Origin of the sequence: Rhodococcus rhodochrous (assembly GCF_014854695.1) — a bacterium.
Classification (GTDB): Bacteria; Actinomycetota; Actinomycetes; order Mycobacteriales; family Mycobacteriaceae; genus Rhodococcus.
In genome coordinates, this window is the sequence record NZ_CP027557.1 from 1,257,112 (window position 1) to 1,372,454 (window position 115,343).

Below are 115,343 nucleotides of genomic sequence, written 5' to 3' on the forward strand. Positions count from 1 at the left end.
TCGATGTAGCGGCGGATGGGGTGGACGACGACCGACTTGGTCAGCGCGAGCTGGTCCTCGCCGTCGATGTCGAGGGTGAGGATGGCGTTGGTGCCGTGGTTACGCAGCACGGCTGCGAACTCGAGGTCGGGGAGGGCGAGGTGCCGGGGCTCGGTGCCGTGGCCGTAGAGGACGGCGGGGACCTGGCCGGCGCGACGGGCGCGGCGTGCGGCACCCTTGCCGAACTCGGTGCGGACGCTGGCTACGAGACGATTCTCGTCGGACATGATGTGACGGCTCCTACGCTGGTGGCACTTCGTGGTCGGGTGTTCTCGAACGAACGGATCCGACACGTGCGACCGGGGAGCACATTGCTTCCGTCGCAGCCGCGTCGATCACGGTGATCCAGCGATATTGCGGTTCACCCTCGCCGAGACAACTCGAACCACTTTACCGGACGACGTCGAGCGGGGACAAACAGCCCTGTCGTCGGCCCGCGCGAGCTTCACGAGCGGGCGATGTCGTGCACCGAGGCGAGGAACCTGTCGACGTCGGCGGGGGAGACGAAGTAGTGGGGCGACGCCCGCACCACCGACTGCAGGTCGCGCGAGGTCATGTCCAGCAACGTCGAGCTGCGGTTGCTGACCGTGACCGTCACCGACCGCTCGGCCAGGGCGTCGCGGACCTCCTGCGGGTCGCGGCCGTCCACGGTGAACGAGACGATGCCGCTGCGCTGCTCGCCGAGGTCGGTGACGGTCACGCCGTCGATGCCGGCGAGCCCGTCGCGCACGTGCCCGGCCCGGTAGGCCACCGCCTCGGACACGGCGTCGACACCCAGGTCGAGGAGGTAGTCCACGGCAGCGCCGAGCCCGAGCCTGGCCGCCACCCCGGCCTCCCACATCTCGAAGCGGGTGGCGTCCGGGGCGAGTTCGTAGCTGTCGGCCGAGGTCCACGAGGCACTGTGCAGGTCGAGCACGGCCGGTTCGAGTTCGGTCACCAGTCGTGGGCGCACGTAGAGGAACCCGGTGCCGCGCGGACCGCGGAGCCACTTGCGCCCGGTGCCCGACAGCGCGTCGACGTCGAGTTCGGGCACGCTCACCGGCAGCTGCCCCACCGACTGGCACGCGTCGAGCAGCACGAGCGCCCCGACCGCGTGCGCGGCGTCGGCGATCTCCCGGACGGGGTTGACCAGCCCGCCGTTGGTGGGGGCGTGCACGACGGACACGAGCCGCACCCGTTCGTCGAGCATCCCCTCGAGTGCCTCGACGTCGATGCGACCGGACGGATCGGACGGAACGACCTCGACGGTGGCGTCGGTCGCCCGCGCGCGCTGCAGCGCGGCGATCGCGTTCGCGGCGTATTCGGCCTGCGAGATCAGGATGCGGTCGCCGGGTCGCAGCGGCACGGCGTAGAAGAAGGACGTCCATGCCCGCGAGGCCCCGTCGGACAGCGCGACGGAGGTCTCCGGCACGTCGAACAGGCGACCGAGCGAGGTCTTCACGGCCGTCAGGTCGTCGAGCCGCTCGTCGGCCGCCACGTACCCGCCGACCTCGGCCTCTCGGCGCAGGTGCGCGAGCATCGTCTCGAGCACCGGCGTCGGCGGCAGCGACGAGCCGGCGCTGTCGAGGAAGACCCGGTCGAAGCATCCCGGTGTGTCGCGTCGGGCCGCCTGAAGGTCCAGCACGGACACCTCACCTCCTCGGTCGTCCGTATCGTCGGGGTCGAGCCTGCCCGGTGGAGTGGGTTCGCGCACGCACCGGTGCGTTATCCGCGCGTCGTGTCCCCGACCGGGTTAGTCTCGACCGCAGACCTGGCGCACCGGCCGAGGGGGTGGACGAATGGCAATGGCAGTCGATGCCGCAGCCTTCCGTGCCCGTAAGGAAATCGGCTCCCGAGCAGCAGCGGAGGACCACGTCCGCAGCAGGGCGTTCCGGCTGGGAATCCCCAGGTTGATCGGGGTCGAACTCGAATGGCTCACCGCGCGGGCCGACGGCACCGAATCGCGTCCCGAACTCACGACGCTCGTCGAGGCCCTCGGGCCGCACGCGCCGCGCGCGGTGGCCCCGTCGTCGTCCGCCCGTCCGCTGCCGTCGGGCAGCGCGGTCAGCGTCGAGCCGGGTGGTCAGGTCGAACTGTCGAGCGTGCCGTGCACCTCGGCACGGCAGGTGTGCGATCGGCTCACGGCCGACCTCCGCATGCTCCGTGCGTTGCTGGCCCGCCGGTCGGTGATCATGCTCGACCGCGCCGCTGATGAGGTGCGGCCTCCCCACCGTCTGCTGCGCACCCCGCGCTACGGAGCGATGGAACTCCGCTACGACCGGATCGGCCCGATGGGCCGGTTGATGATGAACAGCACTGCGTCCGTTCAGGTTTCCGTCGACGCGGGACGCGACGAGCGGGAGATCGTGCAGCGCTGGGAGTTGCTCCACGCCATCGGCCCGGCGATGATCGCGGCCTTCGCGTGCTCGCCCCGGCTGCGAGGTGCTCCGGAGGGCGACTGGGCATCGCAGCGGATGCGCACGTGGCTCGAACTCGATCCCGCCCTCGGCCACGTCGACCATCCCGCCGACTACCCCGCATGGGTGCTCGACGCACCGCTGACCTGCGTGCGTTCGGAAATGCCCGAATGGTACGCACCGCCCGGCGCCACCTTCGCGGCGTGGCTCGCGGGCGAGCTCGACGCCGACATCCGCCGCCGACCCACCGTCGACGACCTCGACTACCACATGACGACGCTGTTCCCGCCCGTTCGTCCGTGCGGGCATCTCGAGGTGCGCTATCTCGACGCGCAGCCGGCCGAGTCGTGGCAGGTGCCCGTCGCGGCTCTCGAGGCGTTGCTGTCGGCGCCCGAGGTCTCCGCGGAGGCGTGCGCGATCGCCGCGCCGGTGCGCGACCAGTGGGCCGAGGCGGCCCGCGTCGGCCTCGTCTCACTCGAATTACGTGCTGCCGCAGCAGGTCTGCTCTCGCTCGCGGCGGAGTCCTCCCGCGACATGCGGTTCACCGCGGCGCTCGACGCGGCCGCAGCACGGTGCCTGCGCGGATTGGCGCCGGGTGAGGAGGTGCGGTGACACCTGCTCGTGTTGCGCTCAGGCGTCACCTCGAGCGGGCGCGTGCCCGCACCGAGGTGCTCACCTCCGTGCCGGAACAGGATCTCACCGCACAACATTCGCCGTTGATGAGCCCGCTGGTGTGGGATCTCGCGCACATCGCCAACCAGGAGGAGCGCTGGCTCGTGCGGGTCGCGGGCAGGCGCCCTGCGGTCCGCGGCGACATCGACGATCTCTACGACGCGTTCCGGCATCCCCGCGCGACCCGCACGGGGCTGCCGCTGCTCGACCCCGAGGCCGCCCGCGGCTACGCGCGTGCCGTCCGTGATCTCACCTGGGACGTGCTCGAGCACAGTGCATTCGACGACGAGCTGACCCGCGAGGGTTTCGTCTTCGCGATGGTCGCGCAGCACGAACAGCAGCACGACGAGACGATGCTCGCGACACACCAACTGCGACAGGGTCCGCCGCTGCTCGACGCGCCGGAAGCGCCGCGCACCGGAACCGTCCGCGACACCGAACGCGTCCGGATCCCCGCCGGCGCATTCGAGATGGGGACGTCCACCGATCCGTGGGCCCTCGACAACGAACGCCCGGCGCATGTCGTGGAGGTGCCGGAGTTCGAACTCGACGCCGTGCCCGTCACCAACCGTCGGTACCTCGAGTTCATCGAGGACGGTGGCTACGAGCGGCCCGAACTGTGGAGCGAGGCAGGCTGGCAGCACCGCCTCGACGCCGGTCTCGAGGCCCCGCAGTTCTGGAGTCGCGACGAAACCGGATGGCGCCGAACGGCCTTCGGTCGTACCGCGCCGCTGAACCCGGACGAGCCGGTCGTGCACGTGTGCTTCCACGAGGCCGAGGCGTTCGCCCGCTGGGTCGGTGGGCGTCTTCCGACCGAGGCCGAATGGGAGAAGGCGGCGCGCTGGGATCCGGCCACCGGACGCAGCCGCCGATTCCCCTGGGGCGACGAGGATCCCGGTCCCGGACACGCCAATCTCGGTCAGCGTCATCTCGGTCCCGCCGTGGTCGGCGCGTATCCGGAGGGGGCGTCGCCGCTCGGGGTGCATCAGCTGATCGGCGACGTGTGGGAGTGGACGTCCACACCGTTCACCGGCTATCCGGGCTTCCGTGCGTTCCCCTACCGCGAGTACTCGGAGGTCTTCTTCGGCGACGGACACCGGGTGCTGCGCGGAGGATCGTTCGGGACCGACGAGGTCGCGTGCCGCGGAACCTTCCGCAACTGGGACCTGCCCGTCCGTCGTCAGATCTTCGCCGGGTTCCGCGTCGCATACGGGACGGGCGATGTGTAGACATCTGGCGTACATCGGACCGGAGACGAACGTCGCCGCACTGCTGTCCACCGGAACCAATTCGTTGCTCCGCCAGTCGTGGGCGCCCACCGACATGCGTGGAGGAGGGACGATCAACGCCGACGGCTTCGGCGTCGGATGGTGGAGTGCCGAAGGCACTTTCGGACGCTACCGATCGGCGTTGCCGATCTGGTCCGATTCCTTCGTCGGTGAAGGCCTGACGTCGATACGGTCGCGCACCGTCGTCGCCGCGACCCGCTCGGCCACCGAGGGGATGCCCGTCGAACGATCGGCGGCCGCACCCTTCTCCGACGACCGGTGGGCGTTCAGCCTCAACGGAGTCGTCCGGGGCTGGCCGGGATCGCTCGTCACCCTCGCCGGCGCGCTGCCCGTCGCCGAACTGCTGCGACTCGAATCTCCGACCGACGCCGCCACGTTGTGGCTCCTGCTGCAGTCGCGGCTGCGCTCGGCCGATCCCGAACCGGCGCTGATCTCGCTCGTCCACGACGTGCTGGACCTCGCACCGGACTCTCGTCTGAACATGTTGCTGTGCAACGAATCCGGGATCTGGGCCACCGCCTGGTACCACTCGTTGTGGACGTTCGTCGACGAACAGGTCGCGATCGTGGCGTCCGAACCGTTCGACGACGACAGTCGCTGGACACCGGTACCCGACCGGCATCTCGTCGCCGCGATGCCGGGCAAACTCATCGTCTCACCACTGGAGGTCGGCTCACCGTGATCGTCGACGTGCACCTGCGCCCCGAGGACCTCGACGCCAAACTGCGCGAGGACGCACGGCGCGGACTCACGTCCGATCCCAAGTACCTGTCGCCCACCTGGCTGTACGACGCGCGCGGCAGCGAACTGTTCGACGAGATCACGCGGCTGCCCGAGTACTACCCGACGCGCACCGAGTTCAGCCTGCTGCGCCGGCACGCCGCCGACTTCGCCGACGCCGCCCGCCCCGAGATGCTCGTCGAACTCGGCTCCGGGTCGTCGGAGAAGACGCACGTGCTGCTCGACGCCCTCGAACCGTATCTCCACACCTACGTGCCGCAGGACGTCTCCGAACCGGCACTGCGGTCGGCCGTCACCAGACTGGCGGCGGAGTATCCGAACCTGACGGTGCACGGGGTGGTCGGCGACTTCACCGATTCGCTCGCGCATCTCCCTGCCGGCGGGAAACGCGCGATCGCGTTCCTCGGTGGCACCATCGGCAACCTCGTCCCGAGCGAACGCGCACAGTTCCTCTCCGGGACGGCCGCGATCCTCCATCCCGGTGAGTGGCTGCTCCTCGGGGCCGGGCTCGTCATCGACCGCGACACCCTGATCGCCGCCTACGACGACGCGGCCGGAGTGACGGCGGAGTTCGACCGGAACGTCCTGCGGGTGCTCAACGACCGGCTCGGCGCCGACTTCGATCCCGGCCGGTTCGTGCACCGCGCCGTCTGGGACGCGGAGAACGAATGGATCGAGATGCGACTCGAGGCGACCGAGGCGATGGACGTGACGATCCCGGGCCTCGACCTGCAGATCTCTTTCGCCGAGGGCGAGCAGATCCGAACCGAGATCTCCGCGAAGTTCCGCCTCGTCGGTATCTCGCAGGAACTCGCCGACGCGGGATTCGTGGTCCGGCACGAATGGGTGGATCCGGACGGACGGTTCGTCCTGCTCGCCGCCTCCCGGGAGTAGTCCTCGAAAGGACGCCGACGAACCGATTCGACTTCCGCCGCGCCGACACGGGACGCTGGAGGACATGACGTCGTCCCGTCCCGTCCTGACGACCCCGGTGCTGTTGCTCATGGCCGTGGCGACGGGTCTGTGCGTGGGTGGCAACTACTTCAACCAGCCGCTGCTCGACTCGATCGCCGAAGCACTGGACACCTCCCGATCTGCCGCCGCCTCCACCGTGACGGTCGCGCAGGTCGCCTACGCGCTCGGCCTGCTGTTCCTCGTGCCGCTCGGCGACATGTTCCCGCAGCGGCGGCTGGCGGTGATGCTCATGCTGGCCGCGGCGGCGGGGCAGGGGCTGAGCGGATTCGCGCCGAACATCGGGGTGCTCGTGGTGGGCACCGCGATCGCCGGTCTGTTCTCGGTGGCCGCGCAGGTGCTGGTGCCGTTCGCGGCGACCCTCGCGACGCCGGAATCGCGGGGTCGCGCGGTCGGCACGGTGATGAGCGGGTTGCTCGTCGGGATCCTCGTGGCGCGGAGTGTCGCGGGCATCCTCGCCGAACTCGGCGACAGCTGGACGACGGTCTACCGGGTGAGCACGGTCGCCATGGTGATCGTGGCCCTCGCGTTGTGGCGGGTGCTGCCGGCGACCCCACCGGTGGTCCGCCAGGGTTACGGCAGCACGCTGCGATCCCTCGGGACGTTGATCGTCACGCATCCCCGCCTGCGGACCCGGACGCTGCTCGGCGGACTGGGTTTCGCGTCGGTGGGCGCGCTGTTCTCGACGATGGCGTTCCTGCTGTCCGACCCGCCGTTCGGCCTCGACGACCTGCAGATCGGGCTCGTCGGGCTGGCCGGGGTGGCCGGTGCGTTCGCCGCGACCGCGGCGGGCCGGCTCGTCGACCGCGGTTACGGACCACCGACGACGGCGGTGGGCGTGGTCACGCTGGTCGCGTCGTGGGCGGCGCTCGCGGCGGGCGGGAGTTCGCTGGTGTGGTTCGTCGTCGGGATGCTCGTCGTCGACCTCGCGCTCAATCTCGTGCACATCACCAACCAGAACATCGTGTACGCCCTCGACCCCGACGCCCGCTCGCGCGTCAATTCCGTCTACATGACGGGCTACTTCGTCGGAGCAGCGTCCGGTTCGGCGCTCGGCACGATGGCGTGGAGCGCCGGCGGGTGGACCGCGGTGTGCGTGCTCGGTGTCGGGCTGGCGGCCCTCGCGGGCGTCGTGTGGGCGCTCGATCTGCGGCTCGCCGCCCGGATGCGTGCGCGTTCGGCTACAGCGACCGGCGGACCGGCAACAGCCTGAGATCGCGCGCCCGGCCGATCGCCTCCACCCGCGTGTGCACGCCGAGCTTGCGGTAGATGCTGCGCAACTGGGTCTTGATCGTGTTGTGCGAGACGAACAACTTCTTCGCGATATCGGCGTGCGTCGATCCCAGCGCGAGCAACTCCAGCACGTCCGTCTCACGCCGGGACAGTTCGACGTGGGTGACGGGTTCGGTGAAGACGGACCCGATCGCCTCGTCCGGGCCGATGGGACCGCCGAGTTCCGCGAGACGCCCGGCGACACCCTCGGCGAGAGTCGTGAAGGCGCGGCGGTTGCCGAGGGCCTCGGCGAGGGTGCGGGCCCGCTGCCAGCTGCGTACCGCGGTGTCCTTCTCGTCGAGATCGAGGTGGGCGCTCGCCTCCATGAGCAACGCCTCGAGATGTGCGCGCGGGAAACCGCACTCCGTCCACGGAACGCGCTTGAGTTTCTTGAGCGCGACGTCGGGATGGCCGGTGAACAGTTCGACGCGCGCGTTCGTCACCACGAGCATCGGATGGTTCTGCGGCGACTCCTCGGCGAGGGCGCGCGCGAGGTTGCCGTTGCCGAGCGCCAGCTGCAGGTCGATCTCGGCGGCGCCGAGCAGGATGCGCGAGAACGCGCCGCGGTCGAACAGATCGTGGTGCGAGGCGATGAGCCGGTGGAGTTCGGTGAGTCCGTCGTAGGCGTTGCCCGTCGCCAGGTTGTAGTAGGCCCGGCCGTAGGCGACGAATCCCCAGAGTTCCTCCGAGACCCGCGGGACGCCGAGCTCGTCGAGATATCCGACGGCACGGTCGAGCTCGAGCGAGTCGAGGTGGACGAGCGTGGACGCAACCCGACCACCCACCTTGACCATCTCTCCCCAGCGGCCCTCCGTGGGCTCGGCGTTGCTCTCGGTGCGCAGCCATTCGCGGGCGCGCGGATTGTCGCCGGTCACCGCCCAGTTCAGCGCCGAGCTTCCCGCGGCGTTCTGGATGACGAAGGCGATGTTCGCGGCGTAGGCACCGCGGTAGGCGCGGCGGAAGACGGTGGTGGACTCGGTCAGATATCCGGCGAGCTGGAGCGTGATCGCCCACTGCACTCGCAGCAGAGGGAGCTGCGGGCCGAGATCGTCGGGCCGGTGTTCGAGGATCGAATGGACGAGTGGACGCAACAGGAGCGTCAACCGCGCGGCCTCACCGAATTCGCCCGAGACCCGCAGGGTCAGGGTCTGCACCGTCGCGACGTACACGGCCTGGGCGGCCCCGGGTGTCTTCCCGAGCTCGGCGAGTTCGTCGGGATCCGTGGGCAGGGAGGCGTGCAGGATCGAATGTTCGTCGAGCATCTGCGTGAACAGCGCGCGACCGGCCTGGACCGACGGGTGGTCGCCGAGCTCCTGGTCGGGGATCTGCCGGAGCACCTTGACGAGAACGTCGAAGGAACTGTCGACCATGCGCGCCCAGGATTCCTCGACGATCGCCACGGCGGTCTCCCAGTCGCCGGCCTCGACCGCGTAGATCGACGCCTCGGCGGGCTTGCCGGCGTCGCGGTGCGCCCGGGCGAGTTCGACGAGCAGGGCGTCGACATGTCCGGGGCGCTCCCGGCGGGAGATGTCGAGCACGCACGAACGGACGGCGTCGGGCCACCGCCATGTCCGGGGATCGTCGAAGGGCGAATCCATCACGAGGCCTGCCGCGGCGAGCATGGCCAGTGATGCTTCGGCATCCGCCGTGCCCGTCAGTTCGGCTGCCCGGTGGGCGGTGACACTGTGGGCAGCGGCGACCGAGAACGCGAACTCGCGGTGCGCGTCGTCGAGTTCGTCGAGCCGGTTCTCGACGTACGTCCGCACGAGGCGGGCCAGGGCAGGGGTCGGCAGTCCTCGGGAGTCGATCAGGCGCTGGGGCCGGCTCCGGGCGACGACCGCGGCCGCCGAGACCAGGGTGGGCACACCGCCGAGTACGCGACACACGACCTCGCACTCGCTGTCGGTGCGCTCCGGTCCGGCATCGCGCAACAGCGTCGTCGTCTCCTCGACGGTGAAGGCGAGATCGGCCGCCGGGACGTACGTTGAGTCGATCCCGCGGAGGACGACCTCGGTCATGTCGGTGCTGTTGCCCGGCAGGCAGACGATCGCGTCGAGCCGTGGGCAGTGGTCGAGCAGCCGGAGGGTTCCGTCGAGCACCTCGGCCGAGTTCTGCGGCGACACGCAGGCGAGCACGAGCAGGCAGGCCGACTTCAGATCGCGGAAGGTACGGACCACACGCTCGGTCGGGGAATCGTCGGGACCGCCGGTGGAGACCTCGACGGCCGGGTGGTCGGCGAGAACCTCGAGCACACGCTCGGACAGGTCGCCCTCGCCGTCGCCGGACGCGGCGAGTTCGGGGACCCAGACGATCGTGTGGTCGGGTGCGCCGCCCCGATGGAGCCATCCTGCAACGAGGGTCCGTTTGCCGAAGCCCGGGGGAGCGTCGATCACCGTCAGCGTGGAGCACCGGTCGAGACACGCGAACAGTCGGGGCCGCGCCAGAGCCGAGGACAACGAACGCCACGCGGGTGCACCGACGCGAGGGGAGCCGGAAACACTCACGCGCACTCCTTCGGAAGGCTACGGCCCCATCTGCGCAGGCGTCGACGCCCGAGCAGCGTCCCCCGACAGGCTCTTGGTCGATCACAGACTACCTGGTCCGTTGTCGTGAGGTGCGGTAACGACAACCGTCGTGACGTGCGGTAACGACGGCAGCCCCGCACCCGGACCGTCGAGCGGACTCGACGGAGCGGGGCGGGGCTGCGGCGGTGCGGTCCGGCGACTAGCTACCGGATGCGCTCAGACGTGCCTTCTCGAGTGCGGCGAGGGTGCGCAGGATCGTCGCCTTCTGCTTCTCCAGATCGCTGCGGCGGGCGCGGGCGGCGAGGCCGTTCTGCTCGGCGACGAGCGCGAGCTGCGCGTCGATCGCAGAGAGCTGATCGAGCAGCGCGAGGGCCCGGGTCTGGATCTCCTCGACGTCCACGGCACCCGTCCGGACCGGAGCCGCGGACTTCGCCGGCTTGGGCGAGGAGGACGAGGACGAGCTCCGGGTCGCGGAGGCCGGACGCGTCGACGTCTGCGCGGAGGAACCGGTGTGGCTCTCGGTGATCGCGGCGGCGCGGGGACGCAGGGCCTTGCGCACGAGTGCCGGGTCGGGCTGCTCGGCGAGACGGATGTCGTTGAGGGCGCGGCGGGCCTCGCGGGCGGCGAGGCGGTGCTCGTACTCCTCCTCGTCGTCGGACTGCAGGGTGCCGCCGATGGGGCGCAGGCCGTACATGCCCATGAACTTGCGGGCCTCGTCGATGACGGCTTCGTGCTTACGGCATGTGGCACAGCGAGGTTCGTTGCGGAAGACCTCGACCGAGTCGGTGTCGCCACACCAGACGCACGCACCCGGCGACCATCGTCGGACCGTTCGGATTGTCGCGTTTTCCGTAGGGGCTTCGAGAGTTTGCGCGTCGGTCACGAGGTGCCACTTTAGGTGAAAGCCGAGTTACGCAGGGGAGGGGGGTCTCGCATGACCTGCGACGATTTCGCGCGGCGTGACGAAGATCATCCCCGTCCCGGCGCGTCCTTCAAACCATTGCGCCACACAGCATTTCCATACCACCCGGTCTGCCGGATCACGTTGCGGTAGCAGCGGTGAGCCAGCGCACCAACGGCCGGAACTCGCGCCACACCGAACGCACCTCCTCGAGGGTGCGCGGACTGTCGATCCACGGCGGGGAGATCTCGGTGCGGCCGGCCCACAGGGACCGGTGACGCATGAGTTCGATGCGGGGATGATCGGCGTCCACGCCGCGCGGCCGGGACTTCAACCGGTCGCCGCCGATCTCGTATCCCGCGCGTTCGAGCTTGCGCACGATCCTTCCGAGCTCGGGGCCGCGACGGTCGTGATCGACCCCGGTCCGGTAACCGGCGATCTGATCGGACGAGCCGTGGAACAGGCCGGCGGCGACCCGCAACCCGGCAGCGTTGATCTCGACGTAGTAGCCGACGCTCTGCGCGACGGAGACGAATCCGCCCTGGTGGGTCTTGTACGGCAGCTTGTCCTTGCTGAACCGCACGTCGCGGTACGGGCGGAAGGCCTTGCCCTCCCCGAACTCCTCCTCGAGTTCCGCGAGTAGGGCAAGCATCGGGCCGCGCACGCAGTCGTCGTAGACGGCCTTGTGCGCGGCCCAGAATGCTTTGCTGTTGTCGGCCTCGAGATCGTCGTAGAAGTCGAGGGCCGCGACGGGAAATCCGGTGAACACCCGGACAAGTCTGCCCCGTCGTCGAGCGGAAGGTCAGGCGACCCCGTTGAACAGCGAGGTGACCGAGCCGTTCTCGAAGACCTCGCGGATCGTCTGCGCGAGCAGCGGAGCGATCGACAGCACGGTGAGGCAGTCGAACTGCTTCTCCGGCGGGATCGGCAGCGTGTTGGTGACGATGACCTCCTTGGCGCCGCACGAAGCGAGGCGCTCGGCGGCCGGGTCGGAGAGCACACCGTGAGTGGCGGCGATGATGACGTCGCCCGCGCCGGCCTCCTTGAGGATCTTCACGGCGCCGGCGATGGTGCCGCCGGTGTCGATCATGTCGTCGATCAGGATGCAGGTGCGGCCGTCGACCTCACCGACCACGCGGTTCGACTTGACCTGGTTGGGAACCAGCGGGTCGCGAGTCTTGTGGATGAACGCCAGCGGCGCGCCACCGAGGGTGTCGGCCCACTTCTCGGCGACACGCACACGACCGGAGTCGGGGGAAACCACGGCGATGTTCTCGACGCCGTACTTGCCGCGGATGTACTCGGCGAGCTGGCCCTGGGCGTGCATGTGGTCGACCGGACCGTCGAAGAAGCCCTGGATCTGATCGGTGTGCAGGTCGACCGTGATGATGCGGTCGGCGCCGGCGGTCTTGAGCAGATCGGCGATCAGGCGGGCGGAGATGGGCTCGCGGCCGCGGTGCTTCTTGTCCTGACGGGCGTAGGGGTAGAACGGCAGGATCGCGGTGATGCGCTTGGCCGAACCACGCTTGAGCGCATCGATCATGATGAGCTGTTCCATGACCCACTGGTTCAGCGGGAACGGATGGCTCTGCAGCACGAAGGCGTCCGAACCACGCACCGACTCCTCGAAACGCACGAACGTCTCACCGTTCGCGAAGTCCCGTGCCGTCTGCGGGGTGAGGGGGACGCCCAGTTCCTTCGCGACCTGCTCCGCCAGCTCGGGATGGGCCCGGCCGGAGAAGAGCATCAAGTTCTTCTGGTTGTCGATCCAATTGGTCACTGGTTCTGGCCGTCCTTCTGGCGATCGTGGTCGTGCTGCTGCTGTGCTCTCGATGCTGCCTCGGCAGCGGGGGTACCGGCGCGATTTCGCTGGACCCATCCTTCAATATTGCGCTGTGGCGTACCCGACACCGCCAGCGCCCCCGGAGGAACGTCGCGACGGAGTACTGTGCCGGCGCCCGTGTAGGCGCCGTCGCCCACCGTGAGGGGAGCGACGAACATCGTGTCCGACCCGGTCCGGACGTGTGACCCGACGACCGTGCGGTACTTCTTCACGCCGTCGTAGTTGACGAACACGCTCGACGCTCCGATGTTGGAGTGCTCGCCGATCTCCGCGTCGCCGACATAGGTGAGGTGGGGGACCTTCGAATGCGCCCCGATCTGCGCGTTCTTAGTCTCGACGAAGGCGCCGAGCTTGCCGCACGCGCCGAGTTCGGTGCCGGGACGCAGATAGGTGAACGGGCCCACCGTGGCCTCCGCGCCGATCACCGCGTCGGAGCCGTGGGTGCGCACCACGGTGGCACCGGCGCCGACCTGCACGTCGGTCAGCGTCGTGTCGGGGCCGATCTCCGCGTCGTCGGCGATCACCGTGCGGCCGCGCAACTGCACACCCGGGTGGATGGTGACGTCGGTGCCGAGCACGACGTCGACGTCGATCCACGTCGAGACCGGGTCGATCACCGTGACGCCCTCACGCATCCAGTGCTCGAGCAGGCGCCGGTTGAGTTCGGTGGTCAGTGCGGCGAGCTGGACGCGGTCGTTGACGCCGGAGACCTGCACGGCGTCGTCGGTGTGCACACCGCGGACGGTGTGACCCTCGCCGCGGGCGATCTTCACGACATCGGTCAGGTACAGCTCGCCCTGCGAGTTGTCGGCGCTCAGCTTGCCGAGAGCCGACCGCAGCGCGGCCGCGTCGAAGGCGTACACGCCCGTGTTGATCTCCTGGATCGCGCGCTGCGTCGGGGAGGCGTCCTTCTCCTCGACGATCCCGGCGACGTCGCCGTCGGTGGTGCGCACGATGCGTCCGTAGCCGGTGGGCTCGGACACCGTCGTGGTGAGGACGGTGACGGCGGCCGGCTCGGTGTCGAGGTGCGCGTCGAGCAGTTCCTGCAGGGTGTCGGGGCGGAGCAGCGGGACGTCGCCGGCGGTGACGACGACCGTGCCGTCGAAGTCGTCGGGGAGGGCACCGAGGCCGCACTCCACGGCGTGGCCGGTGCCGAGCTGTTCCTCTTGGACGGTCACCAGGATCTCGCGGCCGAGACCCGCGGCGACGGCGCTCACCTCGGCGGAGACCTCCTCGCGGCGGTGCCCGACGACGGTGACGAGATGGGCGGGTCCGAGTGCGGCGGCGGCGTACAGGGAGTGCGCGAGCATCGTGCGTCCACCGAGGGTGTGCAACACCTTCGGTGTCTTCGACCGCATCCTTGTTCCTGCTCCGGCTGCCAGCACGACGATCGCGGTCTGCACCTGCATGTAGCTCCCTCGACACGTTTCTGCACGCCGGTCCGTGCGTGCACCGGGGAAGCGCTGAGGCTCCCCCGGGACGGTTCCCGCTCCGCCGCCAGGACTCGAACCTGAACTATCTGAACCAAAATCAGAGGTGCTGCCGATTACACCACGGCGGACTGCCACACCCCCGCGGCGGAACCGGCGGGCGTGCGCCCCCGATCCTCGCACGAGACGGCGTCGACGTCGAACCTGGGGTGGCGCGATCGGGAATGGATAGGCTGTCGAACGTTCGAGTACGTCCCGCCGCCGAAGGAGGACCCTGTGTCGCAGGCGTCGCAGAAGCGAACCGAGCGCACTCCGCGGATCCGGATGACGGGCACGCAGCGTCGGGAGCAGCTCATCGAGATCGGCCGCGCCCTGTTCGCCGAGCGCGGCTACGAGGGCACCTCCATCGAGGAGATCGCCCAGCGGGCGCAGGTCTCCAAGCCGGTCGTCTACGAGCACTTCGGCGGTAAGGAAGGCCTCTACGCGGTGGTCGTGGACCGCGAGATGACCGTTCTGATGTCGATGGTCACCGAGAGTCTCACCCGCAACCGGTCGAGGATCCGCGTCGAGCGGGCCGCGCTCGCACTGCTCACCTACATAGAGGAACGCACCGACGGCTTCCGCATCCTTGTGCGCGACTCGCCGATGTCCGCCGAGGAAGGCACCTATTCGAGCCTGCTCAACGAGGCGATGCGGCAGGTGGGGGAGCTGCTGACCGGCGACTTCTCCCGGCGGGGCCTGAACCCCGAATTCGCTCCGCTCTACGCCCAGGCGCTCGTCGGCATGGTCGCCACCACCGCGACGTGGTGGCTCGACCGCCGCACCCCGTCGAAGGAGGATGTGGCGGCCCACCTCGTGAACCTGTGCTGGAACGGTCTCATCGGTCTGGAAGCGGACCCGAAGCTCGGGGAACCCCCGGTTTCCGAATAGTCCTCTCGTTTTCGGGACCGTCTGCTCTCTACTTTCAGGTAAGTGGCGTTATCGTTGGGATACCCGTGAGAAGGCAGGCTGTGGTGGGACGACAAGTACGCGCAGAGGTGACACGCGAATCGGTGCTGCAGGGCGCAGCGACGATCTTCGTGCGCGACGGGTACGCGGACGCGAACCTGGGCGACATCATCGAGGAGGCCGGCGTCACCAAGGGTGCGCTGTACTTCCACTTCGGTTCGAAGGAAGAACTGGCGCGCGGGGTGATCGACTCCGGCTATCTCCGCTTCGAGGCCGCCGCCGAATCCAAGATGGACCGCCGTTCCCCGGCGCTCGAGACACTGATCGACCTGTCGGTCCTGCACGTCGACATGTCCGAGACCGATTCCGTGGTGCGGGCGATGTTCCGGCTGCTGGTCGAGATCGGCGACTACCAGGGCACCGAGCACCGGCCCTACGAGATCTGGCAGAACAACCTGCAGGAACTCGCAGCCCGGGCCGCCGACGAGGGCGACCTCGTCGAGGACGTCGACGTCCACGCCGTCTCCCTGTTGCTGCTCGAGCAGGCGATGGGCGCACGGATCATGGCGAACGCCCTCAAGGCGACCGAACGGCTCGCCGAACAGACGGGCGCGATGTGGCGGATGATCCTGCCCGCGCTGGTGCCGGCGAACAAACTCGAATACTTCCGGCAGTTCGTGGAGCGCCGTCTGCGGCTGCAGTCGTGAGTTTCGGGCCGTTCTCCGCCGAGGAGGCCCCCGCGGCGCTGGCGGGTCTGCTCGACCGGTTCGGACCCGACACCGCCGTGACGATCGGTGTCGTGCCGTCGTTGCTCACCATCGCCCAGGCCGCCGACGTCCTCGGCTGCTCCCGCCGACACGTCGCCCGCCTGGTCGACACGGGCGCACTCGCCGCCGACTTCCACGGCCTGCACCGGCGGGTGTCGCGCTCCGACGTCCTCGAACTCGCGAAGCAGCAGGCGGAGGTGGTCACGACGGTCCTCGACGGACTCGCCGACCTCACGCGGCGCGAAGGACTGTACGACCCGTTCTGACAGCATGACGCGGCCCGCCGCGGCAGCACGGTACGGTCCGTTCCGACGATTCGACGAAGGGTGACGATGCCGGTTCGAGTGGTGCTCGGTGCGACGGTCCTCGCCCGCCCCCGCCTGCGCGATGTGGCGCTCGCCCTCGCCGAAGAGGGCCTCTACCAACCCTTCTGGAGCGACGGGATCATCGCGGAAGTGGACCGCCGACTACCGCAGGAACTGCTGCGTCCCGCCCGCGACTTCCTCTTCGCCGAACTCGACCGCGCCTTCCCCGACGCCCGCGTCGTGTGGCCCACCACCGTGCTCCGCGAGGTCCCGCATGTGACGGGACCGAGGGAGGCACACGTGACCTCGGTGGCGCTGCTGTGCCACGCCGACGCCGTCGTCACCGCCGACCCCGAGCTCACGGGGGCACTGGAACGATCGGGCATCGAAGCGTGGACACCCGACGCCTTCGTCACCTTCGCGCTCGACGCCGATCCCACCCGCACCCGCGCGGCACTACTGAGAATGGTGCGCCGCCGCTGGCTCGCCGACGACGACACCCGGCGCGAGGTGGGCGACGACGAACTGCTCACCAGGCTGGCCGAGTGGGCGGCGCGCGATCTCGGTGCCAACAGCGCCGACCTCCTCGCGCCCCCGGCGCGGTGACGCCCGGGGGAACAGCGGAATAGACTCGACAAGGTTCTCGTCCCACACTCAGGAGCGCCTTCCTTGTCTGCTGTGCCCCCGGCCGCTGTCCCACTGTCCGGATTGGCGCGGATCGCGCTGGCCGACGACAGACTGCGCAGGATCGGCGAGCTCGCCGGTTCCGCCGAACAGGAGATCGTCGCACCACCCGCCGCGCGGCCGTTCGTCGCGGCGGCGCTGGCCGAGAAGTCACCGCTGCTCGTGGTCACCGCCACCGGACGCGAGGCCGACGATCTCACCGCCGAACTCACCGAGATGCTCGGCGAGGGCGTCACGCAGTTCCCCTCGTGGGAGACCCTGCCGCACGAGCGCCTGTCGCCGAGCGCCGACACGGTCGGCCGTCGCCTGCACGTCCTGCGTCGCCTCGCCCGTCCCGACGATCGCGACCTCGGGCCCGAACTGCGGGTCGTCGTCGCCACCGTGCGGTCGCTGGTGCAGCCGATGGCTCCCGGGCTCGGCGAGATCGACCCCGTCACGCTGCGGGTCGGCACCGAACACGACTTCGAGGAACTCGTCGAGCGACTCGTCGAACTCGCGTACACCCGCGTCGACATGGTCGGCAAGCGCGGTGAGTTCGCGGTGCGCGGTGGCATCCTCGACGTCTTCCCGCCCACCGCCGACCATCCGGTCCGCGTCGAGTTCTGGGGCGACGAGGTCACCGAACTGCGCTGCTTCTCCGTCGCCGACCAGCGTTCGATCTCCGAAGTCGACGTGCCGGTGCTCGTCGCACCGCCGTGCCGCGAACTGCTGCTCACCGACGAGGTCAAGGCCCGCGCCGCGCAGCTCGCCCAGGACAACCCGGCCGACGCGGCGCTCGTCGAGATGCTCGACAAGATGGCCGGCGGCATTCCCGTCGAGGGCATGGAAGCGTTGCTTCCGGTGCTGCAGCCCGGTGAGTTGCAGTTGCTCACCGACGTTCTGCCCGCCGGGACGCACGTGCTGATCTGCGATCCGGAGAAGGTCCGCACCCGCGCGAGCGATCTCGCCCGCACCGGGCAGGAGTTCCTCGAGGCGTCGTGGACCGCCGCCTCGATCGGGGGCGCGGCGCCGCTCGACACCTCGAACCTCAACGGAGTGGACGGCCGGAAGCTCGATCTCGGTGCGTCGGCCTACCGGTCGTTGCGTCAGGTGCGCGAGGCCGCGCAGGCCGCGGGCAGACCGTGGTGGACGCTCAGCCCGCTCGCCTCCGGTGCCGACACCGAACTCGTCCTCGACGTGCAGCCCGCCCCCGAGGTCCGCGGCTCCGAGGACCTGCTGTCGATGCTGTTCGTGAACCTGCGCGCCCACGTCACCGCCGGTGGCCGCGCGGTGATCGTCGTCGCCGGTGCGGGCACCGGACAGCGGATCCTCGAGCGGCTGAAGGAGAACGAGGTCCCCGCCGCCAAGCTCGAGCCGGGCACCGAACCGGTGCGCGGGCAGGTCGGTGTCATGCGCGGTTGCCTGCACGAGGGCGTCGTCCTCCCCGGCAACGACGACAACGTGGTGCCGGGGCTGGTGGTCGTCACCGAGGCCGACCTCACCGGCAACCGCGTGGTCACCGAGGGCCGCAAGACTCCCGTCAAGCGTCGCAACCAGGTCGACCCGCTCGCCCTGAACGCCGGTGACTTCGTCGTCCACGACCAGCACGGCATCGGCAAGTTCGTCGAGATGGTCGAGCGGACCGTCGGCGGCGCCCGCCGCGAATATCTCGTCATCGAATACGCACCCGGCAAGCGTGGCCAGCCCGGAGACAAGCTGTTCGTGCCGATGGAACAGCTCGACCAGCTCTCCCGGTACGTCGGCGGCGAGCTGCCGTCCGTCAGCAAGCTCGGCGGATCCGACTGGGCCAACACCAAGCGCAAGGCGCGCAAGGCGGTTCGCGAGATCGCCGGTGAGCTCGTGCGGCTGTACGCGGCGCGGCAGGCCTCGCCCGGCCATGCCTTCGCGCCCGACTCGCCGTGGCAGAAGGAGATGGAGGACGCCTTCCCCTTCACCGAGACACAGGATCAGCTCACGGTGATCTCCGAGGTCAAGGCCGACATGGAGAAGGCGGTGCCGATGGACCGCGTCGTGATCGGCGACGTCGGCTACGGCAAGACCGAGATCGCGGTGCGTGCGGCGTTCAAGGCCGTGCAGGACGGCAAGCAGGTCGCGGTGCTCGTCCCCACGACCCTGCTCGCGCAGCAGCACCTGCAGACCTTCACCGAGCGGATGGCGGCCTTCCCCGTGACGGTGAAGGGACTGAGCCGGTTCACCGATGCATCCGATTCGCGCGCGATCACCGAGGGCATGGCCGACGGCACCGTCGACATCGTCGTCGGCACCCACCGCCTGCTCCAGACCGGGATCCGCTGGAAGGACCTCGGTCTCGTGATCGTCGACGAGGAGCAGCGTTTCGGCGTCGAGCACAAGGAGCACATCAAGGCGCTGCGCACGCACGTCGACGTGCTCACGATGTCGGCCACACCGATCCCGCGAACCCTCGAGATGAGCATGGCCGGGATCCGCGAGATGTCGACCATCCTCACCCCGCCCGAGGAACGGCACCCGATCCTCACCTATGTGGGTGGCTACAACGACAAGCAGGTCGCCGCGGCGATCCGCCGGGAGTTGCTCCGCGACGGTCAGGTCTTCTACGTCCACAATCGGGTGAGCTCGATCGACAAGGCCGCCAAGCGACTCCGCGATCTCGTCCCCGAGGCGCGGGTCGCGGTCGCGCACGGGCAGATGAACGAGGAGACTCTCGAGAAGACGGTGCAGGGCTTCTGGCAGCGCGAGTTCGATGTGCTGGTGTGCACGACGATCGTCGAGACCGGTCTCGACATCTCGAACGCCAACACGCTCATCGTCGAACGCGCGGATTCGCTCGGCCTGTCGCAGCTGCACCAGCTGCGCGGTCGCGTCGGGCGTTCGCGTGAGCGCGGCTACGCGTACTTCCTGTACCCGGCGGAGAAGCCGCTGACGGAGACCGCCTACGACCGGCTCGCCACGATCTCGCAGAACTCCGATCTCGGCGCGGGTATGGCCGTGGCCATGAAGGACCTCGAGATCCGCGGCGCCGGTAACGTTCTCGGTGCCGAACAGTCCGGTCATGTCGCCGGGGTGGGCTTCGACCTGTACGTGCGGCTCGTCGGCGAGGCCGTCGAGGCGTACCGGGCCGCGGCCGACGGCCGCACGGTCACCACCGACGAAGCACCCAAGGAGGTGCGGATCGACCTTCCCGTCGACGCGCACATCCCGGCCGACTACGTCGCGTCCGACCGGTTGCGTCTCGAGGCGTACCGCAAGCTCGCCGCTGCGAACGACGACGCCGCGATCGCCACGGTCGTCGACGAACTCGTCGACCGCTACGGTCCGTTGCCCGAGGAGGTCCAGCGGCTCGTGTCCGTCGGCCGGTTGCGGTTGCTGTGCCGCGAGTACGGCCTCGAGGAGGTCGCGGTCACCGGCACCCAGATCCGGATCTCGCCGATGGAACTGCCCGACTCGAAGCAGATGCGGCTGAAGCGGTTGTATCCGGGCGCGCAGTACCGCGCGACGAGCGGTCTGGTGCAGCTGCCGATCCCGCGGACCGGCGGGGTCGGATCGGACCGGGTGCGCGACGTGGCGTTGCTGCAGTACATCGCCGACTTCCTGCTCGCCCTCGACGGCAAGCCGCAGGGTTCGGTGGATCTGAACAGTGCGGCGACGGTGAACGCATGACCGACTACACCGCTCTCGCCGAGGCGGCGGCCGTGATGGACAGACTGTGGTCGTTCGGGGGTTGGGAGGTCACCCAGACCCACGAGAGTCTGCGCCGCTATCTGATCGAGGAGACCTACGAGGTACTCGACGCCGTCGAGTCGGGTGATCCGGACGAGCTCCGCGAAGAACTCGGCGACCTGCTGCTGCAGGTGCTGTTCCACTCCCGGATCGCCGAGGCGAACGGCCAGTTCACGGTGGACGACGTGGCGGCGACCCTCGTCGCCAAGCTCGCCGCGCGCAGCCCGCACCTGACCAACGGGCACACCGGGCCGCTCGACGTCGCGGAACAGGAAGCGGCGTGGGAGATCGCGAAGAAGGCGGAGAAGGCACGCGCGTCGTGCCTCGACGGGATCGCAATGGCACAGCCTGCACTCTCCCTGGCCGACAAGGTGATCGAACGCGCGAGGCGAGCGGGTTTCCCGGAGGACCTGATGCCCGACGCATTGCGGGTCGTCCGGATCACCGGCACGGGTGACACGGAGTCGACGCTCCGATCGGCAATCCTCGCGTTCGCCGGATCGATCCGGGCGACGGAGAAGGCCGCGCACACCGACGGGGTTCCGCACGGCGGGCTCGACGAGGATGCGTGGCGTCGCTACTGGGCACCCGCCGACGAGCACCGCGCCTGAATGTGTCTCATCCGACCCAGCGGACCCCGTGCCGGCTGTCGGGTGGAATGCACCAGCGACCCTCGAACTCCGGGAACTGCGCCCGCACTTCGGGGAGCAGGTCGGGGACGGTGAGCAGGATGCAATCGGGGGATGCGTCGCGCAGAGCGGTGAGGTCGACGATCGGGACGTCCGTGCCCGGCATGCGCCGCCCGGCCTTCGCGGGTGAACCGTCGGCGACGGCCTCCATGAGCGAGCGGTCGACGCCCGCGCGCGCGAACAGTGCCACGGCCCGGGAGGCCGCGCCGTAGGCGAACACCCGTCGGTGTTCGGCGGCCGACTCCCGCAGCCAGGAGACGAGTTCGTCCACCTGGCGGTCGGCCTGCCGCTGCAGGGTGCGCAGCGTCGCAGCGCTCGTGATGCCGGTCGCCCGTTCGGCGGCGAGGATCCGGCGCGCGCTCAGTCCCGCATTGGTCCACGGATCCCGTTCGGCAGCGACCAGCACGGTGCCGCCGTAGAGATCGAAGGTCCAGGCCTCGGAGATGTGCAGTCCCACGTCCTCGAGCAGTCGCCGCAGCGCGGTCAGCGAGTAGTACGCGAAATGCCCGTGCCGCAGGGCGTTCCACTGTCCTTGCGAGACGATGGCGGAGAGGGTGTGGAACTGCAGCAGCAGCACACCGTCGGGGGACAGTGACGCCGCGCGCTTGAGGAAGGCCGCGCGCTGATCGGTTTCGTGCATGATGCCGAAACTGTCGAGGACGACGGACGCGGCGGCGCCGGGGACGGCGGGCCGGAATCCGCGTTCGATCAGCAGGGGAAGCCAGGTGCCGCCGTGCGGGCTGCCGAACTCGATCACCGTGCGGCCCTTCAGCCTGCCGGCCTTCCCGACCGCCTCGACGGCCTCGCGGGCCTGCTCGCGCAGTGCCTCCGGCTCGATGCCGCGGGGTTCGTCCGGGACGGTGTCGTCGTCCGCCAGTTGCGCGAGTCCGCACCCGGTGCACAGAACCATCGCCAGTTCGTGGGCTGATTCGGCGGGTGAGGGAGACGAGTCCGCGGATGGAAAGAGATCGGCGGGCGGGACCGCCCCGAGATCGAGGACTCGCTCGAGGCGATCGTGGCCGCACGCGCGGCACCTGTTCATTCGCGGGACACACCCGCCGGACGTGGCCGCAGCGTCGGGTCGAGGCGTCCCGCATCGGACAGCCGCCGCAGATGTGCCAGACGTGTGAAGCGCTGCGTGAAGTCCTCCTTCGTGAGGTCGTCGGCGACGAAGTGCCGGAACAGTTCGGCTGCGCCCGCGTCGACACTCCACGACGGGACGAAGGCCGGCATGGCGCGGCGGATGGCCGAGAAGTTCACGCGGTACGACCGCGGGTCGGGGCCGGTCTCGCCCGTGATGGAGACGAACGAACCGGGGACCGCGCGGGTGACGGACTCGGCGATGTCGCGTACGCGGACGTTGTTGGACTCGGTGCCGACATTGAAGGCGGCACAGTACACGTCGCTCTCCGGTGCGGTGAGCGCGCACGCGAACGCGAGGGCGATGTCCTTCGCGTGGACGAGGGGACGCCACGGCGTCCCATCCGACAGGACGCGCACCTCGCCGGTGAGCACCGCGGTGCCGACGAGATTGTTCACGACGATGTCTGCACGGAGCCGCGGCGAGTATCCGAAGGCCGTGGCGTTGCGGAGGAATACGGGACAGAAGCCCGAGTCGGCCAGTGCCGCGACGTCGTCCTCGACCCGGACCTTGCTCACGGCGTAGGGCGTGAGCGGACGGAGCGGGGCGCTCTCGTCCACGAGATCATCGCCCGCGCTTCCGTACACCGAGCAGGTCGACGCGTAGAGGAACCGGCGCACACCGGCCTCCTTCGCGCACCTGGCGAGGTGGACGGACCCGAGATGGTTGATGTCGTAGGTGATCTCAGGTGCGAACGCACCGAGCGGGTCGTTCGACAACGCCGCGAGGTGGATGACGGCGTCGAAACCGGTGAGGTGCTCGACCCCCACATCGCGGATGTCGACGGTCATGCCGGGCGGATCCTGCGGTGCCGTACCGAGGGTGCATTCGGCGAACAGGCCTGTGTCGAGGCCGACGACCTCGTGACCGCGGGCGAGCAGTTCGGGCACCATGACGGATCCGAGATAACCCTGATGGCCTGTGACGAGTACGCGCATGTCAATCTCTCCCGGGATCGTCGGCAGTCATGAGGTTCACGAGGTCACCGCCGGTGTCTCCCACACCGTCCACGGATGGATACCGCGTGCGAAGTTGTCGTCGAGTTCGGCGCGTTCCTTGAAGGTGTCGGCCGGCTTCCAGAAGCCGAAGTGGCGGTAGCCGAACAGTTTTCCCTGTCCTGCGAGCGGACCGCACACGTCGGCGACGAGGTCGCCGCCGGGTGGCAGCAGGTCGAAGATCGCCTGGTTCAGGACGAAGTATCCGCCGTTCTCCCAGATGGGGAACTCGCTGACCGGGGTGATCTCCTTGATCTCACCGTTCTCCGCGACGTCCACGCAGTGGAAGGACGACTGCGGGGGCACGACGAGCATGGAGGCCGTGGCGCCGGACGCGTGGAACGCGTCGATCATGTCGTCGAGCGGGGCGTCGGTCAGCACGTCCGCGTAGTTGGCGAGGAAGTACTCGTCGCCGTCGAGATGCTTGCGGACGCGGCGCAGGCGTTCACCGATCGCCGATTCGAGCCCGGTGTCGACGAAGGTGATCTTCCAGCCGCTGATGTCGGTGCTCAGGCAGTCGACCCGGTTGCCGTGCAGAACGAAGTCGTTGGACTGTTCCTCGTGGTAGTCGAGGAAGAACTCCTTGATCTTGGACGCGCCGTAGCCGAGGCAGAGGATGAACTCCTTGTGCCCGAAGTGCGCGTAGTACCGCATGATGTGCCACAGGATCGGGCGCGGACCGACCATCTGCATCGGCTTGGGCATCTGGTCGTTGCGATCGTTGCGCATGCGCATGCCGTAACCGCCGCAGAACAGTACAACCTTCATGATGTGGTCCTCCAGGACAGTTCGGGTTCACCGATGGTCGTGTGGATGGTGGGGAGGGGGAAGACGAGACGTCCTCCCCAGTCCGCGATGTAGGCGAGTTGGCGGGTCAGTTCGGGTTCGAGGTTCCAGGGCAGTGCGAGGACGATGTCCGGCCGGTCCTGGGCGATCCGCTCGACGGGTTCGATGGGGATCCGGGTCCCCGGGGTGAAGCGTCCGTGCTTGTACGGATTCCGGTCGACGGTGTAGGACAACAGATCCGGTCGGATCCCGCAGTAGTTGAGCAGGGTGTTGCCCTTGCCGGGCGCTCCGTAGCCGACCACCGACAGACCCTCCTCGCGGCACTGCAGGAGGAAGCGCAACAGCTCCAGACGGGAGGTGCGTGCGAGCGGTTCGAGCCGGAAGTAACCGGTGGGATCGTGCAGTCCTGCGCGCCTTTCGATCTCGAGTATCTCCGCGACGCGCGGTGTGCGGTTCTGTGCGACCTGATCGGGTCGTGCCCACACGCGGATAGAGCCACCGTGGGTGTCGAGCAGTTCGACGTCGACCACCCGGAGCCCTCCCGACGCGAGGGCCCGGGCGGCCGACAGCACCGTGTAGTACTGGAAGTGTTCGTGGTAGATCGTGTCGAACTGGCCGAGCGCCACCAGGTTCAGAGCGTGGTGGACCTCGATGCTGAGCCAGCCGTCGTCGGCCATGAGCAGGCGCAGTGCCCGCGTGAATCCGACGAGGTCGGGTACATGGGCGTAGACGTTGTTGGCGACGACGAGGTCCGCAGGTCCGTGTTCCGACCGGATGCGTTCGGCGAGTTCGACATCGAGGAATCCGGTGTGGGTCGGCACGCCGGCGGCCCGGGCCGCCTCCCCGACGTTGACCGACGGTTCGATGCCGAGGCACCTGATGCCGGCGTCCACAGCGTGACGGAGCAGGTATCCGTCGTTGCTCGCCACCTCGATGAGGGTCGAATCGGGCCGTAGCCGCCCGCTTCCGAGCGCGTCGTGCACGAAGCGCCGGGCATGGTCGACCCACGACTGCGAGTACGAGGAGTAGTAGGCGTACTCGGTGAAGGTGTCCTCCGGCGTGATCAGCGCGGGTATCTGCAGCAGCAGACAGTCCTCGCACAGACGCAGGTGGAGCGGGTAGGTGCATTCCGGGAGGTCGAGCTGCTCGGCCGTGAGGAATCGTTCGCACGGGGGAGTGGCTCCGAGATCCAGGATGCTGGTCAGGCGGTCCGAATTGCACAGTCGGCACTTCATGCGGGTGCCCCCTCGCTGGAAGAGCGTGTCCGGGCCGGCGCCCGAACTCGATGCCCCCAATAAACCATACTCAAAGAAGGGAAACAAGCCAAAAAAAGACTTCAGTTTGGTTTTCGTGTTTGCTGGAAACCTGCCGTCTCACCCCCTAATCTCATATCCGTATTCGTTGTGCCGGTGTCGGGCAGTGCACGCGAAGCAGGGGGAAGCTGGACGTGTTTGGAGGAACTGCCCGATGTCGTTTCAAATCGTGGAGCGCCACGAAACCCTCGTTGTCGGCATTCCGGTTCGTAGTCCCCGCCGAGCTCTCGGCCGACTCCGAGATCCGCACCTCGAAGAGGCATGGACTGCTCTGCTGAACGGGGAGACGTACGGTCCGTTCGCCGCGGCCTACACCGATCACGCGGAAGACATAGATTCGTACTACACGCAGACCGTGGGGTTCTGCTGCTCGTCGGTCGACGACGTCCCCGAGGGGTATGTCGTATCCCGTGTTCCGGCCGGCACCTACGCGAAGTTCTCCGCGGTGGGAAGCCGATTCACGGACGTCTTCGACGACCTGTGGCGCCAGATCTGGGACGCCGAAGCGGAAGGTGAGATCACCCGCGCCTTCACCGGCGATTTCGAGACCTACCCGCACGCCTTCGGAATCGAACTCTATGTCGCGATCGTCGACCCGAGGCAGGAGGCGGACCGATGACGTTCACGGTCGTGAAGGCGGAACCCTGCCTCGTCGGCGGACTCGTGGTCCCGGGAGCGGAACCGGGAGTTTTCGGAGAATCGGGCGATCTGACCGATTTCACATTGGAGCGGTTGCGGCTGAGGAAGATTCGCGACCTCATGGCCGTGTTCACCTGCCATCCGCGCGTGGGATGGTCCGCGGTCTTCGGATACCGCCTGGACGATCCGGACGATCTGGAGACAGGCGACTCGATGATCCGGGTCGGCGAGCGGTACGCGGCACGTTTCGTGCCCGACGGGCCGTCCCCCGACCTCTACAAGGATCTGTGGCGGCAGGTCGAGATGGCCGAGAAGGAAGGCGTGATCAACCGCGCCTACACCCAGGAGTTGGCGGTCATCCCGGAGCGGGGCGAGCCCGTGTTGTACATATCCGTGGTCTGAGCATGCCCCGGTTCGTCGAGCGCACAACCTCGTCGGGGGGCGCTCGGCGGGCCGCGGGAGGAAAGGTCGTCCGTGGATCCCCAGCCGCTCTTCACGCGCCGCACGCTCGACTTCTGGGACGAGGACTCGGGATATCACTTCGTCGCCGCCACACCGCAGGGCGAACCGGAACTATGGGCGCAGTTCCTGGACGGTGCCCGCGCCGCCTACCGACGTTTCGGCGCCGAGGGCGCCCTCGAATACGACTCGATCCGTGACGGAAGGTCCACCGCGTTGTTCTTCGCCGCCGTGACGACGGAGGGCGTCGTCCAGGGAGGTTCCCGCGCGCTGGGGCCGTACGGGAGCGGACGTCAGTCCCACGCCGTCCTGGAATGGACCGACCCCGACATCAGGGCGAGGATCGCGGGGATCCTCGACGCCTACGTCCCCCACGGTCTCATCGAGGTGAAGAGCACGTGGGTGGGCTCGGGCGCGGTGCGCCGATCCGCGCTCAGTGCGGGAGTGGCGCGCACGCTGACCTATTCGATGGAGCTGCTCGGCACGCGGTATCTCGTCGCCACCTCGGCGAGCACGGCGGTGGCCCGCTGGCAGGAGGCGGGAGCGGAGATCGTCGACGAGATCCCGCCCTGCCCCTATCCGGACGACCGCTACCGGACGTACCTGATCGTGTGGGACGTCGAACGGTGCAGGTCGGAACGACGGAGCCGGGAGCTCGAGAAACTCCTCGCATCCGATGGGGCGCCCGGTTTCCCGTATATGTCCTCCCTGCTTCCCCTACGCTCGCTGGGAAGGGGTGACCTGGAGGAATCGGATGGGGAGATGTGATGGCCTCGGAGGACATACCGTGCGCGGCGTTGCTGCTCGCCGAGGACCTCGAAGCGGACATGGCCGTTCTGGAGCAGCTGCGTCGCGACGGCGTGGACCTACGGGATCGACTGGACGACCAACGAGCAGGCCTCGCCGCTCTCGGTGACGACCTCCCTGACGAGGCCCCGCGCTGGGCCTACTATCCCTGGAACCGCATCGCGGTCAGGATCCTGGGCCCTGCCGGATTCGACCGACTCCGGCTCGACCGTAATCGCAACAAGATCACCGCCGACGAGCAGGCGCGCCTGCGTTCCGCGAAGGTGGGCGTCGTCGGACTGAGCGTCGGCCACGCCGTCGCCTACACCCTCGCCCTCGAGGGTGCCTGCGGCGCACTGCGTCTCGCCGATTTCGACACGCTCGAGTTGTCCAACATGAACCGATTGCCCGTATCGATCACGGACCTCGGGGTGAACAAGGCCGTGATCGCGGCGCGGCGTATCGCCGAACTCGACCCCTACCTGCCGGTCGAGGTATGGACCGAGGGCGTCACCCCCGAGACGGTGGGGGCGTTCTGCCGGGACCTCGACGTCGTGGTCGACGAGTGCGATTCGCTCGACGTGAAGCTGCTGATCCGGACGGAAGCGGCGCGGCAACGACTCCCCGTGGTGATGCACACCAGCGATCGAGGACTGCTCGACGTCGAACGATTCGACCTCGACGGCGACCTGCTGCCCTTCCACGGCCTGCTCGGCGACATCGACCCCGAGACACTGCAGACGCTGTCCACCCGCGACAAGGTCCCGTACGTGCTGCGTCTGCTCGACCCGGAGGAGATCTCCGCGCGCATGGCGGCCTCCATGCTCGAGGTCGGTGAATCCTTGGAGACCTGGCCGCAACTCGGAGCCGACGTCGGGCTCGGCGGCGTGACCGTGTCCGCCGCGGTGCGCGGGATCGTCCTCGATCGCCCCGTCGCATCAGGGCGGTGCCGGGTCGACCTCGACCCGCACCTCGACGCCCTCGACGTGCCCTCCGGGGCTTCCGATGTGCCGGACGAGGTCGACGAGCCGGCAGGCACCGAACCGGAGGCGACGGTGCCGGAGACCCCGCCGGACGGGGTGCCGCAGGATCCGGTGGAAGCCGTGATCGACGCCGCGATCCGGGCACCCTCCGGCGGCAACGCCCAGCCGTGGTCGATCGTCGTCGAACCGGACCGTCTGACGTTCGCGCTGGCACCCGAACCGGAACCCGTCCTGATGGACCTGCACCGGCGCGGGAGTCTCGTCGCGCTCGGCGCAGCCCTGCACAACGCGCGGGTGGCCGCGGCGAATCACAAGATCCTGGGGCCGGACACGGTGCTCGATCGTCCCGGCGAACCGGAGCCGGGTGTCCCGCTGGCCCACCTGGAGCTGGGGAGCGACACCGATCCGGATCTCGCGGCGTACCACGCGGGCATGCTCGCGCGCGCGACCAACCGGTCACCCGGTGATCCCCACACCGTCACGGACGACGAACTCGAGGCGATGCACGCGGCCGCCCGCCTCGTCGGCGGACGTATCGGGGTCGTCACCGAGAGCGCCGACATCGCCCGCCTCGCGGAGATCCTCGCGGAATCGGATCGCGTGCGGTATCTCGACAATCGGCTCCGCAGCGAGATGGTCGCCGAGCTGCGGTGGCCGGGCGACCCCGATCCCGACAGCGGAATCGAGGTGGACTCCCTCGGACTCGACACCGCGGAGGCGGCGATGCTCGACGTCGTCCTGCGCGACGACGCCCTCGACCGGCTCGCGGAGTGGGGACTCGGGAGGGGCCTCGGCAAGATGACCCGCGACCGCGTGCTCGGTAGTGCCGGACTCGTCGCGGTGTTCACCGAAGGCCGTTCGCCTGCCGACTACATCCGGGGCGGTGCGGTGGTCGAGAGCGTCTGGATCGCGGCGCAGGAGATCGGTCTGGCCGTCCAGCCCGTGTCGCCGGTCTTCCTGTACGCCGATACGCGAAGCGATCTCGAGCGTCTGAGCCCGAGGCATGTCGACGATCTCGACGCGCTCCGGCAGGATCTGCACGCCGTCCTGAACGTTCCCGAGGGTGGAGGCCTCGCCCTGCTGTTGCGCTTCGGTCGTGCCTCGGCTGCGACGATGCGCAGCCGGCGCCGGAACGACCGCGTGCGACATGTCGGCGATGTCGACGGACTCATCCCTGCTCCTGGCTGACGACGGAGGTGTCATGCCCGGTACGAGAAGAACACTCGAAAGCCTGGTGACGAGGATCGCCGCACGGCTGATGCCCGCGGACGCGGCCTCGCACGTGGAGGTAGTGCGTCTCGTACTCCGGGATCTCGTCGAGCAACTCGGCGTCGACACCTGCTTCCTGAGGTACAACGACCACGAGATCGGGGCGACGATCCTGGTCGCCGAGTGGCCGCCGCGGGAGAACGTGCCCGACCCCGATCCCATCGGTGTGGTCTATTTCCGCGATGCGGACCCCGTCTTCGCGGCCGTGGAGCATCTGAAGGAACCGCTGCTGGCGGGTGCCGGCGGGACGTCGTATCCGGCTGTCGAGTCCCCCGACTACACCGAGCGGGTGTTCGCCGCATCGGGATGGTCGGAGATCTCCATGGTGGCCGTGCCGCTCGTGTCCGGGCAGGTCACGACCGGCGTGCTGGGCTTCGTGAACGAAGGGGGGCGGCCGTGGACCGAGGACGAGGTCAACGCGTTGACGTTGATCGCGGTCCTGCTCGCACAGGTGCAGGCACGCGTCCGGGCGGAGGAAGATCTGCGTAGGGCTGCCTACGAGGACGCCCTCACCGGACTCGCGAGCCGACGCGCTCTGTTCGAATATCTCGACAAGCGGCTCGAACCGGGCGCGGAGGGCCCGGTCGGGTTGCTGTTCCTCGACCTCGATCGTCTCAAGGCGTTGAACGACTTCCTCGGACACGACGCGGCCGACTCGTATCTCTGCCGGATCGCGGACCGTCTTGCGAAGGGCAGCAGGCCCGACGACCTCGTCGCCCGGCTCGGCGGTGACGAATTCGTCGTGGTGCTGGACGGTCCGTCCACGATGGAGGAGGCGATGGAGCGGGCCGAGGTGTACCAGGATGCGGTGGGGGCGTCCGTCGCGCTCGGTAACCGGACCGTCGGGCGCGGCGTCAGCGTGGGTGTCGCGCTCGGGACGCCGGGGGAGGTGAGTTCGGCGTCGCTGCTCAGTCGTGCCGATCAGGCGATGATGGTGGCCAAGCGGCAGGGTGGCAACGGTGTGGGTGTGTTCACCGAGGACATGAACGAGAAGGGCAAGCGCCGCACCATCATCGAGATGAACCTCCGCTCCTCGATCGACGACGAGCACCTGACGCTGGAGTACCAGCCCGAGATCGACCTGCGGACCGGAACGATCCTCGGCGTCGAAGCGCTCGTGCGATGGAATCGTTCACCGCTGGGCGTGCTCCAGCCGGGAGAATTCGTCGAGGTCGCCGAGGCCACCAATCTCGCCGGGGAACTGGGGGAGTGGGTCGTCACGCGGGCCTGTGCGCAACTCGCGGAGTGGAAACGAGAGATTCCCGACCTGCGGATCATCATGAGTGTCAATGTTTCTCCCGTCCAGTTGGTGTCGATGGACTTCGACTCCACGGTGAGATCGGTCCTGCACCACCACGTCCTCGTGGGGTCGGAACTGTGCCTCGAGATCACCGAGAACGTGGTCGTGGGCGACCTCCAGCGCACGAAGGACACCCTCCGCCGGCTCGAGCGGCTGGGGGTGTGGGTCGCGATCGACGATTTCGGGACCGGGTACAGCTCGCTCGGGCATCTCAAGGCTCTTCCCGTCGACACGCTCAAGATCGACAAGGGTTTCGTGCAGAACCTCGAGCACAGCGAGGAAGATCGGGTCATCGTCGATTCCATCGTGGGTCTGGCCTCGTCGTTCGGCCTGCAGGTGGTCGCGGAGGGTGTCGAGACCGTCGGTGCCGTGAAGCAGTTGCTGGATCTGGGTTGCACACGGGCGCAAGGCTTTCTGCTGAGCAGGCCCACCACGCCCGACCGGCTCCGATGGATGCTCCAGGCCGGGAGTGTGCGGTTGCCGTGGAACACGGACACGTGGGCGGCGACGAAGAGTGTGAAGGGCCGACTGCCCCGCTGAAGATGCTAGAAGTCTGTTATTGCGTGAAAAACAATCTCAAGGTACGGTTTGGGAGTCGGGGTAACCGTGACTCCGGACTGGGGTGACCTTGAATGTACAAGCGTGAGAACGACTTCGCGACGGTTCTCGACACGGATTCCGACCGTGACGCACCGGCGACGAAGGCCGGGTCAGGACCGAACGGGGCACGGAAGATCGGATCGACCATCGTGCTCCCCGTGGGCTCGCAGGTCGCGACCGTTCCTCCACCGGTGCGCCGGCCGAGAACCGAACGGCGCTACAGATCGGCGGTGATCGGCTTCGACCTGTTCGCGCTCGTGATCGCCCACGTGGTCGTCACGGTCGGATACCACTCCTTCGACCAGATCGACTCCTGGCGTACCCCCGTTCTCATCGGGGCCGCACTGACGGCGGCGATCGTCTCCCTCGGAATCCAGAAGGCATGGGACGAAAGAATTCTCGGCACCGGCCCCGAGGAGTACCGGAGGGTCGTCCGCGGATACGTCTTCGCTGTCGCCGCACTCGCCGTCGCCGGATACGGATGGGGTACCTCGGCAGGTCAATCCTGGACGTTCGGCTCGCTGCTGATCGCTCTCGTGTTGACCCTGCTGGGACGGACGGTGCTGCGCCGCCACCTCTCGAAGGCCCGCGCGGAGGGCCGATGTCTGCACTCGGTGCTCGTGACCGGAGACGTGGAGGAGGTGCACGAACTGGTCTCCCGGGCCGACTGCCTTCGGCGGGCCGGCTGGCGGGTCGACGGCATCTGCCTCGCCGTCGACCGCAGCGCCGACTCCCTGCCGGTGGCCATCGACGACATCCCCGTGCTCGGCACCGACGAGATCGTCCTGGCCGTCGCCGCGCAACACAACTTCGAGGCCGTCGCGCTCCTACCCTCCGGTCGGTGGCCGCACGCGCGGACGCGCAGACTGAGCTGGGACCTCGAAAGAATCGGTGCCGAACTCCTCATCGCCCCCGTGCTCATGGACGTCGTCGGCCCACGCCTGCACATCTCCCCGCTCGAGGGGCTGCCCCTGCTGCAGATGAGCGCCCCCAGCTACAGCGGCCCGGCCTGGATCGTGAAGAACGTCTTCGACAGGGTCCTCGCGGTGCTGACCCTGATGGCGATCGCGCCGGCACTGCTCGCCGTCGCGATCGCGATCAAGGCCGGTAGCAGAGGACCGATCCTCTTCCGTCAACAACGCGTGGGACGCGGCGGAACGCCGTTCACGATGTACAAGTTCCGCAGCATGGTCGTCGGCGCCGACGAGCACAAGGACGACATCGCCGATCACGACATCGGTGCCGGGGTGTTGTTCAAGGTTCGCGAGGACCCGCGGGTCACCAGGGTCGGCCGCTTCATCCGGCGGTACTCGCTCGACGAACTGCCGCAGCTGTTCAACGTGGTCAAGGGCGACATGTCGCTCGTCGGCCCGCGCCCACCGCTCGAATGCGAGGTCGCCCGGTACGGAGAGGACGGCGCGGCGCGGCGGCTGTTCGTCAAACCGGGTCTGACGGGGCTGTGGCAGGTCAGCGGACGCAGCAATCTGTCCTGGGACGAGTCGGTACGGGCCGATCTGCGGTACGTCGAGAACTGGACCTTCATGCTCGACCTGTCGATCCTGCGCCGCACCATCCGGGCGGTTCTCAGCGGGGACGGTGCGTATTGAGGGAGACCGCTGTCGAGACAGTAGAAACAGAGTCAGAGACAACGGTGGAGTCCGACCCCTCGCGGATTCTACCCTCCGAGGCCGGCGCCGACGATCAGGCGGGATCGTCGGCGCCGGTGCGTCTACATGGGGTTTTCGTCCCGTATGGAATATGGAGGGGTGCCGTCCGATCGAGAACCCCGACGCTGGCTGTGGCCGGTGGTCCTGCTCAGTGCGCTCGTCGCCGTCGTCTTCGTGGCGGTCGAGTCCGCACTGCACTCACCCCGGCGACCGTCCGTCGAGATCCCCGACGGCGTTCCACCGGCTCCCGGTCTGCCCGTTCCGCCCATCGACGTGAACGGTCCCGGCCGCACAGCCGCGCAGCTCGCCGACTGGGCCGAATCGCAGTCCCGCGAACTGGGCATCCCCACCACGGCCCTCGAGGCATACGGGCACGCGGCGGCCGTCCTGGCCGTCGGCACCCCCGACTGCGGCCTGTCGTGGACGACCCTCGCCGGCATCGGGAACGTGGAGAGCAGCCACGGACGGTTCGGCGGCGCGTCCGTCGGATCCGACGGCAGCGTCTCGCCGCCCATCCGAGGTGTCCCGCTCGACGGCACCCGGGGCAACGCCGAGATCCGCGACACCGACGGTGGCCGCCTCGACGGCGACCCGGTGCTCGACCGGGCGGTCGGGCCGATGCAGTTCATCCCCGAGACCTGGGACCGGTGGGGTGTCGACGCGAACGGCGACGGCATCGCCGACCCCGACAACATCGACGACGCGGCCCTGACCGCGGGCCGCTATCTGTGCGCCCGCGGAGGCGACCTGACCACCGCGGAGGGCTGGACGAACGCCCTGATGGCCTACAACCGGTCCACCGAATACCTGATGCTCGTCCGCGACCGCGCCGCCGCCTACGGGGTGGGAGTGCGGCCGTAGACGGTACCGCGCCGGGCCTCGAGCGCGCCTGTGCCTCACACGCAGGTCGCGACCGTTAGGCTGTCCCCAGCGTGCAGACACCGCAGCGTGACAGTCCATCGAAGGAGAATCAGCCAGTGGCCATCATTGAGCAGGTAGGAGCCCGCGAAATCCTCGACTCCCGTGGCAACCCCACGGTCGAGGTCGAGGTGCTGCTCGAGGACGGAAGTTTCGCCCGCGCTGCAGTGCCGTCGGGCGCCTCCACCGGCGAGCACGAGGCCGTCGAGCTGCGTGACGGCGGCGAGCGTTACCTCGGCAAGGGTGTCGAGAAGGCCGTCGAGGCCGTCCTCGCCGAGATCGGCCCGGCCATCATCGGCCTCGACGCCACCGAGCAGCGCACCGTCGACCAGGCCCTCCTCGACGCCGACGGCACCCCCGACAAGGGCCGCCTCGGCGCGAACGCCCTGCTCGGCGCGTCGCTCGCCGTCGCGAAGGCCGGTGCGGAGTCGTCCGGACTCGAGCTGTTCCGCTACGTCGGCGGCCCGAACGCCCACATCCTTCCCGTTCCGATGATGAACATCCTCAACGGTGGCGCCCACGCCGACACGGGCGTCGACGTCCAGGAGTTCATGGTCGCCCCGATCGGCGCCCCGACCTTCAAGGAATCCCTCCGCTGGGGTGCCGAGGTCTACCACTCCCTCAAGTCCGTGCTCAAGAGCAAGGGCCTGGCCACCGGCCTCGGCGACGAGGGCGGCTTCGCCCCCGACGTCGCGGGCACCAAGGCCGCGCTCGACCTGATCAGCGAGGCCATCGGTAAGACCGGTCTGAAGCTGGGCAGCGATGTCGCGCTCGCGCTGGACGTCGCGGCCACCGAGTTCTACACCGAGGGCACCGGCTACAAGTTCGAGGGTCAGAACCGGACGGCGGCCGAGATGGGCGCCTTCTACGCCGAGCTGCTCGGCCAGTACCCGCTGGTCTCCATCGAGGATCCGCTCAGCGAGGACGACTGGGAGGGCTGGGTCGCGCTCACCGAGGAGATCGGCGACAGGATCCAGCTCGTCGGCGACGACCTGTTCGTCACCAACCCCGAGCGCCTCGAGGACGGCATCGTCAAGGGCGCCGCGAACGCGCTGCTCGTGAAGGTCAACCAGATCGGCACCCTCACCGAGACGCTCGACGCCGTCGATCTCGCGCACCGCAACGGCTACAAGACGATGATGAGCCACCGGTCCGGCGAGACCGAGGACACCACCATCGCCGATCTCGCCGTCGCCGTCGGCAGCGGACAGATCAAGACCGGCGCGCCCGCCCGCTCGGAGCGTGTCGCGAAGTACAACCAGCTGCTGCGCATCGAGGAGTCCCTCGGTGACGTCGCTCGCTATGCCGGCGAGCTCGCCTTCCCGCGGTTCTCCGTCGAGGGCTGATCGCCGGCATGAGTCAGCGCGGTAGATCCCGTCCCGGAGCGAGGCGCACCCGCACCGAGGGTGTGTCGGGCGTCCGGCGTCCGGGCCGGGCCCGGCCCACGGGATCTACCGCCCCGGCCGAACACTCGGCCGAGAACGCGGGTGCGCGGCCGGCCGGCCGCGAGGACCCCGTTCATTCGTCGCCCGGTCGCGGCCGCCCCGGTGGTTCGGGGCGAGCCCGCCCCACCCGGGTCGGCGCGCCCCGCGACTCCCGCCGCCCCCGCACCGAACGCACTGTCCTGGGCCTGTCCACCGGCCGCGCCGTGGTGCTCGCCCTCGTCGTGTGCGGTCTCGCCCTCACCCTCGCGGTGCCGCTGCGCACCTACGTGAGCCAGCGTTCCGAAGCCGAGCAGCTCGCCGCCGAACGCGTGCAGCTCGAACAGGAGATCGCGGCCCTCGAAGAGCAGAAGGCCCGCATGGAGGACCCGGCCTGGGTCCGTGCCCAGGCCCGCGAGCGACTGCGGTTCGTCGTCCCCGGCGATATTCCCTACCAGGTGCAACTCCCGGGCGACGCCCCGCCCGAACGCGAGGAGCGCGAACCCGAGCGGCCGACGACCGGCGCCTGGTACAGCGACCTGTGGTTGTCGGTCTCAGAACCGGCACCCGAACCCGAGCCCGAACCCGTGCCGCAGCAGATGCCTGTGGCACCCCCAGAACCAGGAGATGTCCCCGGGTGACCGATCACGTCACGCAAGAAGACCTCGACGCCGTCGCCGCCCAGCTCGGGCGCGAACCCCGCGGCGTCCTGGCCATCGCCTACCGTTGCCCCGACGGTGCGCCCGGAGTGGTGAAGACCGCGCCCAAGCTGCCCGACGGCACGCCCTTCCCGACGCTGTACTACCTCACCGACCCGCGCCTCACGGCTGAGGCGAGCCGGCAGGAGTCGGCCGGGGTCATGAAGGAGATGACCGAGCGTCTCGGTACCGACGAGGAACTGGCTGCGGGCTACCTGCGCGCCCACGAGTCGTACCTGGCCGAACGCGACGCGATCGAGTCGCTCGGCACCGACTTCACCGGCGGCGGCATGCCCGAGCGCGTCAAGTGCCTGCACGTGCTGATCGCGCATTCGCTCGCGAAGGGACCGGGCGTCAACCCGCTCGGCGACGAATCCGTCGCACTCGCCGCCGACGCCGGTCTGCGTGGCACGGCGATCCCCGCCGACTGGCCCACCTACGCCGAGCTGCGTGGAGAAGAACAGTGAGGGTCGCGGGAATCGACTGCGGCACCAACTCCATCCGTCTTCTGATCGCCGACATCGCGGAGGACGGCACGCTCACCGACGTCACCCGCCTCATGAAGGTCGTGCGGCTCGGGCAGGGCGTCGACGCCACCGGACGTCTCGCTCCCGAGGCGATCGAACGCACGCGGGTCGCGCTGGTGGAGTACGCCGACCTGATCCGCGAGACCGGCGCCACCGCGGTCCGCATGGTCGCCACCTCGGCCACGCGCGACGCGAGCAACCGTGAGGACTTCTTCGCGATGACCCGCGAGGTACTCGGTGCCGTGATCCCCGGAGCCGAGGCAGAGGTCATCACCGGCGACGAGGAGGCGCGTCTGTCCTTCGCCGGTGCTGTCGGCGAACTCGACTCCGCGCGTGGTCCTTTCGTCGTCGTCGATCTCGGTGGCGGATCCACCGAGGTAGTTCTCGGCGACGCCGACGGTGTGCACGCCGCCTACTCCACCGACATCGGCTGCGTCCGGCTGACCGAGCGGTGCCTGCACGACGACCCACCGACCGCCGAGCAGGTCGCTGCGGCACGGGAGGTCGCGGCGGACAAGATCCGCGAAGCGCTCGAGCGGGTGCCGGTCGAGCAGGCCCGCACCTGGGTGGGTGTCGCGGGCACCATGACCACCCTTGCGGCGCTCGCCCTCGAACTCGACGAGTACGACTCCGAGAAGATCCACCTGTCGTCGGTGCCGTTCGACCGTCTGCGCGAGGTGTGCGACGGTCTCGTCGCCGCGACCCGCGAGAAGCGCGCGGCGCTCGGCCCCATGCATCCCGGCCGCGTCGACGTCATCGGTGGTGGCTCGATCATCACCACCGTCCTCGCCGAGGAGCTGGGGAGTCGGGCGGGCATCACCGAGCTGGTCGTCAGCGAGCACGACATCCTCGACGGCATCGCTCTCTCCGTCGCCCGCTAGTTCTCCGATCCGTGTAGGTTCCACCCCGATTTCCGGGGCTCGATCCACACGAATCGGCGAATGTGTGGTTGACTGTGTCTCGGTCGAAGTTTTTGTTCGCGTCTTGTCCACGCTCGCAAATCCTTGTTGCGGGCGGTTGGTTCTCCTTTCGGAAGTCACCGCATGTGATGGCGGCCTCGCTCCACCGAACTCTCGGCGGAGCTCGAGTAACACGACAGAAGGAGACAGACATGGCAGAGGGAATCGTGAAGTGGTTCAACGCCGACAAGGGATTCGGCTTCATCGCCCCCGAGGACGGCAGCGCTGACGTGTTCGCGCACTACTCGGAGATCCAGTCGGGCGGCTACCGCAGCCTCGACGAGAACCAGCGCGTGAGCTTCGAGATCGGCCAGGGAGCCAAGGGCCCCCAGGCCACCGGTATCACCGTGATCTGATTCGATCTCCCGTCCCCGCAGGGGATATGAGACGACATCGGGCCCGCCTCGTCATTCGAGGCGGGCCCGATGCATATCCACAGATCGGTCAGAGTGCTCCGCAATCCGACGACGGCGCAACGCCTGCGAAGCGGCCGTCGAGGAAGTCCAGCGCACCCGGCAGGCCGATCACGGCGGCGGTGATGTGATCCGGGCTCGGCACGAGTTCGGTCCGCACCGGCACCCCGGTGTCGCAGTACCTGCGAAGGGTCGTGGAGATCGCATCGAGGGGGATCAGCACGTCGGTCGGTGAATGCCACTCGTACACCGGGGCATTCGGCACCGTCGGGACCTGCTCGACGCTGTTCTCCATCAGCACCTCCTGCACGGTGGGGCTGTCGAGCAGAGCGAGACCCACCGCGGCGTCGGCGACGTCGGCCATGCTGCGACCCGCACCGGCGAGCAGGATCTCGTTGGTGCACGCGTTGGCGATGCGGTCGCGCAGTTCCCGGCCTGCGCCGTTGAGCTGCTTGCTGACCGGCATTCGGTCCGGGTACTCACGTTCGAGGCCGAGGGCGGCAGCCATCGCCAGACCGAAGGCCGGATGGGCGGATTCGCCGAGCTCCCGGGCCATCTCGCCGATGTCCATCGGGACGCCACCGTAGGCGGAGCCGACGATCGGGATCTCGGGTGCGTAGGTCGGGGCGAGTGCCGCGGCCATCGCCGTCGCCATCCCGCCGCCGGAGTAGCCGGCGATGCCGACCGGGCTGTCGGCGAGCCCGAGCGGGGCGTAGCGCTGCGCGGCCCGGATGCCGTCGAGGGTGATCTGCCCGCCGACCTTCGCGGCACCGTAGGCGCTGTTCGGTCCCAGATGGTCGGGAACGGCCAGCGACCAGCCGCGCTGGATCGCGATGAGCAGGCCGGGGGACTCCCGGATTCCTCGCAGCGGGTTCGGCGCGTACAGGGCGGTGGACGGGGCGCACTCGAGCCCGAGCGCGTTGATGATCGCCTGGTACGAGACGAGCGGACGACCTGGCGCTCCACCCTGAGGGGACAGCACGGTCGTCACGGCGGAGATCGGTTCGCCGGCGGAGTTCGTCGACCGGAACTTCAGCTGGACGGCGTCGGTGCCGGGGAATCCGAGCGGCGGCGGAACGACGCGTGCGTCGAGGACGTCACCGGGCTGCCGTTCGGCGATGTCGTCGGGGGTGCTGTAGAAGGAGTCGTTCACGGACGCGGGGTAGACGATGCCCTCGGCCTGTGCGGAGGGTGCGGCCACCAGACTCGGCGTCGCTGCCAGGGCTACGACGGCCACCGCGGTGGCGAGTCGCCCGATCAGTGGTCGTGCGGTCGTGAAGCGCATCCATGATCCTTCTCTTCGAGCCCAGGTCCACCACCCGGCTGTCCGCTGTGTACTTGTCTCCCCGCAGGATGTCGGCCCGAAATCGAGGTGCGTTACAGCCCGGGCGAGGAGCACACTCGAAGTCGGATCCGAGGAGGTCGAGGAGCAATGAGGATCGAACCTTACACCGCCGAACGGCGAAGCGACATCCTCGATCTCTCGATCCGGGCGTGGCGTCCCGTCTTCGAGCTGTACCGACCCGCCGTCCCGGCCTTCGTCTTCGACTCCTTCTATCCGAACGGCTGGGAGGCGAGGCAGATCGACGACCTCGGCAGGGTCCTCGACGACGAACCCGAGTCGGTCCATCTGGCCGTCGACGGCGACGAGCTGCTCGGCTGGGTATCGGTGCGCGTGCACCCGGAGGACAGCATGGGGGAGATCCACGTGCTCGCCGTCGACCCACGTCATCAGCGCAAAGGCGTCGCGTCGACGCTGATGAACCACGCCGACGACCTCGTCCGCGCCGCCGGGATGACGATGATGATGGTCGAGACGGGCGGTGACCCCGGCCATGCCGGCGCCCGCGCCGTCTACGAGGGTGCCGGATACGAACGCTGGCCCGTCGCACGGTACTTCAAGAATCTCGCGCCCCGGCGCGGCGGTGGACAGTCGTGAACGCTAATGTGATCCCCACGCCCCTATAGCCCAATTGGCAGAGGCAGCGGACTTAAAATCCGCCAAGTGTGGGTTCGAGTCCCACTGGGGGCACAGGTCCGGGCTCGCCCCGGTGCATTCGCTACATCGCTTGCCATCCGCTACTGCAATTCGGAAGTTGTCAACCTGTCTGAGACAGAACAGGTGTGTTGATTCCCGTCGGTTGCGGTAACGCCGGCGCTGCCGGTCGACGACGGAACCGCTGCGGATACTTTTCGTGGATCCGGTCGAGACGCTCCTGCCGACGTCGGTGTTCCTCGGCGGCACTGCCGAGAAACACCGACACCGGCGTATAACGTCCCAGCCCGCCGTGCCGGTGCTCGAGCGCATACCGGTTCATGAAGTCCTCGGTCCACCGCCGAGCATGATCGATATCATCGAAACGATCCGGACAGGTCAGGTCGTACTTGATGGTCTTGAACAGAGACTCCGAGAACGGATTGTCGTCACTGACCCGTGGACGAGAGAACGACGACACGACCCCCGCCCCGGCGAGGGCATCGAGCAACAACCCCGACCGCATCGATGCCCCGTTGTCGGCGTGCAGCACGCCCGGCGCCCCGAACGCGGTGAACGCTTCGGTGAACATTTCCACCGCTTTTGCCTTGTCCTCGTGGTACTCGATACGCCACGCCACCGGAAACCGTGAGTACACATCGATCGCCAGATACAACCGAAACAGGTCCTGCGTGCGGGGCCCCTTGAGCGTGGTGATGTCCCACGACCACAGGTCCCCGACGTCGAGGGCCTCGACGACCGGTGTGCGCCGCGACGTCGACGGTCCTCCGGTGCGGCTGCGGCGCCGGTCCCCGGTGAGCTTCTCGGCCCGGGCCACCCGATAGAATGTGACCTCCGAGCAGTCCACCAATCCGTCGTCGAATGAACGCCAATAGATTTGACACACAGACTGATCCGCGTTCTCCTCGGCGAGGATCAACGCGATGATGGTGTCCTTTTCGGCTGGCGACAGCGCCGCTGGTTGCTGCCGCTGTCGCTGCGGGATCGGATCGGTGACCGGCTGATAGTGCCGGTAGTGGTGGGCCCGCCGGTAGTAGCTCGACCGAGCGATTCCCACGAGCGCGCACCCCCGGGTGACGGACGTTCCCGCCTCGGTCAATTCGGTGACGATGTCGGTCAGGACAATGTTCTGCGCTCGAGCCACAGCGCGTACTCGCGTGCGCTCATCAATGCCGGCGGGATCTCGGTGGTCTCGTCGGTCGAGGTCTTGTGGATCCCCTGCAAGAGCTCGAATGCTTTTCCCAGGATCTCCACGGCGGCGTCGCTCTGGGCGACCTTGTCGCGGAGGCGTTCGTTTTCGCGGCGGAGTTTGGCAAGCTCCGCGCGGTCTCGACTATCCAATCGGTCCCTCGCTTTGTCTGCTGCTTCGACCATCGACTTCTGCAAGTGTCCCTCATCGCGGGCCTGCAGCCAGCGGCGGACGGTGCCTTCGGCGAGATTGTTCTCGCGCAGCAGTCGGGTCTTGGCTCCGCGTTCGACGCAGGTGTCCCATCGGCGCAAGAACTCGATCTTGTAGGCCATGGAGAACGCGCGGTGGCCTTGTCGGGTTCGTCCTACGGGGAGGGTGATGAGGTCGGACATCTGTTACTCCGATCCCCGCGTTGGTTGTCAGGATGTCTCACGACCATCCTGACAACCAACGAATTGCCGTAGCGGATGGCGATTCGTGTAGCGGATGGATGGACCACAGCTCGGAGGTGCGCTACGCTTCCGCGGGCATGGCGGTCTCGCCGACCTCGAACATCGCTTCGCGTTCGAGCGCATCGGCTTCCGAGTCCCCGCCGGCCCGCTCGAAGATCCTGCTGACCACCGGGCCGGGCAGAACCGCGGCGACGGTGATGTCGTATCCGGCCGCCTCGACCTCCAGCTTCAGGCACTCGGTCAGGGTCGATGTCGGCGATGGCCACCTTCATGCCCAGCGACGCGCCGTAGCGGGGTCCTTCCCCGACGCCCGAACCATCGCCGGTGACAGCCAGGCCCCGCCTTGTCGGACACATCCGCTACCGTTCTCGCCATCCGCTACGGCAATTGCTGTAGCGGACGACGAATTTTGTAGCGGATGCACCGCCGGTGGGCAGAGCGACCGGCGACTATCCCGAGGGCATCCTCCGCTGATCCCCGTGACGTGACCGGTGCAGGACGTCTACCAGTTCCTGCTCGAGCGCCACGAACTCGCTCGACGCGCACATCTCCAGGGTTCGAGGTCGAGGCAGGTGCACACGCACCTCGTGCTGCACCCGCGTCGGTCGCGGACCGAGGACGACGACCCGATCGGACAGCAACACCGCCTCGCGGACGTCGTGCGTCACCATCAGCACCGTCCAGCGATGCTGCTGCCACACCTGCTGCAACCACAATTGCATCTCGGTGCGGGTCAGCGAATCCAGTGCGCCGAACGGCTCGTCGAGCAGGAGCACGTCGCGTCCCTGCAGCACCGTGCGTGCGAGCGACGCGCGTTGACGCATACCGCCCGACAGTTGGTGCGGCGCAGCGTCCTCGAAGCCGGCCAGGCCGAAGGTCGGCAGCAGTTCGCGGGCGCGGGCGCGAGCGTCGGATCGCTGTACACCCTGCACCTCGAGTCCGAGTGTGCAGTTGTCGAGCACCGTCCGCCAAGGGAACAGCAGATCCTTCTGCGGCATCAGCGCGACCCCCCCGGGTGCTGCGGGGGAGTCGCCGACGAGAACCTCTCCGGTGTCGGGTTGTTCGAGCCCCGCGACGATCGAGAACAGCGTCGACTTGCCGCACCCGCTCGGCCCGATGAGGGACACGAATTCACCGGGTTCGACGGAACAGTCGATGCCGTCGATCACCGCCCGGTCGCCGTACGCCTTGTGGACCGAGGTCACCGTCACCGCACTCATTTCGCCCCCTTCGTGAGTGCCCACGGCGCGACCACCCGTTCGACGACGTAGGTCAGCGAGTACAACGTGAGCGACAGAACGGCCGTCACCACCACGGTTGCGAGCACGAGATCGGTGCGGAACGAATTCTTCTGTGTGCTCATGTAAATGCCCAGACCGGATGTCGCGCCGACGTATTCGGCGAACACCGCCCCCACTACGGCGTAGGTGATCCCGATCCGCAGGGCGGTGAAGAAGCGGGGAAGCGCGGACGGCAGGCGCACGTAACGGAACTGCTGCCACCGCGACGCGCCCATGCTGCGCAGCAACGCGCCCGCCTCGCGGTCGGCCGCCGCGAACCCTTCGAGCAGTCCGATCGCGACGGGGAAGAACGTCACGAGCGCGATGACGAGAATCTTCGGCAGTAGTCCGAATCCGAACCAGATGATCATCAAGGGTGCGAGCGCGATGATCGGCAGGGTCTGCGACACCACGAACAGCGGCACGAAGGCCCGTCGCAGCCACGGCGAGAAGTCCACGGCGATCGCGAGGGTCCACGCGAGGGCCAGCGACACGGCGAACCCGACGAGCGTGACCTGCAGTGTGGACCAGGCGTGCCCGGCGATGTCGACGCGATGCGCCCACCCCTGCGTGAGAACGCGTGCGGGGGAGGGCAACACCTGCGGGCGGATACCGCTCACCACGACGTACGTCTGCCAGATCGCGACCAGCGCCCCGGCGACGAGCAGGGCGGGAAGGAGTCGACGTGCGCGGCCGGTGCTATCGGACTTCGAGGTAGTCATCGGTGACATAGGTCGACCAGTCGGGCTCGGTCGTCAACGGGCTGCCGTCGGGTCCGGACAGCAGGCCGTTCTCGTAGAGGAACCGGGCATAGCCCGACCATTTCCTGGCGTCGAGGACCCCGACGGCGCCGGAGGCGTCGCGCATGTACTCGGCGGCGAGCATGCGCTGGCTCTCGTAGACGAGTTCCTCGTCGGGGAAGGCCCCGGGGTTCGCCTCGATCAGGGCCCGGGCCCCGCGGTCGGGATCGTCGGCGGCGATCCGGTAACCCTGGTGCAGCGCCTGCACGAAAGCGCGTGCCTGCTCCGGGTTCTCCGTCATCCAGTCCTCGTTGCCGTCGACGACGATCGCGTACGCGTCGGGGAAGCCGTAGTCGGTGAAACCGAAGTACCGCATGGGCAGGCCGCGGTGCTCGGCCTCGAGGCCCTCCCACGCCAGGTACGACACGGTGAAGTCGGCGGTCGACGAGTAGACGGCCTCGTACGACGACGTCCCGAGCGTCACATTCTCGAACTCACCGCGACCACCGTCGTTGCGGATCACCTCGGCGAGCATCTCGTCCTCACCGGGGTTCGCGAAGCCCGCGAAGGTCTTGCCGTCGAGATCCGCCGGCCGCGTGATCTCGGCGTTGTCGGCCCGCACGGCGATCCCCGTCGCCCAGTGCTGCAGCGGTGCGAGGACCGCGACGGTCCGGGAACCCGCAGCTCTGGCGATGGTCGATGTGGCGTGCGTGGAGATCCCGAACTCGGCGCTACCGGCGTCGACGAGGGTGTCGGGGGTCGCGTTGTTGTACGGCAGGATCTCGACGTCGAGACCCGCATCGGCGAACAGACCCTCCTGCTGCGCCACGTACAGGCCGGTGTGATTGGTGTTGGGCGTCCAGTCCAACGCGAATCGGATGGTGTCGCTCCCGGAATCGGACGAGCACCCGACGACCGCGGAGAGTGCGGCGACGAGGGTGAGCAGTCCGGCGAGAGTCCGCCGCGCCTTCACTGCGCGGGCAGGGGACGGATCGATGTGGGTACAGGCATGGTCATGTCGGGACATCCCTTCGTCAGCATTACCTGATCAGGTTCGACGGGTGTGATCTCAGCCCCGCTCGTGCGGAGCACCCCGTGTCACGGGCGACCTTAGCACCATGCCCTCCTGGGACCACCGGGACGGGAGCAGAACGGAAGATGTGACCCGAAGTTACGCAAAAGTCCAGGTCAGGGTGTCACCCTCACATTTCACCCGTAACGGAAGGGTCGAAGGTCCCGACTCTTCGAGTGATGGTCCCTGTCACCTCCCCCGAACGGCAGGCCATCGGTCTGCGCACGCCTCCCCCTTGCGTGGACGATGAAGGGCCCGTCGGTGAACTCCGACGGGTCCTTTCTTCTGCCGTTTCCGTAGACCCGACTCCCGCAACGGTGTTCAATACGCACGAACCGATCGGGGGATGGGATGCGCGCAAGGATGGGCGCAGCACTGGCTGCGGCGGTGATGGGAAGTGTGCTCACGGCATCGGTGGTGTCGGCAGAGCCGATCGGACACATCGCTTCGGAGCCGATCGGACGCACCGCGTCGGAGCCGACCGGACGCACCGCGTCGGAGCCGACCGGACGCACCGAAATGCCGTACACCTCGTCGGCGCCACTGGCCGGCGAGGTGCTCGGGTCCGTGGTGTCGATACCCGCGCCGCTGCCGGCGGAAGCGGGACCGCGACCCGCCGCGTGCGACCGGTTGTCGTATCTGCGGTGGCGGTCGGCCGACGGACCGGAGAGTTCGGCCGACGCCGACCGGATCCTCGTCGCCCAGCCCGGGATCTTCGAGGGAGCGGGCGCGTTCGAGAGCGTCGCGCGCAACACCGTCGTCGCGGCCGCGGCCCGTGGTGCCCATGTCGAGTTCTGGGCACTCGACCGGCGATCGAACTGCCTCGAGGACCACACCGGTACCCGGGCGGCGCTGCGGACGGGTTCGCTCGACACCGCGACCGACTACTACTTCCGCGGTGCTGAAGTGGACGGGCGACGATTCGCCGGCCATGCGAGCGGCGCCGACGTCGCGTGGCTTTCGCAGGTCGGACTCGAGCAGACGCTGCGCGACCAGTACGACCTGTTGCGTCACGAACTTCCCGACCCGGAACTGCGGAAACGGAAAGTGTTGTGCGGCGGACATTCTCTCGGTGGTTTCATCACCGGCTACTTCGCGGAATGGGACTTCGACGGAGATCCCGCCACCATCGACGACGCCGGTTACAACCAGTGCGGCGGGTACTTCGCGCTCGATACGGTGATCAGAGCCGGAGCGCCCTTCCCCGGCCGGGGCGCGCTCCCGGATCTGCCCGACACGGTGTCCGCTCCGCTCGATGCGCTGTCCGGATCGATCTCCACTGCGTCGCCGGTGCTCGCGCTCCCCGCGGTCATCAACCCGGAGACGACGAATCTGCTCGCACTCACCGGGCTCGCGGCACGGCTCGACCCGGACGGCATCGACGGCATCGTCCCGCGCATGCCGGACAACCCGAACATCGACTGGACGTTGCGCACTCTGCTGGCGAGGGATTACGCGATGTTCGCGACGGGCGACCCGGACGTGCGGACGTTGAACGCGACCAACGAGGCGGTGCTCGGCGCGATCCTCGACGACAATTCGCAACCGCTGGGGTTCCTGCAGGCGAGCGTCGGATTCATCACCGGGGCACCCGTGCGCGACAAGCTGTTTCCTGTTCCCGCCACGCCGGAGGTGCTCGGGTCGGGATTCTTCGGCGATGCGCTCAAGGCGTCGCCGGCGGTCTTCGCGGATCCGGGAGTCGTCTACCGGTGGCTCGACTACGACGAGGTGAGCACTGGAGCGTCGTCACCCGACGAGGCGCGGTACACCGATCAGGGGAACGAGGTGACGTCGATCGCGGAGCTGGCGCGGAATCTGTCGGAGCCACCACTGGATTTCACCGAGTGGTACTTCCCGTCGAGGCTTCCGTTCGACCTCGCATCGGCGACCCGCTTCGAAGGTCATCTCCACCGCGACGGTGTCACGCGCAATCCTGTGGTGACGCTGGTGGCGAACGGAGGTATCTCGTTGCCCGAGACGGATCATCCGAACGAACGCAGGTGGATTCTGCCCGGATACAACCACCTCGATGTGCTCACGGCGGCCGCCGATCAGAACGACGGGCGGCCCGAGCAGGTGTCGCAGGCGCTGGCCGACTTTGCAGCCGACCGAGGCGGAAGCTTCACAGTCGGATGAGGCGGGATCAGGCGCCGCGCGCGGAGAAGATCGAGGTGTAGTCGTGGGGGCCGCTCACTTCGGCGACAGCGGTGACGGGTTCGGTCTCGGCGTCGGCCTCCGGAGTGGTGGGCGCGAGGAAGAGAGGATTGTCGAATTCTTTGTTCTGGCTCATGGCCGTCCTTTCGGGTGCGGCCGGGTAGACCCCGGCCGTCGGGCAGTGCGAAGAAGAGGGGCCGCGGTACACGCGGCGGGGAACTCTCACGTCCGGTTCGGAACCTTCGGGCACTGTGGTGCGAGGTTGCTCATCATGTGCGAGCCGAACGATGACTCCACCCTACACCAGAAGGTTCGCGCGACGTTTGACCGGCGAGTCGCGTGGGAAGACACTCGGCATGGCTACCTACAGAGTGATCGACCCGACCGGGAACGTCGTGGATACCAAGGAAATCGAGAGCGCGGACGACGCGCACGCCTGGTTCGTTGACCAGCGCGCCGACAACAGCGAACTCGGCTGGCGCATGGAGGCGCAGAACGAGCAGGACGGCACCTGGCACTTCTTCGACGACACCGAAGGCACCTCCTCGAAGTAGTCCCGGCAGCACCCCGTGAGAGCGGGGTGCTGCACGCACCGGCACAGCTCGGTGCGGTACCCGGACGAACGACGCGGTGCCGAGCACCTCCACGACGCGGTGCCGAGCACCTCGACTGTGCGGTGCCAAGCACCTCAACAGCGCGGTGCCGGTAGTCGCAACTACCGGCACCGCGCAGTTCAGGGGCTACTTCTTGAAAGCGTCCTTGACGTTCTCGACGGCATCCGAGACCTTGTCGCCTGCCTGCTTCAGACCGCTGGAGGTCTGATCGCCGCGACCCTCGGCTTCGAGATCACGATCGCCGGTCGCCTGACCGGTGTTCTCCTTGATCTTGCCGCCCGCTTCTTCTGCCTTGTGCTTTGCCTTGTCGACGAAGTCGGCCATGGGGTCCTCCTGTGTCATCGAACGTTGCTCTGACGGAGTACCCGGCCCGAACAGCCTGAAACCGAACACGACCGACTCGTCCGTGTCAGACTTCGACACAGACAGCCAGGAGGAGACCGATGTCGCATCCCACCAACTCCGGTCCCGAGAACAACGACCCGATCGGGGACGCGCCCGACGCCGATCCCGAACTCGTCCGCGACGGGCCGGTGCAGCGCCGGCGTTCGGCGGGTGCGGTGATCGCTGCCGTCGCGGTGGTCGTCGTGATCGTCGTGCTGCTCGTCGTCTTCCTCTGAACAGAGCCGTTCACCGAGCAACGCGGGTTCACAACCAGTCGCGGCGCTTGAACAGCACGTACAGCACGATCGCCGACACGACCATGATCCCGACCCCACTCATCAGTCCCCACGCCTCGCCTACTCCGGGATAGGGCACGTTCATCCCGTACCAGCCGGTGACGGCCGTGGGGACGGCGATGATCGCGGCCCATCCCGTCAGTTTCTTCATGACGATGTTCAGGCGCGCGTCCTGCAGCGACAGGTTCGTCTCGAAGACGGTGTTCACCATCTCGCGCAGCGAGTCGGTCCACTCCGCAGCACGCATCACGTGGTCGTAGAGGTCGTTGTAGGAGCTGTCGAGCTCGGGGTGGTGGTTGCTCTCGGCGCGGGTCCGCAGGACGGCGTTGACGACCTCGCGCATCGGCAGCACGACCCGCCGGAGCTGCACGAGTTCCTTGCGGAGCCGGTAGACGCGTCGCTGGATCTGCCGGGTGGAGGCACCGTCCTCGAAGAGGCAGTCCTCGAGGTCCTCGGCGGCGTCGTCGAGTTCCTGGATGGTCTCGAACTGCCCGTCGACGACCGTGTCGAGCAGGCCGTGGATCAGCGCACCCGGCCCGTACTGCAGCAGGTCGGTGTTCTCGTCCCACCTACGTACCACCTCGTCGATGTCGAACGGAGTGCCGCGGCGAACGGTGACGATGCCGTGGGGCAGGACGAAGGCGGAGATCCGCGTGGTGCGAAGCCGGGACTCGTGCGCCTGATCCGCGTCCTCGGAATCCGGAAACAGGTGCGTCGCGTAGACCGTGAGGAAGGTATGGGTGGCGTAGCGGGTGGCCTTCGTGCGCTCGCCGTGTGCTAGCGAATCCTCGACGGCATGCGGGTCGAGGTTCCATTCCTCGGCGAGTTCGAGCAGAGCGGCGTGTTCGGGATCCCACAGATCTACCCAGACCAAGGCCTCGGGATCGGCGAGATGCTCCGAGACAGCGGACAGCGGGAAACCTTCGTCGACGAGTTTCCCGTGGGCCCACCGCCGGGTCCGGATGGAGTTGTCGTATCGGTCCGTCACCTCGGCAGGATCCCCGCAACATGCGGTGTTCACACCACGTCTCCGCCGTGGGGGTTCACACCACGTCCCGCCGCGGGGGTCACACGACAGGACGATGCTCGGTGTTCACCAATCGCAGCACCTCGTCGACGAACCCGAGGTCGATCCGTGGCCGAACGTCCGGCCACAGACCCTGCTCGATCCGCGCCCGCATCGAGGTGAGCGTGGCGATCACATGTGGTCCGCCGTCGGTCAGATAGCGCACCATCCCGCGCGCCGCGCACGCGTCGACCACGACGGCCAGGGTCTCCTCGGCCTCCTCGATGCGCCCGGCCGCGTGCAGGCAGGAGGCGAGCAGACGGTGGGCCTGCAGGTGGGCGCGGGGACGCGAGGCGGTGCGCTGCACCCACATCCGCGCCCAATCGACGGCCTGCTCCGCTGCCTCGGGCTCCCCGCTCTCGCTGAGCAGCCGGATCGCGGTGGAGTCCTCGATCTGGAGGGTGATCTCGACGGTTCCGTCCGGGTGGGGTGTGGTGTTCTCCGGCATCGTGCGCGTCGAAGGGCCGGGGGTGGTGATCCCGAGCCGGACCCGTTCGTTCTCGATGCGTGCCCGCAGGCGTGGCAGGTCGTGCAGCGCCGCCACCCGCAGTCCTTCGGCGAGCAGGGCGACGGCTGCCTCCCGGTTGCCCTGCAACATCTTCAGGCGCGCAGCGGTACCGAAGCGAGCGATGAGGAAATCCGTTCCACCGCCTTCTATTCCGAGCAGGTTGCTCTCGTCGAGCAGTGCTTCGGCCTCGGCGATCCGTCCCTGTTCGTAGAGCAGCTCTCCGAGCATGGCAGCGGCGAGACGCCCTCCGTGGGTGTGGATCCCGCCGTTGCGTCGCGCTCGGCGCAGCGCTGTGCGGAAGTACTTCTCGGCCGCGGCGACGTCGAGTCGTTCGTTCGCCGCGATGCCGCACAGGCACTGACCGTAGATCGACGCGAACGGTCCGCGGGTCTCGCGGTGGTAGGGCTCCGCCCATTCCTGCCGCCCGATCGCGGAGGCGAAGTCGAAGCGGAAGATGTCGGCGTACGAGGCGAAGTCGGCTGCGGCCGCCACCACCCACGGGTGCACGGAGGTCGGATTCTCCAGGCACGGCGCGATGAGCTCGTAGATGCCGTCGATGCGGTCGGAGTTCATCAGGATCGACGCCTCGACGGCATCCGCCTCGATGCGCAGTGCTTCGACGTCGTAGCTGTCCGTCACCCCCCGGTCGAGCAGTTCCCGTACCGCCGCGAGGGTTCTGCGACACCGGTCCAACCGCAGCAGCGCACTGTTCGCCCAGGCCTGCGTGAGCAGCAGGCGCGGATCGTTCGCGACGGCCCGCGGCGGCAGTTTGTCGATCAGGGCGAGCAGCGTGGCGATGTGACCGTGCTCCATCAGGTACATGCCGTCGTCGGCGAGCAGGTCGACGGCGAAGTCGGTGTCGTTGGCGGCGAGGGCGTGGTCGACGGCCTCCTGCAGCATGCGGTTGCGGGCGAACCAGTCGGCGGCGGTGCGATGCAGATCCGCGACCTTGTCGGGATGGTCGCGTTCGAGACGTCGCCGCAGGAAGTCGAGGAACAGGTGGTGATAGCGGAACCACACGCGTTCGTCGTCGACGTGCCGCAGGAACAGGTCGCGTTCCTCCGCCTCCTCGAGCATCGCCTGGCTGCGCGGATCGCCCGTGAGTGCCGCGGCGAGGCCGCCGCTGATCGATTCGGTGATGCTGGTCGCGAGGAGGAATTCGTACATCCGGGGTTCGAGACCGGCCAGCACGTTGTCGGCGAGGAACTCACCGATCGCGTGGTGCCGGCCGGTGATGTTCTCGATGAGCCATGACGGATCGTCGCTGTCGCGCAACGACAACGACGCGAGCTGCAGGGCTGCGGCCCACCCCTCCGTGGTGCGGGTGAGATCCTCCACGTCCTCGGGGTCGAGGTCTATCCCGCCGATGTCGCGCAGGAAGGCGTTCGATTCGTCCACCCCGAACCGCAGTGCCGTCGAATCGATCTCGACCAGCTCGTCGCGAACGCGCATGCGGCTGAGCGGAAGTCCGGATCGGTTGCGGCTCGTCACCACGAGCTGCAGGTGATGGCATCCGCGGTCGAGCAGGAACTCGAGAGCGGCGACGGTCTCCGTCGACGTGACGCGGTGCCAGTCGTCGATCACCAGCGTCGCCGCGGTGTCGGTGCGGTGCAGCTCGTCGATGAGCGTGCACAGCACGTACCGTTCGGCCTCGTCGCCGTGCGCGTCGAGGATCTGGCCGAGCTCGCGCGCAAGCACGGGCCGGATCTGTTTCATGGCCTCGACGAGGTGCGCGAGGAACCACAGCACGTTGTTGTCGTCGCTGTCCACCGTCAACCACGCGACCGGCACTCCCTCGGCGGCGAGAACGGTGCGCCACTGCGCCGCGAGGGTGGACTTGCCGAAGCCGGTGGGGGCGTGGATGGCGATGAGACGGCGCCGTCCGCCGGCCCGCAGGAACGAGATCAGACGACTGCGTTCGATCAGGGGACGGGACGTCGAGGGCGGCCGGAACCTGGTCGACGGTGCGGTGGACGGACCGGTGCGTCCCGAGACCGTGGACGACCGGCCGGAGACCGTCGAGGCCGGCCCGGTGAGCGGTGGCGCCGAGCGCGGCGGGAACGGGCCGGACGGCGGTGATCCGGGCAGCGCCATCTCGTCGATCGGCAGGTTGTGGGCGCGTTGGACGTCGCGGAGCAGATCACCGAACTCGGCGGCCGTCTGCGGCCGGTCCTCGGCATCGGTCGCCATGCCGCGCTCGAGGGTCTCGCACACGTCGTCGGGGATGCCCTCGCCGCGCAGGTCGGGGACGGGCTCGGAAGTGATGCGCACGAACTGCGCGACGATCTTCTCGCCCTCCTTCCGCTCGAAGGCGGCGTGACCGGTGATCGCCGCGAACAGGGTCGCGGAGAGGCCGTAGACGTCGGCGGCCGGAGTCGGGGCATGACCGCGCAGCACCTCCGGTGCCGTGAACGCGGGGGAACCGGTGATCTCACCGGCAGTGGTGCGGAAGCCGCCGCCGACGCGGGCGATACCGAAATCCGTCAGCTGCGGTTCGCCGTACTCGGTGAGCAGGATGTTGCCGGGCTTGATGTCGCGGTGCAGGACGTCGGAACGATGCGCCGTCTCGAGTGCACCGGCGACCCTCACCCCGATCCGGACCGCCTCCGGCCAGGTGATCGGCCCGTGCCGCCGGATGCGGGTGTCGAGAGAGTCGTGCGGGTGATAGTGCATCACCAGATAGGGCAGGCCCGTGTCCGTCGCCCCGGCCTGCAGCACGGTGACGATGTTGGGGTGGCCGGAGAGCCGCCCCATCGCGCGTTGCTCGCGCAGGAAGCGTTCGAGATCGGCGGGTTCGGGGGAGCGGCGCAGCACCTTCACCGCGACGTCACGGTCGAGTTCGGCCTGCCGGCAGCGGTAGACCACACCGAAGCCGCCGCGGCCGATCTCCACGGCGTCGGTGAAACCGGCATCGTGCAGCGCGCGCACGATGTCGGTCTCTGCGACGTCGACAATCGGCGCGCGCTGAGTGGCGGCCGGATCGTTCTCGGTCATCGGCGCAATCACCTCGGGAAGCCGTTTCCCCAGGATAGTCTCGAAATGTGCACGCCCGCTGCAGATCGTGCGTCGCCCCTGGTCTAACGTGGTCCGGCCGGACCACGGTGCCTCACCGGGAACGGACGAAACGACACTGCGACCAGAAGTGGGACATAGATGAAGAAGACTCTCGCGGCGCTGTTCGGTGCAGGTGTGGTCCTGCTTGCGGCGGCGTGTGGATCCTCGGACGGATCCGACTCGGCCGAGGAGACCACCACCACGACGAGCACCTCGGCTTCGGCGGAGGCCGGCACCTCGGGCACCAGCGTCGAACTCGGCAAGAGCTACGAGGAGAACTGCGAGGCTCTGCTGCCCTACCTCGACGAGCTCGAGGGGTGGGGCCAGGACCGCGCGGCAGCGGCCCAGGCCGTCGCCGACGCCCAGCAGCAGCTCCCGGCCTGGCAGGATCTCAGCGAAGAGGAGCAGGCCGACACCCTGCGTGCCATCGAGAACGCCGGAAAGGGCGAGTGCTGACGGTCGAGTGTTGATCGACGAGTTGTACGACAGGTTGAGGCGCTTCCCGGATGTGGAAGCGCCCAACCTGTTCGCCGTCGACGGGGCCGATCGCCTGCTCCTCGACGAAGCCGCCCCCGCACTGGAATCCGCAACGCCGGGCACGATCGTGGTCGTCGACGACCAGTACGGTGCCCTGACCCTGGGTGCGGCCGTCCGGTTCGGCGCGGAGCGGATCCGGGTGCATCAGGACTCGGTGGTGGCCGAACGCGCGCTGGCTGCGAACGCCGAACGTGAGGATCTCACCGACCGCTATCGTTCCTGCGGACTCGACGCGGACCTGCTCGCCGGTGCCCGAGTGGTACTGCTGCGTCTTCCCCGTTCGCTGTCGGCGCTCACCGAGATCGCCGAGACCGTGGCCCGCCACGCCGACCCCGAGGTCGTCGTGTTCGCCGGTGGCCGCGACAAGCACATCAGCCTTGCGATGAACGACGTCCTCGGTGCGTCCTTCGCCGAGGTCCGCGCGTCGCGGGGACGGCAGAAGTCGCGGGTGCTCACCGCGCGCGGAGCAACACCCGGACCGGCCTCCTATCCCGTCCGTGAGCGGCTCGACGAACTCGACCTCGCCGTCGTCGCGCACGGGGCCGCCTTCGCCGGCCCGCGTCTCGACATCGGCACCCGCTTCCTCCTCGACCACTTCCCGAACCTCGACCTGCCTCGTAGCGACACGGACGAGCAGCTCGCGGTGGACCTCGGCTGCGGCACCGGCATCCTCGCCGCGATGCTCGCCCGGCAACTGCCCGACGTTCGCGTGATCGCGACCGATCACTCCGCCGCCGCCGTCGCCTCCGCCGCGGAGACTGCCACCGCGAACGGACTCGCCGACCGGATCGACACGCTCCGCGACGATGCCGCGAGCTCGATCGTCGCCGGGTCGGTCGACCTCGTGGTGTGCAATCCGCCCTTCCACATCGGCGCCACCGTGCACACCGGCGCGGCCCACAAGATGTTCGACGCCGCAGCCCGGATCCTTCGCCCGGGAGGACAGATGTGGACGGTCTACAACCGCCACCTCGACTACCGCCCCGCGCTGTCGGGCATCGTCGGGCCGACCCGCGTCGAGGGCCGCAACCGCAAGTTCACGGTGACCAGGTCGGTACGGAGCCGGTAGAGTCCGATTAGTCCGAGCTTTCTCGACGAAACGGGAACTCGTGAGGTCACTGCCTCGTTGAACGGACAGAAGCGACCACGAGAAGGGAAGTGCACGGTGCGCACCACCAGTAACCCGGTGTTCCGCAACCTGCCCAAGCAAGAGGGCGGCGGATACGCCACGTTCGGCTCTGCGACGGCAGGCGCCGCGCAGGCCACCCAGCAATTCGGTCAGCCGCAGACGGATCCGTGGGCACGCCCCACCGACCAGCGGACGATGACCATCGACGACGTCGTCACCAAGACCGGCATCACGCTCGGTGTGCTCGCCGTCTCGGCACTCATCTCCTACGTGCTGGTCAACTCCAACGTCGGCCTGGCAGCTCCGTTCGTCATCGGCGGCGGTCTGATCGGTCTCGTCCTCGTGCTGGTCGCGACGTTCGGCCGCAAGATGGACAACCCGGCGATCGTCCTCGCCTACGCGGTCGCGGAAGGCTTCTTCCTCGGCGCGCTGTCGTTCATGTTCACCGACATCACGTTCGGTGGCGCCGGCGGCGCGACCCTGATCGCGCAGGCCGTCCTCGGCACCTTCGGCGTGTTCTTCGGCATGCTCGTCGTGTACCGCACCGGCGCCATCCGCGTCACGCCGCGCCTGACCCGCATGATCGTCGGCGCCCTCGTCGGTGTCCTGGTCCTGGCGCTGGGCAACCTCATCGCCGGCTTCTTCATCGACGGTGGCCTGGGCCTGCGCGACGGCGGCCCGATCGCCATCATCTTCAGCCTCGTGTGCATCGGCATCGCGGCGTTCAGCTTCCTGCTGGACTTCGACTCCGCCGACCAGCTGATCCGCGCACAGGCCCCCGAGAAGGCCGCTTGGGGCGTCGCCCTCGGCCTGACCGTCACCCTGGTGTGGCTGTACGTCGAGATCCTGCGACTGCTCAGCTACTTCCAGAACGACTAGCAGTACGCCACGAAGACCCCGGACCACGGTCCGGGGTCTTCGTCGTTTCGCAGAGGTCGTTTCGCAGGGGTGTTTTCCCAGGGGGTGTACACCGTCCCCCTGCCGGAAAGCCGCGACGTGGGAACATGGAGTCATGCGCATTGCGGATTCCGTCATCGACCTCATCGGAAACACCCCCCTCGTCAAGCTCAACACGGTGGTGAAACCCGGATCGGGGCTCGTAGCGGCGAAGATCGAATACCTCAATCCCGGCGGAAGCTCCAAGGACCGCATCGCGGTGAAGATGATCGATGCGGCCGAAGCGTCGGGTGAACTGAAGCCGGGCGGGACGATCGTCGAGCCCACCTCCGGCAACACCGGCATCGGCCTGGCCCTGGTCGCGCAGCAGCGCGGCTACAAGTGCGTGTTCGTGTGTCCCGACAAGGTCGGCGAGGACAAGCGCAACGTGCTGCGGGCCTACGGTGCCGAGGTGGTCGTGTGCCCGACCGCGGTCCCGCCGGAGCACCCCGACAGCTACTACAGCGTCTCCGACCGTCTCGCCCGTGAGCTCCCCGGTGGCTGGAAGCCGAACCAGTACTCCAACCCGGGTGGCCCGGCGAGTCATTACGAGACCACCGGCCCGGAGATCTGGAACGACACCGACGGCAAGATCACGCACTTCGTCGCGGGCGTCGGCACCGGCGGCACCATCTCGGGCACCGGCCGGTACCTCAAGGAAGTCTCCAACGGTGCAGTGAAGGTCGTCGGCGTCGACCCCGAGGGCTCGGTGTACTCGGGCGGCACCGGCCGGCCGTACCTCGTCGAGGGTGTCGGTGAGGACTTCTGGCCCTCCGCCTACGACCCGTCGATCCCCGACGAGATCATCGCCGTCTCCGACGCCGACTCGTTCGAGATGACCCGTCGCCTCGCCCGCGAGGAAGGCCTGCTCGTCGGCGGCTCCTGCGGCATGGCCGTCGTCGCCGCACTGCAGGTCGCCGAGCGTGAGGGCCCCGACGCGGTCGTCGTCGTGCTGCTGCCCGACGGTGGTCGCGGCTACATGTCGAAGATCTTCAACGACAAGTGGATGGCCAGCTACGGCTTCCTGCGCGCCCCGCTCGACGGCAAGCCCGACGACTCCACCGTCGGCGACGTGCTGCGCGGCAAGAGCGGCGACCTGCCCGACCTCGTGCACACCCACCCGTCCGAGACGGTGCGCGACGCCATCGAGATCCTCCGTGAGTACGGCGTCTCGCAGATGCCGGTCGTGGGTGCCGAACCGCCCGTCACCGCAGGTGAGGTGGCCGGTTCGGTCAGCGAGCGCGAACTGCTCAGCGCCGTCTTCGAGGGTCGCGCGAATCTCGCCGATCCGGTCGAGAAGCACATGAGCCCGCCGCTGCCGAACATCGGCGTGGGCGAGTCGATCGACTCCGCCACGAAGGCGTTCGGCGACACCGACGCGCTCATGGTGATCGACGACGGCAAGCCCGTCGGCGTCATCACCCGCCACGACCTGCTCGGATTCATCTCTCAAGGCCGATAGGACACAGATCTCCATGACAGACCAGAACCAGCACGGTTTCGCGACCCGCGCCATCCACGCCGGGTACGAGCCCGACCCCCAGACCGGTGCCGTCAACGTGCCGATCTACGCGTCGTCGACCTTCGCCCAGGACGGCGTGGGCGAGATGCGCAACGGCTTCGAGTACGCCCGCACCGGCAACCCCACCCGTCGTCCCCTCGAGGCGAACCTCGCCGCGCTCGAGAACGGCACCTACGGCCGGGCGTTCGGCTCGGGCATGGCCGCCACCGACTGCCTGCTCCGTTCGGTGCTGCGTCCGGGCGACCACCTCGTCATCCCCAACGACGCCTACGGCGGCACCTTCCGTCTCATCGACAAGGTGTTCACGCAGTGGGGGATCGAGTACACCCCGGCCGCGATCAACGACGCGGACGAGGTGCGCGCGGCCGTGCGCCCGAACACCAAGCTCGTGTGGGTGGAGACGCCCACCAACCCGCTGCTCAACATCGGCGACATCTCGGCGCTCGCCGACATCGCGCACGAGGGTGGTGCCAAGATCGTCGTCGACAACACCTTCGCGTCGCCCTACCTGCAGCAGCCGCTCACCTTCGGCGCCGACGTCGTGCTGCATTCGACCACCAAGTACATCGGTGGTCACTCCGACGTCGTCGGTGGCGCGCTGGTGACGAACGACGAGGAGCTCGACGCCGCCTTCGCGTTCCTGCAGAACGGTGCGGGCGCCGTGCCGGGCCCGTTCGACGCCTTCCTCACGCTGCGCGGCATCAAGACGCTCGCGGTGCGGATGGAGAAGCACTCGGACAACGCCGAGAAGCTCGTCGACTTCCTGTCGGGACACTCCGCCGTGACCAAGGTGCTGTACCCGGGCCTCGAATCGCATCCGGGCCACGAGTACGCGGCCAAGCAGATGCGTCGCTTCGGTGGCATGATCTCCGTGCGCCTCGCCGGTGGCCGCCAGGCCGCGCTGGACTTCTGCAAGCGCACCGAGATCTTCACCCTCGCCGAGTCGCTCGGTGGCGTGGAGTCGCTCATCGAGCATCCGGGTGCGATGACCCACGCCTCCACCGCCGGGTCGCTGCTCGAGGTCCCCGAGGATCTCGTCCGGTTGTCGGTGGGCATCGAGGATGCCGCCGACCTGCTCGCCGACGTCGAACAGGCGCTCGGCTGACACCCCGGTCGTAGAAGACACGAGAAGAAGGCGTCCCGAAGGGCGCCTTCTTCTCGTCAGGGACGGATTCGTGCCGCCAGAGAACCTCTGCGATGGCACACCACCACACCGATCACACCGGCCGTCCGGGCCCGCGCCCGGCTGAAGGCCGCCTGCGACGTGTGACGCGTGACGGCGACGTGCGGAAGGAACCGCATAGCCCCCGGAAGCACGGCCGGGGGCCGTACGATCGCGTGGTGACGGACAGCGAACATCCCGAATCCGCCCTGTGGGACACCGTGCTCGACACGGTACGGCGCCACGGACCCATGACGATCGACGAGGTGGCCGATCACCTCGAGGAGCACGGATTCGGCTCCGCCGAGCAGGTGATGATCGATCTCGAACAGTCGGAACCGCATCCGCTGCTGATGTGGTTGTCCGCCGACCGTGTCGCAGCGACGGATGTGCTGTTCGAGGGCAGGACGCTCACACACCGCCTCACCGCGGACGAACTCGACCGGCACGCGATCCCCGTCGACGACATCGAACCGCTCCTGCTGCTCGTCTCCGAGGACGACGAGTTCGATCTCGTGCAACCCGGTGGCTCCGAAGATCCTGCCGCGCAGAACGATCCGGATTCGGGTGGATTCTTCCGCAAGGAGACGATCGTCTTTCCCGAAGAGGACCTGTCGGGTTGCGAGCCGGGAGATCTGCTCGCGCTCACCGCGCGGGACGGTCGTCTGTCGTTCGCTCCGGTCGACGTCGAAGTCCGGAGCAGTGAGAGTGAATTCGTGCACGCGCTCGAACAGGTCATCGCCCGCGAGCAGGTGGCGAGCCTCGAGGGCACCTTCCTCGACGTGCTCGCCGAAACGCCGGATGCGTTCTCCGCGCCGTCCCTGCCCCTCGGGGAACTGCTCGCCGAGGCCGGACTGGTCCGCAGCGGAGACCTGGTGGCACCGAACGGTTTCGACTTCGACGGATACTCCGACCGGGCGATGTTCGAGATCTATGCCGAACAGCTCGGGATCCCCGTCGACGCCGTGCCCGGCGTGGCCCTGTTCGCGTCGCTGGTCGAAGCCCTCGAACGCGGCGACGACGCCGAACTCGACGAGCGTTTCGCCGCGGGGAAATCCGGTCTGTACTCGGTGCTGTCCGATCCCGAGATCGCCGAGACCGTCTACGACGAACTGGTGGGGGAGAAGCTCGCGCCCGAGGCGATCGAACAGGCCGCGCTGTGGCTGCTCGACCATGCGCCGCGACGTGCGGCGGGGGCAGCGCACTGGATCGCCGGTCGCGCGGCCGAATCGACCGGACGCATCACCGAAGCCGAACGGCACTACGAACGTTCGGCCGACCTCGACTCCGCCTTCGACCTACCGTTGTTCGACCTCGCGCGCTTCGCCTCCGATCGCGGGGACGCGATCCGGGGGCTGTCCCTGCTCGCCCGGGTGCCGGGTGGCGACGAACATCCCCTCCACGAACTGCTCGAACGGTACCGGCCGAAGGAGGTCCCGGGGCTCGGCCGCAACGACCGCTGCTGGTGCGGGTCGGGCCGCAAGTACAAGGCGTGCCATCTCGGGCGCGCCGAACACTCGCTCGAGGAGCGGTCCGACTGGCTGTACATGAAGGCGGCCATGCACGCCCTGGAACCCGGATGGGCGGAACAGCGGGTCGCGCTGGCGGAGGCCCGCTCGGGCTACGGGGACGATGATGCTGTGGCCGAGGCCGTCGCCGATCCGCTCGTCGAGGACGTCCTGCTCTTCGATGCCGGCGCGTTCGCGGATTTCGTCGAGCGTCGCGGGGAGTTGCTGCCCGAGGACGAGGCGGAGCTCGCCCGCTCGTGGCTGGCGGTCGAGCGTTCGGTCTTCGAGGTCGAGGCGAGTGCGCCGGAGGAGTCGCTCACGCTGCGCGACGTGCGCAGCGATCGGGTGGTCGAGGTGTCCGCGCCCTGGCTCGCAGGTGAGGTGCCCGCCGGCACGTTGCTGTGCGCTCGCGTGATGCCGGTGGGTGAGGACCGATGGGTGATGCCCGGCGGCTGCGAACCGGTGACGGAGGACCAGCGGGACACGCTCGTGGCGCTGCTCGCCGAGGGCACCGTCGATCCGGTGGACATCATGGACGTCCTGACCCATCCCGATGCTGCGGACTTCTATCCGGAACCGTAACTCTGGTCACTCGGGAAACACGGATCCCACTGGTCCCAATACTAGAACGTGTTCCTGAATATATGTGATAAGAACATCCGGAAGCCGTACTGGTGATCGACCTCACAGCTACGGTGGGAGCGGTTGATGGATGGATGTGGGGGTAGCGGATGTCGGTGGACCCGTCTGCGGTCATCGTGGCAGTGGCTACGGCAGCAAGTGCGCTCGTTCAGGGCGTGGACTTACCAGCAGAGATCAAGGATCAGATCAACGGGGCGATCGAGTCGTTCGAGGCAACTGCGGAGAACGCCGACACGGACGTGACGAATTTCGTCGCGTCGTTGCCGGAGCCGATGCAGCAGGGAGCCCAACAGGCGGTCGCGGATGCGACGACGGCGGTCGCGGGGGCGATCGAGCCGCATCTGCCCGAGGAGGCGGCTGCAGCGCTGCACCCCGCCGATCCGGAAGCGGCTCCGCCTGCGCTGGCGCCCGAACCGCCGGCCGCCCGGCCCGGGCCCTTCGGGATACCGGCCCGACCGCCGGCGACCGGCGCGGTCGGGAACCCGCAACCGGGTCCCACGATCCCCGGCACCGGGATCGCACTGCCGTCGATCCCGGCGATCCTTCCCGGAACGCGACTCGCACCCATCGGTGCGATCGCCGTGTTCGCGCCGTGGCTGAAGAAGGCAGGGGAACTGTGCGACGGGATCTCCGCGCCGGTCCTCGCGGCCCTCTACTCCGCCGAGAACGGTTTCCGGTACGGCCCGACCGCGCCGGTCTCGCCGGTCGGCGCCCGCGGCCCGGGACAGTTCATGCCCGGCACCTGGGACCAGTACGGCAAGGACGCCGACGGTGACGGTAAGGCCGACGTCCTCGGTATCGCCGACCCGGTCATGGCGTCGGGCAACCTCCTGTGCGACAACTACAAGCTCATCGACGACTGGAAGAAGCGCGGACTGGTCGAGGGCGACACCCTCGATCTGACCCTCGCGGCCTACAACGCCGGCGTCGGCGCGGTGAAACGTTCGGGTGGCATGCCGTCCGGTCATCCCGACTACGAGAACCAGACGAAGCCCTACGTCGCGAAGATCCGAGCGACCGAGCACGTCTTCGCTCGCATGCTCTCGCCGTTCCTGGGTCTGGGCATCGGAGGCGGGGCCGGTGACATCGGCAATCGCATCGTCGACCTGGCCTTCAAGTACCTCGGCCTGCCGTACGTCTGGGGTGGCGGCAATATCAACGGGCCGTCCGGCGGCGGTTTCGACTGCTCCGGCCTGACGTCGTACGCGGTGTTCGCCGCGACAGGCATCACGCTGCCGCGCACGTCCGAGACGCAGTGGCACATCGGCACCGAGGTGCCGCTGTACGCGGCGCGCCCCGGCGACCTGCTGTTCGGCAACTGGCAGGCCGGGGGACCGGGTCACGTCGCCATCTACATCGGCGGCGGGCAGATGGTGCACGCACCCACCACCGGCGACGTCGTGCGGGTGGGGCCGGTCTTCCCCGACATGAAGGCGCGGCGCATCTTCTGATACCTGCCGTGAACACGCGAAAGGCCCGACCGGATTCTCCGGTCGGGCCTTTCGGCTGCAGAGGCGATCAGCCGCGGTAGGGTTCCGCGCTCACCAGGGTCACCTTCATGGTGTTGCCGTTGGGCAGCGTGTACTCCCGGGTCTCGCCGACCTTCGCGTCGATCAGGGCGCCACCGAGGGGCGAGCTGGGGGAGTAGGTCTCGAGCTCGCTGTTGCGGGCGCCTTCCTCGCGGGTCGCGATCAAGAACGTCTCCGTGTCGGTCTCGTCGCCGGCGTAGTAGACGGTGACGACGGAACCGGGGAGGGCGACACCCGACTCGGTCGGAGCGACGCCGACCTTGGCGGTGCCCAGCAGCTCCTGGAGCTGACGGATACGGGCTTCCTGCTGGCCCTGTTCCTCACGGGCTGCGTGGTAGCCACCGTTCTCCTTGAGGTCGCCTTCCTCGCGACGCTCGTTGATCTCGGCGGCGATGACAGGACGATTCGCGATGAGCTGGTCCAGCTCGGCCTTGAGCCGGTCGTACGACTCCTGCGTCAGCCAGGTCACCTGGGTCTCGGTCATCCTCGATCACTTCCTTCGGGTTGGAGCCCCCGGCTCCGTGGACAAGTCGTGCACATGCAACGACCGCGACAGCACGACCCCCGTCGTCCCCCCTTGTTGTCAGGCTGAACGGAAGTCGTACTGTCTGTTGATGCTCTTATGCAGCAATACACGGCCCCAAAGGGTGGAACCGTGTATCCGGCTATTTTAGCATCACTCCCGTCGCTGCTCCGGGAAAGCGCAGGAAGACGCTGGTCGCGGCAGGTTCCTAGGGTGCGCGGAGGTACTCGGGGGCCTCGGTGGCGCAGCCGTAGGTGTCGCCCATTCCGGGGCGTTGTGACGTCTTGACCGTGGAGGTCAGCACGACCGTCTGCGAATCGGATGCCGGGATGAGCACCTCGCGCCGTCCGGTCTCGCTGCCGTCCTTCGACCGGGCCCGGATGATGCAGACGGCGTCCTCGGACGGATCGTCGCGCGTGACCTTGAGCTGGATGTCGATGGTGCTGTCGTCGATGATCTCGAAGGCGACGACCTCCGACTCGATCGGAGCGGAGTTGTTCTGGAACAGAACGAACGCCACGACGAGCCCCGCGAGCAGACCGGCGAGGGTGAAACCCCAGCGCTTGCCGCGTGTCGACACGCGGGGTCCGGGGTACCGGGAGGAGGGGTACCGGTCGGTGGGCACGGTGTTGCTCATCACTTTGCTTTCACAGCGGAACGATGGATCGGGCGTCGCCGCAGGGTCACGGCTGACGTCGGAATTATCAGGTGGAACTATAGAGGACGGATCCGAAGCGACCGCGACGCGGGCGCAGGGTCGGTTCCGGCGAAGCAGACGACGTGAGGTGGAGGAATACACGTGAGCGGACTACGGCTCATGGCCGTGCACGCCCATCCCGACGACGAGTCGAGCAAGGGCGCGGCCACGATGGCCCGGTACTCGGCCGAGGGGCACGAGGTCCTGGTGGTCACGCTCACGGGCGGAGAGCGCGGCGACATCCTGAATCCCGCTATGGACGTGCCCGGCATCCGTGAGCGCATGAGCGAGGTGCGCCAGGAGGAGATGGCCGAGGCGGCCCGCATCCTCGGGGTGCGGCAGCAATGGCTCGGCTTCGTCGACTCCGGACTGCCCGAGGGCGACCCCAAGCCCCCGCTGCCGGAGGGCTGCTTCGCAGCGATCCCGCTCGACGAACCGGTCCGCCGGCTCGTGCAGTCGGTGCGCGAGTTCCGCCCCCATGTCATGACCACCTACGACGAGAACGGCGGCTACCCGCACCCCGACCACATCCGGTGCCACGAGGTGTCGGTCGCGGCCTACGACGCGGCCGCGGATCCGGATTTCCATCCCGAGCTGGGCGAGCCCTGGGCGGTGAGAAAGCTCTACTACTCGCACGGTTTCATCCGTAAGCGGCTCGAACTGTTCCGCGAGGAATACGAGCGTCGCGGGGAGCCCTTCCCGATGGAGCAGTGGCTCAGCAAGTGGCGCACCGAGCAGGGCGACATCATGGGGCGCGTGACCACCCAGATCACCTGTGGCGACTACTTCCCGAAGCGCGACGATGCGCTGCGGGCCCACGCCACCCAGATCGACCCCAACGGATCGTTCTTCGCGGTGCCGTTGGACATCCAGCAGAAGGTGTGGCCGACCGAGGAGTTCGAGTTGGCCAAGACCCGCGTGAGCACGGAGCTTCCCGAGACGGATCTGTTCGCGGGCATCGAGGACGGACAGGGCAAATGACGATAGGCACGCTCGCGGTCGATGTTCTGGCCGTCGAGATTCTGGCTCAGGAGCCGACCGGCCCCGAGTTCGGCAAGGCGTCCCCGCTCGGACTGGCCATCGTGGTGGTCCTGCTGGTCGCGACCGCTCTGCTGATCTGGAACATGAACAAGCGGCTGAAGAAGCTGCCCGAGAACTTCCAGCCGGAGCACCCCGAGCCCGACCAGGCCGTGGACGACGGCACGCTGCCGGGTGCGATCCCCGGCGGTGCCGAGGAGGAGAAGGCCGGCGGCACGAAGGCCACCGGTCCGGAACGTCCGGAACCCACCAAGGGAAGCTGACGACCGGCCGTCACCGACGATGCTCCTTCCGTAGCGTGGGGGCATGGCGAACCGACTGGCCGACGCCCTGAGCCCTTATCTGAGGCAGCACGCCGACAATCCGGTCCACTGGCAGGAATGGGGCGACGTCGCGCTCGCGGAGGCGCGCGAGCGCGACGTGCCGATCCTGCTGTCGATCGGGTACGCGGCCTGCCACTGGTGTCATGTCATGGCACACGAGTCGTTCGAGGACGAGGCCACCGCCGCCGTCATGAACGAGAACTTCGTGTGCATCAAGGTCGACCGCGAGGAACGGCCGGACATCGACGCGGTCTACATGAACGCGACCGTCGCCATGGCCGGTCAGGGCGGGTGGCCGATGACCTGCTTCCTCACCCCGGACGGTTCCCCTTTCTACTGCGGCACGTACTACCCGAACACGCCGCGCGGCGGCATGCCGTCCTTCGTCCAACTGCTCGAGGCCATCACCGAGACCTGGCGCAACCGTCGCGACGAGGTCACGCAGGCCGCAGACGCCGTGGCCACCGAGCTCCGTCGCAGCAGCGGGGGACTGCCCGTCGGGGAAGCCGCCGTCGAGGCGCCCCTACTCGACGCGGCAGCCGCTGCGATCGCCACCGACGAGGACCGCGAACACGGTGGCTTCGGGGGTGCACCCAAGTTCCCGCCGTCCAACCTGCTCGAGGGTCTGCTGCGCGGATACGAGCGCACGCGCTCCGCCGACACGCTCGGTCTCGTCGAGCGCACGACCGACGCGATGGCGCGAGGTGGGATCTACGACCAGCTCGGTGGCGGTTTCGCCCGCTACAGCGTCGACGCCGCCTGGACGGTGCCGCACTTCGAGAAGATGCTCTACGACAACGCGCTGCTCCTGCGGCTGTACGCGCACCTCGCGCGGGTGACCGGCGCGGAACTGCCGACGCGGGTCACCAGGGAGACCGCCGAGTTCCTGCTACGCGACCTGCTCACCACGGACGGCGGATTCGCCTCGGCGCTCGACGCCGACACCGACGGGGTCGAGGGCCTGACCTACGTGTGGACTCCCGGCCAGCTCGTCGAGGTGCTCGGCGCGGAGGACGGCCGCTGGGCCGCGGAGGCCTTCACCGTCACTCCCGGCGGCACCTTCGAACACGGCACCTCGGTGTTGCAGCTGCTCGACGAGCCCGACGATCCGGCCCGTCTCGCCGACGTGCGGGCCCGCCTGTTCGCGGCCCGGCAGGATCGCGCGCAACCCGGGCGCGACGACAAGGTCGTCACCGCCTGGAACGGCTTCGCCATCACCGCACTGGCCGAGGCCGGCGTCGCACTGGGCGAACCCGCCTGGATCGACGCCGCGGCGAGGTGCGCGCGGTTCCTGCTCGACCGGCACCTCGTCGACGGACGACTGCGCCGCGCGTCGCTCGGAGGTGTCGTCGGATCTCCCTCGGGCGTGCTCGAGGACTACGGAGCGCTCGTCACCGCACTGCTCGCCGTCCATCAGGGGACCGGGGACAGGAGCTGGGTCGAGCGCGCGCGAGAACTCGCCGACGTCGCGCTCACGCAGTTCGCGGATCCGGATCGTCCAGGGAGCTGGTTCGACACCGCGCACGACGCCGAATCGCTGGTCGCCCGGCCGCGCGATCCGGTCGACGGGGCGACGCCGTCGGGGGCCTCGCTGATCGCCGAGGCGCTGCTCGGTCTGTCCGCGCTCGTGCACGACGACCCCCGCTACGCCGACGCCGCCGCGCTGTCGCTGTCGGCGGCGTCGATCCTGCTCGAGAAGGCGCCGCGTGCCGGAGGGCACTGGCTGACCGTGGCCGAGGCGTCGGTGCGCGGTCCGCTGCGGGTCGCCGTCGCGGGTGGCGGTGAACTCCTCGACCTCGCGCGCCGGATCGCGCCCGGGGGAGCCATCGTGGTGGGCGGCGAACCCGACTCGTCGCCGTTGCTCGACGGTCGGCCGCTCGTCGACGGAGCGTCCGCGGCCTATGTGTGCCGGGGCTTCGTGTGCGATCGGCCGGTGACGACGGCGACGGAACTGCGCGAGGTCCTCACCGCGGTCTGACCTGTCACGGCCACGCGGAGACGGTGCGCGAGCCGAGGAAATCGCCCGTGCTCGTCACCGGTGCTTCGAGCATTCCGGCGATCGCGTCGACGAGGAACAGGGCGAAACCCGTCCAGTCGGGTTCCACCCGTTCCCGTTCCAGGCGTGCTTCGTAGTCGGCGCATGCGTCCACGACGAGTTTCCCCAGTAGCCACGACCGGCCGGTGATCACCACGTCGGGGATGTCGGCGACGCACGCCCTGGCCCGTTCGATCAGAGCGTCGAGATAGGGATCCTCGACGACGTTCCGGGCCGCGATGTCGACCATCGAGGGGACCGTCCGCAGCTGTCGGAGGAACCGGGCGCGCCAACCGGGGACGGGCATCGATGCGAGCTGATCGGTGAACGGGACGACGAGGCAGCTCAGGTAGTCGCGCAGTCCCGGTTCGGGGCCGAGCAGCCCGACGAGTTCGGCTCGTCGTCGGCGGGTGTCCTCGGCGTAGCGGGTGACCATGGCACGGACGAGTTCTTCCCTGCTCCCGAAGTGATAGTTGACGGCCGAGTGGTTCGCGTTGCCCGCGTGCTCGGCGATGCGCCGGTTCGAGACACCGTCGACGCCGTGGGTCGCGAACAGCTCCTCCGCGGAGTCGAGTAGTGCTCGCCGTGCCTGGTCGCCGTAGGTGCTCACGCTGGAACCCGCTGCTCTCTCGTTCTGCCGTACGGCTCATCGGTGGGTGGGACGAACGTCACCAGTGTCTCAGGTTGTCCACTTTAAGACACGCGGCGTAGATTTTTAAGTCAGTCAGCGTATTTCCGAGGTGCCGGTACCGGCCGGGAAGCGTTCAGTCCGTGACCGGATATCGAGGAGTTCGTCAGTGACCGACACCGCCACGACCGAGAAGAACGATCCACCGGGAGGCGACGGCCCGACCGAGGCCGAGCTCGCCCGCGCCCGCAAGGAACAGATCGGGCGCTACGTCGCGATCTTCGTGATGCCGCTGTTGATGGTCGGCATGATGATCACCGGCTACCTGTACGCGATGCATGCGCCTGCTCCGCACGACATGCCGATCGCCGTCGCCGGATCGTCGCAGCAGGCCTACGACTTCGCCCGCGCGCTCGAGGGCGCCGATCCGGAGGCGGTCGACGTCCGCGTCGTCGGAACCGACGAGCAGGCACGCGACCTCGTGCTCTCGCGAGAGGTGGCGGGCGCGGTCTCGTTGTCCGACGCGGGCACCGCCACCGTGTACACCGCCGGCGCCGCCGGGGCCTCGCAGTCGAACATGGTCACCGGTCTGGTGGCCCCGCCGATCATCGGATCGGGCCTCGACCTCACCGTCGAGGACCTGGCTCCGCTGCCGGACCACGACATGGCCGGTCTGGGCGTGATGTTCATGGCGCAGGCATTGATGCTCGCGGGCTACATGCCGCTGAGCATCATGCTGTCCAACTCGCCCGAGCTGCTGCGCTTCCGTCGCATCGTGCCCCTGCTCGCAGGCTGGTCGGTGCTGATCGGCACCCTCGTGTGGGTCGTCGCAGGCCCGATCCTCGGCGCGGTCGAGGGCCCCACCGCGACGCTGCTGGGAATCAGTTGGCTGTCCATCTTCGCCGTGGGCTCGGTGCAGTTGTTCCTCACCCGGATCCTCGGACCGATGGCGGTCCTGGTGGGCATGCTCTTCGTGATGGTCCTCGGCGTCCCCGCGTCGAACCTCGGCATGTCGATCTACGCGTTGCCGTCGATCTACGTCCCGCTCCACGGTTTCCTGCCCACCGCGGCCGCAGGAGAAGCCCTGAGGTCGGTCGTCTACTTCGGTGGTGACGGACTCGGCGGCCACATCACGGTCCTGGTGATCGGCGCGCTGCTCGCCCTCGCCGCGACGCTCGGTGTCGATGCCCTCAAGCGTCGCCGCAACCCCGACGCGGGCGATCCCGAGATCACGATGCCCTCGCTCACCTCCGGCCCGCGTCCGAAGAGCGACCGCGTCCGGTACCTGACGCTGGCGTTCTTCCCGTTCGCCATGGTCGTGCTGATGCTCTCGATCATGCTCGGCGCGATGTACCAGCCGACGCCGCGCGAGATGCCCGTCACCGTCGTCGCCGCGAGCACCGAACAGGCCGAGCAGACGGTCGCCGGGCTCGAGCAGAACATGTCGGGCCTGTTCGACCTGCGTACGTCCGACTCCATCGACGACGCCCGCGCCGCCGTTCAGGACCGTGAGATCGTCGCCGCCTTCGTCCTGCCGTCCGCCACCTCGCCCACCGCGACCATCATCACCAACGAGGCCGCAGGGATGAGCCAGCAGCAGGTCGTGCGGCAGACCTTCGAGCAGGTCGCCGCGGGTATGCAGCTGCCGCTCGTCGTCGAGAACATCGCGCCGCTGCCGGGCTCCGACACGATGGGCACCGTGACGCTCTACGTCGCCATGGGCTGGATCATGTCCGGTTTCATGGTGATCGTCGTAGCCGGCGGTGCGCAGCCCGCCGCGATGGTCCTGCGACAGATCGTGCCCATCTCCGCCGGGTGGGCGCTGTTCATGCCGGCCCTGCTCTGGGTGATCGCCGACCCGATCACCGGAGCCGTCGACGGGCATTTCCTCCCGCTGTGGGGTGTCGGCATCGTCGCGACGTTCACGACATCGATGTTCACTTTGGCGCTGCACCGCCTGTTCGGTCTGCTCTCCGTCATCCCCGCCGTCGGCATCTTGATGTTCATCGGCGTACCCGCCTCGAACGGTGCGATGTCGGTCTACATGACGCCGGAGATCTTCAAGTTCCTGCACGGCGTGCTGCCGATGCCGGCGGCTGTGGAATCGGTGCGGTCGATCCTCTACTTCGGGGGCGATGCCGTCGGAACGCACCTGATCACGTTCGTGATCTGGGGTGCGGTCTCGTTGCTGTTCGTGGTTGCCTTCGACCGGTTCCGCGGAGACCCGCAGACCGCCGAGGAACCGGCGCAGGAGCGCGCGACCGAGAAGGTCTAACCGGTCGCAGGGGCTGCGACCGCGAGATTCGGCGACTCGATGCCGTGCTGATCGAACGCCTCGAGCACCGCGCGGGTGAGGCTGCGGCGGATCGCCCACTGCTTGCCGGCCCGCACGCGCACGGTCAGCCGCAGCGTCACCGCACCCGCCGTCACGGAGTTGACCCCGAGCAATTCGGGCTTCTCCAGGACGTCGGGTGCGATGTCGTCGCGTTCGACGCCGTCGAGCACGGCCCGCAGCGCGATCTGGCAGGCGCGGTCGACATTGGAGGTCGGCGCGATCGGCACGTCGATCACGGAGACGGCGTGGCCCTGGCTCATGTTGCCGACGCGCAGGATCTCGCCGTTACGGCAGAACCACAGGGTGCCGTCGATGTCGCGGACGGTCGTCACGCGCAGGCCGACCGACTCGACGGTGCCCACCGCGTCGCCGAGGTCCACCACGTCGCCCACGCCGTACTGGTCCTCGAGCAACATGAACATGCCCGAGATGAAATCCCGCACGAGGTTCTGCGCACCGAAACCGAGCGCGACACCGGCGATACCGGCCGAGGCGATGAACGGCGCGACATTGAAGCCGAGGGTGTCGAGCGTCTGCAGCACCACCCAGACGAGCACGACGACCGACACGCCGGACTTGAACACCGAGCCGATCGTCTGGGCACGCTGGATCCGACGTTCGCGCGCGTAGGGATCACCGATGGCGCGTTCGGCGCGTTCCTGAAGCGGCGCGAGGAACGATCGGCGCGGCTTGCCGGATCTCTCGCGCGGCTTCGTCATGCGGTCGATCAACCGGTGGAGGACGAAGCGAAGCGCGATCGCGACGGCGATGTAACTCACGATCGCCAGCGGCCGGTGGATCAGCCAGTCCCGGTTGGTCTCGGTCAGTTCGAAGGCGAGCAACGGAATAGACATCCCTCGCGAGTCTACAAACGGGTGCCGGTTGCTTCAGGTGGTGTGAGAAGTTGCACGAAGCAGCTCGTGAGGTTTCAACCGAGAATCACGAGCCACACCGCTACCGCATGACACAGGGCTGCGATCACCGTGGCGGCGTGGAAGAACTCGTGGTGTCCGAAGGTCGCGGGCCACGGATCGGGCCAGCGGGTCGCGTAGAGGATCGCTCCGCCGCTGTAGAACAACCCGCCGACCAGCAGGAGCAGCATGGGGGCCAGACCGACCTCGGCGACCAGCTGTCCGGCGACGGGCACGATCGCCCATCCGAGCAACAGATACAGCGGCACACCGACCCAGCGCGGCGCCGTCGGCCACAGCATCTTCAGGGCCACGCCCGCCAGCGCGCCCGCCCATACGACGATCAACAGCGGCCGCCCGGACTCCGGAGGCAGGGCGAGCGTCGCGAACGGCGTGTAGCTGCCGGCGATGAACACGAAGATCATCGAGTGGTCGGCGCGCTTCATCCACACGCGGGCCCGGGGACCCCAGTTCAGGCGGTGGTAGAGGGCGCTGACTCCGAACACTCCGCACACGGTGAGGCTGTAGATCGTCGCGGGGAGTACGGCGTCCGGACGGTCGGCGAGGAAAGCCGCGGCCGCGACGAGCGCGGCACCGGCGACGACGGCCACGCCGAACGCCCACGCGTGGATCCATCCGCGCATCCGCGGTTTGACGGGCAGTTCCTCGAGGCCGAAGGCCGTCATGCGTGCGCTCCTTCCGGTACCGAGGGGTAACCTACGCACCCGTAGGTTTGTTCCGTCGCCACGTTACCGCCTGCGAGGGCGCTCCGGGAGACTCTGTGACCACCGCCGCGACCGTCCGTACGCCTGGGCGTAATGTGACTCGCGTGGTGATGACGGGGTGAGCGTCCGCGGACTGCTGTACCGGCTCTACGAGCGCCGGCTGCTGAAGGAACTCGACGGAGCACGGCATCCGCGACACGTCGCGGTCATGTGCGACGGTAATCGGCGTTGGGCGCGCGAGAACGGTTTCACCGACGTCAGTCACGGCCACCGCGAAGGTGCCAAGAAGATCGCCGAGCTGCTGAGCTGGTGCGATGCGGCCGGCATCGAGACGGCGACGATCTACCTGCTGTCCACCGAGAACCTCCGGCGCGATCCGGAGGAGCTCGATGCGCTGCTCGAGATCATCTCCGACGTGGTGGAGGAGATCTCCGCGCCCGGCCAGAACTGGGGCGTGAAGATCGTCGGCACCACCGACCTGCTCCCGGCCGACCACGCCAAGCGACTGCACGAGGCCGCCGCCGGCACTGCGGGCCGGACGGGCACGCACGTCAACGTGGCCGTCGGGTACGGCGGTCGCCAGGAGATCGTCGATGCGGTGCAGTCGCTTCTGCGGGTGCGCTACGCGCAGGGGCTGCGTGGCGAGGAGCTCGTCGAGTCGGTGACGGTCGACGGCGTCGACAGTCACCTCTACACCTCCGGTCAGCCCGATCCGGACCTCGTGATCCGTACCTCCGGTGAGCAGCGACTGTCCGGATTCCTGCTCTGGCAGTCCGCCTACTCGGAGATCTGGTTCACCGAGGCGTACTGGCCCGAGTTCCGCCGGGTCGACTTCCTGCGCGCGCTGCGCGACTACGCCGCACGGCACCGCCGGTTCGGCGCCTGACGGCACCGCCGGTTCGGCGCCTGACGGCACCGCCGGTTCGGCGCCTGACGGCACCGCCGGTTCGGCGCCTGACGGCACCGCCGGTTCGGCGCCTGAGGCAGGGCCGGGCGGCGGGCCGCGTCAGAGCTTGCGCAACCGGAGCCGGTTGATGGCGTGATCCGAGTCCTTGCGCAGGACCAGGGTCGCGCGCGGTCGTGTGGGCAGGATGTTCTCCACCAGGTTCGGCAGATTGATCGAGTGCCAGATCTCCTTCGCGGCACTCATCGCGTCCCGGTCCGACAGGTTCGCGTAGTGGTGGAAGTGCGCCTCGGGATCGGCGAAGGACGTCTTGCGCAGCGCGAGAAAGCGCTCCACGTACCACTTCTCGATGTCCTCGATGCGTGCGTCGACGTAGATGGAGAAGTCGAACAGGTCGGAGACCATCAGACGCGGACCGGTCTGCAGCACGTTGAGGCCCTCGATGATGAGGATGTCCGGCTGCCGCACGATGTGGTACTGACCCGGGATGATGTCGTACGAGATGTGGGAGTAGATCGGCGCCGCAACCTCTTTCGCTCCCGACTTGACCTCGGTGACGAACCGCAGCAGTTTGCGCCGGTCGTAGCTCTCGGGAAAACCCTTGCGGTGCATGATGTTGCGCCGCACCAGCTCCTTGGTGGGGTGGAGGAACCCGTCGGTGGTCACGAGATCCACCCGCGGGTGGTGGTCCCAGCGTGCCAGCAACGCCTGCAGCACACGGGCCGTGGTGGACTTGCCGACCGCCACCGAACCGGCCACACCGATCACGAACGGCACCTGCTGGTCGGGATGCTTCTCCCCGAGGAAGGTCGCGGTCGCGGCGAACAGTCGCTGCTTCGCTGCGACCTGCAGGTGGATCAACCGGGCGAGGGGGAGGTACACCTCCGCGACCTCCGCGAGGTCGATCTGCTCGCCCAGGCCCCGAAGCCCGATCAGTTCGTCCTCGGTGAGGACGAGGGGAGTCGACTTCCGCAGCGTCCGCCACTGCTTGCGGTCGAACTCGACATACGGGCTCGGTTCGTTCAGACGAGCCATCGGCACGGCTTCCCGGTGGCGCGGCGGATGCGGCGTTGCATGTCCATGTAACGGATTGTGCTCGCTGACACAGGCGGATGCCTCCTCGGGGTCCCCACTCCGGCGGGTTCTCCCGTGTCGGGTCGCCGACGAGCGACTAGGCTCGGCCGGTATGGGAGCCGACGACTTCGTGAACGAATATCTGCTGCTGGGCCTGGCTTTCGACCGGCTCGAGGAAGGGTTCGTCGACGCCTACACCGGCGATCCCGCCCTGCGGCGGAAGGTCGAGAACGCCCCGACTCCCGATCCCCGTGATCTATCACACACCGCGCGACGGCTGCGGGACGAACTGCCCGGTGTGGCACTGTCCGACGAGCGCACCCGTTTCCTCGAGGTGCATCTGCGTGCCCTCGACTGCTCGGCCCGCAAGTTCGCGGGGGAGGAGATCGGGTTCGTCGACGAGGTCGAGGCGTACTTCGACGTCCGCATCGCGCCCGGCGACGAGGACGCCTATCGCGACGCGCACCGTCGCCTCGACGCGTTGCTGCCCGGCACCGGATCGCTCACCGAACGGATGCAGGCCCATCGCAAGTCCGAGGTGATCCCCGCCGATCGTCTCGCCGAATGCGTCGAAGCGTTCTCGAGCGCGCTGCGGGAGAAGGTGCGGGCGGTCTACCCGCTGCCCGACACCGAGCGCGTCGAGTACGAGGTTGTCGGCGACAAGCCGTGGTCGGGCTTCAACTACTACCTCGGCGACTACCGTTCGCGGGTCGCGATCAACTCCGATCTCGAACAGACGATGGCGCACCTGCCGCGGCTGATCGCGCACGAGGCGTATCCCGGTCACCACACCGAGCACTGCCGCAAGGAGGCCGGTCTCGTCGCCGGCGGACAGGCCGAGCAGACGCTGTTCCTCGTCAACACCCCGCAGTGCCTCATGGCCGAAGGACTCGCCGATCTCGCGCTCGAAGCGATCGTCGGCCCGGGCTGGGGAACGTGGGCACAGGGGATCTACGCCGATCTCGGGCTGCGGTTCGACGGCGAACTCGCCGAACAACTGTCCGAGGCGTCCGAGCAGTTGCTGTCGGTGCGGCAGGACGCCGCGCTGCTGCTCCACGACCGCGGGCGCAGCCACGACGAGGTCGTCGAATTCCTGCAGCGCTGGTCGCTGTCGAGCCCCGAACGTGCCCGGCAGTCGCTGCGGTTCCTGTCGTCGCCGTTGTGGCGCGCCTACATCAGCACCTATGTCGAGGGCTACCGGCTCCTCGGCGGCTGGCTCGAGCAGGTTCCGGCCGGAGCCGAGCGCGCCGACCGTTTCCGGCGCCTGCTCGACGAACCCCTGGTGCCCAGCAGCCTGCGGTGAACCGCAGGTCGCTCGGGGACCGGCTTCCGCAGCGGTGGACGGCCTTCGTAGACTGGAGGCCGTATCCCTGACGCCCTCTGCTTGGAGAAACCTCGATGACCGCTGCGCCCGGCGCCGACGTGAACACTGCCGCACTGAACGACCTCGACCCCGAGGTCGCCGAGGCCATGGCCGGCGAGCTGTCGCGTCAGCGCGACACGCTCGAGATGATCGCGTCGGAGAACTTCGTGCCGCGCGCCGTCCTCCAGGCCCAGGGCAGCGTCCTGACCAACAAGTACGCCGAGGGTTACCCCGGCCGTCGCTACTACGGCGGCTGCGAGAACGTCGACGTCGTCGAGGACCTCGCCCGTAACCGCGCCAAGGAGCTTTTCGGCGCCGATTTCGCGAACGTCCAGCCGCACTCGGGTGCGCAGGCGAACGCGGCGGTGCTCATGGCGCTGATGACTCCCGGCGAGAAGCTGCTCGGTCTCGACCTCGCGCACGGCGGCCACCTCACGCACGGCATGAAGCTCAACTTCTCCGGCAAGCTGTACGACGTCGCGTCCTACGGGGTCAGCAAGGACGACCACCGCATCGACATGGACGAGGTCCGCGACATCGCGCTGCGCGAGAAGCCGAAGGTCATCGTCGCCGGCTGGTCCGCTTACCCGCGCCACGAGGACTTCGCCGCCTTCCGCTCCATCGCCGACGAGGTCGGTGCCTACCTGTGGGTCGACATGGCGCACTTCGCCGGTCTGGTCGCCGCGGGCCTGCACCCGTCGCCCGTGCCCTACGCCGACATCGTCTCCACCACCGTGCACAAGACCCTCGGTGGACCGCGTTCCGGTCTGATCCTCGCCAAGCAGGAATGGGCGAAGAAGATCAACTCGGCCGTCTTCCCCGGCCAGCAGGGTGGCCCGCTCATGCACGCGATCGCCGCGAAGGCCGTCGCGCTGAAGATCGCCGCGAGCGACGAGTTCAAGGACCGTCAGCAGCGCACCCTCTCCGGTGCCCGGATCATCGCCGACCGCCTGTCGCAGTCCGACGTCACCGACAAGGGCATCTCGGTGCTCACCGGCGGCACCGACGTGCACCTGGTGCTCGTCGACCTGCGCAATTCGCAGCTCGACGGCCAGCAGGGTGAGGACGCCCTCCACGAGGTCGGCATCACCGTCAACCGCAACGCCGTGCCGTTCGACCCGCGTCCCCCGATGGTCACCTCGGGTCTGCGCATCGGCACCCCGGCGCTCGCGACGCGCGGTTTCGGCGACGAGCAGTTCACCGAGGTCGCCGAGATCATCGCGCAGACGCTCATCGGTGGCGCCGACGCCGAGTCGCTGCGCACCCGCGTGAGCGCTCTGGCGCAGTCCGTGCCGCTGTACGAGGGCCTCGAGGACTGGCGTCTGATCTGACGGTTTTCCGCTGACGGTTTCCGCTGTCGCCGACCGGCCCGCACCGATCTCCGGTGCGGGCCGGTCGCGTATCGGGGGGCGAGACCTCCCACCGCAGGGTTGGTTAGGGTAGCCTACGCATGCCGACACGGTCGGTGACCGCACGCGTACCCCGAACAGTAGAAGGAAGTCGCATGGCCATCCCGAGCATCGATCCGTACGAGTTGCCCACCGGCGACGAGATTCCCGCTGCTCGGGTGGACTGGACGCTCGATGCGTCCCGCTGCGCACTGCTGATCCACGACATGCAGAAGTACTTCATCGACGCGTACCAGCGCGACGCCGAACCCCTCGCGACCGTGGTCCCCAACATCGTCCGCCTCCGCGAGGCGTGCCTGGCCGCCGGTATCCCCGTCGTCTACACGATGCAGCCCGGCGACCAGCATCCGTCGCGTCGCGGCATCCTCGCCGACTTCTGGGGCGTCGGACTGAGCACCGGCAGCGACACCGAGGTCATCGACGAGCTGACCCCCGGCCCGGACGACATCCAGGTCACCAAGTGGCGGTACTCGGCGTTCCAGCGCACCGACTTCCGTCAGCTGCTCGCGCACAACGGCCGCGACCAGCTCATCGTCACCGGCGTCTACGCACACATGGGCTGCATGCTCAGCGCCGCCGACGCCTTCATGAGCGACGTCGCGCCGTTCATGGCCCTCGATGCCACCGCCGACTTCTCCCGCGACGAGCACCTCATGGCACTGCAGTACGTCGCCAAGCGGGTCGGCCGGGTCGAGACCACGGACGCACTGATCGAGTCGATCACCGCGTCAGCGCGTCGCCGCGACCGCGAGACCGAAGAACTCACCGCGTCGCTGCGCTGATCGACACGGTCCGAGAATCGGGACCTTCAGCACATGCAGCGAATTCTTGTGTCCGGCAAGATCCATTGCGCGATCGTCACCCACGCCGATCTGCACTACGTCGGATCGGTGACGATCGACCGCGACCAACTCTCACCGCGCTGACGCGAGAAGCGATTTCGGTGTTCTCGACGTCGCCGGGCGCTGTCGAGAACACCGAAATCGTCCGGATCGTCTAGGTGGTGCCGCGACGACGCGCCTCGAGCGTCTCGACGGCCTGCTCGCGCAGCAGCCGCAGGCGGGCCAGCGGACGATCGGACTCGGGGCTGCGCCAGTAGCCCGAGGCGTCGAGCATCGGCTTGGCGATGCCGAGTCGCTTCGACACGGCGCGCAGTTCCTTCACGATCGACGCCTCACCGGCGATCCACATCCACCCCTCGCCGCCGCGCGGCGCACCCGACTCGACGGCCTCGGCGAGCACGGTGGCGTCGGAGACGCCGGGGCGGCGGTGCACCCACGTCACGCCCGCGAGATCGGACTGTTCCTCCTGCGGACCGTCGACCAGCGCGAAGACGTGCATCGGCACCGTGCCGCCGTAGGTCTCGACGAAGCGACCCAGCGCGGGAAGCGCGGTCTCGTCGCCGGCGAGCAGCCACCAGTCGGCGCCCTGCGGCGGGATGATCGCGACCTTGGGTCCCGCGAGATGGAGCACACTGCCGGGTTCGGCGGTGCGGGCCCAATTGCCGGCCGGGCCGTGGCCGTGCAGGACGAAGTCCAGATCGAGTTCCCCGGCCACGGGATCGAAGCGACGCACCGTGTAGGCGCGGGCCACGGGTGCGGGTTTGCGAGGCCAGTGCAGGTGCCCGTCGTGCTGTTCGGGCAGGGCCGGGGTGTCGCTGCCGGGTTCGGGCAGGAAGATCTTGACGTAGTCGTCGGCACCCTCGGTGGTGAACGCCGGGGCGTCGTAGTCGCCGCTGCGGAAGGCGCCGAGCTGCTCGCCGCCCAGGGTGATCCGACGCATCCGCGGTGTCACGTCCACCGCGCGGAGCACGGTCAGGCGCCGCAGGACGATGGGCAGAGAGACGCGGGTCGGGGGCGTCGTCACCGGCATGGTGAGCTCCTTCCGGACGGGACCGGCCGGACAGTTCGGGCGGGCGCGTCGCTGCTGGTATGGTTAGGCGGCCCTAACTATATCCGGACGGAGGGGCGGATCCGAGGGGGCGGGTCCAGGAATGTCGAGGAGTACCCGTGGAATCGATCGTGCCTCTGCCCTTGACTGCTGCCCAGTCGGGAATGTGGTTCGCGCAGACGATCGACCCATCCAACGCGACACTCGTCACCGGGCATTTCCTCGAGATCGACGGCGACATCGATCCGGCGGTTCTCGCCCGCGCCGTCCACACGGTCTTCGCCGAGTCCGCCGAACTGCGCGCTCGGATCGCCGTCGTCGACGAGGCGCCCGTCCAGTTCCCCGGTGCCCATCCGGCACCGGACGTCGAGGTCACCGACCTCACGGCGGATGCCGATCCGCGGCGGACGGCCGTCGACACGATGCGTGCGATCCTGCGCGTGCCGATGGATCCCACTACCGAAGCCGGCATCGGCGCCCGGGTCTTCGTCCTCGGATCGGACCATGTGCTGCTGTTCCTGCGCGCCCATCACTCGTTGCTCGATGTCTACGGCTACAGCCTGATCGAACGTCGCATCGTCGCCGTGTACACCGCACTGGTGCGCGGCGAGGAGATCTCGCCCGCGACCTTCGGTTCCGTCGAGCAGGTCGTCGCCGAGGACAGCGAGTATCGCAGCGGCGATCGCATCACCGCCGACCGCGACTTCTGGACCGAGACGCTGCGCGGCGCCCCCGATGCACTCGGACTCGCAGAGACCGCGGTACCCGCCGCGTCCTCGCTCGCCCGCGCGGTGGTCACCGAATCGGTGCAGGTCCCCGGGGACGTCGCCGAGGCGCTCGACGCAGCGGCACGCCGCGCCGGGGTGGGTTGGCCCGACTTCGTCGCCGCTGCGACGGCCGCCTATCTCACCCGGGTCACCGGGGTCCGCGACGTGGTACTGGGCTTCCCGGCCATGAACCGGATGGGCAGCGTCGCCGCGAAGGTGCTCACCACCGCCGTCAATGTCGTGCCCCTCCGCCTCGAGGTTGCCCCGGCGGCAAGTCTCGCGGCGCTCGCCGCCGACGTGCGCGCCACTGTCGCTGCGCAGGGACGCCACACGCGCTACCGGGGCGAGGACATCCACCGCGACCTGTGTCTGCCCGCGACCAGCCCCGGTCCGGTGGGTCCCACCGTCAACATCAAGCCGTTCGGCGACACCGTGCGGTTCGGCGACGCGACCGCCACCGTCCACTCGCTCGCGCGCGGTCCCGTCCACGACCTCGCGGTGGTCGCCCGTCGCGTCGACAGCACCCGCGCACTCGAACTGACCCTCGACGCCGACGCCGACCGGTACACCGCTGAGGAGGTCGCCGGTCACGCCGCGGCCATCACGCGACTGCTCACCTTCGCCGCTCGGGAGGACGCGGACGAACGCCCGCTCGCCCACGCGGACCTGCTGGATTCGAATTTCCGAGACCAACTCGAAACCCGTTGGCACGGAACCATATCCGAGTCCGTCGCGCCCGACCCGATGGATCTGTTCGACAAGCAGGTGGCCGCCGCCGGTGCCGCGCCCGCGCTCGTCGCCGGCGCCGAACGTCTCACCTACGCCGAACTCGACGCGCGCATCGATGCCGTCGCAGACGAACTCGCGCGCGCCGGGGCGGGACGTGAGGTGACGGTCGCGCTCGCCCTGCCGCGCACCGCCGATATGGTGGTCGCGCTCCTCGCCGTGCTGCGGACGGGCGCGGCGTACCTGCCGCTCGATCCCGCCTTCCCCGCCGAGCGACTCGAGTACATGCTCGACGACGCGCGACCGGCGATCCTGCTCACCACCGACGACTTCGCCGACCGTCTCCGCGCGTCGACCCCGGCCGCCACTGCGAGCTTCCGCGACGACCGCCTGCACTGGCGCGGCGACGCCCCCGTCGGCGACGCTCCTTCGGAGCGGGTGGTGCCCGACCAGTCCGCTTACGTCATCTACACCTCGGGATCGACCGGCCGGCCGAAGGGTGTCGTCCTCTCGCGCGGCGCACTTGCCCGGTTCGTCGACGCCGCGACCGGTCTCGCCGGAATCGATACGCACACCCGGCTTCTCGCCCTGACCACCCTGTCGTTCGACATCTCGGTGCTCGAACTGATCGTGCCGCTGTGCCGCGGCGGAACCGTCGTGCTCGCGGGCGACGACGAGGCGCGCGATCCGGCGGCCCTCGCCACACTCGCCGCGACCGAGTCGGTGAACTGCATCCAGGCCACTCCGTCGCTGTGGGGCGCGATCGTCGAGCACGACGCTCTGGATCTCGCCGGTGCGGACGTGCTCGTCGGCGGCGAGTCCCTGCCCGCTTCCCTGGCCGGAACCCTCGCTGCGCGAGCACGTTCGGCCGTCAACATGTACGGACCCACCGAGGCGACGGTGTGGTGCACCTCCGCGCCGGTCGCGCCGGGTCTGCCGTGGACCGGATCGGTGGGGCGCCCCTATCCGGGAACCGGTGTGCGCGTGCTCGACCGGCAGTTGCAGCCCGTGCCGGTCGGCGCGGCCGGCGAACTGTACGTCGTGGGGCAGCAGCTCGCGCGCGGCTACCGCGGCCGCCCCGACTTCACCGCCACCCGCTTCGTCGCCGATCCCTTCGGCGCCGGCCGGATGTACCGCACGGGCGATCTCGTGCGCTGGACTGCCGACGGTACCCTGCAGTATCTCGGACGCGGAGACGACCAGGTCAAGGTCCGCGGACACCGCATCGAGCTCGGTGAGATCGAAACCGCCGCAGCGCACTTCCCCGGCGTGACGCAGGCCGTCGTGGTCGCCCGGCCCGACGCCACCGGTGCGGCCCGTCTCGTGGGTTACGTGACCGGCACCGACGTCGACACCGCGGCGCTGCACGACTTCCTCCGCACGCGTCTGCCCGAGTACATGGTGCCGTCCGTGACGGTCGCGCTCGACGAGTTCCCGCTCACCGCGAACCTCAAGGTCGACCGCAAGGCACTGCCCACCCCGGAGATCGGTGCCCCCGACACCGGGCGCGATCCCGAGACCGCCACCGAACACACCCTCGCCGGTGTCTTTGCCGACCTGCTCGGACTCCCGGCCGTCGGTGTCGACGCCGACTTCTTCACCCTCGGCGGAACGTCGCTGTCCGCCACCCGTCTCGTCGCGCGGATCCGCTCGGCGCTGGACGTCGAGGTGTCGTTGCGCGACGTCTTCGACGCTCCCACCATGGCCGAGTTGGCGGTGGTGGTCGACGGCGCGAGTCCGGCACGTCCCCGCTTCGTCGCAGGACCGCGACCGGCGCGGATCCCGCTGTCGTCGGCCCAGCAACGCCTGTGGTTCCTCGACCGCGCCCAAGGGCCGTCGCCGACCTACAACATCCCCTTCGCCCTCGAACTGCGCGGCCGGCTCGACGCCGACCTGCTCGACCGTGCCCTGGTGCACGTCGCTGCCCGGCACGAGGTGCTGCGCACCGTCGTCGACGTCGTCGAGGGTGAGCCCGTGCAGGTCGTCACCGACACGCCGTCGACGATCCTGCAGGTCGCCCAGGCGCGCGACGGGAACGCCGGGGCGCTTCTCGACGCGGCCGCGCGGGCACCCTTCGATCTCGGACAGGATCGTCCGTTCCGTGCACATCTCGTGCGGCGCGCACCGGACGATGCCGTGCTGCTGCTCGTCGTGCACCACATCGCGGGCGACGAGTGGTCGGCCGAGACGGTCTTCGCCGACCTCGCCGCCGCCTGTGCGGATCTCTCGGCGGGTCGTGTGCCCGACGACGCTCCGCGTCCCCAGTACGCGGACTTCGCGGTGTGGCAGCGCGGACTCGCCGACGACCCGGCCGCCGCCGCACTCCGCGACCGCGACCTCGCGTTCTGGCGCTCCACCCTCGCCGGGGCACCCGAGGAACTCGTCCTGCCGCACGACCGTCCGCGACCCGCGGTGCCGAGTCACCGCGGTGGCGAGGTGCACGTGCAGGTGGGTTCGGAACTGACTGCGGCCCTGCGGGATACGTGCACCCTTTCCGGGACGAGCATGTTCATGCTCACCCACGCCGCGGTGGCCGCTCTGTTCACCGCCCTCGGGGCGGGCGACGACATCGTGCTCGGCGCGCCCGTCGCGGGTCGCGCCGACAGTGGGCTCGAGGACATCGTCGGCTTCTTCGTCGACACCGTCGCCCTGCGCACCGATCTGTCCGGCGATCCCGACACCGCCGAGATCCTGACGCGCGTACGGCGCGCCGACCTCGCCGCCCTCGCCCATCAGGAGGTGCCCTTCGACGAGGTGGTCGACGCCGTCGGTGTCACCCCGTCGCTCGCGCGGCACCCGCTCTTCCAGACGATGGTGCAGTACCGCACCGAACCGGTCGTCCCGCAGATCGGCGACACCACCGCGACCGTGTCGTATCTGTCCACCGGCACGTCGAAGTTCGATCTCACCGTCGACTTCGTCGACGCGACCGACGGTCTGTCGATCCGCTTCGAGTACGCCGAGGACCTCTACGACCGTACGAGCGTACGGACCCTCGGGCAGCGTCTGCTGTCGGTGCTCGCGGCCTTCGCCGAACCCGAACCGCGACACCTCTCGACGATCGACGTGCGCACCGACGAGGAGCGCGCCGCCGACACCGCCGAGGCGGTGCCCGCCACCACGCAGCTGCTGCCGGATCTGCTCGCGGCGGCCTTCACCGCCCACCCGGATCACCCGGCGCTCGTGTTCGGTCCAGAGACCCTGAGCTATCGGGAATTCGGGGCGCGCGTGCATCGTTCGGTTCGCGCGCTCGCCGAGCGGGGCATCGGACCCGGCAGTGTCGTCGCGGTCGCGGCGGCACGTTCCGACGCCGCCGTGGTGGCCCTGGCCGCCGTCGTGCTCTCCGGTGCCGCCTACCTGCCCGTCGACCTGTCGTACCCGCCCGCGCGCATCGAGTTCATGCTCACCGACGCCGAACCCGATCTCGTGCTCGTCGATACGGAAGGCGCCGTGCCCGGAGACGCGCCGCAGCTGACCCTTGCCGCACTGGCCGAGGCGGCACAGGGCCGTTCCGACGCGCCGGTGACCGACCTCGACCGCACCCGGCCGCTGCATCCGGCGGACGGGTCGTACGTCGTCTACACCTCCGGCTCGACGGGTGTGCCCAAGGGCGTCGTGGGAACCGCTGCGGCGCTGGCGAGCCGGCTGGCCTGGCAGGCGGCACGCGTCCGCCCGGCCGGCAACGACGTGCGGCTGGCCAAGAGCTCGCTGAGCTTCATCGACGGATCCACCGAACTGTTCGCCGGCCTGCTCTCCGGCGCGACCATGGTTCTCGCGGACGATACGGCCTCCCGCGACGCCGGGGCCCTCGCCGATCTCGTCGCCCGGCACCGCGTCCGGATGCTCACCGCCGTGCCGAGCCTCGCCGAGGCCCTCGTGGCCCTGAGCCCCGAGGCCGCGGAACTCGTCGACACGTGGTTCCTCAGCGGAGAACCCCTCGGCACGAGCGTGATCGCGGCGCTGCCGGGCGCGCGGGTGATCAACTCGTACGGTTCGTCGGAGGTCGCCGGCGACGTCACGATCTGGACGGCGCCGGATCCCGGCGTCGACCGCGTCCGCATCGGTGCCCCCGTCGACGGCGTGACCGCGCGCATCCTCGACCGGCATCTGCGTCCCGTCCCGGACGGGGTGACCGGCGAACTCTATGTCGGGGGAGTGCAGTCAGCCCGCGGCTATCTCGGCCGCCCGGACCTGACCGCGGCGCGGTTCGTTGCCGACCCCACCGGAAGCGGCGCCCGGTTGTTCCGCACCGGAGACCTGGTGCGGCGCAGTTCCTCCGGAGAGCTCGACTTCGTCTCGCGCGCCGACCACCAGTTGAGCCTGCGCGGCTTCCGCATCGAACCGGGCGAGGTCGAGGCCGCGCTGCTGCGCCACCGGGCGGTGACCGCGGCCCTCGTCACCGTGCGCCCGTCGGCGTCCGGAACCGATCTGCTCGTCGGTTACGTCGTCGCCGATCCGGCCGCGCCGCGCCCGGCGGCTACCGACCTGCAGGACCATCTGCGGACCGTGGTGCCGGACTACATGATTCCCGCGGTCTTCGTCGTGCTCGACGCCATGCCGACCCTGCCCAACGGCAAGGTCGACCGCGCGTCCCTGCCCGATCCCGCCCGGAGTCACAGCACACGCGAGGCCACCGACGACGAACGCGCCGTGTGCGAGGTGCTCGCCGAACTCCTCGGTGTCCCGCAGGTCGGCCCCGACGACGACTTCTTCGCCCTCGGCGGCAATTCGCTCCTCGCGACACGTCTGTCAACGGCGCTGCGCGTGCGCACCGGCCGGAACCCGTCGATCCGCGACATCTTCGACCTGCGCACCCCCGCGCGACTCGCGGCAACGGTCCCGGCCACCGTCACCGGCCCGGAACTCGTGCGCCGCGACCACGCCGAACTCGTCCCCATGTCGGCCGCGCAGCGCCGGCTGTGGTTCCTCTTCCGCCTCGAGGGCGCGTCGGCGACCTACAACATCCCGTACACGATGCGGTTGCGCGGCGCTCTCGACGTCGATGCCCTGCGCGAAGCCCTGCAGCACCTGATCGCCGGGCACGACACGCTGCGCACGGTGTTCACCGAGCCGGACGAGGACGACGTCGAGCAGATCGGCTACCAGCGGGTGCTGCCCGCCGAGGACTGCACCGTCGAACTGCGGATCGTCGACGCGGCCCGGGCGGATCTCGACGCGCTGCTCGCCGAGGAGGCGGGACGCCCGTTCGATCTCACCCACGACCTGCCGATCCGCGCGACCCTCGTGCGCACCGCGCCCGACGACGCGCACCTGATGGTGCTCGTGCACCACATCGCCGCCGACGAGTGGTCCGCCACACCGCTCGTCGCCGATCTGTCGGCCTGGTACGCGCACCTGACCACCGGGGCGCCCGCTCCGGCGCCGCTGCCGGTGCAGTACCGGGACTTCACCCTCTGGCAGGACGAACGTCTCGGTACCGGGGACGAGTCTCTGCGTGAGGCCCAGACCGAGTACTGGGCACGCGTCCTCGACGGAGCACCCGAGGAACTCGCCGTCCCGCACGACCGGCCGCGCGGCGCTGTCAGCAGCTATCGCGGCGGCGCGGTCCCGTTCACCGTCGACCCGCGAACCCGCGAAGCACTCGCCGGCATCGCCGCCGAATCCGGCGCGACGATGTTCATGCTCACCCACGCCGTCGTCGCGGCATTGCTGCGCGCGCACGGCGCCGGGGACGACATCGTCCTCGGCACTCCCGTTGCGGGGCGTCCCGACGCCGCCCTCGATCGGATCGTCGGCTTCTTCGTCAACACGCTCGTGCTGCGCACCGACCTGTCCGGCGACCCCACCGTCCGCGACCTGCTCACACGGGTCCGGGAGGTGGACCTCGACGCCTACGCGCACCAGGACCTGCCGTTCGAGGTGCTCGTCGAACGACTCGCCCCGGCACGGTCACTCGCGCGCCAACCGTTGTTCCAGATCATGGTGCAGTACCGCGACCGTCTCGACGAGATCCGCATGCCCGGGCTCGACTCCGAACCGGTCTTCGTCGAGACCGGCACGTCGAAGTTCGACCTGACCTTCGACCTCGCCGAGACCGACGACGGCGGGATCCGCGGCCGCATCGAGTACGCGACCGATCTGTTCGACCACGACACCGTCGACGGATTCGCGCAGCGACTCACGGTCCTGCTCGCGGAGATCGCGGCGGATCCCGACACCTCGCTGTCGCAGCTGAGCGTGCTCACCGCCGACGACCGAAAGGCATTGGCTGCAGCGGAGATCGGCACGGTCCGCGACAACGGTCCCGATCACACGGTCCCCGAGCTGTTCTCGCAGCAGGTCGCTGCGACACCGGACGCCCTCGCGCTCGTCGACGACGCCACCGGACGGCGGTGGAGCTACGCCGAACTCGACCGTGCCGTCGCCGCTCTGGCCGGACACCTGCGTTCCGTTCCCGGAGTAGGAATGGATGCCGTCGTGGCCGTGGCGATCCCACGCAGCACCGCACTCGTGGTCGCCCTCCTCGCGATCCACCGCGTCGGTGCGGCCTATCTGCCGCTCGATGAGAACTATCCCGCCGAGCGGCTCGCGTACATGCTCTCCGACGCGCAGCCCGTCGCGGTCGTGGCGGCCGCCGGTGTGGCGATGTCCTTCGACTCCGTCGTGCCGGTGCTCGAGGTCGACGAATCCGGCTGCGTCGGTATCGATCCCGCAGAGCCGGTCGCAGCACCGACCGCGATGCCCCTCGACCGCGCGGCGTACGTGCTCTACACCTCCGGATCCACCGGAACCCCGAAGGGCGTCCTCGTCGGCCATCGCGCCGTGGCCAACCGGTTGCGGTGGATGCAGGACGAATACGGTCTCACGGCCGACGATCGGGTGTTGCAGAAGACCCCGTCCGGATTCGACGTGTCGGTGTGGGAGTTCTTCTGGCCGCTGATCGCCGGTGCCACGCTCGTCGTCGCGACCGCCGACGGCCACCGCGACCCGCACTATCTGCGCGACGTGATCGCCCGGCAGTCGATCACCACGGCGCACTTCGTCCCGTCGATGCTCGCGGCGCTGCTCGACGTGCTCGCCGCCGAGCAGGACCGGGCACTGCGCCTGACCCGGGTGATCTGCAGTGGTGAGGCGCTGACCGCCGACCACCGCGATCGCTTCCACACCCTCGTCGACGCCGAACTGCACAATCTCTACGGCCCGACCGAGGCGGCCGTCGACGTCACCGCGGCATCGATTCCGGCGCAGGACATCCCGTGGGTCCCGATCGGACGACCGATCGACAACACCCGCACCTTCGTCCTCGACGAACGGCTCCGGCCCGTGGCCCGGGGCGTCGTCGGCGAGTTGTATCTCGGTGGTGTCCAGCTCGCCCGCGGCTACCACCGGCGCGCAGGTCTGACGGCGGGCCGGTTCGTCGCCGACCCCTACAGCGACGCAGGGGAGCGGCTCTACCGCACCGGCGACCTCGTGCGGTGGCGCGACCGGGGCGCGGGCCTCGAACTCGACTACCTCGGCCGCGCCGACGGCCAGGTCAAGCTCCGCGGCCTGCGCATCGAACTCGGGGAGATCGAGGCGACGCTGGTCGCGCATCCGGACGTCGCGCAGAGTGCCGTCGTCGTGCGCGACGGCACGCTCGCCGGTTATGTGGTGCCCCTGGCCGCGCGCACCGTCGAACCTGCGGATCTGCTCGCGCACGCCGCGACGACCCTGCCCGACCACATGGTCCCGGTGACCGTGACCGTGCTCGAGGCGCTGCCGCTCGGACCGAACGGCAAACTCGACCGCAGGGCACTTCCCGACCCGCAACCGACCGCGACGACGCGCCGCGAGCCGGAGACCTCCGCCGAGGCCGCACTGTGCGAATTGTTCGCGGAGGCACTGCGTCTCGACGTCGTCGGGCCGGACGACGACTTCTTCGCGCTCGGTGGTGACAGCATCGTCTCGATGCAGGTCGTCACGGCCGCGCGTCGCAAGGGCATCGAATTCGGCCCGCGCGAGATCTTCCGGTGGCGCACACCGGCCGGTCTCGCCGCCGTCGCACGGTTCGCCGAGACGGCCGAACAGCCGGCCGGTCCCGTGGACGATCGGGAGCCGGGCCCGGTGCCCGTCCCGCCGGCCGTGCACGCGCTGCGGGAGACCGGCACCGAACCGGCCGGTGCGGCGATCGTGTTCGCCGTCGACACCCCGGCGGACGAGGAACAGGTCACAGCCGCCGTGCGCGCGGTGGTCGCCGCGCACGACGCGCTGCGCATGCGGCTGACCCGCGTGGCGTCGGTGCTGTGGTCGCTCGACACCCATCCCGCCGACGAGGTGCCGGTGCGGGTCGTCGAGACCACCGATCTCGCAGCCGCCGAGCAGCAGGCCCGCTTGGAGGCCGCCGCGACTGTCGACCCCGAAGCCGGACCGGTGCTCTCGACCGTCCTGCTGACCACCGGACAGGCGGGTCGCCTCGTGGTGGCTCTCCACCCGATCGTCGCCGACGGTGTCTCCGTCGGCGTGCTCGCCGCCGACCTGACGGCGGCGGTGACCGGGGGAGCGGTCGCCGTTCCCGCCGCTACCGCGCGGGGACTCGCGACCCGGATCAACGAGCGGGCGCAGGACCCGGCGCTGTTCGGTGAACTGGCGCACTGGGCGCAGGTCCTTGCCCCGGGCGCCGCGCTGAGCACCGCGGTGCTCCCCGTCGGCGATCCGGTCGAGATCGCCGCAGTCGAGGTCACCGCCGGTCCGTCCGGTGAACAGGACCCCGCTGTCGCGGCGGTGACCGCGCTGGCAGTCGCCGTCGCACGCGTCCGCGAGGCCGCGCCGGCACAGTTGCTGGTCGAGATCGAACGCGACGCACGTGGATTCTCCGACGGCGAGCCGGACTGCACCCGGACCCTCGGGCCGTTCGCCGTCGGTGTGCCCGTGCGGGTTCCCGTCGCCGACGATCCGGACGCGGTGTCGGCCGGCGTGTCTGCCGCGTTGGGCGCCGTGCCCGGTGACGGTTCGGGATATGCGCTGCTGCGGCATCTCAACGCCCAGGCCGCACCGGCCTTCGTGGCGCTGGCCCGGCCCGACGTCCTCGTCCGGGTCGACACGGTGCCGACCGACCGGCGGATCCCGTCCGGGCACGCCCTCGAGCTGTCGGTGCGATTCGAGGACAAGGCGGACGGTCGTATATTCACGGCCACGATGCGGTCGGACGGACGAATTCCTTCGGAAGAAATCCGAGCGCTTTCCGAGGCCTGGACGACGGCGATGAACGCGCCGGTGGGAGCAGGTTTCAGCACCCCCTCGGGCGCCTAGTATGGTTAGCCTAACCATCAGCTAGTCGGTATGCGCCCGCGGCTCGTCGCGGCATCCGTGGGAGAGAGAAATTCGATGCAGTCGGTGTATCCCGTCACGCGCGCGCAGCGGACCATCTATTTCGGTCATCAGCTCGACGCCACCGGGCACCTCTACAACACCGGCATGTACACCGAGACCATCGGCGACGACATCGACATCGACCGGATGATCACGGCGATCCACTCGGTGCTCGACGTCGCGGAGACCCTGCACGTCAACTTCCACATCGACGCCGACGGCAACGTCGTCCAGGTCCCGCGCGCGACCCGCGAATGGGACCTGCCCGTCATCGACTTCCGCGGCGAGGACGACCCGGCGGCGGCGTCCGACCGCTGGATGCGCGAGACGATGAGCGAACCGCAGGATCTCGCCCGCGACCTGCTGTTCCGATTCGCCATCCACCGCCTGGCCGACGACACGGTGCGGCTGTACCAGCAGTACCACCACATCGTGAACGACGGCTACGGCATCGGCCTGGCGACCACCGCGATGACCAAGGCGTACGTCGAGGGAAAGGGACCCGACCGCGCCACGGAGTGGACCCTCGAACGATACGTGCACGTCGACGAGGAGTACGTCGCGAGCGAACAGCGCGAACTCGACCGCCGCTACTGGCTCGACGAACTCGCCGACCTCCCGCAGGTGACGCGCCTGCTCGGCTCGGGTCGCCTGTCGAGTCCCGGCGAACTCGTCGCCTGGTCGCACATCGACGCCCACGGACGCGGCCGGCTCGAGCGGTACGCCAAGGCCCATGGCACCCGGCCCGCCACCGTGCTCATCGCCCTCCTCGGTGCCTATCTGGCCCGGGCCACCCGCCGTCGCGACGTGGTGATCAGCCTGCCCACGACCGCGCGTGGCACCCGCGAACTGCGCACCGTACCCGCGATGGTCGCCAGCGTCCTGCCCCTGCGTTTCGACGTCCCCGACGACGCGCGTCTGGCCGACGTCGCCGAGGTGATCGACGGCAAACTGCTCGGCCTGCTCAAGCACGGCCGGTACCGCGGTGAGGATCTCGGTCGCGAACTCGCCGAGATCGACCCGGACTGGCGGCCCCCGACCGTCGGTGTGAACATCATGCCCGCAGCTGCCTCGCGGTACTCGGTCGGCCGGGAATCGCAGGCGCACATGCTGTCCTCCGGGCCGGTCGGCGAACTCGAATTCATCCTCGTGCTCGAGAAGGCCGGGCACCCGATCGAGATCGGACTGCGCGGTCACGCCGACGACGCACCGCTCGCGCAGCGCTGCGCCGCCGATCTCGACGACTTCCTCGCCGCGATCCTCGACGACCTCGACGCGCCGCTCGGCACCTTCGACGTCGCCCCGGCACCGTCGCTCGCCGAGAGCTCCGAGGCCGATCGGATCGGCGTTGCCGCCGGGCACGAAGACACCATTGCGGGGCCGCTCGCGCTCATGCCGGCCACCGCGCGACGCCGCGACGCCGGAGTTTCAGTGGATGCCGGCCTGCGCGAATACCGCATCCCGGCAGCGGAGGATCTCACCGAGGACGCCGTGGTCGCCGCCGTCGCCGCCGTGGTCGCGCACCACCCGGCGCTGCGGACGACTCTCACCGCACCGGCCCCGGTGCTGTGGCTGCTGTCGGTGAACGACACCGCCGCCGTCGACGCCCGGACCCTCGTCGCGGACGCCGCGCTGCCCGCGGGGACCGCGACCGCCGACCTGCCCCTGCGCCCCGACGCCACCGCCGGCCGGATCCTGACCGCGGTGCGGCTCACCGGTGCGGACGAGACCGCCGGGGAACTGGTGTTCCTCGCCCCTGCCGGACTCGTCGACGAGACATCCTGGTCGATCGTCACCGCCGACCTGCACCGTGCCCTGCGCGCCGCCCGGCGCGGCACGCAGATCGCACTGCCGCCCGTGCCCACCTCACCGGCCACCCACGCCCGCGTCTTCACCGAGCAGGCGGCCTCGCCGCAGCGACTCGCAGAACTATCCGACTGGATGACCACCGTCGCACCCGGCGCCGAGTTCGCCGCAGCGGCGGCCACCGGCCGCACACGGACCCCCGTGACCGTCACGCTGACCGACGACGAATACGCTACGGCGACAACCGCGATGGCCGGACTCGTCTCGGGTGACGCAACGGATGTGTGGACCGCGGTGACCGCAGCCGCGGTCGCGAACACCCGCGAGAGCGCCGAGGGTGAACTGCTCGTCGACATCGTCCGCGACGGCCGCGTCGCCCTGACCCCCGACGCCGATCCCACCCGCACCGTCGGCGCGCTGGACTGGACGACGCCGGTACGACTGGCGCTCGCCCCCGATCCGCTCGACGCCCTGCGCACCGCGAAGGAACGCCTGCGCGCCGCCCCCGACCGGGGCATCGGCTGGCCGATGCTGCGCTACGCCAACGTCCAGGCCGGGCCGGCCCTCGCGCCGCTCGGGCAGCCGCAGGTGCTCGTGCGGAGCGGCGGAGACCGCATCGGCGACTACCTGCTCGACATCCACGTCGAACGGGGAATCGACGGCGCCGCGGTGCATCTCACCGCCGACGAGGCGCTCGACCCCGATCTCGTGGTCCGGCTTGCCGAGGCATGGCGCGCGGCGTTCGACGACCTGCTCGGCCGCGCCGACGCAGCCGCGGGAAGAACCTCTCTCACCCCGTCCGATCTCGGACACGTCACGCTCACGCAGAACGAGATCGACCGCGTCGCACGGATCGCGCCGGCGCGGATCGAGGACATCTGGCCCCTGTCGCCGCTGCAGCGCGGCCTGTATTTCCAGTCGGTCTTCGACTCGTCGAAGGACATCTACACCGCCCAGTTCTCGCTCGACTTCGGCCACCGCCTCGACGTCGCGCGCCTGCGCCGCGCCGCCGCACGCCTGCTCGCCGAGAATCCCACCGTGCGTGCCGGTTTCACCGACGACGGCCTGATCGATCCGGTGCAGTTCATTGCCGCCGCGGATCTCGAGGTGCCGTTCACCGAGGTCGACCTCACCGACCTCGCCCCCGCCGAACAGCAGGCCCGCGCCGAGAAACTGATCGAGGAGGATCGGCTGCAGCCGTTCGACCTCGCGTCCCCGCCGCTGTGGCGCATGCTGCTGCTGCATCTCGACGGCATCGACCGTCTCGTCGTCAACCGCGAATTCATCCTCTGGGACGGCTGGTCCGGCGCGCTGTTCGTCGACGAACTTCTCGCCCGCTACGCCGGTGACGAGATCGCCGCGCCCGAAGCAGGTTTCACCGACTACCTGCAGTGGCTCGCCGCCCGCGACCGCGCCGCCGCCGAGCAGGCCTGGCGCGACGAGTTCGCCGATTTCGACAAGCCCACCCTGCTCGCCGGATCCACCCGCGACCGCGCCGCCATCGTGCCGCTGCGCATCGAGTCGTACATCGACGAGACGCTCACCGCGGCACTGCGTGACCGGGCCCGCAGTACGGGCGTCACCCTCAACGCGTTGATGAACGCCGTCGTCGGCCTGCTCCTCGCCGCCGAATCCGGCAGCACCGACGTCGTGTTCGGCTCCACCGTCGCCGGGCGGCCCACCGAGATCGTCGGACTCGACCGCGTGATCGGCATGTTCCTCAACACCGTCCCGGTGCGGGTGCGTCTGTCGGGTGCCGAGACCGTCGCGGAGCTGCTGCGCCGCATGCAGGACGAGTACGCCGACCGCATGGAGTTCGAATATCTCGGGCTCGGCGACATCCTCCGCGCCGTCGGCCATTCCGAACTGTTCGACACCCTGTTCGTGTTGCAGAATTTCAAGGACGCCGACGAGATGGCCCGGCAGTCCGCGCGGCACGACATCGTCGCCGAGGACAGCCTCGACCACACCCACTACCCCCTCGCGATCGTCGTGTCGCCGGGGCAGACCATGCACGTCAAGATCGACTACCGGCCCGACGTCGTCGACGGAGCGCGTGCCCGGGCCCTGCACGACCGCTTCGTGGCGCTGCTCGGCTTCGTCGCCCGCGGCGTCGATCTGCCGGTCGCGTCCGTGCCGGCACTGACGGCCGCCGAGCATGCTGTCACCGAAGCCCGGCTGCGCGCCGAGATCCCCGAGGTCGAGGACGCCACCGTCGCCGAGATGCTCATCGCGCGCGCCGCGACCGACGCCGACCGCATCGCCCTCGTCTCCGGTGAGCAGAGCTGCACCTACGGCGAACTCTCCGGACGCGTCGAAGCGCTCGCCCGCACCCTCATCGACGGGGGAGCGGGACCCGAGACCATCGTGTGCCTCGGCCTGCCCCGCAGCATCGACACCGTCGTCGCGCTCTTCGCGATCCTGCGCACCGGTGCCGCCTATCTGCCGCTCGAACTCGACCAGCCCGACGAACGGTTGCGTACCGTCATCGACGACGCGCAACCGGCGCTGTTCCTCACCACCACCGCAGTGCAGGATCGTCTCGGCCTGCCCGCCGACCGCAGCATCCGCCTCGACGAGCCCCTCACGGCGGATACCGCGCCGCTGACCGACGCCGAACTCGGCGCGTTCGCCCCGGGCCGCCCGGGCCGGCTCGAGCACCCCGCCTACGTCATCTACACCTCCGGGTCCACCGGCAAGCCGAAGGGTGTGGTCACCCCCTATCGGGGCCTGACCAACATGCAGCGCAACCACCAGGACGAGATCTTCGATCCGGTGGTCTCGTCGGTGGACGGACGCCGGATGCGGGTCGCGCACACCGTGTCGTTCGCCTTCGACATGTCGTGGGAGGAACTGCTCTGGCTCGTCGAGGGCCACGAGGTGCACGTCTGCGACGAGGACCTGCGACGCGACGCCACCGCGCTCGTCGAGTACTGCAACACCCACGCCATCGACGTCGTCAACGTCACCCCCACCTACGCGACGCAGCTGATCGCGGACGGCATGCTCGACGAGGGGCCGGGACAGCACCGCCCGCCGCTCGTCCTGCTCGGCGGTGAGGCCGTGTCGGATTCGGTGTGGACGCGCCTGCGCGAGACCGGCGGCACCCTCGGGTACAACCTCTACGGCCCCACCGAGTACACGATCAACACCCTCGGCGGTGGCACCGACGACAGCGCGACCCCCACGGTCGGCGTCCCGATCCGCGCGACCCGCGCCTACATCCTCGACCCGTGGCTGCGACCCGTCGTCGACGGTGTCGTCGGCGAGTTGTACATCGCCGGTGTCGGTCTCGCCCGCGGCTATCTGAACCGCTTCGGCCTCACCGCCGACCGGTTCGTCGCCGACCCGTGGTCGGCCGGTGGTCGCATGTACCGCACGGGCGACCTCATGCGCCGACGGTCCGACGGCAACCTCGACTATCTCGGCCGCGTCGACGACCAGGTCAAGATCCGCGGCTACCGCGTCGAACTGCACGAGATCGCGGCCGTGCTCGAGGAGCATCCCGAGGTCGGCACCGCCGCGGTGATCGCCGTCGACGACCCGCTCGTGCCGGGCACGAAACGACTTGCCGCGTACGCGGTTCCGGTGGGAGATGGTGATCCGTCCGATCTGTCCTCGCGGCTCGTCGCCCACCTGCGTGCCCAGCTGCCCGACTACATGGTCCCGGCCGGAGTGCAGCTCATCGACTCCGTGCCGATGACCGTCAACGGCAAGCTCGACACCCGCGCCCTGCCCGAACCGCAGGCCGCGACCGGCCTCGGTGGACGCGCCCCGCGCACCGAGACCGAGAAGGTCCTGTGCGAGATCTTCGCCGACGTCCTCGGCATCGACGAGGTCGGCGCCGACGACGACTTCTTCGAACTCGGCGGGCACTCGATGATCGCCATGCGGATCATCGGCCGCATCCGCTCCGAACTCGGCGTGGACGTCACCATCCGCGACCTGTTCGAGGCCCGCAGCGTCGAGGAACTCGCCCGCCGCATCCCCGGCGCCGCAGCGGCGCTCCCGCCGGTCACCGCGCGGACGCGCCCCGACCGGGTGCCGCTGTCGGCCGCCCAGGAACGCCTGTGGCTGCTCCAGCAGTTGCAGGACGACAGCCTCGCCTACCACTACGCGCACGTCGCCCGTCTCGACGGTGCGGTGGACGCCGATGCCCTCGCTGTTGCGGTCGCCGACGTCGTGGAACGTCACGAGAGCCTGCGCACCGTCGTCGAGTCCGAGGACGGCACGCCCTACCAGCGAATCCTGTCCACAGCCGAGGCCGTGCGCTTCGACCTGCACGAGACGGAGTCCGAGGACGCCGTCCGGGCGCTGCTCACCGAGCGGCTCACCGCGTCGTTCGATCTGCGCACCGACCCGCCGCTGCGTGTCGTGCTGGTGCGCGTCGCGCCCGACCGGCACGTCCTCGCGGTGGTGCTGCACCACATCGCGACCGACGAATGGTCGGACGCGCCGCTGCTCGGCGACCTCACCCGCGCCTACCTCGCGCGGTCGGCCGGTGCGGCACCAGAGTGGTCGCCGCTGCCCGTCCAGTACGCCGACTACACGCTGTGGCAGCGCGAACTGATCGAGGCCGGCCGGATCGACACCCAGATCGACTACTGGACCGACACTCTCGCGCAGTTGCCCGACGAGATCGTCCTGCCCACCGACCGGCTCCGCCCCGCGCGGCCGACGGGCGCGGCGGGCAACACCACCGCGACGGTCCCCGCCGACATCGCCGTCCGCCTGCGAGCGGTCGCGGATGCCCTCGGCGGCACGATGTTCATGGCGCTGCACGCGGCCGTCGCGGCACTGCTCTCGCGGCTCGGCGCGGGCGACGACATCGTCGTCGGTACCCCGGTCTCGGGCCGGTCCGACACCGTCCTCGACGAACTCGTCGGCTTCTTCGTCAACACCCTCGTGCTGCGCACCGACCTGTCCGGCGAACCCACCTTCGCCGAACTCCTCGACCGGGTGCGCGAGACCGACCTCGCGGCGATGGCGCACCAGGAGGTGCCCTTCCAGCAGCTCGTCGAGCGACTCGCACCGCCGCGCGTCGAGGGACGGAACCCGCTGTTCCAGGTGATGATGAGCTACCTGCAGCGCCCCGCGCAGCTGCCCGACCTGCTCGGTGTGCCCACCCGCTGGGAGCCACTGAGCAACGTCCGCGCCAAGTTCGACCTCAACCTCACCTTCGTCGACGCCCCGGACACCGGCGAGGTCGCCGTGTCGGTGGAGTACGCGACCGACCTGTTCGACGCCACCACGGCCGACACGTTGCTCGCTGCGCTGCTCACGCTGCTCGAGCGGGTCGCGAGCGCACCCGAGGCCCGGATCGGCGACGTCGCGATCCTCGACGCCGACGAGACCGCGGGACAGCTCGCCGTGGGCACCGGCGAGCGCGTCGACTTCGCTCTCGTCCCGCTGAGCGAGGTGCTCGCGCGCAGCGCCGCCGAGTACGCCGAACGGCCGGCTCTCGTCGCAGCCGACCACACCCTCACCCATGCTGCGCTCGACGCCGCCTCGAACCGCCTCGCGCGCGAACTCGTCGCGCTCGGTGCCGGCCCGGACGCGATCGTCGCGGTCGCGGTGCCCCGCTCCGTGGAACAGGTCGTCGCGATCCACGCCGTCGTGAAGTCCGGTGCGGCCTACCAGCCGATCGACACCACGCTGCCCGACGCGCGCATCGAGTACCTGCTCGGTGACGCACGTCCGCGAGTCGTGCTGACGCGCAGCGATATCGCCTTGCCCGGTGACCATCCGCGACTCGACCTCGACGACGCCGAGGTCCGTGCCCGCATCGACGCCCGTAGCCCGGAGCCGGTCACCGACACCGACCGGATCGCGCCGCTGATCCTCGACCACCCGCTCTACGTCATCTACACCTCGGGGTCGACGGGTCTGCCCAAGGGCGTCACCGTGTCGCACCGCGCCGTGGCGAACCGGTTGGAATGGGTGCGCCGCGAACTGCCCGTCTCGCCCGACGACCGGGTCCTGCTGCGCACGCCCGCGACCTTCGACGTGTCGGTGTGGGAGTTGTTCGCACCGTTCGTCGACGGTGCGAGCGTCGTCGTCGGCGGACCCGACGCGCACCGCGATCCCGTCGAATCGGCGACCCTGCTGCGCGACGGGAACATCACCGTCGCCCATTTCGTGCCGTCGATGCTCGAGGAGACCCTCGCCGTGTCCGCCACCGCGGACGCCGCGAACCTGCGGCGCATCGTGTGCAGCGGTGAAGCACTGTCGCCGCGCACCGTCGAACGCGCGGCGAAGGTGCTGCCGCAGGTGAAGGTCCACAACCTGTACGGCCCGACCGAAGCCGCGGTCGAGGTGACCCTCGACACCGACCCGGAGGCCCGGATCGGTTCGCGCACCCGCGGTTCCGTCATCGGACGGCCGGGCGCGAACGTGTGCCTGTACGTGCTCGACCGGTATCTGCGCCCCGTGCCGGCCGGCACCCCGGGCGAGCTGTACATCGGGGGAGTGCAGGTCGCGCAGGGCTACCTGCGACGCCCGGCGCTCACCGCCCAGCGGTTCGTCGCCGACCCCTACGGTGATCCCGGCGACCGGCTCTACCGCACCGGCGACCTCGCGCGGTGGGACGCCCGCGGTGACCTCGAATATCTCGGCCGCGGCGACGACCAGATCAAGCTGCGCGGTCTGCGCATCGAACTCGGCGAACTCGAAGCGGCTCTCGACGCCGTCGACGGTGTCGCCCGTGCCGTAGCGGCGGTCAAGCCCGGTCCCGCCGGCTCTGCCGGTTCGACCGGCACAGGCGATTCGGTGCTCGTCGGATATGTCGTTCCTGCAGCGGGTGTCGCGGTGGATCCGGTGGCGGTCCGCGAGACACTCGTCGGACATGTGCCCGATTACCTGCTGCCCGCACGGGTTCTCGTGATCGACGCGGTTCCGACGAGTTTCAACGGCAAACTCGATCGCAGTGCCCTGCCGGCACCGGAGTTCGACACCGGATCCGGGCGGCAGCCGCGCACCGAACTCGAAGCGACGATCGCGACACTGTTCGCCGATGCGCTGGGACTCGACGAGGTCGGCATCGACAACGACTTCTTCGCGTTCGGTGGGCATTCGCTGGCCGCGATCCGGCTCGTCAACGCGATCCGCTCGGAGCTCGGCGTGGATCTGGCCCTGCGCACGGTCTTCGACGCCCCGACCGTGGGGTTGCTCGCGCAGCGGTGCGCGGCCGCCGGGCAGGGGTCGCCCCGACCCGCGCTGGTCGCGGCCGACCCGCGACCGGCGATGGTGCCGCTGTCGTACGCGCAGCAACGCCTGTGGATCCTCGACCAGCTCGGAGCCCGCGGCGGCGTGTACAACGTGCCCGTCACGTGGCGGGTGCACGGACGCGTCGACGTCCCGGCACTCGAAGCCGCCGTGCGCGACGTCGTCCTGCGCCACGAGGCGCTGCGCACGGTCTTCCCGAGCTCGGACGGGCAGGCCTACCAGATGGTGCTCACGCCCGACGAAGTCCGCGTGATCGCCGACCACCGTCCGGTCGACGCGGCCGATGTCCGCGATGCGCTGGCCGAGGCGATCGATCACCGCTTCGATCTGTCGGCAGAGCTGCCGGTGCGGTTGTCGGTCCTCGACGCCGGGGACGACACCGTGGTGGCACTGGTGATCCACCACATCGCCGTCGACGAGTGGTCGACCAAGGCGCTGCTCACCGACCTCGCCACGGCCTACGCGTTGCGGCAGGCGGGGCAGGCACCCGAGTGGACGCAACCCACCGTGCAGTACGCCGATTTCACGCTGTGGCAGCGCGAACTGCTCGGCGACCCGGCGGATGTGGAGTCGCTCGCCGCGCGTCAGCGCGCCTACTGGCGCGACGCCCTCGCCGGCCTGCCCGAGGAACTGCCGCTGCCGACCGACCGGACCCGTCCGGCCCGCACCTCCTATCGCGGTGGCGCCGTGCCGTTCGCGCTCGACCCGGAGGTCGTGCGCGCACTGCGGGAACTCGCACGCGCACAGGACGTCTCGATGTTCATGGTCGTCCAGGCCGCGGTGGCGGTGCTGCTCGCGGCCTACGGTGGCGGCGAGGACATCCCGCTCGGCACCCCGGTCTCCGGCCGCGGCGACGCACAGCTCGAGGATCTCGTCGGCTTCTTCCTCAACACCCTCGTGCTGCGCACCGACCTGTCCGGCGACCCCACCGTCGCCGAACTGCTCGACCGGATCCGCCGCACCGACCTCGAGGCGTTCGACCACCAGGACCTGCCGTTCGAGCAGGTCGTCGACGCGGTGCTCGGCTCCGACCGATCCGTCTCGCGCGCCCTGCACCCGCTGTTCCAGGTGATGATCGTCTATCTCGTCGAACCCGATCCGCGCAGCGCGGGTGGGCTCACCGCGGGTGTCACCCCCGAACCGCACCCGATGGAGACCTCGAAGTTCGACCTGTCCTTCGACCTCGTCGAATATGCGGGCACCGACACCGTCGTCGGCGTCGTCGAGTACAGCTCCGACCTGTACGACCGCGGCACCGTCGAACGTCTCGCCGCCGGACTCGACCGGGTGCTACGCACGCTGGCCGGGGGAGAGGCACACCGGCGCCTGTCCGCCATCGACGTGCTGCCGGCCGACGAACGCGCCCGGCTCGAGCAGTGGCGGACCACACCGGCACAGGCCACCGAAGCCGTTACCGTCGCGGACCTGTTCGACGACGCGGCCACCCGCCACCCGCACGAGACGGCGCTCGTGGCAGGCGATCTCGAATGGACCTTCGCCGACCTCGCGTCCCGGGTCCGCCGATGGGCGCGCCTGCTCGTCGACCACGGTGTCGCTCCCGAGACCCGCGTGGCGCTCGTGCTGCCCCGCACGGCCGACACGATCGCGGCGATGCTCGCGGTGCTCGTCTCCGGCGGCGCCTACGTCGCGCTCGAACCGCGCACTCCCACCGAGCGTCTCGCGACGATCCTCGGCACTGCGGAGCCCGTCGTCGTGCTCACCACCGGAGAACTCGTGTCGTCGCTGCCCGCAGGGGACGCGCCGGTGCTCGCGCTCGACGACGAGACGCTCGCCGAGCGGGTCGCCGGTTACGACGACGCCCCGATGACCGACGCGGACCGGCTCGCACCGTTGCGCGCAGACCACCCGGCCTACGTCGTGTACACCTCCGGTTCCACCGGCACACCCAAGGCGGTCCTCGCCCTGCACCGCGGCCTGACCGAGCTGTTCCACAGCCACCGCGCCGATCTGTACGAACCGACGCAGGCACGGACCGGACGCGACCGGCTCCGGGTCGGCCACGCATGGTCGTTCGCCTTCGACGCGTCGTGGCAGCCGCAGCTGTGGCTCTTCGACGGCCACGCGGTGCACGTCGTCGACGAAAAGGTCCAGCGCGACCCGGCCGAGATGGTCCGCGTCGCCCACGAATCCCGCTGGGACTTCGTCGAGGTCACCCCGTCACACCTCGCGCAGCTGCTCGATCACGGACTCGCGGACGATGGACGGTGCCCGGCCTCGCTCGGTTTCGGCGGCGAGGCAGTCTCCCAACCGATGTGGGACCGGCTGCGCGGGCTGGACGGCGTGAGCGCCTACAACCTCTACGGGCCGAGCGAGAGCACCGTCGACGCGCTCGTCGCACGGGCCTCGGACGCGGACGCGCCCGTTGCCGGCCGACCGGTGGCCGGCACCCGGGCCTACATCCTCGACCGGTGGATGCGCCCCGCGCCGATCGGCGTGGAGGGCGAGCTCTACCTCGCCGGTCGTGGACTGGCCCGCGGTTATCTCGCCGACCCGGGTCGCACCGCCGACCGTTTCGTCGCGGACACGATCGATCCGGAGTTCCCCGGTGATCGCATGTACCGCACGGGTGACCGGGCCCTGTGGACGCCCGACGGACACATCCGATACCGCGGACGCGGCGACGACCAGGTCAAGATCCGTGGTTACCGGATCGAGCCGGCCGAGATCGAGACCGTGCTCTCGTCGCGACCGGACGTCGCGACCGCCATGGTGCTCGCCCGCACCGATCTCGGCGCGACGGCGCGTCTCGTCGCCTACGTCGTCCCGGCCGCCGGGTACACCCTCGATACCGAGATGCTGCGGCGGGCGGTGGCGCGGGTGCTGCCCGACTACATGGTGCCGTCGGCGACGGTCGTCCTGGACGCCCTGCCCACGCTCGCCAACGGCAAGATCGACCGCGCCGCACTGCCACGACCGGAACTCGCCCCTCGAGCGCACCGGGCACCGTCCACACCGGCCGAAGAACTGCTGTGCGCCCTCGCCTCCGAGGTCACAGGCATCGAGCAGGTCGGTGTCGACGACGATCTGCTCGACCTCGGATGCGACAGCATCTCGGTGATGCGGATCCTCGGCGGACTGCGCGCGGCCGGATACGTGATCGACGCCGAGTCGATCCTCACCGCCGGGTCGATCGGCGAACTCGCCGCAACCCTCCACGAACCGACTGATCGTTCCACCACAGAGCCGATTGGTTGTTCCACAACAGAGTCGACTGATTGTTCCACCACAGAGTCGATTGGTTGTTCCACAACAGAGGAGAATCGATGAGGATCCACACGCGACTGCGCCGGATCGGCGTCGCCCTCGCCGCCACCGCCATGCTGGTCGGTGTCACGGCGTGCGGCTCGGGCACCGACAGCGGTAGCTCGTCCGGCAGCGCGACTGGGGCGAACGGCGAGTTCCCGGTCACCGTCTCCGGCAAGTTCGGCGACACGACCGTCGAGTCCGCCCCGACCCGGGCCCTGCCGCTGTCGCCGCAGGACGCCGACATCCTGCTGTCGCTGGGCGTCACCCCGCTCGCGCTCCCCGTCGATGCCCAGAACCTCGCCGCGACCGGCGGCACCGGTGTCTGGCCGTGGGAGGCCGAAGCGCTCGGCGCCGACGTCCCGCCGCTGCTGAACATGGACGGCGGTGCCACGGTGATCGCCGAGCAGATCGCCGCGCTGCAGCCCGACATCATCGTCTCCACCGGTTTCTGGGGACTCGAGCAGAACACCTACGATCAGCTCGCCGAGCAGTTCCCCGTCGTCCACTTCGACTACCGCGCCAACGGTGAGCCGTGGCAGGACTCCACCCGCAAGATCGCATCGGCCCTCGGCATCCCCGAGAAGGCCGAGGAGGTCATCGAGCAGGCCGAGGCCGATCTCGACGCCGCCAAGGAGCAGTACCCCGCACTCGAGGGCACGACCTACAACGCGATCATCGGCGACACCGGTGGCCAGCTGTCGGTGCTCGCCGCCGACGACCGCGGCATCGGACAGTTCCTGAACTCCCTCGGCCTCGAGCTCAGCGAATACGCGAACACACTCCAGGTCGATGCCGACGGACGCGGTGTGCTGTCCTACGAGGAGATCTCGCAGCTCGACGCCGACCTGCTCGTCGTCGTCTCGCCCACCGGCGATCTCGGATACCTGACCAAGTTCGAGGCCTGGAACCGTCTTCCGGCCGTCGAGCGTGGCGCGGTCGTCTCGCTCGCCCGCAACACCGGCATGCCGAACGCCGTGGGCTTCCCGTCGGCGCTGTCGCTGAAGTGGGCCACCGCCGAGATCGCCCCGATGCTCGCCGACGCCGCCGCGAAGTCCGAGTGACGGACCGGCAATGAGCAACGGCGCCCTCTTCGATCTGCGGCCGCTGCGCGAGAGCGCGGCCTTCCGCCGGATCTTCATCGCTCGCACCATCTCGATCTTCGGTATCGGGATGCTCATGGTCGGCGTGCCGATCCAGGTCTACGACCTGACCGGATCGTCGCCGATGGTGGGTCTGGTCTCCGCGCTCGAAGGGGGTGCTGCGATCGGTGGCATGCTGCTCGGCGGCATGCTCGCCGACCGCTACAACCGCAAGTTCCTGATCCTGTTCGCCCGCACCGTCTCAGGCCTCACCTTCGTCGGACTGGCCGTCAACGCCGGTCTGTCGTCGCCCTCGGTGCCGGCGATCATCGCCCTGACGGTCGTCAACGGCCTGATCGGGTCGATCAGCATCGCGGCTCTGCTGGCGGTCGTGCCCACGCTCGTCCCCAAGGACCAGCTCGTCGCCGTCGGCGCGCTCAACGTCCTCAGCGCCCGCGCCGGAGCCGTCCTGTCCCCGGCGCTCGGCGGTCTCGTGATCGCGACGTTCTCGGTCGCGTGGAACTACTGGGTGGCCGCGATCGGCACCGCCGTGACCGTCACCCTGCTCTCGGGCCTGCCTGCGCTGAACCCGCCGAACTCGGATGCCGGGCACGACGCCGACACACCCTCGGAGACGGTGACCGGCTTCCTGCGCCGCGAACGCGTCGTCGGTGGCGTGATGATCGCCGGTGTCGTCGCGATGCTCGGTGGCGGTGTGCTCGTGCTCGTCCCGGCCTTCGCCGACGCGCGCTTCGAGGGCAACGCCGTCGCCATCGGCGTCATGTATGCGGCGATCGCGCTCGGTGCCGCCGCAGCCACGGTCACCAGCGGGTGGCTCGGCCGGTCGGTGCGGCCCGGTCGCGTGCTGCTCACCGCACTGATCCTCGGATTCGTCGTCCAGGCACTGGTCGGCTTCACGTCCGTACTGGCGCTCACCGCCGTGCTGCTCGTGATCGTCGGTGTGTTCGGGGCCGTCCAGGAGGTGCTGCGCTACTCGCTGATCCAGACGCACACGCCCCACACGCTGCTCGGCCGGGTGAACGGCCTGTGGTCCGCCCAGGAGGTCGCGGGCATGTCGGTCGGTGCGCTCGTCGCGGGCCTGTTCGGCGGCATCTTCGACGCCCCGGACGCGGTCGTCTGGTACAGCGCCGCGATGGCGGTCCTCGCGCTGCTCGTGACCCTGGTGCTGCGGCGCCTGCGCGGCGCGGCGGTGGAACCGAGCGCGTATCCGGTCACGGTCGAGTGACCGTACGCCGCGCGATCCACGGGTTCGCGCGCTCCTGACGCAGCGGAGTCGACTGTGTTTGCTGGGGTTCAGGGGTACTTACGAGGTGTCGTTAACGCAATCTTCACCGACACGCTTCCCCCTGCCGAGCGAATCGTCCGTATCGGGGTTAGCGTCGGGGGTGTAGGCGGCGCAGGTGCCGTCTACACGGGAGGTCCCTGATCGTGTGGCTGACACAGTCCGAGCGAGGGGGCCGGCACCGGGCCTCCGTGGTCGTGACGACACCGGGGACCCACCGGCCCACCGAATACGTCCGGGCGGTGCCGTCCGGGCCGAGGAGCCCCACGTGAACGCAACACGCTCCGTCCCCACCCGCTCCGGCCACGCCTCCGGTACCGCCGCTGCGAAAGAATCCGCTGTACGCACCTACGTGCTGGACACTTCAGTGTTGCTCTCCGACCCTTGGGCGGTCACCAGGTTCGCCGAGCACGAAGTCGTCCTCCCGCTGGTCGTGATCGGCGAACTCGAAGGGAAACGGCACCACCACGAACTCGGCTGGTTCGCCCGCGAATCGTTGCGCCTGCTCGACGACCTGCGGCAGCGGCACGGACGCCTCGACCAGCCCATCCCCATCGGGGACGAGGGTGGCACCCTCCACGTGGAGCTCAATCACACCGACCCCATGGTCCTGCCCGCGGGATTCCGCACCGACACCAACGACTCCCGCATCCTCGCGTGCGCCCTGAATCTGGCCACCGAGGGTCGCGACGTGGTGCTCGTCAGCAAGGACATCCCCTTGCGCGTCAAGGCCGGTGCCGTCGGCCTCGACGCCGACGAGTACCACGCCCAGGATGTGGTGATCTCGGGATGGACGGGCATGACCGAACTCGAAGTCGACCGGGCCCTCATCGACGAGATGTTCACCGAGGGCATCGTCGACATCGACGACGCGCGGGATCTGCCGTGCCACACGGGGATCAGACTTCTCGGTGGTTCGTCCAGCGCACTCGGCCGGGTCACCGCCGACAAGCGGGTGCAGCTCGTCCGCGGCGACCGGGAGGCGTTCGGACTGCACGGACGCTCCGCCGAACAGCGCGTCGCCCTCGACCTGCTGCTCGACGAATCCGTCGGCATCGTCTCCCTCGGCGGCAAAGCCGGAACCGGAAAGTCCGCCCTGGCACTGACGGCCGGACTCGAGGCCGTCCTGGAAAGACGAACCCACCGCAAGGTGGTCGTCTTCCGGCCGCTCTACGCGGTGGGTGGGCAGGAACTCGGCTACCTGCCGGGTACCGAGGCCGAGAAGATGAATCCGTGGGGCCAGGCGGTCTTCGACACCCTCGAAGGACTTGCCAGCCCGGCGGTGCTCGAGGAGGTGCTCAGCCGCGGAATGCTGGAAGTGCTGCCGCTCACGCACATTCGCGGCCGGTCGTTGCACGATTCGTTCGTCATCGTCGACGAGGCGCAGTCGCTCGAACGCAACGTGCTGCTCACCGTCCTGTCGCGGCTCGGTGCGGGATCGCGCGTCGTGCTCACCCACGACGTCGCCCAGCGTGACAACCTGCGTGTCGGCCGGCACGACGGTGTCGCGGCGGTCATCGAGAAGCTCAAGGGGCATCCGTTGTTCGCGCACGTCACGCTCACCCGCAGTGAGCGGTCGCCGATCGCGGCCCTCGTGACGGAGATGCTCGAGGAGTTCGCTCCGGGCGCCTGACGCCCGAGCACGGTCGACGCGGCGTGTCCGGCATCCGCCGGGCGCGCCGTCGTCGTCAGGCCTCGTCGGAGGCGTCGGTGTCCTCGGAGAGGGGGCCGAGTTCGGCCTCGAGCACTTCCTGGACCACGCGCATCGCAGCGAGTCCGGCGGGGGCGCCGCAGTACGCCGAGCAGTGGATGACGGATTCGACGATCTCTGTGCGGCCGAGCCCGTTGCGCAGGGCTCCGCGGACGTGTCCGCGCAGCTCGTTCTCGGCGCGCAGCGCGATGAGCATGCCGAGGTTGAGCAGGCTGCGGCTGCGCCGGTCCAGGCCGGGACGCGACCATACGGCACCCCAGGCGTGCTCGGTCACGAACTCCTGCATCGCCTCGGAGTCGGTGCCGTGGGAACGCTCGAATGCCCGCTCGACGAAGTCGTCACCCATCACTTCGCGCCGGATCTCCAGACCCGTCGTGAATCCAGGAGTGTGCTCGGCGTCGGACATGTCATCGCTCCCTGCTGATCCGTCGCCGAACGGTTCGGCGACGAACGGATTCTATGCGGGCGCCCTCAGGGGAGCGGTGGGGTGAGGATCGTCAGGAGCGACGCAGCACGGCGCGCAGGACGCCCACCACGGTTCCGCGGAGGAAGGTGAGGACGTCGAAGTGGTCGTCCCACACGGCGATCCGTCCGTCACGCACTTCGAAGGTGCCGCACACCCAGAACTCGATGCGCACCGGCCCGAAGCGCAGGATGTCGGTGCGTTCGGTGAGCACGATGTCGTCGTCGGCCGCGATGTGGTGGACGACGACGCCGAAGCCCATCGAAGGTCGCGCGAGACCTGCGAGGATCTTCCGGACCCGGGCGCCGCCGCGGATGGTGGGGAGCCAGGTGTTGTGCCACGCGATGTCGTCGGTGATCAGCGAGGCGGCGCGGTCGATGTCCTCGGCGGCCGTTGCCTCCAGGAAATCGGTCACCGTGGCGACGGCGTCCTGCGCGGTGGCGGTCTGGGTGCTCATCGTTCTCCTCGGCGTCGGCTGCGTCGCATGGTAACGGCAGGATGCCGGGGATGGGGTGGATTCGTGCACGTCACGGAATCACCGGAAACCGGGTTGTGTCGCGGAGGAGTCGGGCACCCTGAGATCAGGTACCCGTCCTCTCGAGTGACAGGAGCGAACCGATGAATCGAATTCCCCGACGCAGAGCAGCGTTGGTGGCGGCCGCAGCGGCGGTCGGGCTGGTGGTCGCGGGCTGCAGCGACGACCAGTCGGCGGAGGAAACGGTGGGCAGCGCGACCAGCGCGGTCCAGTCCGCCGCGGAGAGCGTGGCGTCCGAGGCGGAGAGCGCCGTCGAATCGATCACGCAGGGCGACGATTCGCCCGAAGCCGAGGAGCCCGCGGCGGATCAGTCCAGTGCGGTGCCGGGACCGGACGGCGAGCAGGTCGAACTCAGCGGGCCGATCCTGCAGAAGTACGACGAGGTCGGCGGTGCGTCCAGCCCGCTCGGTGCCGCGACCGGCCAGCAGGAGGAGGTCGGCGACGGCTACGTCGCGGAGTTCGAGGGCGGCATCATCGCGTGGAGCCCCGACACCGATTCCCACATCGTGTGGGGTGAGATCCGCACGGCCTGGGAGGCCGCGGGCGGTGCCGGTGGCGATCTGGGCTTCCCGATCACCGACGAGGAACAGACCCCCGACGGTGCGCGGAGCAACTTCCAGTTCGGTTACATCACCTGGGCGCCCGGCGCCGGGACCGAGGTGGTCCAGGAGTGAGGTGACTCCCAGCTCGCTGAGTCCTCGCTATCCGCTCGCGTTTTCGCCATCCTCTACAGCAAATTGCCGTAGAGGATGGCCGAACATGTAGCGGATGCAGGCGGGGTCGGTCGGGGCCCTGCGTGTCAGGACTCCTCGTCCACCCGCGTCATCGCCAGGACGTCGAGGCGGCGGTCCAGTTCCTCCTCGCTCAGGCGATCGCCGACGAGGCCGCGGTCCACGACGGCCTGACGGATCGTCTTCTTCTCCTTCAGCGCCTCCTTGGCGACAGCGGCCGCCTCCTCGTATCCGATCGCGGAGTTGAGGGGAGTGACGATCGACGGCGACGACTCCGCCAGCGTGCGCAGATGTTCGACGTTCGCCACCAGTCCGGTGATGCAGCGATCGGCGAACAGCCGGGAGACGTTGGCGAGCAGACGAATCGACTCGAGGACGTTGCGGGCCATCACCGGGATGTAGACGTTGAGTTCGAACGCCCCGGCGGCGCCGCTCCACGCCACGGTGGCGTCGTTGCCCACCACCTGTGCGGCGACCTGCGTAACCGATTCGGGAAGAACGGGATTGACCTTGCCCGGCATGATCGAGCTACCGGGCTGCAGATCGGGGAGCTGGATCTCGGCCAGACCCGTGAGCGGGCCGGATCCCATCCAGCGGATGTCGTTGGCGATCTTCGTCAGCGACACGGCGACGGTTCGCAGCGCGCCGGACACCTCGACTAACGCGTCACGCGCGGCCTGCGCCTCGAAGCTGTCGCGGGCCCGCTGCAGGTCGTCGAGCCCCGTGGTCTCGACGAGCACGGCCACGACGCGCGGACCGAAATCCGCCGGTGCGTTGAGGCCTGTGCCCACCGCGGTACCGCCGATCGGCAGTTCGCCGAGGCGGGGGAGGGTTGCGCGGAGGCGTTCGATCCCGGCCTCGATCTGTCGGGCGTAACCACCGAACTCCTGGCCCAGGGTCACCGGGACCGCATCCATCAAGTGGGTGCGGCCCGACTTGACGACCGTGCGCCACTCCTTCGCCTTCTCGTCGAGGGCACCGTGCAGATGCTCGAGGGCGGGGATCAGATCCTTGACTGTCGCCTCGGTCGCGGCGACATGCGTCGCGGTGGGGAAGGTGTCGTTCGACGACTGCGACATGTTGACGTCGTCGTTGGGGTGGACCGTGACGCCGGTCTTGGCGGCGATCGACGCGATGACCTCGTTGGTGTTCATGTTCGAGCTCGTGCCCGAACCGGTCTGGAAGACGTCGATCGGGAACTGGTCGTCGTACTCACCCGCGGCGATGGCATCGGCGGCCGCGACGATCGCGTCGGCCTTGTCGGGGTCGAGCAGACCCAGGTCCTTGTTCACCCGGGCACACGCGCTCTTGAGCAGACCCAGCGCGCGGATCTGTGCGCGTTCGAGTCCACGGCCCGAGATCGGGAAGTTCTCCACGGCGCGCTGCGTCTGGGCGCGCCACAAGGCGTCGACCGGAACCTGGACCTCGCCCATCGTGTCGCGTTCGATACGGAACTGCTGAGAAGACTGTTCGGTGTCGGTCATGTCCTCCACGTTATGCCGCCGGAACGAACGAGGAGGGGCACTGCACCAGAACTCGGTGCAGTGCCCCTCCTCGGAACGATCGCTTGGATCAGTGCGGTGAGGATCAGGGCATGGGCGGCGGCGAGCCGGCGACACCGTGGAAGTCGATGGACGAGAACTCGCTCAGCTTCTGCAGGCGGTGGTACGCCTCGATCATGCGGACCGTGCCGGACTTGCTGCGCATCACGATCGACTGAGTCTCCGCGCCACCGGCGGAGTAGCGGACGCCGCGGAGCAGCTCACCGTCGGTGACGCCGGTCGCGCAGAAGAAGATGTTCTCGCCGGTGACGAGATCGGTGGTGGTGAGGACGCGGTCGAGATCGTGTCCGGCGTCGATGGCCTTCTGGCGCTCGGCGTCGTCCTTCGGTGCCAGGCGGCCCTGCAGCGCGCCGCCCATGCAGCGCATCGCGGCCGCGGCGATGATGCCCTCGGGGGTACCGCCGATGCCGAGCAGCATGTCGACACCCGAACCCGGACGTGCAGCGGCGATCGCGCCGGCGACGTCGCCGTCGGAGATTAGACGGATGCGGGCACCCGCTTCGCGCACCTCCTTGATGATCTGCGCGTGGCGCGGACGGTCGAGGATCGTCACGGTCAGGTCGGCGTGCGCGATGTTCTTCGCCTTCGCGACGCGTCGGATGTTCTCCGCGATCGGGGCGGTGATGTCGATGACGTCGGCGGCCTCGGGGCCGACGGCGATCTTCTCCATGTAGAACACGGCGGACGGGTCGAACATCGCGCCCCGCTCGGCCACGGCGAGCACCGCGATCGCGCCGGGAGCGCCCTTCGACATGAGGGTCGTGCCGTCGATCGGGTCGACCGCGACGTCGCACAGCGGACCGTCGCCGTTGCCGACCTCCTCGCCGTTGTACAGCATGGGCGCTTCGTCCTTCTCGCCCTCACCGATCACGACGACACCCTGCATCGACACGGAGCTGACCATGTGCCGCATCGCGTCGACCGCGGCGCCGTCGCCACCTTCCTTGTCGCCGCGTCCGACCCACCGGCCGGCCGCCATCGCCGCGGCCTCGGTGACGCGGACCAGTTCGAGCGCGAGGTTGCGGTCCGGAGCTTCGCGGCGTGGGGTGCTGGCCGTCATGGGCTACTGCCTCCTGGAGACTTTTCGGTCGACGCGGGTTGCGCCGGCAGAGGAAGCGGGCGCCGAGGGCGCCCGCACGATCCGTGTGTGTCGCGTGGCTATTGTCTCATCACGGCCGATGGTGTGGGCTGTCGGACCCGCCCGGCCTGAACATGGCTGTTTCGTAGCTGTCAGACTGGACGGGTGGCATCCAAGAAACCTCGCATCCTGCAAGACGGTCGCGATATGGCGTGGTCGCTGATCCCGCTGCTCGTGCTGATTCTCTTCATCGCGGCGATCGCCAGCCAGTGCGAGTTCAAGCCCGGTGGACCCACGGCGGGTCCGGTGCCGAGCTTCGACATCGATGCCGGCCTGAAGTACGACGCGGCGGAGCTCGGATTCCCGATCCGCCAACCCGAGGTGCCCGAGGACTGGCAGCCCAACTCCGGTAGCCGCAGCATCGTCTCCGGTAACCAGGGCGGTGATTCGAGCACCGTCGGTTTCATCACCCCCGCAGGTCGCTACGTGCGCTTCACCCAATCGGATGCCGGTGAGGACGAACTGGTGCGATTCGTCGCCGGAGGTGCCCGCACCGCCACCGACACCCGCTCCGTCGAGGGCCACGACTGGGTGGTCTACGGAGGCGAGGGCGTCGAAGCACTCTGGGTGTCCGACTTCGGCGACGTGCGGATCCTGATCGGTGGCTCCGGCGACGAGGCCGAGTTCACCACCCTGGCGACCGCCGCGGGCAGGGCCGAACCGCTCGAACCCTGATCCGGGTCGGATCGGTCGAACGCTGATCCGGGTCGGATCGGTCGAACGCTGATCTCGGGCTCGAGCGAGGTCAGTCCTCGTCGTCCTCGTACTCGTCGTCGTACTCGTCGTCCGCGAGGGAGAGCGCCTGCTCGACACGTTCGCGGGCACCGGCGAGGTGTTCCTCGCAGCGCTTCGCGAGCGCCTCGCCGCGCTCCCACAGCTGCAACGAGTCGTCGAGGTCGAGTCCGCCCTGCTCGAGCATCTTCACGACGTTGACGAGTTCGTCCCGAGCTCGCTCGTAGCCGAACTCCCGCACATCGGCGTTGGCGTCGTCGGTTCCCGCGTTCGTCACTGTCCTGATCTTCCTTGTCGTTCGTGTCCCATGACGGCGGCGCGGGCCGCGCCGTCCGCCACGCGCACCCGCAGCTGGGTGCCGATGGGCATCTCGTCGAGTGTGCGTACCACTTCGGGGGCGCTGCCCGGCACGATCCGCTGGACCACGGCGTAGCCACGCGCCAGGGTCGCCGCGGGTCCGAGGGTCGCCAACCGTGCCCGCAGGTGTTCGAGCGTCGACGACTGCGACGAGATCAGTCGCGTGACGTCGCGCCGTGCCGCGTGCTGCAGTCGCTCGATCTCCTCGTTCCGCCGGTCGAGATCGCGGAACGGATCGGCCAGGACGGGACGGTCGCGCAACTGTGCGATCACGTGTTCCTCGCGCCGGACCCAGTTGCGCAGTGCCGCCGCCGATCGTGTCCTCAGCTCGTCGACGAGATCGAGTTCGGCGACCGCATCGGGTACGACGCGCTTCGCGGCGTCGGTCGGGGTCGCAGCCCGCAGGTCGGCGACGTGATCGCAGAGCGGACTGTCGGGCTCGTGGCCGATCGCGCTGACCACGGGGGTCGTGCACGCGGCGATCGCGCGGCACAGCGCCTCGTCGGAGAAGGGCAGCAGATCCTCGACGCTGCCGCCGCCGCGGGCGAGGACGATCACGTCGACATCCGGGTCCTTGTCGAGCGCTTCGAGGGCGTCGATGAGCTGCGTGACCGCGGTCGGGCCCTGCACGGTCGCGTGGCGGACGTCGAACTGCACGGCCGGCCAGCGACGCTGCGCGACCGACAACACGTCGCGTTCGGCTGCGCTGCCGCGGCTGGTGACCAGGCCGACGCGGCGCGGCAGGAAGGGAAGGGGGCGCTTCAACCGCGGGTCGAACAAACCTTCGGCCGCGAGCAACGCGCGCAGTCGTTCGAGCCGCGCGAGCAGTTCACCGATACCGATGGCTCGGATCTCGGTGACTCGCAGCGCGAGACTGCCGCGTCCGGGCCAGAAGGTCATCTTCCCGAACATGATCACGCGGCTGCCCTCGGTGAGCGGAACCCCCGACTGCTGCAACAACTGTGGTGAGCAGGTCACCTGCAGGGACATGTCCACCGACGGGTCGCGCAGGGTCAAGAACGCCGTCCGCGTCCCGGGGCGGGCGTTGATCTGGGTGATCTGCCCTTCGACCCAGATGGTGCCGAGCTTGTCGATCCACCCGGCGACCTTCTGCGCCACGGTGCGGACGGGCCAGGGCTGCTCCGCGGAGTTCGGGCGTGCCGCGTTCTGTCCGGCCGTCACTTGTTACGCGCGCTCGTGATCCGGTTCGACAACATCGTCACGAACGGAGTACGCGCGGCGTGAGCATTCTCGTATTCGAGCAACGCTGTGAGCTCGTCCACCGACAGTGCCCGCAGGCGGGCACGCAGCTGAGCGAGGGTCAACGAGTCGTAGTCGAGGTATTCGACGATCTCGGAACGGTTGCCGGTGGCGACCTTCGTGTCCGTGGTCTCACCGATCTTCGTGCCCTCGGCGTCGGCGGCCTTCTTCGGAGCGGACTTCTTCGCTGCCGCCTTCTTCGCGGGGCCCTTCGTCGTCGCGGTACCGGCCTTCACCGGTGCGGCCTGCTCGGCCAAGGGTGCATCGGCGTCGGTCGCCGGCGGGATCGAGTACAGGGCGAACCGGCCGGGAGCGCCGTTCGAGGCGCTGTTCGTCGAGGTCGCCGCCTCGTCCGAGGGGGTCGAGCCGTCGTCGTCGAAGGTCGCCCATTGTGCGGTCTCGGCGGGCTCTGCTCCGAAGATCTCGAAGAACTGGTCGCCCTTGATGGCGAGCGAGGTCATGACCTGCTGCACTCGCATCGTCGTCTGCAGGATCTGGCTCACCGTCGTCATCGGCAACGAAACGGCTGTGCTCGGCAGCTTGAGGGTCTCTTCGTACGCGGTGACAGCAACGCCGGCAGCCACCCGTGCCAGGAACGGTGGACGGATCATGCCCCAAGACTGCCCGATGATCGGCGTGATTGGTAGCCAGGGGAGCACGTCGGCTGCGAGCTGGAAAGCCCCACTCCCACGCGCCCCGTACTCTGGAGGTATGTCTGCGCCTGTTCCTCTCGAAGTCGGGATCACACGGTCCGCCGGTCCCTCCACCTCCGGAAAGCGCGTCCTGCTCGCCGAGCCGCGCGGCTACTGCGCCGGCGTCGACCGCGCCGTCGAGACCGTCGAGAAGGCACTCGACAAGTACGGTGCGCCGATCTACGTCCGCAAGGAGATCGTGCACAACCGCCACGTCGTCGACACGCTCGCCGACCGCGGCGTGGTGTTCGTCGACGAGACCGACGAGGTGCCCGAGGGGGCCGTGCTCGTGTTCTCGGCGCACGGTGTGTCGCCCGCGGTCCACGAATCGGCCGCTGCCCGGCAGCTGCGCACCATCGACGCGACCTGCCCGCTGGTGACGAAAGTCCACCAGGAGGCCAAGCGCTTCGCCCGCGACGACTTCGACATCCTGCTCATCGGTCACGAGGGCCACGAGGAGGTCGAGGGCACCGCAGGTGAGGCCCCCGATCACGTGCAGCTCGTCGACGGCCCCGACGCCGTCGATTCGGTGACCGTGCGCGATCCGTCGAAGGTCATCTGGCTGTCCCAGACCACCCTCAGCGTCGACGAGACGATGCAGACCGTGCAGCGCCTGCGCCAGAAGTTCCCTCAGCTGCAGGATCCGCCGAGCGACGACATCTGCTACGCCACCCAGAACCGCCAGGTCGCGGTGAAGGCGATGGCGCCCGAGTGCGATCTGGTGATCGTCGTGGGGTCGAGGAACTCGTCGAACTCCGTGCGGCTCGTCGAGGTGGCCCTCGGTGCGGGTGCCCGGGCAGCGCACCTGGTCGACTACGCCAAGGAGATCGATCCGGCCTGGCTCGAGGATGTCGAGACCGTCGGCATCACCTCCGGTGCGTCGGTCCCCGAGATCCTCGTGCAGGGCGTCGTCCAGTTCCTCGACGAGCGCGGCTTCCACGACGTGCAGTCGGTGACGACCGCCAACGAGACCCTGGTGTTCGCCCTGCCGCGCGAACTGCGCGCGTCGCGTCGCTGAGACGGTGGTTCCGTAGGTCCGTAGAGCGAAGACGACCGGTCACCGCCGTGAATCGGCAGGTGACCGGTCGTCTTCGTCGTATGGGTCAGTCCTCGTAGCGGTCGCGGTACCGCACGCGCGGCGGCTCGTAGCCCTGCGTGGGTGCGGGGGAGGGCGCCGGTCGACCGGTCTCCGGGTCGGGTGCCGGACGGCGCCGCGGTTCGCGGACCTCCGGCTGCACCGGCTCCGCAGGCCGGGGAGCGCGGGCACGCCGGGGAGCGGGCTGCTCGGCGGCCGGGGATTCGGGACGGACGCGGCGACGGGGGCGGGTGTCGGCGACCTCCCGGACCGACGCCTTCGCAGCCGGCGTCCCGCGGCCCGCGGCGGTGCGAGGTGCGTCCGCAGGGGTGGCCGCCGCCGGTCGTCCCCGGGCCGCACGTCTGGTCGGACGGTCGTTCACAGCGCGGTTCGGCCGGTCGCCGGCGGCGCGGGCCGGGCGCTCCTTCGCGGTTCCGGCCTTCGCTGCCCGCGGCTTCGCCCGCTCGCGCGGCGCCCGGGCCCGTACCCCCGTGTTCTGTCGGGTCACGAAGATCCGGAAACCGCCGATGGCCAGTGCCAGGAGTGTCGCCACCAGCATCGCCGGAAAACGGTTCACCAGCGGATAGGCGACGTTGAGCGCGAGATCCTTCAATCCGCCGGTGCTGTCGGAGGAGACGATCTCCTGACCGATCGGCACCGCGAGGAGCAGCAGCAGTGGCGGCTGGGCCATGGCCGTGAACAGTCCGCGATAGCGCACCGCCACCGCGGCCGCGACGCAGCCGAGCACGTAGAAGACAGTGAACGCAGAGGTCAGTTCGTTCCCGCGTGCGCTGTCGAGCAGCACCCCGAGAAGCGTCGTTCCGGCTGCGATCGCCACGGCACCCCACCAGGGCACACCGGGCACCGTAGGCACCAACGACCGCATGTCGAGCGGCACCGCCGAACGTGCACGTTGGGTTGCAGACACAACGTAGACATTAGCGTGGCGATGTCAGCTCGCTTCGTCGACAGGACCGTCCGCCACTGCTCTTTCTGCCAGAGTGCTGCGCCGCGGCCACGCGTCGACACGCTGCACCTCGGGCACCGCACCGTCGAATATTTCCAGGTCGTGGAGCTTGCGGGCCGTCACGCCCACCCGGGTGTCCATCGACGAGACCGTCATGTTGAACGAATCGACGGCCTTGCCGAGCTGGTTGCCGAGCCGATCGAGGTGGGAACCGACCACACCGAGCCGTTGGTACAGCTCACGGCCCAATCGGTGGATGGTCGCGGCGTCGCGGGAGAGCGCCTCCTGCCGCCAGGTGTGCGCGATCGTGCGCAGCAACGCGACGAGCGTGGTCGGTGTGGCAAGGATGACGTTCCGGGCGAAGGCGTGCTCGAGCAGATCGGGATCGGCACCCAGCGCGGCGTCGAGGAACGGATCGCCCGGCACGAACAGCACGACGAACTCGGGCGTCGGGTCGAACGACTCCCAGTAGGCCTTGGCCGCCAGTTGATCGATATGGGTACGCAACTGACGTGCGTGGCGCGTGAGGTGCCGATCGCGCTCGTCGGGCTCCTCGGCCTCGGCGGCATCCAGATAGGCGGCGAAAGGCACCTTGGCGTCGACGACGATCTGTTTGCCGCCGGCGAGGTAGACGAGCAGGTCGGGCCGTACTCCGTCCTTGCTCACCTGGGTGTCGAAGTCGCAGTGCCGGACCATCCCGGCGAGTTCGACGACGCGTTCGAGCTGGATCTCACCCCATCGTCCGCGGATCTGCGGCGCACGCAGCGCGGTGACCAGCTGCTGGGTACGCGTGGACAGCAGCTGCGACGCGCGGTGCATGCCCTCGACCTGCTCACTCAGCCCGGCGTAGGCGTGCACGCGGTTGCGTTCGACGTGCTCGACCTGCTGGGCCAGCGCCCCCACGGCCTCGTTCAACGGGCCGACGAGCCGCGACACCTGGTCGCCGATGGCACCGGACTGCCGACGCG

87 protein-coding genes, 2 tRNA genes, 1 pseudogene and 1 riboswitch (2 of these 91 only partly in view) are annotated in these 115,343 nt (G+C 69.0%); of the genes and pseudogenes, 52 read left to right on the forward strand and 38 right to left on the reverse strand.

Features of this window, described 5'->3' with window-relative positions:
• Window positions 1–266 carry the 5' portion of a 50S ribosomal protein L25/general stress protein Ctc gene (locus C6Y44_RS05995; protein ID WP_059381634.1) on the reverse strand. Its footprint begins 343 nt before the window's first position, so only the first 266 of its 609 coding nucleotides appear in the window; the start codon lies at window positions 264–266; its stop codon lies off the left edge, out of view.
• A 218-nt stretch (window positions 267–484) separates the two neighbouring features.
• A complete protein-coding gene (locus tag C6Y44_RS06000; protein WP_159419311.1) occupies window positions 485–1,663 on the reverse strand; it encodes an aminotransferase class V-fold PLP-dependent enzyme in 1,179 nt (392 codons plus the stop codon).
• Between the two features lie 154 nt (window positions 1,664–1,817).
• Here C6Y44_RS06000 and egtA point away from each other — a divergent pair, with 154 nt between their 5' ends.
• The 5 genes from egtA to C6Y44_RS06025 all read left to right on the forward strand — a co-directional run bounded on the left by egtA (window position 1,818) and on the right by C6Y44_RS06025 (window position 7,322).
• Entirely contained in the window at window positions 1,818–3,047 is a 1,230-nt protein-coding gene (egtA, locus tag C6Y44_RS06005; RefSeq protein WP_059381632.1) for an ergothioneine biosynthesis glutamate--cysteine ligase EgtA, read from the forward strand.
• On the forward strand, window positions 3,044–4,336 hold the full coding sequence (gene egtB, locus C6Y44_RS06010) for an ergothioneine biosynthesis protein EgtB (protein WP_159419008.1): 1,293 nt from the start codon (window positions 3,044–3,046) through the stop codon (window positions 4,334–4,336). The genes egtA and egtB overlap by 4 nt, the downstream gene beginning before the upstream one ends.
• Window positions 4,329–5,078 (forward strand): ergothioneine biosynthesis protein EgtC, encoded by a 750-nt coding sequence (gene egtC, locus C6Y44_RS06015; RefSeq protein WP_159419007.1) that lies wholly within the window; start codon window positions 4,329–4,331, stop codon window positions 5,076–5,078. The genes egtB and egtC overlap by 8 nt, the downstream gene beginning before the upstream one ends.
• On the forward strand, window positions 5,075–6,031 hold the full coding sequence (gene egtD / locus C6Y44_RS06020; protein ID WP_159419006.1) for an L-histidine N(alpha)-methyltransferase: 957 nt from the start codon (window positions 5,075–5,077) through the stop codon (window positions 6,029–6,031). The genes egtC and egtD overlap by 4 nt, the downstream gene beginning before the upstream one ends.
• Window positions 6,032–6,095: 64 nt before the next feature.
• Window positions 6,096–7,322, forward strand: coding sequence for an MFS transporter (locus C6Y44_RS06025; RefSeq protein WP_159419005.1), 1,227 nt, complete (start codon window positions 6,096–6,098; stop codon window positions 7,320–7,322).
• On the opposite strand, the gene C6Y44_RS06030 is transcribed toward C6Y44_RS06025, so the two are convergent.
• From C6Y44_RS06030 to C6Y44_RS06055, 6 genes are all read right to left on the reverse strand, one after another.
• The gene (locus C6Y44_RS06030; RefSeq protein ID WP_174247083.1) at window positions 7,291–9,885 is read right to left on the reverse strand and encodes a LuxR C-terminal-related transcriptional regulator; all 2,595 of its coding nucleotides are present in this window, start codon (window positions 9,883–9,885) and stop codon (window positions 7,291–7,293) included. The genes C6Y44_RS06025 and C6Y44_RS06030 overlap by 32 nt on opposite strands.
• 220 nt (window positions 9,886–10,105) lie before the next feature.
• Window positions 10,106–10,789 carry a hypothetical protein gene (locus C6Y44_RS06035; RefSeq protein ID WP_120281712.1) on the reverse strand — a complete coding sequence of 228 codons (684 nt, stop codon included), beginning with the start codon at window positions 10,787–10,789 and terminating at the stop codon, window positions 10,106–10,108.
• Between the two features lie 157 nt (window positions 10,790–10,946).
• Window positions 10,947–11,576 (reverse strand): DUF2461 domain-containing protein, encoded by a 630-nt coding sequence (locus C6Y44_RS06040; protein ID WP_159419002.1) that lies wholly within the window; start codon window positions 11,574–11,576, stop codon window positions 10,947–10,949.
• A gap of 33 nt (window positions 11,577–11,609) precedes the next feature.
• Window positions 11,610–12,587, reverse strand: a complete 978-nt coding sequence (locus C6Y44_RS06045) for a ribose-phosphate diphosphokinase (RefSeq protein ID WP_006553847.1) — start codon at window positions 12,585–12,587, stop codon at window positions 11,610–11,612.
• On the reverse strand, window positions 12,584–14,059 hold the full coding sequence (gene glmU, locus C6Y44_RS06050) for a bifunctional UDP-N-acetylglucosamine diphosphorylase/glucosamine-1-phosphate N-acetyltransferase GlmU (protein ID WP_159419001.1): 1,476 nt from the start codon (window positions 14,057–14,059) through the stop codon (window positions 12,584–12,586). Before glmU ends, C6Y44_RS06045 begins: the two co-directional genes overlap by 4 nt.
• An 80-nt stretch (window positions 14,060–14,139) precedes the next feature.
• Window positions 14,140–14,211 (reverse strand) — tRNA-Gln (locus C6Y44_RS06055).
• Window positions 14,212–14,404: 193 nt separating this feature from the next.
• Between C6Y44_RS06055 and C6Y44_RS06060 the strand changes: the two genes are divergently transcribed.
• From C6Y44_RS06060 to C6Y44_RS06085, 6 genes are all read left to right on the forward strand, one after another.
• The gene (locus C6Y44_RS06060) at window positions 14,405–15,010 is read left to right on the forward strand and encodes a TetR/AcrR family transcriptional regulator (protein WP_172415033.1); all 606 of its coding nucleotides are present in this window, start codon (window positions 14,405–14,407) and stop codon (window positions 15,008–15,010) included.
• 83 nt (window positions 15,011–15,093) lie between these two features.
• On the forward strand, window positions 15,094–15,735 hold the full coding sequence (locus tag C6Y44_RS06065; protein ID WP_263869920.1) for a ScbR family autoregulator-binding transcription factor: 642 nt from the start codon (window positions 15,094–15,096) through the stop codon (window positions 15,733–15,735).
• Window positions 15,732–16,061, forward strand: a complete 330-nt coding sequence (locus tag C6Y44_RS06070) for a helix-turn-helix domain-containing protein (RefSeq protein ID WP_088899102.1) — start codon at window positions 15,732–15,734, stop codon at window positions 16,059–16,061. Before C6Y44_RS06065 ends, C6Y44_RS06070 begins: the two co-directional genes overlap by 4 nt.
• Window positions 16,062–16,127: 66 nt before the next feature.
• Window positions 16,128–16,706 carry a PIN domain-containing protein gene (locus C6Y44_RS06075; protein WP_159418999.1) on the forward strand — a complete coding sequence of 193 codons (579 nt, stop codon included), beginning with the start codon at window positions 16,128–16,130 and terminating at the stop codon, window positions 16,704–16,706.
• Window positions 16,707–16,769: 63 nt separating this feature from the next.
• Window positions 16,770–20,423 carry a transcription-repair coupling factor gene (gene mfd, locus C6Y44_RS06080; RefSeq protein WP_174247082.1) on the forward strand — a complete coding sequence of 1,218 codons (3,654 nt, stop codon included), beginning with the start codon at window positions 16,770–16,772 and terminating at the stop codon, window positions 20,421–20,423.
• Window positions 20,420–21,094, forward strand: coding sequence for a MazG family protein (locus C6Y44_RS06085; protein WP_159418998.1), 675 nt, complete (start codon window positions 20,420–20,422; stop codon window positions 21,092–21,094). The genes mfd and C6Y44_RS06085 overlap by 4 nt, the downstream gene beginning before the upstream one ends.
• A gap of 7 nt (window positions 21,095–21,101) precedes the next feature.
• On the opposite strand, the gene C6Y44_RS06090 is transcribed toward C6Y44_RS06085, so the two are convergent.
• Genes C6Y44_RS06090 through C6Y44_RS06105 form a run of 4 tightly spaced genes read right to left on the reverse strand, consistent with a single transcriptional unit; the run spans window position 21,102 to window position 25,329 of the window.
• The gene (locus C6Y44_RS06090) at window positions 21,102–22,214 is read right to left on the reverse strand and encodes a class I SAM-dependent methyltransferase (RefSeq protein ID WP_159418997.1); all 1,113 of its coding nucleotides are present in this window, start codon (window positions 22,212–22,214) and stop codon (window positions 21,102–21,104) included.
• Window positions 22,211–23,251 (reverse strand): NAD-dependent epimerase/dehydratase family protein, encoded by a 1,041-nt coding sequence (locus C6Y44_RS06095; RefSeq protein WP_192378727.1) that lies wholly within the window; start codon window positions 23,249–23,251, stop codon window positions 22,211–22,213. The genes C6Y44_RS06090 and C6Y44_RS06095 overlap by 4 nt, the downstream gene beginning before the upstream one ends.
• A 36-nt stretch (window positions 23,252–23,287) precedes the next feature.
• Window positions 23,288–24,076, reverse strand: coding sequence for a glycosyltransferase family protein (locus C6Y44_RS06100; RefSeq protein WP_159418995.1), 789 nt, complete (start codon window positions 24,074–24,076; stop codon window positions 23,288–23,290).
• Complete coding sequence (locus C6Y44_RS06105; RefSeq protein ID WP_159418994.1) at window positions 24,073–25,329, reverse strand: class I SAM-dependent methyltransferase; 1,257 nt, start codon at window positions 25,327–25,329, stop codon at window positions 24,073–24,075. Before C6Y44_RS06105 ends, C6Y44_RS06100 begins: the two co-directional genes overlap by 4 nt.
• A 232-nt stretch (window positions 25,330–25,561) precedes the next feature.
• Here C6Y44_RS06105 and C6Y44_RS06110 point away from each other — a divergent pair, with 232 nt between their 5' ends.
• From C6Y44_RS06110 to C6Y44_RS06165, 12 genes are all read left to right on the forward strand, one after another.
• The gene (locus C6Y44_RS06110; RefSeq protein WP_159418993.1) at window positions 25,562–26,026 is read left to right on the forward strand and encodes a GyrI-like domain-containing protein; all 465 of its coding nucleotides are present in this window, start codon (window positions 25,562–25,564) and stop codon (window positions 26,024–26,026) included.
• Window positions 26,023–26,448: a hypothetical protein gene (locus C6Y44_RS06115; protein WP_159418992.1), complete on the forward strand. Its 426-nt coding sequence runs from the start codon at window positions 26,023–26,025 to the stop codon at window positions 26,446–26,448. The genes C6Y44_RS06110 and C6Y44_RS06115 overlap by 4 nt, the downstream gene beginning before the upstream one ends.
• A gap of 72 nt (window positions 26,449–26,520) precedes the next feature.
• Window positions 26,521–27,273, forward strand: a complete 753-nt coding sequence (locus C6Y44_RS06120; protein ID WP_192378728.1) for a hypothetical protein — start codon at window positions 26,521–26,523, stop codon at window positions 27,271–27,273.
• On the forward strand, window positions 27,273–29,462 hold the full coding sequence (locus C6Y44_RS06125) for an Rv1355c family protein (protein WP_159418991.1): 2,190 nt from the start codon (window positions 27,273–27,275) through the stop codon (window positions 29,460–29,462). Before C6Y44_RS06120 ends, C6Y44_RS06125 begins: the two co-directional genes overlap by 1 nt.
• Window positions 29,463–29,475: 13 nt before the next feature.
• A complete protein-coding gene (locus C6Y44_RS06130; RefSeq protein ID WP_192378729.1) occupies window positions 29,476–31,383 on the forward strand; it encodes a putative bifunctional diguanylate cyclase/phosphodiesterase in 1,908 nt (635 codons plus the stop codon).
• A gap of 92 nt (window positions 31,384–31,475) precedes the next feature.
• Window positions 31,476–33,050, forward strand: coding sequence for a sugar transferase (locus C6Y44_RS06135; protein WP_159418989.1), 1,575 nt, complete (start codon window positions 31,476–31,478; stop codon window positions 33,048–33,050).
• A gap of 198 nt (window positions 33,051–33,248) precedes the next feature.
• Window positions 33,249–33,971: a lytic transglycosylase domain-containing protein gene (locus C6Y44_RS06140; RefSeq protein ID WP_159419309.1), complete on the forward strand. Its 723-nt coding sequence runs from the start codon at window positions 33,249–33,251 to the stop codon at window positions 33,969–33,971.
• 116 nt (window positions 33,972–34,087) lie between these two features.
• Window positions 34,088–35,374, forward strand: coding sequence for a phosphopyruvate hydratase (gene eno / locus C6Y44_RS06145; protein ID WP_094980862.1), 1,287 nt, complete (start codon window positions 34,088–34,090; stop codon window positions 35,372–35,374).
• Between the two features lie 8 nt (window positions 35,375–35,382).
• Window positions 35,383–36,090, forward strand: coding sequence for an FtsB family cell division protein (locus tag C6Y44_RS06150; RefSeq protein WP_174247081.1), 708 nt, complete (start codon window positions 35,383–35,385; stop codon window positions 36,088–36,090).
• Window positions 36,087–36,614, forward strand: a complete 528-nt coding sequence (locus C6Y44_RS06155) for a DUF501 domain-containing protein (RefSeq protein WP_006553860.1) — start codon at window positions 36,087–36,089, stop codon at window positions 36,612–36,614. Before C6Y44_RS06150 ends, C6Y44_RS06155 begins: the two co-directional genes overlap by 4 nt.
• The gene (locus tag C6Y44_RS06160; RefSeq protein WP_120281729.1) at window positions 36,611–37,555 is read left to right on the forward strand and encodes a Ppx/GppA phosphatase family protein; all 945 of its coding nucleotides are present in this window, start codon (window positions 36,611–36,613) and stop codon (window positions 37,553–37,555) included. The genes C6Y44_RS06155 and C6Y44_RS06160 overlap by 4 nt, the downstream gene beginning before the upstream one ends.
• 230 nt (window positions 37,556–37,785) lie before the next feature.
• Complete coding sequence (locus tag C6Y44_RS06165) at window positions 37,786–37,989, forward strand: cold-shock protein (RefSeq protein ID WP_064852142.1); 204 nt, start codon at window positions 37,786–37,788, stop codon at window positions 37,987–37,989.
• Window positions 37,990–38,077: 88 nt separating this feature from the next.
• On the opposite strand, the gene C6Y44_RS06170 is transcribed toward C6Y44_RS06165, so the two are convergent.
• On the reverse strand, window positions 38,078–39,331 hold the full coding sequence (locus C6Y44_RS06170) for a lipase family protein (RefSeq protein ID WP_088896583.1): 1,254 nt from the start codon (window positions 39,329–39,331) through the stop codon (window positions 38,078–38,080).
• 147 nt (window positions 39,332–39,478) lie between these two features.
• Here C6Y44_RS06170 and C6Y44_RS06175 point away from each other — a divergent pair, with 147 nt between their 5' ends.
• Window positions 39,479–39,985, forward strand: a complete 507-nt coding sequence (locus tag C6Y44_RS06175) for a GNAT family N-acetyltransferase (protein WP_159418988.1) — start codon at window positions 39,479–39,481, stop codon at window positions 39,983–39,985.
• A gap of 19 nt (window positions 39,986–40,004) precedes the next feature.
• Window positions 40,005–40,078: transfer RNA gene (locus C6Y44_RS06180), tRNA-Leu, on the forward strand.
• Window positions 40,079–40,145: 67 nt separating this feature from the next.
• On the opposite strand, the gene C6Y44_RS06185 is transcribed toward C6Y44_RS06180, so the two are convergent.
• From C6Y44_RS06185 to C6Y44_RS06210, 5 genes are all read right to left on the reverse strand, one after another.
• The gene (locus tag C6Y44_RS06185; RefSeq protein WP_216850658.1) at window positions 40,146–41,186 is read right to left on the reverse strand and encodes a DDE-type integrase/transposase/recombinase; all 1,041 of its coding nucleotides are present in this window, start codon (window positions 41,184–41,186) and stop codon (window positions 40,146–40,148) included.
• The gene (locus C6Y44_RS06190) at window positions 41,159–41,623 is read right to left on the reverse strand and encodes a hypothetical protein (RefSeq protein ID WP_159418770.1); all 465 of its coding nucleotides are present in this window, start codon (window positions 41,621–41,623) and stop codon (window positions 41,159–41,161) included. Before C6Y44_RS06190 ends, C6Y44_RS06185 begins: the two co-directional genes overlap by 28 nt.
• Window positions 41,624–42,132: 509 nt before the next feature.
• A complete protein-coding gene (locus tag C6Y44_RS06200; RefSeq protein WP_159418987.1) occupies window positions 42,133–42,903 on the reverse strand; it encodes an ABC transporter ATP-binding protein in 771 nt (256 codons plus the stop codon).
• A complete protein-coding gene (locus C6Y44_RS06205; RefSeq protein ID WP_159418986.1) occupies window positions 42,900–43,685 on the reverse strand; it encodes an ABC transporter permease in 786 nt (261 codons plus the stop codon). The genes C6Y44_RS06200 and C6Y44_RS06205 overlap by 4 nt, the downstream gene beginning before the upstream one ends.
• Window positions 43,663–44,730, reverse strand: coding sequence for an ABC transporter substrate-binding protein (locus C6Y44_RS06210; RefSeq protein WP_404817785.1), 1,068 nt, complete (start codon window positions 44,728–44,730; stop codon window positions 43,663–43,665). The genes C6Y44_RS06205 and C6Y44_RS06210 overlap by 23 nt, the downstream gene beginning before the upstream one ends.
• Window positions 44,713–44,809: riboswitch (TPP riboswitch) on the reverse strand. Its footprint overlaps the gene before it by 18 nt.
• A 329-nt stretch (window positions 44,810–45,138) precedes the next feature.
• On the opposite strand from C6Y44_RS06210, the gene C6Y44_RS06215 reads away from it, so the two are divergent.
• The gene (locus C6Y44_RS06215) at window positions 45,139–46,911 is read left to right on the forward strand and encodes a hypothetical protein (RefSeq protein WP_159418985.1); all 1,773 of its coding nucleotides are present in this window, start codon (window positions 45,139–45,141) and stop codon (window positions 46,909–46,911) included.
• A gap of 7 nt (window positions 46,912–46,918) precedes the next feature.
• Here C6Y44_RS06215 and C6Y44_RS06220 read toward each other — a convergent pair whose 3' ends face one another.
• Window positions 46,919–47,065, reverse strand: coding sequence for a hypothetical protein (locus C6Y44_RS06220; RefSeq protein ID WP_174247080.1), 147 nt, complete (start codon window positions 47,063–47,065; stop codon window positions 46,919–46,921).
• A gap of 220 nt (window positions 47,066–47,285) precedes the next feature.
• Between C6Y44_RS06220 and C6Y44_RS06225 the strand changes: the two genes are divergently transcribed.
• The gene (locus C6Y44_RS06225) at window positions 47,286–47,483 is read left to right on the forward strand and encodes a hypothetical protein (RefSeq protein WP_006553868.1); all 198 of its coding nucleotides are present in this window, start codon (window positions 47,286–47,288) and stop codon (window positions 47,481–47,483) included.
• 186 nt (window positions 47,484–47,669) lie between these two features.
• On the opposite strand, the gene C6Y44_RS06230 is transcribed toward C6Y44_RS06225, so the two are convergent.
• Window positions 47,670–47,867 (reverse strand): CsbD family protein, encoded by a 198-nt coding sequence (locus tag C6Y44_RS06230; RefSeq protein ID WP_026060957.1) that lies wholly within the window; start codon window positions 47,865–47,867, stop codon window positions 47,670–47,672.
• A 119-nt stretch (window positions 47,868–47,986) separates the two neighbouring features.
• Between C6Y44_RS06230 and C6Y44_RS06235 the strand changes: the two genes are divergently transcribed.
• Complete coding sequence (locus tag C6Y44_RS06235; RefSeq protein ID WP_162836410.1) at window positions 47,987–48,163, forward strand: hypothetical protein; 177 nt, start codon at window positions 47,987–47,989, stop codon at window positions 48,161–48,163.
• A 28-nt stretch (window positions 48,164–48,191) separates the two neighbouring features.
• Here the strand turns inward: C6Y44_RS06235 and C6Y44_RS06240 are convergent, their stop codons facing one another.
• Both C6Y44_RS06240 and C6Y44_RS06245 read right to left on the reverse strand, forming a co-directional pair.
• Window positions 48,192–49,244: a magnesium transporter CorA family protein gene (locus tag C6Y44_RS06240; protein ID WP_174247079.1), complete on the reverse strand. Its 1,053-nt coding sequence runs from the start codon at window positions 49,242–49,244 to the stop codon at window positions 48,192–48,194.
• A 46-nt stretch (window positions 49,245–49,290) separates the two neighbouring features.
• Window positions 49,291–52,791, reverse strand: a complete 3,501-nt coding sequence (locus C6Y44_RS06245; protein WP_159418983.1) for a serine/threonine-protein kinase — start codon at window positions 52,789–52,791, stop codon at window positions 49,291–49,293.
• Between the two features lie 159 nt (window positions 52,792–52,950).
• Between C6Y44_RS06245 and C6Y44_RS06250 the strand changes: the two genes are divergently transcribed.
• The 7 genes from C6Y44_RS06250 (at window position 52,951) to C6Y44_RS06280 (ending at window position 61,738) form a co-directional block, all read left to right on the forward strand.
• Entirely contained in the window at window positions 52,951–53,307 is a 357-nt protein-coding gene (locus tag C6Y44_RS06250) for a hypothetical protein (protein WP_120281737.1), read from the forward strand.
• Window positions 53,308–53,314: 7 nt separating this feature from the next.
• Window positions 53,315–54,457 carry a class I SAM-dependent methyltransferase gene (locus C6Y44_RS06255; RefSeq protein WP_159418982.1) on the forward strand — a complete coding sequence of 381 codons (1,143 nt, stop codon included), beginning with the start codon at window positions 53,315–53,317 and terminating at the stop codon, window positions 54,455–54,457.
• A gap of 96 nt (window positions 54,458–54,553) precedes the next feature.
• Entirely contained in the window at window positions 54,554–55,396 is an 843-nt protein-coding gene (locus C6Y44_RS06260) for a Bax inhibitor-1/YccA family protein (RefSeq protein ID WP_071934511.1), read from the forward strand.
• A 133-nt stretch (window positions 55,397–55,529) separates the two neighbouring features.
• Window positions 55,530–56,915 (forward strand): cystathionine beta-synthase, encoded by a 1,386-nt coding sequence (locus C6Y44_RS06265; protein WP_006553874.1) that lies wholly within the window; start codon window positions 55,530–55,532, stop codon window positions 56,913–56,915.
• A 13-nt stretch (window positions 56,916–56,928) separates the two neighbouring features.
• Entirely contained in the window at window positions 56,929–58,080 is a 1,152-nt protein-coding gene (locus tag C6Y44_RS06270; RefSeq protein ID WP_060651828.1) for a cystathionine gamma-synthase, read from the forward strand.
• Window positions 58,081–58,316: 236 nt separating this feature from the next.
• Window positions 58,317–60,227: an SEC-C domain-containing protein gene (locus C6Y44_RS06275; protein WP_225623733.1), complete on the forward strand. Its 1,911-nt coding sequence runs from the start codon at window positions 58,317–58,319 to the stop codon at window positions 60,225–60,227.
• A 149-nt stretch (window positions 60,228–60,376) separates the two neighbouring features.
• On the forward strand, window positions 60,377–61,738 hold the full coding sequence (locus C6Y44_RS06280) for a C40 family peptidase (protein WP_174247078.1): 1,362 nt from the start codon (window positions 60,377–60,379) through the stop codon (window positions 61,736–61,738).
• A 67-nt stretch (window positions 61,739–61,805) separates the two neighbouring features.
• Here C6Y44_RS06280 and greA read toward each other — a convergent pair whose 3' ends face one another.
• Together greA and C6Y44_RS06290 are read right to left on the reverse strand one after the other, a co-directional pair.
• Entirely contained in the window at window positions 61,806–62,300 is a 495-nt protein-coding gene (greA, locus tag C6Y44_RS06285) for a transcription elongation factor GreA (protein WP_006553878.1), read from the reverse strand.
• A gap of 247 nt (window positions 62,301–62,547) precedes the next feature.
• On the reverse strand, window positions 62,548–62,976 hold the full coding sequence (locus C6Y44_RS06290; RefSeq protein ID WP_060651826.1) for a DUF4307 domain-containing protein: 429 nt from the start codon (window positions 62,974–62,976) through the stop codon (window positions 62,548–62,550).
• A 180-nt stretch (window positions 62,977–63,156) separates the two neighbouring features.
• Here C6Y44_RS06290 and mca point away from each other — a divergent pair, with 180 nt between their 5' ends.
• The 3 genes from mca to C6Y44_RS06305 are packed head-to-tail and all read left to right on the forward strand — an operon-like array spanning window position 63,157 to window position 66,375.
• On the forward strand, window positions 63,157–64,017 hold the full coding sequence (mca, locus tag C6Y44_RS06295) for a mycothiol conjugate amidase Mca (protein WP_159419306.1): 861 nt from the start codon (window positions 63,157–63,159) through the stop codon (window positions 64,015–64,017).
• Window positions 64,014–64,337, forward strand: coding sequence for a hypothetical protein (locus tag C6Y44_RS06300; protein ID WP_060651825.1), 324 nt, complete (start codon window positions 64,014–64,016; stop codon window positions 64,335–64,337). Before mca ends, C6Y44_RS06300 begins: the two co-directional genes overlap by 4 nt.
• Before the next feature lie 43 nt (window positions 64,338–64,380).
• Window positions 64,381–66,375 carry a thioredoxin domain-containing protein gene (locus tag C6Y44_RS06305; RefSeq protein WP_159418979.1) on the forward strand — a complete coding sequence of 665 codons (1,995 nt, stop codon included), beginning with the start codon at window positions 64,381–64,383 and terminating at the stop codon, window positions 66,373–66,375.
• 4 nt (window positions 66,376–66,379) lie between these two features.
• Here the strand turns inward: C6Y44_RS06305 and C6Y44_RS06310 are convergent, their stop codons facing one another.
• Entirely contained in the window at window positions 66,380–67,042 is a 663-nt protein-coding gene (locus tag C6Y44_RS06310; protein ID WP_085468926.1) for a TetR/AcrR family transcriptional regulator, read from the reverse strand.
• Between the two features lie 187 nt (window positions 67,043–67,229).
• Between C6Y44_RS06310 and C6Y44_RS06315 the strand changes: the two genes are divergently transcribed.
• Window positions 67,230–69,335, forward strand: coding sequence for an ABC transporter permease (locus C6Y44_RS06315; protein WP_159418978.1), 2,106 nt, complete (start codon window positions 67,230–67,232; stop codon window positions 69,333–69,335).
• Here C6Y44_RS06315 and C6Y44_RS06320 read toward each other — a convergent pair.
• Window positions 69,332–70,249, reverse strand: a complete 918-nt coding sequence (locus C6Y44_RS06320; RefSeq protein WP_159418977.1) for a mechanosensitive ion channel family protein — start codon at window positions 70,247–70,249, stop codon at window positions 69,332–69,334. The genes C6Y44_RS06315 and C6Y44_RS06320 overlap by 4 nt on opposite strands.
• A 74-nt stretch (window positions 70,250–70,323) precedes the next feature.
• Entirely contained in the window at window positions 70,324–70,992 is a 669-nt protein-coding gene (trhA, locus tag C6Y44_RS06325; protein ID WP_159418976.1) for a PAQR family membrane homeostasis protein TrhA, read from the reverse strand.
• Window positions 70,993–71,149: 157 nt separating this feature from the next.
• On the opposite strand from trhA, the gene C6Y44_RS06330 reads away from it, so the two are divergent.
• Window positions 71,150–71,917 (forward strand): isoprenyl transferase, encoded by a 768-nt coding sequence (locus C6Y44_RS06330; RefSeq protein WP_006553884.1) that lies wholly within the window; start codon window positions 71,150–71,152, stop codon window positions 71,915–71,917.
• 120 nt (window positions 71,918–72,037) lie between these two features.
• On the opposite strand, the gene coaA is transcribed toward C6Y44_RS06330, so the two are convergent.
• Window positions 72,038–72,970: a type I pantothenate kinase gene (coaA, locus tag C6Y44_RS06335; RefSeq protein WP_120281748.1), complete on the reverse strand. Its 933-nt coding sequence runs from the start codon at window positions 72,968–72,970 to the stop codon at window positions 72,038–72,040.
• 151 nt (window positions 72,971–73,121) lie between these two features.
• Here coaA and C6Y44_RS06340 point away from each other — a divergent pair, with 151 nt between their 5' ends.
• From C6Y44_RS06340 to C6Y44_RS06355, 4 genes and pseudogenes are all read left to right on the forward strand, one after another.
• Entirely contained in the window at window positions 73,122–74,312 is a 1,191-nt protein-coding gene (locus C6Y44_RS06340; protein ID WP_159418975.1) for a DUF885 domain-containing protein, read from the forward strand.
• 95 nt (window positions 74,313–74,407) lie between these two features.
• On the forward strand, window positions 74,408–75,703 hold the full coding sequence (glyA, locus tag C6Y44_RS06345) for a serine hydroxymethyltransferase (protein WP_159418974.1): 1,296 nt from the start codon (window positions 74,408–74,410) through the stop codon (window positions 75,701–75,703).
• A 173-nt stretch (window positions 75,704–75,876) separates the two neighbouring features.
• A complete protein-coding gene (locus C6Y44_RS06350) occupies window positions 75,877–76,563 on the forward strand; it encodes an isochorismatase family protein (protein WP_159418973.1) in 687 nt (228 codons plus the stop codon).
• A 33-nt stretch (window positions 76,564–76,596) separates the two neighbouring features.
• Window positions 76,597–76,698, forward strand: a pseudogene (locus tag C6Y44_RS06355) (aspartate 1-decarboxylase); the annotation flags it as partial.
• Window positions 76,699–76,777: 79 nt separating this feature from the next.
• Here C6Y44_RS06355 and C6Y44_RS06360 read toward each other — a convergent pair.
• The gene (locus C6Y44_RS06360) at window positions 76,778–77,653 is read right to left on the reverse strand and encodes a siderophore-interacting protein (RefSeq protein WP_064060075.1); all 876 of its coding nucleotides are present in this window, start codon (window positions 77,651–77,653) and stop codon (window positions 76,778–76,780) included.
• 137 nt (window positions 77,654–77,790) lie between these two features.
• Between C6Y44_RS06360 and C6Y44_RS06365 the strand changes: the two genes are divergently transcribed.
• The 5 genes from C6Y44_RS06365 to C6Y44_RS06385 all read left to right on the forward strand — a co-directional run bounded on the left by C6Y44_RS06365 (window position 77,791) and on the right by C6Y44_RS06385 (window position 104,785).
• A complete protein-coding gene (locus C6Y44_RS06365) occupies window positions 77,791–88,413 on the forward strand; it encodes a non-ribosomal peptide synthetase (RefSeq protein WP_159418972.1) in 10,623 nt (3,540 codons plus the stop codon).
• A gap of 75 nt (window positions 88,414–88,488) precedes the next feature.
• Window positions 88,489–100,791: a non-ribosomal peptide synthetase gene (locus tag C6Y44_RS06370; RefSeq protein ID WP_225623734.1), complete on the forward strand. Its 12,303-nt coding sequence runs from the start codon at window positions 88,489–88,491 to the stop codon at window positions 100,789–100,791.
• Complete coding sequence (locus tag C6Y44_RS06375) at window positions 100,788–101,831, forward strand: ABC transporter substrate-binding protein (RefSeq protein WP_159418971.1); 1,044 nt, start codon at window positions 100,788–100,790, stop codon at window positions 101,829–101,831. The genes C6Y44_RS06370 and C6Y44_RS06375 overlap by 4 nt, the downstream gene beginning before the upstream one ends.
• Window positions 101,832–101,841: 10 nt before the next feature.
• The gene (gene entS / locus C6Y44_RS06380) at window positions 101,842–103,095 is read left to right on the forward strand and encodes an enterobactin transporter EntS (RefSeq protein WP_159418970.1); all 1,254 of its coding nucleotides are present in this window, start codon (window positions 101,842–101,844) and stop codon (window positions 103,093–103,095) included.
• Window positions 103,096–103,420: 325 nt separating this feature from the next.
• Window positions 103,421–104,785, forward strand: coding sequence for a PhoH family protein (locus C6Y44_RS06385; protein WP_174247077.1), 1,365 nt, complete (start codon window positions 103,421–103,423; stop codon window positions 104,783–104,785).
• Between the two features lie 55 nt (window positions 104,786–104,840).
• On the opposite strand, the gene C6Y44_RS06390 is transcribed toward C6Y44_RS06385, so the two are convergent.
• Together C6Y44_RS06390 and C6Y44_RS06395 are read right to left on the reverse strand one after the other, a co-directional pair.
• Window positions 104,841–105,269 carry a carboxymuconolactone decarboxylase family protein gene (locus C6Y44_RS06390; RefSeq protein ID WP_159418969.1) on the reverse strand — a complete coding sequence of 143 codons (429 nt, stop codon included), beginning with the start codon at window positions 105,267–105,269 and terminating at the stop codon, window positions 104,841–104,843.
• Between the two features lie 91 nt (window positions 105,270–105,360).
• On the reverse strand, window positions 105,361–105,783 hold the full coding sequence (locus C6Y44_RS06395; RefSeq protein ID WP_120281768.1) for a limonene-1,2-epoxide hydrolase family protein: 423 nt from the start codon (window positions 105,781–105,783) through the stop codon (window positions 105,361–105,363).
• Between the two features lie 161 nt (window positions 105,784–105,944).
• Here C6Y44_RS06395 and C6Y44_RS06400 point away from each other — a divergent pair, with 161 nt between their 5' ends.
• On the forward strand, window positions 105,945–106,535 hold the full coding sequence (locus C6Y44_RS06400) for an LGFP repeat-containing protein (protein WP_202400337.1): 591 nt from the start codon (window positions 105,945–105,947) through the stop codon (window positions 106,533–106,535).
• A 125-nt stretch (window positions 106,536–106,660) separates the two neighbouring features.
• Here the strand turns inward: C6Y44_RS06400 and C6Y44_RS06405 are convergent, their stop codons facing one another.
• Together C6Y44_RS06405 and glpX are read right to left on the reverse strand one after the other, a co-directional pair.
• The gene (locus C6Y44_RS06405) at window positions 106,661–108,076 is read right to left on the reverse strand and encodes a class II fumarate hydratase (RefSeq protein ID WP_159418968.1); all 1,416 of its coding nucleotides are present in this window, start codon (window positions 108,074–108,076) and stop codon (window positions 106,661–106,663) included.
• Window positions 108,077–108,179: 103 nt separating this feature from the next.
• Window positions 108,180–109,214: a class II fructose-bisphosphatase gene (gene glpX / locus C6Y44_RS06410; protein WP_016693944.1), complete on the reverse strand. Its 1,035-nt coding sequence runs from the start codon at window positions 109,212–109,214 to the stop codon at window positions 108,180–108,182.
• Window positions 109,215–109,397: 183 nt separating this feature from the next.
• On the opposite strand from glpX, the gene C6Y44_RS06415 reads away from it, so the two are divergent.
• Window positions 109,398–109,967, forward strand: coding sequence for a DUF4245 domain-containing protein (locus tag C6Y44_RS06415; protein WP_120281771.1), 570 nt, complete (start codon window positions 109,398–109,400; stop codon window positions 109,965–109,967).
• Between the two features lie 70 nt (window positions 109,968–110,037).
• On the opposite strand, the gene C6Y44_RS06420 is transcribed toward C6Y44_RS06415, so the two are convergent.
• The 3 genes from C6Y44_RS06420 to C6Y44_RS06430 are packed head-to-tail and all read right to left on the reverse strand — an operon-like array spanning window position 110,038 to window position 112,252.
• A complete protein-coding gene (locus C6Y44_RS06420) occupies window positions 110,038–110,301 on the reverse strand; it encodes an exodeoxyribonuclease VII small subunit (RefSeq protein WP_159418967.1) in 264 nt (87 codons plus the stop codon).
• Entirely contained in the window at window positions 110,298–111,563 is a 1,266-nt protein-coding gene (gene xseA / locus C6Y44_RS06425) for an exodeoxyribonuclease VII large subunit (RefSeq protein ID WP_159418966.1), read from the reverse strand. The genes C6Y44_RS06420 and xseA overlap by 4 nt, the downstream gene beginning before the upstream one ends.
• Complete coding sequence (locus C6Y44_RS06430; RefSeq protein ID WP_159418965.1) at window positions 111,560–112,252, reverse strand: lipid droplet-associated protein; 693 nt, start codon at window positions 112,250–112,252, stop codon at window positions 111,560–111,562. Before C6Y44_RS06430 ends, xseA begins: the two co-directional genes overlap by 4 nt.
• A gap of 100 nt (window positions 112,253–112,352) precedes the next feature.
• Here C6Y44_RS06430 and C6Y44_RS06435 point away from each other — a divergent pair, with 100 nt between their 5' ends.
• On the forward strand, window positions 112,353–113,351 hold the full coding sequence (locus C6Y44_RS06435) for a 4-hydroxy-3-methylbut-2-enyl diphosphate reductase (RefSeq protein ID WP_159418964.1): 999 nt from the start codon (window positions 112,353–112,355) through the stop codon (window positions 113,349–113,351).
• Window positions 113,352–113,436: 85 nt separating this feature from the next.
• Here the strand turns inward: C6Y44_RS06435 and C6Y44_RS06440 are convergent, their stop codons facing one another.
• Both C6Y44_RS06440 and C6Y44_RS06445 read right to left on the reverse strand, forming a co-directional pair.
• Window positions 113,437–114,336 carry a DUF6542 domain-containing protein gene (locus C6Y44_RS06440; RefSeq protein ID WP_225623735.1) on the reverse strand — a complete coding sequence of 300 codons (900 nt, stop codon included), beginning with the start codon at window positions 114,334–114,336 and terminating at the stop codon, window positions 113,437–113,439.
• 24 nt (window positions 114,337–114,360) lie between these two features.
• A protein-coding gene (locus tag C6Y44_RS06445) for a DNA recombination protein RmuC (RefSeq protein WP_120281776.1) crosses the window boundary here: on the reverse strand, window positions 114,361–115,343 show its 3' portion. The gene runs 181 nt beyond the window's last position; the window shows 983 of its 1,164 coding nt (coding positions 182–1,164); its start codon lies off the right edge, out of view — the gene reads right to left on this strand; its stop codon occupies window positions 114,361–114,363.

What these genes read in the sequence shown, in the direction of transcription:
- egtA (WP_059381632.1), top strand. Translation starts at nt 1,818, where the DNA reads ATGGCAATGGCAGTCGATGCCGCAGCCTTCCGTGCCCGTAAGGAAATC.
- C6Y44_RS06170 (WP_088896583.1), bottom strand. Translation starts at nt 39,331, where the DNA reads ATGCGCTTCACGACCGCACGACCACTGATCGGGCGACTCGCCACCGCG.
- C6Y44_RS06075 (WP_159418999.1), top strand. Translation starts at nt 16,128, where the DNA reads ATGCCGGTTCGAGTGGTGCTCGGTGCGACGGTCCTCGCCCGCCCCCGC.
- C6Y44_RS06320 (WP_159418977.1), bottom strand. Translation starts at nt 70,249, where the DNA reads ATGTCTATTCCGTTGCTCGCCTTCGAACTGACCGAGACCAACCGGGAC.
- glpX (WP_016693944.1), bottom strand. Translation starts at nt 109,214, where the DNA reads ATGACGGCCAGCACCCCACGCCGCGAAGCTCCGGACCGCAACCTCGCG.
- glyA (WP_159418974.1), top strand. Translation starts at nt 74,408, where the DNA reads ATGACCGCTGCGCCCGGCGCCGACGTGAACACTGCCGCACTGAACGAC.
- C6Y44_RS06340 (WP_159418975.1), top strand. Translation starts at nt 73,122, where the DNA reads ATGGGAGCCGACGACTTCGTGAACGAATATCTGCTGCTGGGCCTGGCT.
- C6Y44_RS06270 (WP_060651828.1), top strand. Translation starts at nt 56,929, where the DNA reads ATGACAGACCAGAACCAGCACGGTTTCGCGACCCGCGCCATCCACGCC.
- C6Y44_RS06125 (WP_159418991.1), top strand. Translation starts at nt 27,273, where the DNA reads ATGGCCTCGGAGGACATACCGTGCGCGGCGTTGCTGCTCGCCGAGGAC.
- egtC (WP_159419007.1), top strand. Translation starts at nt 4,329, where the DNA reads ATGTGTAGACATCTGGCGTACATCGGACCGGAGACGAACGTCGCCGCA.
- C6Y44_RS06230 (WP_026060957.1), bottom strand. Translation starts at nt 47,867, where the DNA reads ATGGCCGACTTCGTCGACAAGGCAAAGCACAAGGCAGAAGAAGCGGGC.
- C6Y44_RS06210 (WP_404817785.1), bottom strand. Translation starts at nt 44,730, where the DNA reads ATGTCCCGACATGACCATGCCTGTACCCACATCGATCCGTCCCCTGCC.
- C6Y44_RS06090 (WP_159418997.1), bottom strand. Translation starts at nt 22,214, where the DNA reads ATGAACAGGTGCCGCGCGTGCGGCCACGATCGCCTCGAGCGAGTCCTC.
- C6Y44_RS06100 (WP_159418995.1), bottom strand. Translation starts at nt 24,076, where the DNA reads ATGAAGGTTGTACTGTTCTGCGGCGGTTACGGCATGCGCATGCGCAAC.
- C6Y44_RS06245 (WP_159418983.1), bottom strand. Translation starts at nt 52,791, where the DNA reads ATGACCGAGAACGATCCGGCCGCCACTCAGCGCGCGCCGATTGTCGAC.
- C6Y44_RS06350 (WP_159418973.1), top strand. Translation starts at nt 75,877, where the DNA reads ATGGCCATCCCGAGCATCGATCCGTACGAGTTGCCCACCGGCGACGAG.
- greA (WP_006553878.1), bottom strand. Translation starts at nt 62,300, where the DNA reads ATGACCGAGACCCAGGTGACCTGGCTGACGCAGGAGTCGTACGACCGG.
- C6Y44_RS06235 (WP_162836410.1), top strand. Translation starts at nt 47,987, where the DNA reads ATGTCGCATCCCACCAACTCCGGTCCCGAGAACAACGACCCGATCGGG.
- C6Y44_RS06085 (WP_159418998.1), top strand. Translation starts at nt 20,420, where the DNA reads ATGACCGACTACACCGCTCTCGCCGAGGCGGCGGCCGTGATGGACAGA.
- coaA (WP_120281748.1), bottom strand. Translation starts at nt 72,970, where the DNA reads ATGGCTCGTCTGAACGAACCGAGCCCGTATGTCGAGTTCGACCGCAAG.
- C6Y44_RS06435 (WP_159418964.1), top strand. Translation starts at nt 112,353, where the DNA reads ATGTCTGCGCCTGTTCCTCTCGAAGTCGGGATCACACGGTCCGCCGGT.
- C6Y44_RS06165 (WP_064852142.1), top strand. Translation starts at nt 37,786, where the DNA reads ATGGCAGAGGGAATCGTGAAGTGGTTCAACGCCGACAAGGGATTCGGC.
- C6Y44_RS06360 (WP_064060075.1), bottom strand. Translation starts at nt 77,653, where the DNA reads ATGCCGGTGACGACGCCCCCGACCCGCGTCTCTCTGCCCATCGTCCTG.
- C6Y44_RS06115 (WP_159418992.1), top strand. Translation starts at nt 26,023, where the DNA reads ATGACGTTCACGGTCGTGAAGGCGGAACCCTGCCTCGTCGGCGGACTC.
- C6Y44_RS06200 (WP_159418987.1), bottom strand. Translation starts at nt 42,903, where the DNA reads ATGAGTGCGGTGACGGTGACCTCGGTCCACAAGGCGTACGGCGACCGG.
- C6Y44_RS06025 (WP_159419005.1), top strand. Translation starts at nt 6,096, where the DNA reads ATGACGTCGTCCCGTCCCGTCCTGACGACCCCGGTGCTGTTGCTCATG.
- C6Y44_RS06370 (WP_225623734.1), top strand. Translation starts at nt 88,489, where the DNA reads ATGCAGTCGGTGTATCCCGTCACGCGCGCGCAGCGGACCATCTATTTC.
- C6Y44_RS06190 (WP_159418770.1), bottom strand. Translation starts at nt 41,623, where the DNA reads ATGTCCGACCTCATCACCCTCCCCGTAGGACGAACCCGACAAGGCCAC.
- C6Y44_RS06280 (WP_174247078.1), top strand. Translation starts at nt 60,377, where the DNA reads ATGTCGGTGGACCCGTCTGCGGTCATCGTGGCAGTGGCTACGGCAGCA.
- C6Y44_RS06290 (WP_060651826.1), bottom strand. Translation starts at nt 62,976, where the DNA reads ATGAGCAACACCGTGCCCACCGACCGGTACCCCTCCTCCCGGTACCCC.
- C6Y44_RS06215 (WP_159418985.1), top strand. Translation starts at nt 45,139, where the DNA reads ATGGGCGCAGCACTGGCTGCGGCGGTGATGGGAAGTGTGCTCACGGCA.
- C6Y44_RS06300 (WP_060651825.1), top strand. Translation starts at nt 64,014, where the DNA reads ATGACGATAGGCACGCTCGCGGTCGATGTTCTGGCCGTCGAGATTCTG.
- C6Y44_RS06150 (WP_174247081.1), top strand. Translation starts at nt 35,383, where the DNA reads ATGAGTCAGCGCGGTAGATCCCGTCCCGGAGCGAGGCGCACCCGCACC.
- C6Y44_RS06095 (WP_192378727.1), bottom strand. Translation starts at nt 23,251, where the DNA reads ATGCGCGTACTCGTCACAGGCCATCAGGGTTATCTCGGATCCGTCATG.
- C6Y44_RS06375 (WP_159418971.1), top strand. Translation starts at nt 100,788, where the DNA reads ATGAGGATCCACACGCGACTGCGCCGGATCGGCGTCGCCCTCGCCGCC.
- C6Y44_RS06175 (WP_159418988.1), top strand. Translation starts at nt 39,479, where the DNA reads ATGAGGATCGAACCTTACACCGCCGAACGGCGAAGCGACATCCTCGAT.
- C6Y44_RS06205 (WP_159418986.1), bottom strand. Translation starts at nt 43,685, where the DNA reads ATGACTACCTCGAAGTCCGATAGCACCGGCCGCGCACGTCGACTCCTT.
- trhA (WP_159418976.1), bottom strand. Translation starts at nt 70,992, where the DNA reads ATGACGGCCTTCGGCCTCGAGGAACTGCCCGTCAAACCGCGGATGCGC.
- C6Y44_RS06430 (WP_159418965.1), bottom strand. Translation starts at nt 112,252, where the DNA reads ATGATCCGTCCACCGTTCCTGGCACGGGTGGCTGCCGGCGTTGCTGTC.
- C6Y44_RS06220 (WP_174247080.1), bottom strand. Translation starts at nt 47,065, where the DNA reads ATGAGCCAGAACAAAGAATTCGACAATCCTCTCTTCCTCGCGCCCACC.
- C6Y44_RS06225 (WP_006553868.1), top strand. Translation starts at nt 47,286, where the DNA reads ATGGCTACCTACAGAGTGATCGACCCGACCGGGAACGTCGTGGATACC.
- entS (WP_159418970.1), top strand. Translation starts at nt 101,842, where the DNA reads ATGAGCAACGGCGCCCTCTTCGATCTGCGGCCGCTGCGCGAGAGCGCG.
- C6Y44_RS06110 (WP_159418993.1), top strand. Translation starts at nt 25,562, where the DNA reads ATGTCGTTTCAAATCGTGGAGCGCCACGAAACCCTCGTTGTCGGCATT.
- C6Y44_RS06250 (WP_120281737.1), top strand. Translation starts at nt 52,951, where the DNA reads ATGAAGAAGACTCTCGCGGCGCTGTTCGGTGCAGGTGTGGTCCTGCTT.
- C6Y44_RS06405 (WP_159418968.1), bottom strand. Translation starts at nt 108,076, where the DNA reads ATGACCGACACCGAACAGTCTTCTCAGCAGTTCCGTATCGAACGCGAC.
- C6Y44_RS06395 (WP_120281768.1), bottom strand. Translation starts at nt 105,783, where the DNA reads ATGAGCACCCAGACCGCCACCGCGCAGGACGCCGTCGCCACGGTGACC.
- C6Y44_RS06400 (WP_202400337.1), top strand. Translation starts at nt 105,945, where the DNA reads ATGAATCGAATTCCCCGACGCAGAGCAGCGTTGGTGGCGGCCGCAGCG.
- C6Y44_RS06135 (WP_159418989.1), top strand. Translation starts at nt 31,476, where the DNA reads ATGTACAAGCGTGAGAACGACTTCGCGACGGTTCTCGACACGGATTCC.
- mca (WP_159419306.1), top strand. Translation starts at nt 63,157, where the DNA reads ATGGCCGTGCACGCCCATCCCGACGACGAGTCGAGCAAGGGCGCGGCC.
- C6Y44_RS06060 (WP_172415033.1), top strand. Translation starts at nt 14,405, where the DNA reads ATGACGGGCACGCAGCGTCGGGAGCAGCTCATCGAGATCGGCCGCGCC.
- glmU (WP_159419001.1), bottom strand. Translation starts at nt 14,059, where the DNA reads ATGCAGGTGCAGACCGCGATCGTCGTGCTGGCAGCCGGAGCAGGAACA.
- C6Y44_RS06265 (WP_006553874.1), top strand. Translation starts at nt 55,530, where the DNA reads ATGCGCATTGCGGATTCCGTCATCGACCTCATCGGAAACACCCCCCTC.
- C6Y44_RS06390 (WP_159418969.1), bottom strand. Translation starts at nt 105,269, where the DNA reads ATGTCCGACGCCGAGCACACTCCTGGATTCACGACGGGTCTGGAGATC.
- C6Y44_RS06305 (WP_159418979.1), top strand. Translation starts at nt 64,381, where the DNA reads ATGGCGAACCGACTGGCCGACGCCCTGAGCCCTTATCTGAGGCAGCAC.
- C6Y44_RS06130 (WP_192378729.1), top strand. Translation starts at nt 29,476, where the DNA reads ATGCCCGGTACGAGAAGAACACTCGAAAGCCTGGTGACGAGGATCGCC.
- C6Y44_RS06105 (WP_159418994.1), bottom strand. Translation starts at nt 25,329, where the DNA reads ATGAAGTGCCGACTGTGCAATTCGGACCGCCTGACCAGCATCCTGGAT.